This window comes from Nonomuraea insulae, assembly GCF_042656245.1.
Window position 1 is genome coordinate 245777 of record NZ_JBHSPA010000016.1, and the last position, 82833, is coordinate 328609.

74 protein-coding genes, 1 pseudogene and 1 riboswitch (1 of these 76 running past the window's edge) are annotated in these 82833 nt (G+C 71.4%); of the genes and pseudogenes, 36 read left to right on the forward strand and 39 right to left on the reverse strand.

Going from position 1 to position 82833, the window contains the following annotated elements; translation table 11 throughout:
- The 4 genes from ACFPZ3_RS13040 to ACFPZ3_RS13055 form a co-directional block, all read right to left on the reverse strand.
- Positions 1–495 carry the 5' portion of a GTP-binding protein gene (locus ACFPZ3_RS13040; RefSeq protein WP_379514297.1) on the reverse strand. 99 nt of this gene lie to the left of the window's left edge, so the window shows 495 of its 594 coding nt (coding positions 1–495); it begins with the start codon at positions 493–495; its stop codon lies off the left edge, out of view.
- 248 nt (positions 496–743) lie between these two features.
- On the reverse strand, positions 744–1610 hold the full coding sequence (locus tag ACFPZ3_RS13045; protein WP_379514298.1) for a terpene synthase family protein: 867 nt from the start codon (positions 1608–1610) through the stop codon (positions 744–746).
- Positions 1611–1734: 124 nt separating this feature from the next.
- On the reverse strand, positions 1735–4731 hold the full coding sequence (locus ACFPZ3_RS13050) for a helix-turn-helix transcriptional regulator (protein ID WP_379514299.1): 2997 nt from the start codon (positions 4729–4731) through the stop codon (positions 1735–1737).
- Between the two features lie 175 nt (positions 4732–4906).
- Positions 4907–5788, reverse strand: coding sequence for a protein phosphatase 2C domain-containing protein (locus tag ACFPZ3_RS13055; protein WP_379514300.1), 882 nt, complete (start codon positions 5786–5788; stop codon positions 4907–4909).
- Between the two features lie 42 nt (positions 5789–5830).
- On the opposite strand from ACFPZ3_RS13055, the gene ACFPZ3_RS13060 reads away from it, so the two are divergent.
- Positions 5831–6418, forward strand: a complete 588-nt coding sequence (locus ACFPZ3_RS13060; RefSeq protein ID WP_379514301.1) for an HD domain-containing protein — start codon at positions 5831–5833, stop codon at positions 6416–6418.
- A gap of 43 nt (positions 6419–6461) precedes the next feature.
- Here ACFPZ3_RS13060 and ACFPZ3_RS13065 read toward each other — a convergent pair whose 3' ends face one another.
- On the reverse strand, positions 6462–7571 hold the full coding sequence (locus tag ACFPZ3_RS13065) for a M24 family metallopeptidase (RefSeq protein WP_379514302.1): 1110 nt from the start codon (positions 7569–7571) through the stop codon (positions 6462–6464).
- Positions 7572–7700: 129 nt separating this feature from the next.
- Here ACFPZ3_RS13065 and ACFPZ3_RS13070 point away from each other — a divergent pair, with 129 nt between their 5' ends.
- Together ACFPZ3_RS13070 and ACFPZ3_RS13075 are read left to right on the forward strand one after the other, a co-directional pair.
- Entirely contained in the window at positions 7701–8915 is a 1215-nt protein-coding gene (locus ACFPZ3_RS13070) for a PP2C family protein-serine/threonine phosphatase (RefSeq protein WP_379514303.1), read from the forward strand.
- A 31-nt stretch (positions 8916–8946) separates the two neighbouring features.
- Positions 8947–9840, forward strand: coding sequence for a 5'-3' exonuclease (locus ACFPZ3_RS13075; protein WP_379514375.1), 894 nt, complete (start codon positions 8947–8949; stop codon positions 9838–9840).
- A 251-nt stretch (positions 9841–10091) separates the two neighbouring features.
- Here ACFPZ3_RS13075 and menD read toward each other — a convergent pair whose 3' ends face one another.
- Positions 10092–11753, reverse strand: a complete 1662-nt coding sequence (gene menD, locus ACFPZ3_RS13080; RefSeq protein WP_379514304.1) for a 2-succinyl-5-enolpyruvyl-6-hydroxy-3-cyclohexene-1-carboxylic-acid synthase — start codon at positions 11751–11753, stop codon at positions 10092–10094.
- Between the two features lie 230 nt (positions 11754–11983).
- Between menD and ACFPZ3_RS13085 the strand changes: the two genes are divergently transcribed.
- The 3 genes from ACFPZ3_RS13085 (at position 11984) to ACFPZ3_RS13095 (ending at position 15073) form a co-directional block, all read left to right on the forward strand.
- Positions 11984–13132 (forward strand): AMP-binding protein, encoded by a 1149-nt coding sequence (locus tag ACFPZ3_RS13085; protein WP_379514305.1) that lies wholly within the window; start codon positions 11984–11986, stop codon positions 13130–13132.
- Between the two features lie 43 nt (positions 13133–13175).
- On the forward strand, positions 13176–13529 hold the full coding sequence (locus ACFPZ3_RS13090; protein ID WP_379514306.1) for a hypothetical protein: 354 nt from the start codon (positions 13176–13178) through the stop codon (positions 13527–13529).
- A 176-nt stretch (positions 13530–13705) separates the two neighbouring features.
- Entirely contained in the window at positions 13706–15073 is a 1368-nt protein-coding gene (locus ACFPZ3_RS13095; protein ID WP_379514307.1) for an RNA polymerase sigma factor, read from the forward strand.
- A 65-nt stretch (positions 15074–15138) separates the two neighbouring features.
- Here the strand turns inward: ACFPZ3_RS13095 and ACFPZ3_RS13100 are convergent, their stop codons facing one another.
- Entirely contained in the window at positions 15139–15537 is a 399-nt protein-coding gene (locus ACFPZ3_RS13100) for a hypothetical protein (protein ID WP_379514308.1), read from the reverse strand.
- 114 nt (positions 15538–15651) lie between these two features.
- Here ACFPZ3_RS13100 and ACFPZ3_RS13105 point away from each other — a divergent pair, with 114 nt between their 5' ends.
- Together ACFPZ3_RS13105 and ACFPZ3_RS13110 are read left to right on the forward strand one after the other, a co-directional pair.
- Complete coding sequence (locus tag ACFPZ3_RS13105) at positions 15652–16212, forward strand: TetR family transcriptional regulator (protein ID WP_379514309.1); 561 nt, start codon at positions 15652–15654, stop codon at positions 16210–16212.
- Positions 16213–16415: 203 nt separating this feature from the next.
- On the forward strand, positions 16416–16607 hold the full coding sequence (locus ACFPZ3_RS13110; protein WP_106237625.1) for a DUF5999 family protein: 192 nt from the start codon (positions 16416–16418) through the stop codon (positions 16605–16607).
- A 43-nt stretch (positions 16608–16650) separates the two neighbouring features.
- Here the strand turns inward: ACFPZ3_RS13110 and ACFPZ3_RS13115 are convergent, their stop codons facing one another.
- Positions 16651–17241 carry an alpha/beta hydrolase family protein gene (locus tag ACFPZ3_RS13115; protein ID WP_379514310.1) on the reverse strand — a complete coding sequence of 197 codons (591 nt, stop codon included), beginning with the start codon at positions 17239–17241 and terminating at the stop codon, positions 16651–16653.
- Positions 17242–17321: 80 nt separating this feature from the next.
- Between ACFPZ3_RS13115 and ACFPZ3_RS13120 the strand changes: the two genes are divergently transcribed.
- Positions 17322–17669 carry a hypothetical protein gene (locus tag ACFPZ3_RS13120; RefSeq protein WP_379514311.1) on the forward strand — a complete coding sequence of 116 codons (348 nt, stop codon included), beginning with the start codon at positions 17322–17324 and terminating at the stop codon, positions 17667–17669.
- A gap of 100 nt (positions 17670–17769) precedes the next feature.
- Here ACFPZ3_RS13120 and ACFPZ3_RS13125 read toward each other — a convergent pair whose 3' ends face one another.
- From ACFPZ3_RS13125 to ACFPZ3_RS13180, 12 genes are all read right to left on the reverse strand, one after another.
- Complete coding sequence (locus tag ACFPZ3_RS13125; protein WP_379514312.1) at positions 17770–18567, reverse strand: tetratricopeptide repeat protein; 798 nt, start codon at positions 18565–18567, stop codon at positions 17770–17772.
- A 116-nt stretch (positions 18568–18683) separates the two neighbouring features.
- Positions 18684–21515: an aminomethyl-transferring glycine dehydrogenase gene (gcvP, locus tag ACFPZ3_RS13130; protein WP_379514313.1), complete on the reverse strand. Its 2832-nt coding sequence runs from the start codon at positions 21513–21515 to the stop codon at positions 18684–18686.
- A 178-nt stretch (positions 21516–21693) separates the two neighbouring features.
- Positions 21694–21791: riboswitch (glycine riboswitch) on the reverse strand.
- 963 nt (positions 21792–22754) lie between these two features.
- The gene (locus ACFPZ3_RS13135; protein ID WP_379514314.1) at positions 22755–23375 is read right to left on the reverse strand and encodes a MerR family transcriptional regulator; all 621 of its coding nucleotides are present in this window, start codon (positions 23373–23375) and stop codon (positions 22755–22757) included.
- A 147-nt stretch (positions 23376–23522) separates the two neighbouring features.
- Positions 23523–23993 carry a bifunctional nuclease family protein gene (locus tag ACFPZ3_RS13140; protein ID WP_090771501.1) on the reverse strand — a complete coding sequence of 157 codons (471 nt, stop codon included), beginning with the start codon at positions 23991–23993 and terminating at the stop codon, positions 23523–23525.
- 131 nt (positions 23994–24124) lie between these two features.
- Positions 24125–24778 (reverse strand): transcriptional regulator FtsR, encoded by a 654-nt coding sequence (ftsR, locus tag ACFPZ3_RS13145; protein ID WP_379514315.1) that lies wholly within the window; start codon positions 24776–24778, stop codon positions 24125–24127.
- Positions 24779–24896: 118 nt separating this feature from the next.
- Entirely contained in the window at positions 24897–25409 is a 513-nt protein-coding gene (locus ACFPZ3_RS13150) for an FHA domain-containing protein (protein ID WP_379514316.1), read from the reverse strand.
- A gap of 268 nt (positions 25410–25677) precedes the next feature.
- Positions 25678–28182 carry a sugar phosphate nucleotidyltransferase gene (locus ACFPZ3_RS13155; RefSeq protein ID WP_379514317.1) on the reverse strand — a complete coding sequence of 835 codons (2505 nt, stop codon included), beginning with the start codon at positions 28180–28182 and terminating at the stop codon, positions 25678–25680.
- Positions 28183–28186: 4 nt separating this feature from the next.
- Positions 28187–28768 (reverse strand): CDP-alcohol phosphatidyltransferase family protein, encoded by a 582-nt coding sequence (locus ACFPZ3_RS13160; protein ID WP_379514318.1) that lies wholly within the window; start codon positions 28766–28768, stop codon positions 28187–28189.
- A gap of 707 nt (positions 28769–29475) precedes the next feature.
- Positions 29476–30342, reverse strand: coding sequence for a GNAT family N-acetyltransferase (locus ACFPZ3_RS13165; RefSeq protein ID WP_379514319.1), 867 nt, complete (start codon positions 30340–30342; stop codon positions 29476–29478).
- Positions 30335–30931 (reverse strand): phosphoribosylanthranilate isomerase, encoded by a 597-nt coding sequence (locus ACFPZ3_RS13170; RefSeq protein WP_379514320.1) that lies wholly within the window; start codon positions 30929–30931, stop codon positions 30335–30337. Before ACFPZ3_RS13170 ends, ACFPZ3_RS13165 begins: the two co-directional genes overlap by 8 nt.
- A 167-nt stretch (positions 30932–31098) precedes the next feature.
- Entirely contained in the window at positions 31099–31788 is a 690-nt protein-coding gene (locus tag ACFPZ3_RS13175) for a response regulator (RefSeq protein WP_379514321.1), read from the reverse strand.
- On the reverse strand, positions 31785–33389 hold the full coding sequence (locus ACFPZ3_RS13180; RefSeq protein WP_379514322.1) for a sensor histidine kinase: 1605 nt from the start codon (positions 33387–33389) through the stop codon (positions 31785–31787). The genes ACFPZ3_RS13175 and ACFPZ3_RS13180 overlap by 4 nt, the downstream gene beginning before the upstream one ends.
- 128 nt (positions 33390–33517) lie before the next feature.
- Between ACFPZ3_RS13180 and ACFPZ3_RS13185 the strand changes: the two genes are divergently transcribed.
- Complete coding sequence (locus tag ACFPZ3_RS13185) at positions 33518–34105, forward strand: class I SAM-dependent methyltransferase (RefSeq protein WP_379514323.1); 588 nt, start codon at positions 33518–33520, stop codon at positions 34103–34105.
- A 485-nt stretch (positions 34106–34590) separates the two neighbouring features.
- Here the strand turns inward: ACFPZ3_RS13185 and ACFPZ3_RS13190 are convergent, their stop codons facing one another.
- The 4 genes from ACFPZ3_RS13190 to ACFPZ3_RS13205 all read right to left on the reverse strand — a co-directional run bounded on the left by ACFPZ3_RS13190 (position 34591) and on the right by ACFPZ3_RS13205 (position 37876).
- Positions 34591–35376 (reverse strand): enoyl-CoA hydratase/isomerase family protein, encoded by a 786-nt coding sequence (locus ACFPZ3_RS13190; RefSeq protein WP_379514324.1) that lies wholly within the window; start codon positions 35374–35376, stop codon positions 34591–34593.
- Positions 35373–36287, reverse strand: coding sequence for an alpha/beta hydrolase (locus ACFPZ3_RS13195; RefSeq protein ID WP_379514325.1), 915 nt, complete (start codon positions 36285–36287; stop codon positions 35373–35375). Before ACFPZ3_RS13195 ends, ACFPZ3_RS13190 begins: the two co-directional genes overlap by 4 nt.
- A gap of 9 nt (positions 36288–36296) precedes the next feature.
- Positions 36297–36983, reverse strand: coding sequence for a gamma-glutamyl-gamma-aminobutyrate hydrolase family protein (locus tag ACFPZ3_RS13200; RefSeq protein WP_379514326.1), 687 nt, complete (start codon positions 36981–36983; stop codon positions 36297–36299).
- Between the two features lie 215 nt (positions 36984–37198).
- Positions 37199–37876, reverse strand: coding sequence for a DsbA family oxidoreductase (locus ACFPZ3_RS13205; protein ID WP_379514327.1), 678 nt, complete (start codon positions 37874–37876; stop codon positions 37199–37201).
- A gap of 66 nt (positions 37877–37942) precedes the next feature.
- Between ACFPZ3_RS13205 and ACFPZ3_RS13210 the strand changes: the two genes are divergently transcribed.
- From ACFPZ3_RS13210 to ACFPZ3_RS13220, 3 genes are all read left to right on the forward strand, one after another.
- On the forward strand, positions 37943–38302 hold the full coding sequence (locus ACFPZ3_RS13210; RefSeq protein WP_379514328.1) for a winged helix-turn-helix transcriptional regulator: 360 nt from the start codon (positions 37943–37945) through the stop codon (positions 38300–38302).
- 278 nt (positions 38303–38580) lie between these two features.
- The gene (locus ACFPZ3_RS13215; RefSeq protein ID WP_379514329.1) at positions 38581–39699 is read left to right on the forward strand and encodes a globin domain-containing protein; all 1119 of its coding nucleotides are present in this window, start codon (positions 38581–38583) and stop codon (positions 39697–39699) included.
- Positions 39700–39840: 141 nt separating this feature from the next.
- Positions 39841–41238, forward strand: a complete 1398-nt coding sequence (locus ACFPZ3_RS13220) for a sialidase family protein (protein ID WP_379514330.1) — start codon at positions 39841–39843, stop codon at positions 41236–41238.
- A gap of 21 nt (positions 41239–41259) precedes the next feature.
- Here ACFPZ3_RS13220 and ACFPZ3_RS13225 read toward each other — a convergent pair whose 3' ends face one another.
- Complete coding sequence (locus ACFPZ3_RS13225) at positions 41260–42054, reverse strand: helix-turn-helix domain-containing protein (RefSeq protein ID WP_379514331.1); 795 nt, start codon at positions 42052–42054, stop codon at positions 41260–41262.
- Positions 42055–42197: 143 nt separating this feature from the next.
- On the opposite strand from ACFPZ3_RS13225, the gene ACFPZ3_RS13230 reads away from it, so the two are divergent.
- Together ACFPZ3_RS13230 and ACFPZ3_RS13235 are read left to right on the forward strand one after the other, a co-directional pair.
- Positions 42198–43277 carry a WD40/YVTN/BNR-like repeat-containing protein gene (locus ACFPZ3_RS13230; RefSeq protein ID WP_379514332.1) on the forward strand — a complete coding sequence of 360 codons (1080 nt, stop codon included), beginning with the start codon at positions 42198–42200 and terminating at the stop codon, positions 43275–43277.
- 3 nt (positions 43278–43280) lie between these two features.
- Positions 43281–43589, forward strand: a complete 309-nt coding sequence (locus ACFPZ3_RS13235; RefSeq protein ID WP_379514333.1) for a ubiquitin family protein — start codon at positions 43281–43283, stop codon at positions 43587–43589.
- A gap of 40 nt (positions 43590–43629) precedes the next feature.
- On the opposite strand, the gene thyX is transcribed toward ACFPZ3_RS13235, so the two are convergent.
- The 3 genes from thyX to ACFPZ3_RS13250 form a co-directional block, all read right to left on the reverse strand.
- Entirely contained in the window at positions 43630–44364 is a 735-nt protein-coding gene (gene thyX / locus ACFPZ3_RS13240) for an FAD-dependent thymidylate synthase (RefSeq protein WP_379514334.1), read from the reverse strand.
- Positions 44365–44477: 113 nt separating this feature from the next.
- Complete coding sequence (locus tag ACFPZ3_RS13245) at positions 44478–45608, reverse strand: amidohydrolase family protein (RefSeq protein WP_379514335.1); 1131 nt, start codon at positions 45606–45608, stop codon at positions 44478–44480.
- Between the two features lie 44 nt (positions 45609–45652).
- Complete coding sequence (locus ACFPZ3_RS13250) at positions 45653–47779, reverse strand: anthranilate synthase component I (RefSeq protein ID WP_379514336.1); 2127 nt, start codon at positions 47777–47779, stop codon at positions 45653–45655.
- A 348-nt stretch (positions 47780–48127) separates the two neighbouring features.
- On the opposite strand from ACFPZ3_RS13250, the gene ACFPZ3_RS13255 reads away from it, so the two are divergent.
- From ACFPZ3_RS13255 to ACFPZ3_RS13285, 7 genes are all read left to right on the forward strand, one after another.
- Positions 48128–49318, forward strand: a complete 1191-nt coding sequence (locus ACFPZ3_RS13255) for a cytochrome P450 (protein WP_379514337.1) — start codon at positions 48128–48130, stop codon at positions 49316–49318.
- A gap of 61 nt (positions 49319–49379) precedes the next feature.
- Positions 49380–49976 carry a TetR/AcrR family transcriptional regulator gene (locus ACFPZ3_RS13260; protein WP_379514338.1) on the forward strand — a complete coding sequence of 199 codons (597 nt, stop codon included), beginning with the start codon at positions 49380–49382 and terminating at the stop codon, positions 49974–49976.
- A gap of 34 nt (positions 49977–50010) precedes the next feature.
- Positions 50011–51444, forward strand: a complete 1434-nt coding sequence (locus ACFPZ3_RS13265; RefSeq protein WP_379514339.1) for a glycosyltransferase family 39 protein — start codon at positions 50011–50013, stop codon at positions 51442–51444.
- A 125-nt stretch (positions 51445–51569) separates the two neighbouring features.
- Positions 51570–55064 (forward strand): S8 family serine peptidase, encoded by a 3495-nt coding sequence (locus ACFPZ3_RS13270; protein WP_379514340.1) that lies wholly within the window; start codon positions 51570–51572, stop codon positions 55062–55064.
- Between the two features lie 100 nt (positions 55065–55164).
- Complete coding sequence (locus ACFPZ3_RS13275; protein ID WP_379514341.1) at positions 55165–56022, forward strand: DUF4394 domain-containing protein; 858 nt, start codon at positions 55165–55167, stop codon at positions 56020–56022.
- 59 nt (positions 56023–56081) lie between these two features.
- Positions 56082–57668 (forward strand): CocE/NonD family hydrolase, encoded by a 1587-nt coding sequence (locus ACFPZ3_RS13280; RefSeq protein ID WP_379514342.1) that lies wholly within the window; start codon positions 56082–56084, stop codon positions 57666–57668.
- Positions 57650–58591: a helix-turn-helix transcriptional regulator gene (locus ACFPZ3_RS13285; protein ID WP_379514343.1), complete on the forward strand. Its 942-nt coding sequence runs from the start codon at positions 57650–57652 to the stop codon at positions 58589–58591. Before ACFPZ3_RS13280 ends, ACFPZ3_RS13285 begins: the two co-directional genes overlap by 19 nt.
- Here the strand turns inward: ACFPZ3_RS13285 and ACFPZ3_RS13290 are convergent.
- Positions 58582–59472, reverse strand: coding sequence for an SDR family oxidoreductase (locus ACFPZ3_RS13290; RefSeq protein ID WP_379514344.1), 891 nt, complete (start codon positions 59470–59472; stop codon positions 58582–58584). The genes ACFPZ3_RS13285 and ACFPZ3_RS13290 overlap by 10 nt on opposite strands.
- 78 nt (positions 59473–59550) lie before the next feature.
- Here ACFPZ3_RS13290 and ACFPZ3_RS13295 point away from each other — a divergent pair, with 78 nt between their 5' ends.
- From ACFPZ3_RS13295 to mctP, 4 genes are all read left to right on the forward strand, one after another.
- A complete protein-coding gene (locus ACFPZ3_RS13295; protein ID WP_379514345.1) occupies positions 59551–60099 on the forward strand; it encodes a VOC family protein in 549 nt (182 codons plus the stop codon).
- Positions 60099–60728, forward strand: coding sequence for a carboxymuconolactone decarboxylase family protein (locus tag ACFPZ3_RS13300; protein ID WP_379514346.1), 630 nt, complete (start codon positions 60099–60101; stop codon positions 60726–60728). Before ACFPZ3_RS13295 ends, ACFPZ3_RS13300 begins: the two co-directional genes overlap by 1 nt.
- Positions 60729–60955: 227 nt before the next feature.
- Complete coding sequence (locus ACFPZ3_RS13305; protein ID WP_379514347.1) at positions 60956–61165, forward strand: DUF3311 domain-containing protein; 210 nt, start codon at positions 60956–60958, stop codon at positions 61163–61165.
- Positions 61162–62769 (forward strand): monocarboxylate uptake permease MctP, encoded by a 1608-nt coding sequence (gene mctP, locus ACFPZ3_RS13310; protein WP_379514348.1) that lies wholly within the window; start codon positions 61162–61164, stop codon positions 62767–62769. The genes ACFPZ3_RS13305 and mctP overlap by 4 nt, the downstream gene beginning before the upstream one ends.
- 46 nt (positions 62770–62815) lie before the next feature.
- Here the strand turns inward: mctP and ACFPZ3_RS13315 are convergent, their stop codons facing one another.
- Positions 62816–63187: a DUF6285 domain-containing protein gene (locus ACFPZ3_RS13315; protein WP_379514349.1), complete on the reverse strand. Its 372-nt coding sequence runs from the start codon at positions 63185–63187 to the stop codon at positions 62816–62818.
- Between the two features lie 94 nt (positions 63188–63281).
- Between ACFPZ3_RS13315 and ACFPZ3_RS13320 the strand changes: the two genes are divergently transcribed.
- From ACFPZ3_RS13320 to ACFPZ3_RS13330, 3 genes are read left to right on the forward strand one after another with little or no spacing between them, the layout of a single operon-like run.
- Complete coding sequence (locus ACFPZ3_RS13320; RefSeq protein ID WP_379514350.1) at positions 63282–64064, forward strand: CPBP family intramembrane glutamic endopeptidase; 783 nt, start codon at positions 63282–63284, stop codon at positions 64062–64064.
- Between the two features lie 41 nt (positions 64065–64105).
- A complete protein-coding gene (locus ACFPZ3_RS13325) occupies positions 64106–65296 on the forward strand; it encodes an acyl-CoA dehydrogenase family protein (RefSeq protein ID WP_379514351.1) in 1191 nt (396 codons plus the stop codon).
- Positions 65293–66249: a phosphotransferase family protein gene (locus ACFPZ3_RS13330; RefSeq protein WP_379514352.1), complete on the forward strand. Its 957-nt coding sequence runs from the start codon at positions 65293–65295 to the stop codon at positions 66247–66249. Before ACFPZ3_RS13325 ends, ACFPZ3_RS13330 begins: the two co-directional genes overlap by 4 nt.
- Here ACFPZ3_RS13330 and ACFPZ3_RS13335 read toward each other — a convergent pair whose 3' ends face one another.
- Positions 66250–66882, reverse strand: coding sequence for a TetR family transcriptional regulator (locus tag ACFPZ3_RS13335; RefSeq protein WP_379514353.1), 633 nt, complete (start codon positions 66880–66882; stop codon positions 66250–66252).
- Positions 66879–67343 carry a hypothetical protein gene (locus ACFPZ3_RS13340; protein ID WP_379514354.1) on the reverse strand — a complete coding sequence of 155 codons (465 nt, stop codon included), beginning with the start codon at positions 67341–67343 and terminating at the stop codon, positions 66879–66881. Before ACFPZ3_RS13340 ends, ACFPZ3_RS13335 begins: the two co-directional genes overlap by 4 nt.
- A gap of 128 nt (positions 67344–67471) precedes the next feature.
- On the opposite strand from ACFPZ3_RS13340, the gene ACFPZ3_RS13345 reads away from it, so the two are divergent.
- The 5 genes from ACFPZ3_RS13345 (at position 67472) to ACFPZ3_RS13365 (ending at position 73606) form a co-directional block, all read left to right on the forward strand.
- Positions 67472–68815, forward strand: a complete 1344-nt coding sequence (locus tag ACFPZ3_RS13345; RefSeq protein WP_379514355.1) for an ATP-binding protein — start codon at positions 67472–67474, stop codon at positions 68813–68815.
- 165 nt (positions 68816–68980) lie between these two features.
- Positions 68981–70399, forward strand: coding sequence for an amidase (locus ACFPZ3_RS13350; RefSeq protein WP_379514356.1), 1419 nt, complete (start codon positions 68981–68983; stop codon positions 70397–70399).
- Positions 70400–70665: 266 nt separating this feature from the next.
- The gene (locus ACFPZ3_RS13355; RefSeq protein ID WP_379514357.1) at positions 70666–71769 is read left to right on the forward strand and encodes a DNA glycosylase AlkZ-like family protein; all 1104 of its coding nucleotides are present in this window, start codon (positions 70666–70668) and stop codon (positions 71767–71769) included.
- A 232-nt stretch (positions 71770–72001) separates the two neighbouring features.
- Complete coding sequence (locus ACFPZ3_RS13360; RefSeq protein ID WP_379514358.1) at positions 72002–72784, forward strand: DUF899 family protein; 783 nt, start codon at positions 72002–72004, stop codon at positions 72782–72784.
- Between the two features lie 216 nt (positions 72785–73000).
- Positions 73001–73606 carry an HD domain-containing protein gene (locus ACFPZ3_RS13365; RefSeq protein WP_379514359.1) on the forward strand — a complete coding sequence of 202 codons (606 nt, stop codon included), beginning with the start codon at positions 73001–73003 and terminating at the stop codon, positions 73604–73606.
- A gap of 111 nt (positions 73607–73717) precedes the next feature.
- Here the strand turns inward: ACFPZ3_RS13365 and ACFPZ3_RS13370 are convergent, their stop codons facing one another.
- Positions 73718–74353: a DinB family protein gene (locus tag ACFPZ3_RS13370; RefSeq protein ID WP_379514360.1), complete on the reverse strand. Its 636-nt coding sequence runs from the start codon at positions 74351–74353 to the stop codon at positions 73718–73720.
- A 723-nt stretch (positions 74354–75076) separates the two neighbouring features.
- Between ACFPZ3_RS13370 and ACFPZ3_RS13375 the strand changes: the two genes are divergently transcribed.
- Both ACFPZ3_RS13375 and ACFPZ3_RS13380 read left to right on the forward strand, forming a co-directional pair.
- A complete protein-coding gene (locus ACFPZ3_RS13375; RefSeq protein WP_379514361.1) occupies positions 75077–77101 on the forward strand; it encodes a protein kinase domain-containing protein in 2025 nt (674 codons plus the stop codon).
- Positions 77102–77185: 84 nt separating this feature from the next.
- Positions 77186–77608 (forward strand): hypothetical protein, encoded by a 423-nt coding sequence (locus ACFPZ3_RS13380; RefSeq protein WP_379514362.1) that lies wholly within the window; start codon positions 77186–77188, stop codon positions 77606–77608.
- Between the two features lie 96 nt (positions 77609–77704).
- On the opposite strand, the gene ACFPZ3_RS13385 is transcribed toward ACFPZ3_RS13380, so the two are convergent.
- From ACFPZ3_RS13385 to ACFPZ3_RS13410, 6 genes and pseudogenes are all read right to left on the reverse strand, one after another.
- Positions 77705–79063: a nucleotide pyrophosphatase/phosphodiesterase family protein gene (locus ACFPZ3_RS13385; RefSeq protein WP_379514363.1), complete on the reverse strand. Its 1359-nt coding sequence runs from the start codon at positions 79061–79063 to the stop codon at positions 77705–77707.
- Positions 79060–80187, reverse strand: coding sequence for a metabolite traffic protein EboE (gene eboE / locus ACFPZ3_RS13390; RefSeq protein WP_379514364.1), 1128 nt, complete (start codon positions 80185–80187; stop codon positions 79060–79062). Before eboE ends, ACFPZ3_RS13385 begins: the two co-directional genes overlap by 4 nt.
- On the reverse strand, positions 80187–81053 hold the full coding sequence (locus tag ACFPZ3_RS13395; RefSeq protein WP_379514365.1) for a TatD family hydrolase: 867 nt from the start codon (positions 81051–81053) through the stop codon (positions 80187–80189). The genes eboE and ACFPZ3_RS13395 overlap by 1 nt, the downstream gene beginning before the upstream one ends.
- Entirely contained in the window at positions 81053–81658 is a 606-nt protein-coding gene (locus tag ACFPZ3_RS13400; RefSeq protein WP_379514366.1) for an EboA domain-containing protein, read from the reverse strand. The genes ACFPZ3_RS13395 and ACFPZ3_RS13400 overlap by 1 nt, the downstream gene beginning before the upstream one ends.
- On the reverse strand, positions 81655–82533 hold the full coding sequence (locus ACFPZ3_RS13405) for a sugar phosphate isomerase/epimerase family protein (RefSeq protein ID WP_379514367.1): 879 nt from the start codon (positions 82531–82533) through the stop codon (positions 81655–81657). Before ACFPZ3_RS13405 ends, ACFPZ3_RS13400 begins: the two co-directional genes overlap by 4 nt.
- Positions 82530–82833, reverse strand: a pseudogene (locus ACFPZ3_RS13410) (SCO3242 family prenyltransferase); the annotation flags it as partial. The pseudogene ACFPZ3_RS13410 and the gene ACFPZ3_RS13405, both read right to left, overlap by 4 nt.

Sequence of the window (82833 nt, forward strand, 5' to 3'; positions counted from 1 at the left end):
GCGCACGATGGGGATGTCCGGCTCCAGGCCGAGCGCCGAGCGCACCTCGCCGACCGTGAAGGGCGTGGTGCCCTCGAAGCAGTTCAGGGCCACCACGAACGGCTGGCCGCGCTTCTCGAAGTAGTCGACGGCCGGGAAGCAGTCGTCCAGGCGGCGGGTGTCGGCCAGCACCACGGCGCCCAGCGCGCCCATGGCCAGCTCGTCCCACACGAAGAAGAACCGGTCCTGGCCCGGGGTGCCGAACAGATAGAGCATGTAGTCGTTACGGATCGTGATGCGGCCGAAGTCCATGGCCACGGTGGTGGTGTGCTTGCGCTCAACACCCGATAGGTCGTCGACGTGGGTTCCCCTCTGGGTGAGAGCTTCTTCCGTGTGCAGCGGCCGAGTCTCCGACACGGCGCCGACCATGGTGGTCTTGCCCGCGCCGAATCCCCCCGCGACCAAAATCTTGATCGCTGTCGGCAGCCGCCAGCGGTCCGTGACACCGAATTCCATCCAGCACCGCCCGTACATTTTCCCGCGCGTGGGCCCCGCCCCTGAGGTGCCGTGGTCAGTGGTACCTGTCAAGGTGCGGCCGATCCACTTGCCTGGCATCGAGACACCCTAGCAACGCCACATTTTCCACTCAAGCCGCAAAGTTTTACAAGAAACAAAATGTCACGTTTTGTCTTCTGAAGCCCCGTTATTCGCCCGTCTAACATGCACAGAGTCAAGTTTGTCTGTCATGAATTCAGACGAGCCCGTTACGGAGCCCGCTGATAGCCCGAAACGCCGGTGAAACCCGAACTGAATCCCATCTGTCTGCGCAGGTAGGAGGCGGTGCGGGGGCTGTGACGGCGGACCCGCTCGATCAGGTGTTCGGCCTCACTCGCCAGCTCCGTCATCACGTCCGTCACCTCGGTACGGTCCGCGCCCAGCGCCAGCACGTTCAGATCGCCCCAGCTCATGTCCCTGCGGTAGGAGGCGAAGTCACCCAGCACGTGCAGGTAACGCTGCACCTGCCTGCTGACGGCGCGCAACTCCTCCAGGTGCGCCTTCGCCCAGTCGTCGGAGGCGTAGATCCAGTGCGAGAGGTCCACGAAGCAGGAGCCGCGGCAGTCGGCGTTGTCCACGTACCGGGCCAGCGTGGGCACCGCGTGCGTCTCCCGCCACACCCAGGCCCTGGTCATGCCCACCAGCATGTCGGCGAGCTGGTCGCGCCAGATCCGCCGCAACCCCTCGAACTCCCCGACCGTCGCCAGCTCGTCGCGCAGATCCGCCAGGAACCGGGTCAGCGCCGTACGCGGCACCGCCCCCTCGGCGACGGACAGGCACTCGCGGGTCAGGCGGTTGACCTGCTCGCGGCTGGTCGCCGTGTGATCGACGAGCCGCTCCACGGCCATGACCCACAGGGAGGCCCTGTTGACCACCTTCAGCCGGTCGGCGCCCGCCCAGGGGGCGCTGAAGGCCGTGGTGAGGGTCAGGCCGTTGAGGAACTCGGTGCCGAAGGCGGCGACAGGGAACAACCCCATGTACATCTGGGCGCACTGCTGCAGATCCCTGCCGCATTCGGCGGCCAGCGCGCATGTCCTGCCGAGCTCGAACGCCGCGTCCAGCTCGTCGTCCGGCATCCTAGGGCCGCTCGATCGGCTCGCGGATCATGGGCGACGACCCCCCAATACCCCGGATATACACCTGTTGGAGAATTGTTTCATGATCGCGCGCTTCCGATCAAGGTATCAGCTGCGTGGCCGATCAGCCCGCTCCGATGCCCGAAACCGACACCTCAGGACGCCTGACCACCAGGTCGGCCGGGCCCTGGGCGGTGAGTTTGGCGGCCAACGCCACCCGGGAGCCGATCCCGAGCTTGGTGTAGATCTTGCCGATGTGGTACTCGACGGTCTTGACGCTGATCAGCAGTTCCCTGGCGATCTGCCGGTTCGTCAGGCCGCCGGCCACGAGCGTGGCCGTGCTGAGCTCCTGCGGCGTGAGCCCGAGCCGGACCGTGGCCGGTGGCTCCAGCCCGCACGCCTCCATCTCGTGCGCGCACCGCTCCACCAGCGGGCGCGCCCCCAGCCGCTCGAAGATCGCGCGCGCCGCGCCGAGCCGCTCGGCCGCGACCCTGCGCCGACCGGTGCGGCGCAGCAACCTGCCGAGGTCCAGCAGCACGCGGGCCTCCTCCAGCGGGCACACACCCGACCCCACCAGGGCGAGCGCCTGCCCGAAGCCCTCCTCGGCCTGCGTTGGAACGTTCCTTGCGGCCATCAGCAGAGCGCCCAGCCTCAGCCGCTCAGCCTCCCGCCGCGGCCCGCCGGCCGAGCGCGACCCGCCCTCGTCGTACGCGGCCAGCTCCCGCTCCGCCTCCCCCGGCCGCCCATCGGCCACCAGCGCCTCGATCCTGGCGGGGCGCGGGTCGGGCACGAACACCTCGCCCCCACAGCCTCCCAGGGCGTCCTGGGCCCCGAGCAGCGCCATGGCCAGGCTCGCCTGCCGCTCCCCCATCGTGTGCCGCATCCGCCGCGCGGCGGCCCCGGCGGCCGTGGCGTGAGCGCGGGCCCGTACGTGCTCACCCCTGGCCGCCAGCGGCGCCACACACGCCACCTCCAGGCACGGCAGCAACCAGCGCTGCCCCAGCGCCGCCGCCTCGGCCAGAGCGCCCTCCGCGCGGCGCGCGGCCTCGTCCCAGCGGGCCAGGGCGTGCTCGGCCACGGCCAGCAGCGCGGTGGCCAGCAGCCGGTGATGCGGCAGCCCGGCCCTCCGCGCGGCGGCCGCGGCACGCTTGAGGATCACGCACGCCGGACCCGCCTCGCCCCGTGCCAGGTGGGTCACAGCGGCGGCGAGGCTGTCGGGAGGGGTGCCGGCGCCGGGTGCCCCTCCCAGCGCCAGCACGTCGTAGGGCCTGGCGACCGCGCCCTGGATGGGCTGTTCGAGCGCCAGGCGAGCCCAGGTCGCCGCCGCCTCCCGGTCCCCCGTGACCAGACGCAGCCAGGCCAGCTGCTCCGCCACGTCGGCGGCGAATCCGGGTTCGGCCTGCCGCCACGCCTCGGCCAGCAACTCGGACGCCTCGTCGAAGCGCCCGGAGGCCAGCGCGAGCCGTCCCAGCACGTACCGGCGCACCGGACGCGGGTCGGCGTTGCGCGCTTCTGCGAGCTCGGCAGCACGGAGCACATCGCCCCCGATGAGGACGTGTTCCAGTACGGCCGTACGCAGCTCGTCGCGGCGCGCCGCCGACTCGGTGAGCCCGGCGGCCAGGTCGAGATGGGCGGCGGCCTCCTGCCACAGCCCGTGTTGCGCGGCCTTGACGGCGAAGCTGACCAGCTCCTCGGCCAGCATCTCGTCAGGACCGCCCGCCGCGGCGGCCCGATGCCGCAGCCCGTCACCGGCGTCCTCCGTCAGCCGCGCGGCCTCCAGATGCAGCCGCGCCCTGGCGCCCGCCCCGATCCCGTCATAGGCGGCGGCCCGCGCCAGCGGCTCGGGAAAGTCGACCAGACGCCCGGGCAGCTCGCGCAGCAGCCCGGCTTCCACGGCCTCCTCCAGAGCGTTCAGCGGCTCATCGATCCCGCCGGCGATCGCCGCGGCCACGTGCAGCGGGCACCTTCCGCCCAGCACGGCGCACGCCGCGACCAGCCGGCGGGTGACGGGCGCGCACGCGCGCAGCCGGCGCGCGAAGGGCCGCCGGTACGTGCTCGGCGCCGGCAACCGCACCCCGCAGTCGTCCAGCACCGCCTGCGGCAGGGTGGCCAGCAGGGCACGGGCGTGCAGCGGATTGCCCAGCGTGTGCTCACACAACCGCCCGGCACCCACCTCCCCGAGCCCCGAACCCGAACCCCGACCCGAACCCCGACCCGAACCCAAGCCCGAACCCAAGTCTGGACCCAAGCCCGAGCCCAGGTCTGGACCCGAACCCGGACCCGCCCCCAGCCCGTCCGCCAAGACCGCGTCCCCCCGCCACGTATCCCCCGGCCACGCGTCCCCTGGCCACGTGTCCCCCCGCCACGCATCTCCCCGCCACGCGTCCGCTCCCACGTGTGTCCGGCGGGCGGCCAGGGCCGCGTCCGCCCGGAGCACCTCCAGGGCGGCGTCCGGCCGGCGGGCGGCCGGCGCGGGGTCGGCTGCCAGTTCGGCCAGGTCGGCGGCGCTCAGGCCGCCGAGCGTGACGTGGAGCGCGTCGTCGCCGGTGAGCACCCGCCGCAGCCCCTCGGGCAACCACGGGTCGGCGAGGTCACGGCAGGCGACCACGACGAGCACCCGGCCCGCCCGCACCCGGCGCAGCGCGTACCCCAGCGCACGTGACGACGGCCTGTCCACCCACTGCGCGTCGTCCACGACCACCACCAGCACCCCAGGCCCGGTCCACCGGCCGAGCAGGTCACAGACCGCCTGCCCGGCCGCCCACGGATCCGGCTCACCCATCGCGACATCGAGCGCGCAGGCGGGCCGCCGTTCGTCCGTCTCCCCTGACGGCGGCCCGTCCGCGTCTCTCCCCCTCGCCCCCGTGCCGGCCCCGATCCCCATCAGGGCCGCTTCCTCCATGAGCTGCCGTACGACCCCCAGCGGGAGCTCCCGCTCGCTCTCCTCCCCGCTGACGATCAGTACCCGCGCGCCCGCCTCCCCGCCGAGCGCGTGGTGGATGAGCGCGGTCTTTCCGATGCCCTCAGGCCCTTCGACCGCGACCCTCCTGGCGGGCCCCCCGCCCGCCGCGCGCAACTCCGCGCGCAATAGGGCGAGCTCTGCCGTCCTGCCGACGAACATGCGCACTCCCTTCGCCGCCCTCGCATTCCCAGAGTGGCGGCGCCGGTGTCTGATACACGCCGGCCGAACCCCAAATCAGCACACTTCATCAGCACCGCAAAAGCGCATGCCTCAGCCCCGTCCCAAAGCCGCCATCCCGTTCGGCGACAGGCGACGGCGACACGCACGGGCGGCCTCAGCCAGGGGTGTCGTCGCAGGCGGGCCGGCTGCGCGAGTAGTCACAGCCACGCGAGTCGGAGTCGCGAGCGGGCCGGACACGCGAGTCGGAATCGAGGGCGGTCCCGACGCGCGAGTTGGCGTCGCGAGCGGGCCGGACGCGCCCCCATGCGGCGGTGGCGTCGTCGTGCCGCTTCCCCCTGATCGGCCCCCGCCCCGCCTCCAGCTCCCGCACGGCCCCGATCACCGCCTCAGGACCGCCGCCCTCCAGCAGCTCCAGGACCTCCTCCCAGCTCCACCCGTACCACTCGACCAGCCGGGACACCCCGTCCGTGAACACTCCGACCCCCCGCACCCCGTCCACCGCCCCGGTGACGCTCTCCCCGGCCGCCTCGGGCCGCGCGCCCGCCACCCAGAACCCGCCGGGCGCGTTCCGCATCCGCCGCACCAGCTCCACCGTGTACGGCCGCCCACCCGGCAACCGCTCCAGCCGATCGTCCTGCACCACCCGAACCCCGCCCCCCGCCAGCGAGAACATCACCGGTGAATCCCCCAGCACGAGATACTCCACCCGCCCCCGAGCCCGCACCATGGCCACGGTCGCCGACGGCGAGTCCGGATTGCCCAGATCGCAGGTCCCCGAATGCGCCGCCCCCGTCGCCTCGATGGCCGACTCCAGGATCTCCGCCAGCGACGCCCCGCCATCGGCGGCCAGTCCGGCCGCCAGCGCCCCGCCGAGCCGACCCACCAGCCAGGCGACATCATGGACGCACCCGCTGTCCACCCCGGCCGCCGCCGTGGCCCCGTCCAGGACGACGATCCACGAGGGCCCGGCGATCACCAGGTCCTCGTTGGGCCGTTCGGAGCCGGGCCTGGTGGCGTACGTGATCTCCGCGAACATGAGATCGACTGTGCCACAACCGGCCCGCCCTATCGTGGCACCGTGACGACCCTGCACCGCGCCCTCACCGACCCGCCCCTGCCCCTCCTCCCCCGCGCGGCGGACGACCTCCTGCGCTCGCTGGACGCGCCGCCCCGCCTGGCCGCCCACCTGCGCGCCGTCCACGACGCGGCCCGCGATCTGCTCGGCTGGCTAGCGACCCGCCACCCGGCGGTCGCCGTGGACCACGAGGCCGTCCTGTTCGGCGCCGCCACCCACGACATCGGCAAGTGCCCGCACCCGGCAGAGCTGGCGGGCCCCGGCTCGGCACACGAGATCGAGGGGCACCGCCTGCTCCTGGCCCATGGCGTACCGGAGCGCCTGGCCCGCTTCGCCCGCACCCACGCCTCCTGGACCGACGCGGGCACGACGTTCGAAGACCACCTGGTCAGCCTGGCCGACAAGGTGTGGAAGGCCAAGCGCGTACCCGACCTGGAGCAGCTCGTCGTGGACCGGCTCGCGGGCGCGACGCCGGGCTGGGAGGTGTTCATGGAGCTGGACGACCTGCTCACCGGCATCGCCGACCGCGCCGACTCCCGGCTCGCCTTCCAGAACGCCTACCCGATCACCGGCGCCTCACAGGTCCTCTAGCAGGCGGTCCCGCCCAGGACGTGCAGCCGCCCGTCGCCCGGACCTAGACGATCACGAGCTCGCGCGGCGTGTCGTTCAGCCGCTCGCCACCGCTCTCCGTGCACACCACGATGTCCTCGATCCTGGCCCCGTGCCGCTCGGGCAGGTAGATGCCGGGCTCCACCGAGAACGCGAACCCGGCCTCCATCGCCTCGCCGTTACCGGCCACGATGTACGGCTCCTCGTGCGTCTCGATCCCGATCCCGTGCCCGGTCCTGTGGATGAAGCGGTCACCGTAGCCGGCCTCGGCGATGATCTCGCGCGCCGCCGCGTCGATCGACTCGCACGACACCCCCGGCCGCACCGCCAGGCAGGCCGCGTCCTGGGCCTGCCGCAGCACCTCGTAGTAAGCGGCGAACTCCGCGGGCGGCTCCCCCACGCTGTAGGTGCGCGTCGAGTCGGAGCAGTAGCCGTTGTGCAACTGCCCGCCGATGTCCACCACGACCGGCTCCCCGGCCTGGATGACCCGGTCGGACACGTCGTGGTGCGGGCTGGCGCCGTTGGGGCCCGAGGCGACGATCACGAAGTCGACGGTGGCGTGCCCGGAGGCCAGGATCGCCTCGGCGATGTCGCGGCCCACCTCGCGCTCGGTCCGCCCGGCCCGCAGGAAGCCCGGCACCTGCCGGTGCACCGAGTCGATGGCCTCCCCGGCCTCACGCAGCGCCGCCGCCTCGGCGGGCGACTTACGCATCCGCAACTCCCGCAGCACACTGCCGGCCAGCACCTGCTCGGCCTGCGGCAGCACCTCGCGAAAGCGCAACGACGTCATGGCCCACATCCGGTCGGCCAATCCCACCTTGGCCACCCGGCCAAGCCGCGCCGCCGCGATCGCGTAGGGATCGTCGGTCTCGTCCCACGCCACGAACTCCAGCCCCAGCCGCGAGGCGGGCGACGCCTGCGCGGCGGGCAACTCCAGCCGCGGCACCATCATGTACGCCTCTCCCGACGCGGGCACCACGAGGCACGTCAGCCGCTCGAGCGGCTTGGCGTCATAGCCGCTCACGTAACGCAGATCGGGGCTCGGAGTGAGGAGCAGGGCGTCGAGACCGGCCTTGGCGGTGGCCTCCTGGACGGCGGCGAGACGGGACACGGGATACAGGTCTGAGGACGTCACAGGGCTAATCTACTCTCCTAAAATCCGCGAAAAGGTCTCACCACAAGGCCGGACATCGCCACACACCGTTAACGGTCGATCACGTATTGTGGGGCCAATTGTCCAGATCCCGCGTCGAGAGTGAGACCCATGGTCGACGTCATAGGCGCGGCCGAGCTGCTCGGCCACGAGAGCGAGGCCGAGATGCTCGCCGTACGCCTGGCGCATGCCCAGCGGCTCGGCAACATGGGCTGGGCGGAGTGGCACCTGCGCACGAACGAGACGATCTGGTCCGACCAGGTCTACGTGATCTTCGGCCGTGATCCTGGCCAGGGCCCCATCGCCCTGCCCGATCTGGCCGAGCACGTCGAGCCCGCCGACGCGGCCGTGCTCGACCGGCTGCTGTGGTCGGCCGTGCAGGGCGTCGAGCCGGTGCAGGCCGAGTTCCGCATCCGGCGCGGCGCGAGCTCCGGCGACCTGCGCGACCTGCGCGTGGTGCTCGAACCCCTGCCCGGGCCCGGCGGCACGATCGGCATGCACGGCGTCATCCAGGACATCACCGGCCGCCGCCGCGCCGAACGCATGGTGTCGGAGTCGCGCCGCCAGCTCCTGGAGGCCCGCGAGCGGGCCGCCGAGGAACGCCACGTGATGCTCGCCCTGCGCGAGGCCATCCTGCCCGAACCGGCCGGCTGCCTCGACCTGCCCCACACCAGGATCGCGGTGCGGTACGTGCCCGCCGAGAAGACCGCGAACCTGGGCGGCGACTGGTTCGAGGCCGCCGCCGCCCCCGACGGCCGTCTGCTGCTGGCCATCGGCGACGTCTCCGGCCACGGCCTGCCCGCGATCTCCCGCATGGCCCAGCTCCGCCACGCCCTCGTCGGCCTGTCCATGACGGGCCAGGCCGCCAACCGGCTGCTCGGCTGGCTCAACGAGCTCGTCATGCACCAGCTCAAGGACACCACCGCCACCGCGATCGTCGGCCACCTCGACCCGGAGACCCGGGTGTTCGCGTGGAGCCAGGCGGGCAACCTGGCGCCCATCCTGGTACGCGACGGCGAGGCCAGCCAGCTCGCCCAGCCCAGGGGCGTGCTGCTCGGCGCCACCTCCGGCAGCCCGTACGAGCTGGCCACCACCCGGCTGCTGCCCGGCGACCTGCTGCTGATGTTCACCGACGGACTGGTCGAGCGGCGCACCCGGGACATCGACGTCGGCCTCGACCTGGCCGTGACGGCCGCCCGCCGGCTCCGCGGCGCCGACCTCGACGCCGGGCTCGACCGCCTGCTCACCGACATCGGCGGCCCCAACCCGGAGGACGACGCCTGCCTGCTCGCGATCGGCGTCCTCGGGCAGGAGCAGCCCGGGTGAGCGCCCGGGGTGCGACCATAGACGCGTGCTGATGCTATTGGACACCCCATCGCTCTACTTCCGTGCCTTCTTCGGCATCCCGGAGTCGATCAAGGCTCCCGACGGGTCGCCCGTCAACGCCGTACGAGGCCTCATCGACATGATCGCCACCCTCGTGCGCCAGCACTCCCCCACCGAGCTCGCGGCCACGATGGACGCCGACTGGCGGCCCGCGTTCCGGGTGGCGGCGATCCCCACCTACAAGGCGCACCGCGTCGCCCACGGCAACACCGAAGAGGTGCCCGCGGCGCTCGTGCCGCAGATCGCGGTCATCCGGGAGGTGCTCGACGCCCTCGGCATCGCCTGCCTGGAGTCGCCCGGCTACGAGGCCGACGACGTGATCGGCACGCTCACCCACCAGGCGAGCGGCGCCGTGGACATCGTGACCGGCGACCGCGACCTGTTCCAGCTCGTCGACGACGCCCGCCCGGTCCGCGTCCTTTACACCGCCCGCGGCATCCGCAACCTGCAGATCGTGGACGAGGCGTTCGTCACGGCCAAGTACGGCGTGCCCGGCCGCTCCTACGCCGACTTCGCCACCCTGCGCGGCGACCCCAGCGACGGCCTGCCCGGCGTGCCCGGCGTCGGCGACAAGACCGCCGCCGCCCTGATCACCCGTTTCGGCTCCCTGCAGAGCCTGCTCGAAGCCCTCGACGGGGGCGATGCCGACGGCTTCCCGGCCGGCAGCCGCACCCGGCTGGCCGCCGCCCGCGACTACCTGCGCACCGCCCCGGCGGTCGTCGAGGTGGCCCCGGACGCGCCACTACCCCCCGCCGACCTCACGCTGCCCGCCAAGCCCCGCGACTCTGAGGCACTCGTCCGCCTCGCCGACCACTACGGCCTCGACAGCCCGCTCAACCGCCTCCTCGACGCCCTCTCCCGATAGCGCGAAAAGCCCATCCATCCATTACGCGGTGCCGTGGCCGGCCACCCGCCGCACTCCGGCTGACGGCCCTCCAGGAAACGCCCGCTGACCCTTCACCGGCGAGCCACCGCAACGCGAGCCCACGTTGCCCGGCCAAGGCTGAATTGCCGCCCGCCAGCCTGGCGAGGCACGCGCTGCACCCTCCGGCACGCGTACCGGACCCCACCGGGATCGCGGCCGCGGCACCGCGCAAAAGGACCGCGCAAAGGCCGTCAGGAGTTGAGAAAGGCGCGCACGGCGTCCTGGGCGGCGTCGCGGAGGCGGGCGTGCACGAGCACGTTCTCCTCCCGGTCCGTACGCACCTCGACCACCCGCGGCCCCTCCCCGCGCAGCGCCTTGGGCAGGTCGCTGATGTCGCCCAGCAGCGTGTACGGCGTCCCCGTCGCCGCCGCCACGTATCCCAGGTCCACCCCGTGCGGCGTCCCGAACACCCGCTCGAACGGGTCGCGCACCGCCGCCTGGGGCAGCAGCGAGAAGATGCCGCCCCCGTCGTTGTTGACCACCACCAGGCACAGGTCGGGCCGCGGCTCGCGGGGCCCCAGGATGAGCCCGTTCTGGTCGTGCAGGAACGACAGGTCGCCGATCAGCGCGTATGAGGGCCCGTTGTGCGCCAGCGCCGCCCCCATGGCCGAGGACACCAGGCCGTCGATGCCGGAGGCGCCCCGGTTGGCCATCAGCCGGATGCCGCGCCGGGGCCGCATCGCCTGGTCCAGGTCGCGGATCGGCATCGAGGAGCCGCAGAACAGCAGCGCCCCGTTCGGCAGCGCGTCCACCAGGTCCCTGGCCACGCGCGGCTCGCTGGTGCCCGACACGTCGAGCACCTCGTCCGTCGCCGCCCTGACCGCCAGGTCGGCCTGCCGCCAGGCGTGCAGCCAGGTGTCGTCACCCGAGGCGACCGGGATCTCCACGGCCTGGGCGACCTGCGTGGCCGAACGGGTCGGGTCGGGCCAGCGGTCGAGGTCGGGCGCCACCACGATGTGCTCCCCTGCCCGCTTCAGCCACGACAGCAGCGGCCGCGACAGCCCGGGACGGCCCAGCGTCACCACCACGTCGGGCCGGTGCGCGTCGGCGAACTCCGGCGTGCTCAGCAGGTAGTGGTAGGAGGAGATGGCGTGGTCGCCGTACCGGCCGCCGCCGTTGGGCTCCGACAACACGGGCCAGCCCGCCATGCCGGCCGCCGCCACGTAGCGGCGCACGTTGGCGGCGCCGTCGCCGACCACGAGCACGCCGCGCCTGGTGGGCGGGATGTGCAGGGCGATCGGCGGGGGCACGACGCGGGCGCGCACCCACGGGCCGTTGGCGTCGCCGTCGAGCGGCTCGCACCAGGTGGTGTCGCCGTCGGGGATCAACGGCTCCCTGAAGGCCAGGTTGAGGTGGACCGGGCCGGCGTTGCCCGCTCCGGCGGCACGCTGGTAGGCGCGGCAGGCCAGCGAGCGCCAGTAGGCGACCTGGCCGGGCCGGTCCTCGGGCACGCCGATCTCGGCGAACCAGCGGGTGGCGGTGCCGTACAGCTTGATCTGGTCGATCGTCTGGTTGGCGCCGGTGCCGCGCAGCTCGGGCGGGCGGTCGGCGGTCAGCACCAGCAGCGGCACGCCGGACTCGCTCGCCTCGATGACGGCGGGGTGGAAGTTGGCGGTGGCGGTGCCGGAGGAGCAGATCAGCGCGACCGGGCGCTCGGAGCGCTTGGCCAGGCCCAGGGCCAGGAACGAGGCGGAGCGTTCGTCCACGCGCACGTGGAGGCGCACCCGCGACTCGGCGTGCAGCGCCAGCGCCAGCGGGGCCGAGCGCGAACCGGGGGCTATCACCACGTCGGTCAGGCCGCATCGCACCAGCTCGTCGACCAGTACGGTGGCCAGCGCGGTAGCGGGGTTCAACGTGACGCCTCCTGCATCCGGCGAAGCCACTGGGGAGATTCAATCTCAAATGCCGACAAATGCTGAAAATTCACCGAGGCCTGCCGCACCGCCGGGCCGTGCGGCGACACCCCTTCCCTGACGCTCCGCCTCCGGAAACATATGCCCATCGGCACCCGGAAGACCACGGGAGAACGCGTCACGACCCTCCCTGCGCCACTGTCCGACCTGTCGCCATTAACCTTACGAGCATGTGGAGGAACCCGTCGCATCCGGACCGTCCGCTGCATGCCATTGTGCAGCCTCCGGGACCTGCCCTGTTCACGGCGATCCGCGACGCGCTCGCGGGCGACGGCCCCGCCATCCTCCCCCTGCCCCCGGGCCACCACGAGCCCGTGCTCGCCACGCTGCGCCCCTCCCATGTCGACGGCGCCCGCCGGAGCGACGGTGAGGGCGTCCCCGGAGACGTGGCGGTGGTGATCGCCACCAGCGGCAGCACCGGCGCGCCCAAGGGCGTGATGCTCTCGGCCGCCGCCCTGCGCGCCTCCGCGGCGGCCTCCCTGCGCCGCGTGGAGGCCGCCAAGGGCGAGCGCTGGTTGTGCTGCCTGCCCGTCTCCCACGTCTCCGGCCTGCAGGTCCTGGTACGCGCCCTGCTCTCGGAGAGCGAGCCGATCATCCACCCGGCCTTCGACCCGCACGCGGTCCTGACGTCAGGGGCCCACCACGTCTCCCTGGTGCCCACCCAGCTCCACCGGCTGGTCGAGATGGGGGCGGACCTGTCGGTGTTCAGGACGATCGTGCTCGGCGGCGCCGCGCCCAGTCCCGGCCTGGTGGAGCGGGCCGTCGCCCTCGGCGCCCGGGTCGTGACGACGTACGGGATGAGCGAGACGAGCGGCGGCTGCGTGTACGACGGCCAGCCCCTTTACAATGTAGATCTCAAAATCGGCGCGGACGGCCTGATCAGGATCTCGGGCCCGGTGTTGTTCGCCGGCTACCGGTTCGCCGATCCGCCCGCCCCGCTGGACGGCGAGTGGTTCGTCACCTCCGACCTGGGCGAGCTGAGCGATGGCCGGCTGCGCGTGCTGGGCCGGGCCGACGACGTCATCAACACCGGCGGCGAGAAGGTCGTGGCCGCCGCCGTGACCGCCGTCCTGTGCACCCATCCCGAGGTCGCCGACGTGGCCGTGATCGGCACACCCGACTCCGAGTGGGGCGAGGCGGTCACCGCGGTAGTCGTACCGGCGGATCCCGACACACCCCCCACGCTTGAGCAATTGCGGGCATACTCCCGCGATAGGCTTCCACCTCATGCCGCCCCGCGTGACCTGCGGTTGGTGCCCCGGCTGCCGTTGCTGCCGAACGGCAAGACCGATCTGGTGCGGCTGAGGGCAGGAACCTGACGAGTTGCGGCTGCGTCATAGTGGGGAGAGGGAGGGAGCCTTCATGGACCAGACCCGCAAGATGTGGGCATCCGCGGCCGTCGTCGGCGTCATCATCATCGGTGGCGCCTCAGTCGCGGCGGCCGCCTCGGCGGGCAAGCTCGACCAGGTCGCGAGAGAGACCCGAGCTGTGGTGGAGAAGGCGTCACCGTCCGGTCAGCCGTCGGAGCCCGAGACCACCGATGACGACATCGTGGTCTCCACAGAGGTCAACCCCGATCCGAGCAAGGTCCTGGACTACTGGACCGACCAGCGGATGGAAGACGCCGAGCCCATGCCGATGCCCGAGGTCACGCCGGGACAGTTCGGGACGAGTCCGGGAGAGGTGGGCTCGGACGAGGTCGAGGTGACGGAATAAGACCCACCCCGGGGCGGTTGTCCATCTGGGCGATCCGCCCCTTTTTCATCCCGTATGAGTGTGCGGGAACAAAACACGGCGATTGGCGTTATTGATACTGGTGCGCCGTGCGGACGCGAACCCGCCCCACCACAACCTGCCTGATCGCTTCCACTCCGTACGGAGGAGGTGTCCTCATGCCCAGAACCGCCGTGGCGACCCAGCCCGCATCTCTCGATCAACTGATTGAACGAGGGAGAGACCAGGGTCACCTATCTCTGGCGGAGCTGCGTGACGCATTCGCGAAGGCCGGTATCAGCCCCTCTGAAGGCCGCACGATCCTGCGCGAACTCTCAGAGGCCGGCGTGAGCCTGGCCGCCGAGAACGAGCCGTCTCTCAGCACTACCGCCCCCAAGAAGAACACCGCGAAGAAAACGGCCCCCGCCGGAAAGACCTCGCGAGCGAAGACTACCGGCCGCAAGGCCGCCGAGGCAAAAACCTCCGGCACCGTCTCTGGCACTGTCTCTGGCGCGGCCAAGGCCGTGACGCCGTCCGAGGCCAAGCCGGAGCACGAGGAGGACGTGCCCGACGACCTCGTCGTCAACGCCGAGGTCGAAGCCGACACCGAGCCGAACGACCTGGACGACACCCAGTCCGTCATGGGTGACTCGGTGCACACCTACCTCAAGTCCATCGGCCGCCGCACCCTGCTCACCGCCGCACAGGAGGTGGAGCTGGCCAGGCGGATCGAGGCCGGCCTGTACGCCGAGTACAAGCTGGAGACCCACCCCGACCTGACGCCCGCCGCCCAGGATGACCTGCACCTGGTCATCGAGGACGGCCGGCAGGCCAAGAACCACATGCTGGAGGCCAACCTCCGGCTGGTGGTGTCGGTCGCCAAGAAGTACACCGACCGCGGCATGTCGCTGCTGGACGTCGTCCAGGAGGGCAACCTGGGCCTGATCAGGGCCGTGGAGAAGTTCGACTACACCAAGGGCTTCAAGTTCTCCACCTACGCCATGTGGTGGATCAGGCAGGCCATCCAGCGTGGCTTCGCCGACTCGGCGCGGACGATCCGGCTGCCCGTGCACGTGCTGGAGATGCTCTCCAAGCTGTCGCGGATCGAGCGTGACATGCACCAGCGCCTGGGGCGCGAGCCCACTCCCGAGGAGCTGGCGGTCGAGCTCGACAAGACGCCGGACCAGATCGAGGAGCTGCTGCGGACCAGCCGCCAGCCGATCTCGCTGAACGCGACGATCGGTGAGGACGGGGAGACCACGATCGGCGACCTCATCGAGGACGTCGACTCCCCCGAGGCGTCGGAGATCGTCGACCGCCAGCTGCTGGGCGACCAGCTCCGCGGCGTGCTCGACAACCTGTCGCCGCGGGAGTCGAAGATCATGGCCCTGCGGTTCGGCCTGGTGGACGGCAAGCCGCACACGCTGGACGAGATCGGCAAGCACCTGGGGCTGACCCGGGAGCGGATCCGGCAGCTGGAGAAGGAGTCGCTGTCCAAGCTGCGCCACCCGAGCAACACCCGCCCGCTGCTCGACTGGGCGAGCTGAAACGAGAGCCCCGGCGCCTGTGCCGGGGCTCTTCGCGTATCTTCGCGTATCGCCTGTGTGGTGATTCAGCCGGCGGCGGGGACCGCGCGGGGCACCTGGGGGATCCCCCACATCCGGTTGTCCTCCCGCAGCGTGCGCAGCCGGTCGACCTCAGAGGTCCACATGGCCCCGGCGGGCGTCGCCTTGGCCTTGCGCCGCGCGATCCGGTCGTCGTAGGCCTTCACCCCGAACGTGGCCCGCTGCCCCGACTCGGCCGCCCGCAGCGCCTCCGTCAGCGCCCGGTCGAACGCCTGCCCAGCGGCCAGCAGCTCGACGTCGTCGACTGCGGCGGCCCGCAGGTCGCGCAGCGTCTGCTCGGCCTGCCTGGCCTTGTCGATCAGGTCGGGGAAGCCTTTGGAGATCTCCTGGTCCGCGTGGTAGCGGACCTCTGCCTCCCGGCTCACCCGCGGACGGAAAAACGCCATCGACCTGGCCCCTTCACACTGTCGGCACTCATTCAACTGCCAAGGGTACGCCGTCCCGCGACACGTGCGGAAATCGGCCCGGCGCGAGCGCCTTTACATAGTAAGATGATCACCATGCCCGCCAAGCGACCACCGGTCCCCCTCTCCCGCGAGCGCATCATCGAGGCCGCACTCCACATCGCCGACAGCCAGGGCCTGCGCCGGCTCACCATGCGCCGGCTGGGCGACGCCCTGCAGGTGGAGGCCATGGCCATCTACCACCACCTGCCACGGGGCAAGGAGGCGCTGATGGACGCCCTGGCCGAGCACGTCACCACCGTGCACGTCGAGCCGGGGCCCACCTGGCAGGAGACGGCCAGGGGCTGGTGCAGGGCGGGCAGGGAGCTGCTGCGCGAGCACCCGGGCGTGCTGGCCCTGGCCCTGACCAAGCCGCCCAAGGGCGCCACGGCCATCGCCATCAGAGAGCAGACCGACCAGCTCACCAACGGGGGCCTGGGCGCCGCCCCCGAGGCCGTGCGCGCGCTGCGGGCCTTCGTGTTCGGCAGCGTGGCGGTCGAGGTGCAGCAGTCAGGCTGGGCCGACCCCGAAGTCGATGAATGGGTCAGACGGGACGAAAGAGCCGATGTGGACTTCGAGCGCGGACTAGACGCTCTGCTCAAGGGTTTGCAAACGTGATGCGCGTGGCGCGCTTGGACCGTTATCCTGCATAAGGCACGCTGTGTCGAAGGTCACACGATCCGGGGATCCTCCTGTAACAGTCCCAACGGGCTATGTCGGAACGTGTGACACACGTCGCACACTTGCCAGGACAAAACAACCCGAGTCGGCTCCCGGCCCTCCAAACGGGAGCATCCTCATGAGATATCGGAGGCACGCCGATGTGCCCGCACGACCCGGCCTGTCCGGACGCCGAGGCGCCTGACCGCGAGGCGGCACGCACCCTCGCCTGCCACCCCGAACAGGGGTGGAGCCTGCTCTGCAACGGCGTCGTCCTGTTCGAGGACACCGGGGAGCTTCTTCCCAGCGGCACGGCCATCGCCCCGCACCGGCCCGCCGTCGGCGCGGCCTGATCGTCCGAGTCCGAGCCCGATCACTCAGCGCGATCGGGCGCGGCTACGCGTAGCGGACGATCCACTCCGCCACGACCTCGCCCACCCGGGCGGGGTCACGCTTCAGGTCATGTCCCTCGCCCGGCAGCACCACCAGCCGCGCCGCGTCCGCGGCCTCGGGCACGCCGAACGGGTCGCGATCCCCGTTCACCACCAGCACGTCGACCCCGGCGCCGCGTAGTTCCCCGGCCCGGGAGCGCTCGGGCCTCCCCGGCGGATGCAGGGGGAAGGCCAGCGCCACCACCGCCGCCGCGCCGACCGCCTTCGCCGTACGGCACGCCACCCGCGCCCCGTTGCTCCGCCCGCCCTGCACGAGCGGCAGCCCCGGCAGGCTCGCGCGCAACTCGCCCAGGACGGTCTCCCACGCCTCGTCCTGCTTCACCGCCGAGCCGGGCGCCCGCGCCCCCGCCACCCTGAACGCCTGCGTCACCCTCGCCACACTGGCCCCTGCTCCGAGCGCGGCATCGCGTACGGCCAGGAGGTCAGGAGCGTCCACTCCCCCAGCCGAGCCGTGCGTAAGGACCAGCAGCAGCCGCGGGTCCGCGGCCTCGTCGACCTGGACCGTCGCCGGCCCCCTCGGAGTCATCACGCGCATGCCAGCACGGTACCTGGGGAGGACGGCGGCTACCCCTCAGGGCGGATGACGGCGCGGCGTGGAACAGGCATGATTCGGTTATGCCAGACAATCGCCCGCTCCGTGATGACCTGCAGGCCACGCTCGACGCCCGCCGCGACCTCGGCCCGGACTACGAAGCGGCCCTCGTCGAGTCTTTCGTCGAGCGTCTCGACGCCACGATCGCCGCCCGGGTCCGGGCGGAGCTGAACCATCACGGGCACGCCCCGCACGGGAAGCGGAACCCCGGAGCGCCGATGATCCCGATCGTGCTCGGCTCGCTGGGCATCGGCGTGCCGCTGACGGCCATCGCGGCGGGCACCGCGGGGGCCGCCGGGCTGATGATGACGTGGCTGGCGCTCATCGTCATCAACGTGGCGGCCGCCGTGGCCGTCATGCGCCGCTCCTGAGGGGCCGGCGCTCACGCCGATCGGGTGACGCGCGGTCAGGCGTCGTGATCAGGCGTCGTGATCAGACGTCGCGGTCGGGCGTCCCGGTCGGGCGTCGTGATCAGGCGTCTCGGTCGTAGCGGAGCCGGACCTCGGCGGCGAGGGTCTCGTCGTGGTGCTCCAGCCCGTACGACCAGACCCGGTCGGCGTCGTCGTCGCGCCCGCGCAGCGGCAGGGTGCGGGCGAGCAGTTCGATGGCCAGGGCGCTGGTCTGGGGGTCGGCCCCGCCCTCGACGCTTTCGGCGAACTCCGCGCAGGCGAGCTCCAGATGGGCGATGCCGAGGCGGACCCGCAGCCCCGGCACCTCGTCGGCGGGGGCGAACTCCAGGGCGTCCAGGAGCACCTCAGCCGCCGCGCCGGGCTCCCCGTGCTCCACCATGAGGTCGGCGAGACGCTGGGCGGCATGCGCGCCGACCCCGTCGTCGCCCGCCCGCATGGCGGCGCGCAGCTCCTTCTCCGCCTGCTCCAGGTCCTGCGCCGCCTCGGCCAGCCGGGCCAGGGCGAGGTGGGCCAGCGGCACGTATGCGGCCGTGCCCACCCCCAGCACGGCCTGCCAGGCGCCCCTGGCCTGCTCCTCCCGCCCCTCCCGCTCGAAGCCCTGGGCCAGGTGACAGGCGGCCTGGGCGGCGTATTCCGGGTGGCCGGTGGCCAGCGCGGTCCTGGCGGCGGCCCTGGCGCCCTCGACGTCGCCCCGCTGCTCCAGGACCACGGCGAGCCCGACCGCGGCCTGCGCCCTGTCGGGTTCGCCGGGATCGGCCGCCAGCTCGCCCAGGATCGCGGCCGCGGCGTCGAGATCACCGCGTTCGGCCAGGAGGCGGGCGGTGTCGAGGGGCGCGGTCTCCAGCTCTGAGGACGTCAAGAGAGCTCCTTGTGGCGACGGTCGGACCGAGCCTAACGACTTCTCGCGATCATGTCTGCTCACTTGACGCCGAAGGACTGGACGGGCGCGCCCCCGGAGTCATCGGCGCACCCGGCTCAGTCCTCGTACGCCTCCAGAGGGGGGCAGGAGCACACCAGGTTGCGGTCGCCGTAGGCCTGGTCGATGCGGCGCACCGGGACCCAGTACTTCGCCTCGCGCAGCGACGGGAGCGGGTAGGCGGCCTCGCTGCGCGCGTACGGGTGCGGCCACTCGTCCGCGCTGACCGCCTCCGCCGTGTGCGGCGCGTTGCGCAGCGGGTTGTCGTTCTTGTCGTAGTCACCGGAGGCCACCTTGGCGATCTCGCCCCGGATGGCGACCATGGCGTCCACGAACCGGTCGAGCTCGCCCAGGTCCTCGCTCTCGGTGGGCTCGATCATCAGCGTGCCCGCCACGGGGAAGGACATGGTCGGCGCGTGGAAGCCGTAGTCGATGAGGCGCTTGGCCACGTCGTCCACGGTGACGCCGGTCTCCTTGGTGATCTGGCGCAGGTCGACGATGCACTCGTGCGCGACCAGGCCGCCGCGCCCGGTGTACAGGACCGGGTAGTGCGGGGCCAGCCGCCTGGCCAGGTAGTTCGCCGACAGGATGGCCTGCTCGGTGGCCGCGGTGAGGCCCTCGGCGCCCATCATCCTGACGTACGCCCACGAGATCGGCAGGATGCCCGCCGACCCGTACGGGGCCGCCGAGACCGGGCCGACCGGTGTGCCGTTGTGCAGCGGGTGGCCGGGCAGGTAGGCGGCGAGGTGGGCGCGTACCGCGACGGGGCCGACGCCGGGGCCGCCGCCGCCATGCGGGATGCAGAAGGTCTTGTGCAGGTTGAGGTGGGAGACGTCGGCCCCGAACTCGCCGGGCTTGGCCAGGCCGACCAGGGCGTTGAGGTTGGCGCCGTCCACGTACACCTGGCCGCCGGCGTCGTGGACCTTGGCGCAGACCTCGGTGATGGACTCCTCGAACACGCCGTGCGTGGACGGGTACGTCACCATGATCGCGGCCAGCGCGTCACGGTGCTTGTCGATCTTGGCGTCGAGGTCGGCCAGGTCCACGTTGCCGTCGGTGTCGCAGGCCACGACCACGACCCGCATGCCGGCCATGACGGCGCTGGCGGCGTTCGTCCCGTGGGCGGAGGACGGGATGAGGCAGACGTCCCGCTCGCCGTCACCGTTGGCGTGGTGGTAGGCGCGGATGGCGAGCAGCCCCGCGAACTCGCCCTGCGAGCCGGCGTTCGGCTGGATGGAGACCGCGTCGTAGCCGGTCACCTCGGCCAGCCAGCCCTCCAGCGTGCTGATCAGCTCGCCGTAGCCCGCGGCCTGCCCGGCGGGCGCGTAGGGGTGGATGGCGGCGAACTCGGGCCAGGTGATGGGCTCCATCTCGGTGGTCGCGTTCAGCTTCATGGTGCAGGAGCCGAGCGGGATCATCGAGCGGTCGAGCGCGATGTCCTTGTCCTGCAGCCTGCGCAGGTAGCGGAGCATCGCGGTCTCGGAGCGGTGCTCGTGGAAGACCGGGTGGGTCAGGTACGGGCTCTCGCGCAGCAGCGAGGCGGGCAGCGCGTCGGGGGCGTTCTCGGGGTCCACCTCAGTGCCGGGGACCCCGAAGGCCGCCCACACCGCGGCCACCTCGGCCACCCCGGTCTTCTCGTCGCAGGAGACGGAGACGTGGTCGGCGTCCACCTGCCAGAGGTTGACCTCCCGCTCGGCGGCGGCGGCCACCACGGCGGCGGCCCGGCCGGGGACGCGGGCGAGCACGGTGTCGAAGAACTCGCCGTGCACGACCTCCACGCCCGCGCCGCGCAGCCCTTCCGCCAGGGCGGTGGCGTGGCGGTGCACGCGGCGGGCGATGCCGGCCAGGCCCTCGGGGCCGTGGTAGACGGCGTACATGGCGGCTATGACGGCGAGCAGCACCTGGGCGGTGCAGATGTTGCTGGTGGCCTTCTCGCGGCGGATGTGCTGCTCGCGGGTCTGCAGGGCCAGGCGGTAGGCGGGGTCGCCGTCGGCGTCCACCGACACGCCCACGAGACGCCCGGGAAGCTGGCGCTGCAGCCCCTCACGTACGGACATGTACGCGGCGTGCGGCCCGCCGAACCCGAACGGCACCCCGAAGCGCTGCGAGGACCCGACCGCGATGTCCGCGCCCAGCTCGCCGGGGGCGGCGACCAGCGTCAGGGCCAGCAGGTCGGCGGCGGCCACGACCAGCGCGCCCGCCTCGTGCGCGGCCGCGGCCACGGCACGGAAGTCGCGCAGCCTCCCCGACGTGCCCGGGTACTGCACGAGCACGCCGAAACACGCGGGCAGCTCACCTTCCAGCGAGTGCTCCACGAGCGTGATGCCGAGGGGCTCGGCCCTGGTGGCGAGCACGGCCTTGGTCTGGGGCAGGGCGTCGGCGTCCACCACGAACACCTCGCTCTTGGACTTGCCCGCCCGGCGCGCCAGCGTCATCGCCTCGGCCGCGGCCGTGGCCTCGTCCAGCAGCGACGCGCCGGAGACGGGCAGGCCGGTGAGGTCGGAGACGACCGTCTGGAAGTTCAGCAGCGCCTCAAGGCGGCCCTGCGAGATCTCCGGCTGGTACGGGGTGTAGGCGGTGTACCAGCCCGGGTTCTCCAGCAGGTTGCGCCTGATGACCGCGGGCGTCACCGTGTCGTAGTAGCCCAGCCCGATCATGGACGTGAGCACCCGGTTTCGCCCGGCCAGGGCGCGCAGCTCGGCGATGGCCTCGGCCTCGCCGATCGCGGCGGGCAGCTTGAGCCGGTCCTTGGCCCTGATGCCCTCGGGCACGGCCACCGCCACCAGATCCGCCACGGACTCGAAACCGACGGCCTCGAGCATGCGCTGCTGCTCGGACTCCGAGGGGCCGATATGCCTGGACGAGAACGGCGGAGCGGACAGATCGGTCATGGGTGTGCCTCCCGAGGCTATGGAGACCGGCGCCAGGGCGCGGGCGAGTGCCGGATCTCCCCCTCTGTCAGCACGACGCCCGGTGAACCGATCGTCGCGACCTGAGAGCTTCACCCCGTTCAGGGCTTGCACCGTCGGTGAGGCACACCTGGCGGGCGCGCCTGCTTTCCAGAGTTGCCTCACCCGAGCGGTACAGGATGCCTGAGAGATTCCGGGGAGGGTTGCTCCTTCGGCGCTCCGGGCCCTATGACCCGGAGACTCTCCCGCACGGGGTCGTCAGCCTTGCTGTCCTAGATTACTACGGTACGCCGTGATTGCCGCTCAGCGCACCACCCCCACCCCACAGCCACCTCCCGCCCCGGCCCGACTCCACACCCACACCACGACCACCCTGAGTCCCGCCCGGCGCTTGCCCCAGCGATCACCCGGCACCCCACGGCACACCACCCCGGCGATCACCCGGCACCCCCACGGCAGCCCACGCACACCGCCCCAAGCCCACCCACCGGACCGCCAGGGCCCCAGCCCCACCCACCGGACCGCCAGGGCCCAGCCTCGCCTACACGCTGCCCAGGCCCCGCCCGCCCGCTCACCGCGCACCAACCCGCCCCGCACTGCCCTGAGACCGCCTGTGAGACGCCTGGCACCATATGCGCCGGCCCGTGCGGCTTCAGCGGCCTGTGCGGCTTCAGCGGCCATCTGCGCCCGCCTGCGGCGTCGGCACCATCAGCGCCCGCCCGCTCGCCTGCCAGGGTGCCTGATCCGGCCCGCGCTGCCCTGAGACCGCCTGTGCGGCGCCTGGCGCCATCTGTGCCCGCCTGAGCGGCGTCGGCACGATCTATGCACCACCCCGGCCAGGTCAGCCTGTCCGGCCCGGCATGGTCGTTATACAGGTCGCCGTCGCGACCTCTGTGCCATCAGCCGTCCGCCCCGTTCCGCGTCAGCGAGGCCGCCATGCCGTCCGACCCGGTCCATGTCGGTGAGGCCGTCATGCGGGCCCGTCGTTCCGGCCCCACGCCTGTCGCTCCGGCCCGCCGGTCTTGGTCGTTTCATCGCGGGCCGCCCGCCACGGGACGCCTACCGGCCTTCGGCGGCTGCACAGCCGCCGGTCTCCACAAGCCCCTCAGCCCTCCTCAGAAGGCCCTGCCGCGCTCCCCTGGAAGAATTCCCCCGGCCCTTCTTCCCGGAAGGACCTCGGCCGACGTGCGGCGAGGTGGGGAAGAAGCACAGGTCAATGAGTCAGCTGGTCCGGCGGGCGCGACGCCGGCGGGCCAGTTCGTCAGCGGGATGGTCGGCCGGGACGGTGTCCTCGACCGCCGCGCGTTCCCCCGGCAGCTCCGCGAGGGAGCCCTCGACCTCTCGCCAGACCCGCCCGAGCGCGATGCCGAACACGCCCTGGCCGCCCTGGAGCAGATCGATCACCTCATCGGCCGAGGTGCACTCGTAGACACTCACCCCGTCGCTCATGAGCGTGATCTGCGCGAGGTCGGCGACCCCGCGGTCACGCAGGTGTTGCACGGCAGTACGGATCTGCTGCAGTGACACCCCGGTGTCGAGGAGTCGCTTGACGACCTTGAGCACCAGGATGTCGCGGAAGCTGTAGAGCCGCTGGGATCCCGAGCCTTGCGCGGCTCTTATAGTCGGCTCCACCAGGCTCGTGCGCGCCCAGTAGTCGAGCTGCCTGTAGGTGATGCCGGCCGCGGAGCAGGCCGTCGGCCCGCGGTATCCGATGTCGCCCGGCAGCGTCGTAGGCTGCTCGTCGAAGAGCAGGCCCTGCTCCCCGGCACGCTGCCGAGCGCTCTCGCGCCGCACCGGATCTTCCTGGTCGGCCGTCTTTCCCTCGCCGCTGCTGACCGCCACGCGGACCTCCGGCTTTCTCTCATCCCACGGCCTGATCTGGGGGTTCGTAAAAGGCGACCGCGGGTTTCTCTTGCACCGTAGGACCGTGACCATGCTCAGTCAACGATCCGGCTCGGCGCGTCGTGAAGCGTAAATGCACTGAAATACCTACCCCGCCCTACCGAAGTCTTCGGGAGTGATCGTGTCAAGGAACTCCCTGAACTTCTCCACCTCGTCCTCCTGGTCGTCCGGGATGATCACCCCGGCCTCCTGGACGACCTCCTCGCTGGCGAAGATGCGAGCCCCCGTACGCAGGGCGAGCGCGATCGAGTCGGACGGGCGCGCGCTCACCTCCACCCCGTTGGAGAAGACCAGATCGGCGAAGAAGATGCCGTCACGCAGAGCAACGATGTTGACCGCGCGCAGGCCTACGCCCAGGGCGCTCAGCACGTCTCGGAAGAGATCGTGGGTGAGCGGCCTCGGCGGCGGCTCCTCCGCCTGAGCCAGGGCGATGGCCGTGGCCTCGGTCATGCCAATCCATATAGGAAGGAACCGCTCCCCGTGTGCCTCCTTGAGCAAGACGATCGGCTGATTTGTGGGCATTTCAACTCGTACGCCCACGACCTCCATCTGCAACACGGGCTGCTCCGTAATCCTGACCGGTCACCCGGCACAGCTCTCGATCATCGCTTTTGCTGACTGGCTTCTGCATTTCAACGTAACACCCGGTGGGCCTGGAATGCGCCTCCGCCTCCCAGCTCGCTACGGTCTCAACGCCCCAGTACGGATCGGACTCCCATCCGCACAAGGGATGCGTGCAGGTCGAGCAGCAACGTGGAAAGCTCCCTGGCGACCTCGTCGGCCTCGCCGATGGCTCCGGGGGCGCGCCGTTTGAGTATGGGGGCCACGGTCTGCTCGACCAATCCGGCCTCGCGCTCGGCCCCAACCTTGACCGCCCGCAGGTGGCGGGCGTGCAGGCCGAAACGGGCCAAGGCGCCCACGACACGGGCCACCTTGAGCGCCTCCTCGTCGTAACGCCTGGCCACCGGGACGAGCAGTCCGTAGTCCTCCAGCTCGCCGAGCGTCTCCTCGTCGATCGCCGCGGCCTCGATCAGCTCGGCGCGGCTGAGCCTGAGCTCCTGCGCCTGGCGTACCTCACGCGGGCGGCCGAAGCTCTCCGCCATCCTGTCCTTGATCACCCGCAGCGGCAGGTAGTGGTCGCGCTGCTCGGTGAGGATGAAGCGGAGCTGCTCGACGTGCAGGTGCGTGAACTTCCGGTAGCCGGACGGGCTGCGCTCCGGCTCGATCAGCCCTTCGCCCTCCAAGAACCTGATCTTGGAGATCGTGACATCGGGGAACTCTCCCTGCAGGAGCGCGAGCACCTCCCCGATGCTCATATGCGACCGCGCCGCCTGTGAGCTCATCCGCCCGCCTCCGGCGGGCCCATGAGCTCGGCGTTCACGGGTCGTTCGCTCCGCCCGCTCATGCGACCGCCTCCGGCGGCCGCATGAGCTCGAACGAGGCTGTTCACGGGTCGTTCGCTCATACGCCGGAGTTGCCGCGCATCAGGAAGACGAGGCGGAACTTGCCGATCTGCACCTCGTCTCCGGAGTGCAGGGGGACCTCCTCGATCCGTTCCCGGTTGACGTAGGTGCCGTTGAGGCTGCCCACGTCGCGCACGGAGAACTGGCCGCCGCGATGGCGGTAGAACTCGACGTGGCGGCGGGAGACCGTGATGTCGTCGAGGAAGATGTCGCTCTCCGGATGGCGCCCGGTCGTGGTCAGGTCCGTGTCGAGCCGGAAACGACTCCCCTGGTTGGGACCTCTGGTCACCGTGAGCAACGCCGCGCCCGGCGGGAGCTGATCGACGATCGCCCGCTCGGCCACGAGCATGTCGCCGGTCTCAGCCTCGTACGCCTCGATTCCCGCGACCGAGATCGTCGACGTGGTGTCCCCGGAGACCTCGGCCCTGGTCAACGGTGACCCACAGCGGGAACAGAAACGGGCATCCTCGGGGTTGGCGTGCCCGCACTGCGTGCAGTAGACGCTCGGCATCGATCGGCTCGGCCTCCTACCGCGAAGACGCGGCGACGGTGCTCTGGGGCGCGCCTCGCTTCGCTTTTTCAAGTTTGCGAATGCCGCAACTTACGCTGATCAGCGGCAAAGGTCAAGGCGGGGCGCTGCACTTTGGTTTGGACGCAGACAAAGTTACCGTCGCCCCCACCCCGTGGTCCATGCCGCCGCGCGTTTCTACATTACGATCTTGCGGCACTCCATGGGCGCATCATCGGCAAAAGCCTTCCGTCACACGGGGTGACAATCCTCACCCCGCGGCCTGCTCCACGATGCGCGCCCAGCGTTCGAGCAGGGCCTGGGCGCTGTCGACGTCGGCGGCCTCGGCCCACAGATCCGTGACGGGTTCCGCGGCGGCGGGCAGCACCAGCACCCAGCTCCCGTCCTCGCGCGCCACGCGCACGCCGTCGGTGGTGTCGACGCGGTTCCCCTCCGGCTCGGACTCGGCCGCCTCGATGACCGAGCGCATGACGGCGCCCTTGGCCGCCCACGGCGTGGGCACGGTGCGCCGCAGCAGCTTCACCTCGGGGATCCTGGCGTCGATCTGGCTGAGCGACAGCCGGGTGCGGGCCACCAGGCCGAGCAGGCGCATGAACGCGGCCAGCCCGTCGATCGCCGGGCTGAACTCGGGCACCACGAACCCGCCGCGCCCGTCGGCCGCGAAGATCATGTCGGGTCCGGCGGCGGCCGAGGTGAGGGCGTCGAGCGCGGTGGAGGTCCACTGCACCTGCACGCCGTGGAAGCGGCACACCTGCTCGGCCACCCTGGTCGTGGTGACCGGCAGCGCCACCTGACCGCCCTGGCGCTCGGCGGCGACCAGGTCGAGCACGACGAGCAGGGCGCGTTCCTCGTTGATGAGCTGGCCTTTCTCATCCACCAGGGCGATGCGCTCGCCCACGGGGTCGAAGCGCACGCCGAACGCCGCCCGCGAGGAGCTGACGAGCTCGGACAGCCGTTGCAGGTCACGGCGGCGCTCGGCGAGCGTCTCGGTGGGCGAGACGTCGTCGAGGCGGGCGTTGACGGTGAGCACCTCGACGCCGACCCGGCCGAGCAGGGTGGGCAGCACCAGCGAGGAGGTGCCGCCGGCGCAGTCCACGACGACCTTCATGTCTTTGACGCCGCTCACCCCGACGTGGCGCAGCAGCTCGTGGGTGTAGTCCTCGACGGCCCTGGCCGGGTAGGCGAGCTCGGCGATCTCGCCGGGGAAGGCGCGGCGGAACTCCTGCCTGGAGAAGACCCGCTCCAGCTTGCGCTGGGCGGCCGGGGGCAGGTCGGCGCCGCGGTCGTCCATGATGACGATGTCCACGCTCTGCGGGTCGCCGGGGGTGGTGCGCAGCGCGATGCCGCCGGCGACCGACTCGCGCGCCGTGTGGAAGCGGGCGACGGGCAGCGGGGCGGCCTCGAGGTCGAGGACGTTGATGGCGCTCGCGGTGAGCGCGCCGATGACGGCCCGCTTGAGCGCCCTGGCGGCCAGGGAGCAGTCGCGGGAGGTGACGACGTACTCGCCCTTCTTGAGCGTGGTGGCGTACGCGCTGGCCAGGCGGACGCACAGCTCGGCGGTGATCTCGACGTTGACCAGGCCGCTGACGCCTCTGGGGCCGAACAGGTTGCGCTGGCCGCGCGACTCCCAGATGACGCTGGTGTTGACGACCGCGCCGGCCTCGATGGTCTTGAACGGATACACCTTGACGCCGCTGGAGACGTAGGCCTCGGCCTCGATGACGCATTCGTCGCCGATGACGGCGTTCTCCTCGATGCGGGCGCCGGCCATCACGTCGGTGCTCTTGCCGATGACGCAGCCGCGCAGGTGGGCGCCGGGGCCGAGGTAGACGTTGTCGTGGACGACCGCGCGGTGCAGGAAGGCGCCCTCGCGGACGATGGCGTTGTTGCCCAGCACGGTGTATTCGCGCAGTTCGGCCCCCGCCTCCACCTTGGCGTAGTCGCCGACGAGCAGCGGGCCCTTGAGCACGGCGTCGGGGTCCACCGAGGCCGAGTCGGCGACCCAGACGCCCGGTGAGAGCTCGAAGCCGCCGATGTCCAGCCCGACCTTGCCGGACAGGGCGTCGGCCTGGGCCTTGAGGTAGCTGTCGAGGGTGCCGACGTCCTCCCAGTAGCCTTCGGCCACGTACCCGTAGATGGCGGCGCCGCGTTCGAGGAGGGCGGGGAAGACGTCTGAGGACCAGTCGACGGGCTCGCCCGACGCCACGGCGTCGAGGACCTCGGGTTCCATGACGTAGACGCCGGTGTTGACGGTGTCGGAGAAGACCTGGCCCCAGGTGGGTTTCTCGAGGAAGCGCTGTACGCGGCCCTCGTCGTCCACGATGATGATCCCGAATTCAAGGGGATTCGGCACCCGTTTCAGGCCAATGGTGACTAAAGCACTATTTTCACGGTGAAACCGGATCATATCGGATAAGTCGATATCCGTGAGGGCATCACCGGAGATGACCAGGAACCGGTCTTCGCGGAGGCGGTCGGCGGCGTTCTTGACGCTGCCCGCGGTGCCGAGGGGGATGTCCTCGGTGGCGTACTGCAGGCTCATGCCCAGCTCGTCACCGTCGCCGAAGTAGTTGCGCACGAGGGCGGCCAGGAACTGCAGGGTGACCACGGTCTCGGTGACGCCGTGCCGCTTGAGCAGACGCAGCACGTGCTCCATGATCGGGCGGTTGACCACGGGGAGCAGGGGTTTGGGCTGGTTGGCGGTCATCGGACGCAGCCGAGTGCCCTCCCCGCCTGCCATGACGACCGCCTTCACCCGATCACTCCTTCTTGGCCGCGGCTACCAACTGGCGCACCTGTACCACATACAGCGCCCCGGCCCACCAGTACAGACCGGTTCCCCAAAGCGCGAAGGCCCACCCGACAATGCGAGCTATTTCGGCATACCACCCAGAGTGGGAGGCAAGGAAGAGGAGAGGGAAGGCGTACATGAGGTTGAACATGGCAGCCTTGCCCAGGAAATGCACTTGAAGTGCCTTATAGCCATGTTTGCGAAGTACGGGAACGAAACACGCGACGAAAAGTTCGCGCCCGAGGATGATCACGACCAGCCACCACGGGATCACGTCGCGTATCAGGAGGGCGAGAATCGTGGCGAACACATACAGCTTGTCCGCGGCGGGGTCGATGAGCCGGCCGAGCCTGCTCGTCTGGTTGAACGCCCGCGCGATCTTGCCGTCGAGCCAGTCGGTGAAACCGGCCACCGCGAGGATCAAGATGGCCCAGCCGTCCGCCCTTGGCCCGAGAACCAGCCAGAGGAACACGGGTACGCCCAAGAGGCGCAGGAAGCTCAGCAGGTTGGGAACTGTCCAGATCCGGTCCTCGGCGGAAGTTTCACTCACGCAGCAGACCCTACTGCGTGGAGCCCCAACACAGCGGCCCCGCACCTGGCCGATGCCGACGACCGCCCACCCGCACCGACGACCTCCACCGCTCACCACACCGCGACCGTCCAACCCCCGAGCCGACCGCCCGCTGCGTCGACCCACCACTGAGCCGACCGCCCGCTGCGTCGACCCACCGCTGGGCCAGCCACCCGCTGCGCCCACCCACCCACCGCTGAGCCTGCCACCCACTGGGCCAGCCACCCGCTGCGCCGACCCACCGCCGGGCCAGCCATCCGCTGTGTCTGCCACCCGCTGAGCCGACCCACCGCTGATCTGGCCGCCCACCGAGCCCGCCGCCGACCGTGCCGACCAACCGTCTTGGCAGGCTTTCTGGGCCTGAGCCGCGTCCGCTCGCTCTCCCAGAGACCGGCCAGGACCTGCTTGGACAGCGGCGTCCGGTCGTTGGGCGCGTGCGGTTCCGCGCCCAGGGGCGTCAGGCCACCCTGGTACCCCTTGCGGCAACGCCTCGGCGACCGCCGGCCCTCCGGCTGCCGACGCCCCGACGATCGGGGTGGCGATTCGGCCTTCGATGGGCAACATGGGCTCGCGTTACGGCGGGCCGGCGGTGAAGGGTCAGAAGCCGTTTCCTGGAGGGCCGTGAGCCGGAGTGCGGCGGGTGGGAAGCCACGGCAGCGCGTAAAGGATGAATGGCCGTATTGCGGTCAGGTACGGAGGAAGGCGTGGGTGTGGCCGAGTGGCTCGAAGCCCAGGTCGGCGTAGAAGTGGCGGGGCCAGTCGTTCGCGTCGGCCATCAGGAAGATCAGTTCGGCCTCCGCCGCCTGCGCCAGCAGCGCGGTCATCAGGGCGCGCGCGTGGCCCTTGCCCCGGTGCGGCTCGCCGGTGAAGACGCTCTCGATCTGGGCGACGCCGCCGTCCACATACAGGTCGGCTCTGGAGGCGATCTCTCCGTCCGGCGCGCGGACCCCGTGGAAGCTCACCGCGTCGGCGCCCCTGAGACGGGCCTCCACCCGACGGGCGAGACCGTCGACCACCTCGTCCGACGCCTGCGGCAGTGTGCCGCGCCATTCCCGGCGCAGTACGGGCACCAGCTCCGCCAGGTCGAGCCGCTCGGCCGGGGGCACGTCCCGGGGGACGCGGCCACGGAAGGCCATGATGAGGTTCGTCTCGTGCTCGTAGCCGGCGGCGGCGAAGGCGGGCGCGTAGGCGGTGCCGAGCCGGTCGTCGTCCACGCACACCAGCCGGTGCCCCCGCTCCGCCAGCACCTCATCGGCCACGGCCACCAGCCGCCCCACCACCTGACCTGGGCCACCGGAGTTGCCTGGGCCGCCAGAGTCACGGGAGTCACCCGAGTCACCGGGGTCGCCTGAGTCGGGGGCTGTGTGGACTATCAGTTTGTTGTCGTCGTGTGAACCGGGGTAACGGTCGTCGAGCACCGCGAAGCCGCCCGGGATCGGGACCGTTCTGGGCGAGCGGCGCCGGGCGAAGGTGTGCAGGAAGGTCAGGGCGCGGGCCAGGTCCCCGGCCATGCTGCCCCGGGTCAGGGACGGGCCGCGGACGAGGTCATCCATGGGAGCCGCGCGCCGCCCGCAGGAACGCCTCGATCAGCGCCGAGTCCTTCACGCCCGGCGCCGTCTCCAGACCGCTCGACACGTCGACCCCCCACGGGTCGGCGGCCGCGATCGCCTCGGTGACGTTGGACGGGTCGAGGCCGCCCGCGAGCATCCAGTGCCCGGAGGGGCGGCCGCGTACGGCGGCCCAGTCCCACGGCTGGCCCGAGCCCGCGTGGGGGGCGTCCACGAGGAGCAGGTCCTCGTCGAAGGCCCCGCACCGCAGGTCGGCCTGCGCGTCGACGGCCCTGACCAGGCGGACGCCGAGATCCTTGAGCGCGGTGAAGTCGCCGTGCGGATGCCTGCCGTGCAACTGGACGGCCCGCACCCCGGACGCGAGCGCGGCGGCCCTGACGGTCTCCGGGTCCTCGCCGCGGAACACCCCCACGGTGAGCACGTGCTCGGGGACCTGGGCGGCCAGCTCGGCCGCCCGCTCGGGCGCGACGCGCCGGGTGCTCCGGGTCATGACGAACCCGATGGCGTCGGCGCCGGCCTCGACGGCGGTGGCAACGTGCTCGGGCTCGCTCAGGCCGCAGATCTTCACATACACATCTCCGACTCTAACGGCGGCGCGCGGCTCCCGGTGACCACGCCAGGGCCAGTACGGCGGTGACGAGGCCGAACAGGTCTCAGGTGCCAGGGCCAGTACGGCGATGACGAGACCGAACAGGTCTCAGGTGCCAGGGCCAGTACGGCGATGACGGGGCCGAACAGGTCTCAGGTGGCCGGGCCGCCGCGCGGGGGGCGTACCGGGCGGAAGGAGGCGTCGACGAGGCCCGTGCGGTGGGCGACCACGGCGGCCTGGATGCGGTTGCGCAGGCCCAGTTTGTCCATGGCGGCGGCGATGTGGGTCTTGACGGTCGTGACGCCGACGTGCAGCTCCTCGGCGATCTCCGCGTTGGACAGGCCGGTGCCGACCAGGGCGAGCACCTCCACCTCGCGCTCGGTCAGCCCGGCCGGCGCCGCGGGCGCGGCGGCCTGCTCCTCGGCGGCCAGGAAGCCCTCCACGACCCGGCGCAGCACCGAGGGCGCCAGGAGCTGCTCGCCGGCCGCGGCCCGGCGCACGGCGTCCACCATGCGTTCCGGCTCGTCGTCCTTGACCAGGAAGCCGACGGCCCCGGCGCGCAGGGCGGCGTAGACGTTGCCGTCCTCGGCGAACGTGGTCAGCACCACGATCCTGGCCCCGGGCCGGCCCGCGAGCACGCGTTTGATCGCCTCCAGGCCGTCCACCCTGGGCATGCGCAGGTCCATGAGGATCACGTCCGGCAGGTGACGCTCGGACAGGCGCACGGCCTCGGCGCCGTCCTCGGCCTCGCCCACGACCTCCATGTCGCCCGTGGCCTGCAGCAACATGCGCACGCCCGCGCGTACGAGCGCCTGGTCGTCGGCCACCAGCACCCGGATCACGCGGCGTTCCCCGAGGACAGCCGTGTAGGCAGGTGGGCGGCCAGCAGCCAGCCGCCCTCGCCGTCGGGGCCCGCGTTGAGGGTGCCGCCCACCGTGCGCACGCGCTCGCGCATGCCCGCCAGCCCGCGCCCCGAGGAGGGCAGGCGTTCGATGGCGGTGGGCGGGCGGCCGTTGCGGATCTCCACGGCCAGCCCGTCCTCGGACGAGGACACGGATACGCGGACCCGCGTTCCTGGGCCTGCGTGTTTGAGCACGTTGGTGAGTCCTTCCTGGACGATCCTGGCCGCGGAGGTGCGGGCTATGAGGGGGGCCTGGTCGGTGGCCGGGTCGAGGTCGAGTTCGACGACGAGCCCGGCGGCGGCCATGCGTTCGGCCGACTCGCGTACGACGTCGGCGGGGTTGGCCAGCAGGTCGGGCTGGCGGTCGGGATCGCGCAGCAGGTCGAGCAGGTCGCGCAGGTCCTGCAGCACCTGGTGGCCGGTCTCGCGGATGTCGTTGAGCGCGTCGGCGACGGGGCCGTCGGGGGCGGTGTAACGGGCGGCGCTGGCCCGCAGCACCATCGCGCCGACGTGGTGGGCGACGATGTCGTGCACGTCTCGGGCGATGCGCTCGCGCTCGGCGAGCTGGTCGGCGCGCACCTGGGCGACGGCGGCGCGGGCGGCCTCCTCGGCGACCAGCCGCTCGGTGGCCGCGGCGTCGCGGCGCACGCCCAGGTAGCGGCCGATCGCGATGGGGGTGGCGACCAGCGTCATGAGCACACCGACGCGGAACGCGGTGATCTCGGTGTTGTCGCCGACGACGGCGATCGCGGTGAGCAGGCAGCCGGTCACGTATGCCGCCACCGTCCAGGCCCAGGACACCACCCGCATGGCGAACACGCCGATGGCGATGAGCGTGAGGATGACGCAGGTGTTGACGGCGGAGTTCAGGTAGGTGTCGGCCGAGACGAGCAGCACGCCCTGCAGCAGGAAGACCAGGCCGGGCAGCCGCCTGGCGATGCCCAGCGACAGCCCGCCCACCACGGCCAGCAGGCCGACCACCCAGACCGGCTGCATGCCCGAGTGCCAGGTGGTCCACGTGCTGAGCACGGTGATCGCCACGCCGCCGGCCGCGAGCAGCGCGTCGGGGGTGACGTCGCGCTCGTCGAGGCGCTCGGCGGAGCTGCGCAGGTAGGCGCCGAGGACTGCGGGGAAGACGGGCAGCAGCACGGAGTACATCCACATGTTGCCGGTGAGCGCGATGCCTGGGTCGGCGATGTTGAAGGCGGTCGCGAAGATCGAGGCGGCCACGGCGAGGGCGGTGGCCCGCACCGGCGAGGTGTAGCCGGCCACGCCGAGCGACACGCAGACGAGGATCTGGGCGGTGTTGGAGGTGAACGAGCCGATCTGGTCGGTGACGGCCAGGAACGCCGCCAGGTAGAGGGAGACGGGCACCGGCCAGCGGCGTACGAGTCCCAGGGGCAGGCCGACCAGCAGCGCCATCGGAATGTTCATCTCCGCGGGCAGGAATTCGGTGTCGCCCGCGTGCGCGGTGGTCAGCAGGTCCAGGCTCACTCCCGAGGCCGCGAGCAGGACATCCAGCGGCACACCACGCCAACGCATGCACACAAGGTATCCGTCCAGCGTGAGCACCTGATCCTCCGCGCGGAGGAGCCCGCCTCCTCCAAGTGGCCGCAGCTGCGCCCGGAGGGCGGAGCGATCCAGTGCCGCCGGGGCTTTAGGTTCGATTCATGCCCAACGACACGGCACTCTTCCTCGGCCAGTTCCTGCGCTCCCCTGCCACGATCGGCGCCCTCGCTCCCAGCTCCCGGTGGCTGGCCTCGTCCGTATGCACGCCGGTCCCCGAGCGGGGTGAGCCCATCGTGGTGGAGCTCGGCCCCGGGACGGGCTCGTTCACGGCGGAGATCCAGCAGCGACTGAGCGGGCGCGGCCACCATCTGGCCGTGGAGCTCAACGAGCCGCTGGCGCGGCTCCTGGCCGAGCGTTTCCCCGCGGTGGACGTGGCGCACGACGACGCCTCCCGGCTGGGCGAGCTGCTCGGCGAGCGGGGGCTGGGGCCGGCCGACGTGGTGGTGAGCGGGCTGCCGTGGGCGGCCTTCCCCGACGAGCTGCAGCGGGATCTGCTGGGGGCGGTGACGGATGCGATGAATCCGGGGGCGGCGTTCACGACGTTCTCCTACATTCACGCCATCCCGCTCAGTTCGGCGCGGCGGTTCCGTACGCTGCTGGCGGAGCGGTTCGAGGAGGTCGTGGCGGGGCGTACGGTGTGGCGCAACACTCCCCCGGCCTTCGTCTTCCACGCGCGCAGGCCCCGCTAGCAGGCCCGTTCCGCTGAGACGTGCGCCCCACCTCGTCCGCGTGATGCGGTGGGGAGGCGTCCGTGTGATGTGGTGGTTAGGCGTCCGCGTGATGCGGTGGGAAGGCGTCGGCGTGCGAAGAGCGGGGATCAGCGGGGTGTCCGGCCGCCCGATCAGCGCCTGGATCGGGCGGACCGCGCCGATTTCGGCCGGGAGCTACTGCTCAACCCCCTGCACGGCGCGGGCGTCCGGATCGCCCCCGCGGCTCGCGGCGCCCGTCGAGCCACGCCCTGCCTCCGCCGCCTTCACGGGCGGCGGCCCCGTGGATGCTCTTCCTCCTCCGCTGTCTCGTGGACCGCTGGAGTCACACCGGCCGCCATTGGCCCTCTGCCGGCCGAAGCGACGTTCTCGGCCTCGGCGAACAGGGCCGGTGCCGGCGCAACGGCGAGTCCACTTTCCTTCATTGCCCCCGCTACCCGAGGGCCGGGGATGCACACGCGGGGGGCTCAGCCGAAGGACGGGGGCCGCTTCTCGCGCAGCGCGCGTACGCCCTCGGCCACGTCGGGGCCGGTGAATCCGAGGAATTCCATGGCGAGCGAGGCGTCGAAGGAGGGGCCCGCCAGGCGCAGCCAGTTGTTGAGCGAGTATTTGGTGAGCCTGATCGCCTCCTGGGAGCCGGCCGCGAGCCTGACGGCGATCTCCATGGCCTTGTCGTGCACCTGGTCGTCGTCCACGCACAGGCTGACCAGCCCCATCCGCTCGGCCTCCTCGCCCGAGAGCGGCTCGCACAGCAGCAGGTGGTATTTGGCCTTGGCCAGCCCGCACAGCAACGGCCAGACGATCGCGGCGTGGTCGCCCGCGGCGACGCCGAGCCGGGTGTGGCCGTCGATGATCCGCGCGGTGCGACCGGCGACCGAGATGTCGGCCAGCAGCGCCACCGCGAGCCCGGCGCCGACGGCCGGGCCCTGGATGGCCGAGACGACCGGTTTGGAGCAGTTGAGCACGTTGTAGACGATGTCGCGGGCCTCGGTGAACACGCGCAGCCTGGTGGCGTGGTCGCGCATCATGTCCTCGATCATGGACAGGTCGCCGCCCGCCGAGAATGCCCGGCCCTCGCCCCTGACCAGGATCGCCCTGACGCTGTCGTCGCGGTCGGCGTCGCGCCAGACCTCGCCCAGCTCGCGGTGGGCGGTGGCGTCCACCGCGTTGAGTCTGCCGGGCTCGCTGATCGTGATCCGCAACACGCCGTCGGCGGGCGTGTCGAGCATCAGCTTCTCATAGGCGTCTTTCACAGGGACTCCCGTAGCCGCTCGGCCACATAGTCGCGGGCCTCGACGGCCTGGTCGAACAGGCCGGGCAGGACGAAGAAGCTGTGCACCGCGCCGTCGAACCTGCGCAGCCCGACGGGCACGCCCGCCTCGGCCAGGCGCTCCGCGTAGCGCTCGGCCTCGTCTCTGAGCACGTCGTATTCGGCCGTCACGACCGTCGCCGGCGCCAGGCCCGAGACGTCGGGCAGCCGCAGCGGGGACAGCCGGGGATCGGCGGGGTCGGCGTCGGCCGCGTATTGGCGGGCGAACCAGGCCATCTCCTCGGCGTCCAGCCCGAACCCCTTCGCGAACTCGACGTGGCTCGGCGTGTCCATGGCCACGTCGAGGATCGGGTAGACGAGCACCTGGTGGGCCAGCCGCAGGCCGGCGTCGCGGGCCTGCCAGGCGGCGACGGCGGCCAGGTTGCCGCCCGCGCTGTCGCCGATCACGGCGACGCTGCCGTTGCTCTGGTAGAAGGCGGGCCTGGCGAAGATGTCGCGCACCACGGTCCAGGCGTCGTCGGCGGCGGCGGGGAACGGGTCCTCCGGGGCCAGCCGGTAGTCGACCGACACCACCACGGCGCCGGTGCGGATGGCCAGGTCGCGGCCGACCGCGTCGTTGCGCTTGGCGCTGCCGAAGACCCAGCCGCCGCCGTGGAAGTAGACCACGACCGGCAGCAGGCCGTCGCCGGGGTCGGCCCGGTAGATGCGGATCGGCACGCCCTCGGCCTGCTCGTCGCGGAGGTAGGGCAGCTTCGTCATCGGCCCTCGGTGGGCCGCCAGGGCGTCCAGCCCGCGCATGTCGCGGATCTCGGCCGGGCCGATGGTGGCCAGGTCGGTGTTCAGATCCGACGGATACTGGGCGACGTAGTCCCGCGCCTGGGGGTGCAGCGGCATGATCGAAGCCTAGCGGGCCGCCTCGATGAACGCATCGAAGAGCCGGTTGTCCTCGCCGCGTTCCGGGTGCCACTGGACGCCGATGCCGAAGCGGTGTCCCTGCAGCTCGATCCCCTCGACGATCTGGTCCTCTGCCCAGGCCACGGCCAGCAGGCCCGAGCCGAGACGGCGTACGGACTGGTGGTGCGGCGCGACCACCTCCACCCGGTCGCCGACGGCCTTGCCGAGCTTGCTGGAGACGCTCACCTGGATCGTGTGGCCGGCTCCCGGCGTGGCGTGCCGGTCGCTGTCGAGCACCTCGGGCAGCCACGGGATCAGGGTGCCGCCCTGGGCGACGTTGAGCACGTGCATGCCGCGGGCGATGGCCAGGATGGGCAGGTCGGCGCGGATCGCGGCCCTGGCCACGGCCAGCTCGAACCGGTCGCGGTGCACCTGGGGCTCGGCGATGCGCTCGTCCTGCTCGCCGTTGTACGTGCCGGCGCCCATCTCGACGCCGCCGGCCAGGACGATGCCCTTCAGGCCGCTCACGTAGTCCTCGATGGCGTGCGGGCCGAGCGGCGGCAGCACCACGGGCGCGCCCCCGGCCCGGCCGACCGCCTTCGCGTAGGAGGGTGGAGACAGCACGGCCTCGCGTACCCAGTCGCCCCAGCGGGCTGCTTCGAAGTACGCGGTGATGCCGATCAGCGGTCGGGACATGCGATCTCCAGGGGGCATGGTGGAGTTCGTAGGGCCGTCAGCCCTGCCCAGGTGACGCCCCATGCTCCATCATGGCGCACAGTCTTTCCGATATGTCACCCCTCCCAAAGATCCCTTGCCTCCCCCACCATGCGAATTCCCAGGTTTCGTCCCCTTCTTTCCCCTGAACACCGCCCGCCGGCTCCGGCATTCGCCCCCCACGCGCTCGCGGGTCGTCAAGGGAGGCGGGCGGTGGTTTCCGTCCCGTCCCCGGCGTCGGTGAAGGTCTGCGAGAGCACCTGGGAGAAGACCTCGACCGGCTGGGCCCCGGAGACGGCGTACCGCTGCCCGAAGACGAACGTCGGCACCCCCGACACCCCGAGCTCCCTGGCGCGCAGCTCGTCGGCCCTGACCTCCTCGGCGAATCCGCCGTCGTCGAGCACGGCACGGGTGGCCACCGGGTCCAGGCCGCACTCGGCCGCCAGATCGGCCAGGGTGCCGAGGTCGGACAGGACGGCCCCCTCGGCGACGTAGGCGCTCATCAGGCGCTCGCGCACGGCCTCTCCCCTGCCCTCGCGATCGGCGTACTGGAGGAGGCGGTGGGCGTCGAAACTGTTGACGGCCCTGGCCAGGTCGAGGCGGTAGACGAGGCCCTCCTGGGCGGCCAGGTCGGTGAGCATGGCCATGCGGCGGTCGGTGTCGGCCCGGGTGCCGCCGAGGTCGCGATGGCTGCGTTCGGGAAGGGACATGGCCGGTTCGCGGCTGCCCCCGGGGTCGAGCTCGAAGCTGCGCCACCGCACCCGTACGTCCTCCCGCCGGGGGAAGGCGGCCAGCGCCCTGTCGAAGCGGCGCTTGCCCACGTAGCACCAGGGGCAGACGAGGTCGGACCAGATGTCGACGTTCAGAGTGCTCATGCGGGCCACGTTACGAGGATGGGCTTACCTTTCGTAAGTACGTACCTTGAAGTAAGCTCCTGGAGCATGGAAGTCGAGGATCTGTTCGCCGTCGACTGCTCCGGGCGTCAGGTGCTTGAGCACCTGACCAGCCGCTGGGGCGTGCTCGTGCTGGTCGCGCTCAAGGACGGCCCGCTCCGGTTCCACCGGCTCCGCGACCGGATCGAGGGCATCAGCGAGAAGATGTTGTCGCAGAACCTGCGCGTGCTGGTCAGGGACGGGATGCTCGACCGGTTCGTGGAGCCCACGTCGCCGCCGAAGGTGACCTATTCCCTCACGCCGCTCGGCCGGGAAGCGGTGGGGCACCTGTGCGGGCTGGTCGAGTGGATCACCCGTTCCGCGGAGAGGATCCTGGCGACCCAGGCCGAGCATGACCGCCGGAGTTGACCCCCTGACCCTTTCAGAATACGAAAATTAATTATTTTCGTATTTGCCGACCGTAATTCTCCGAAGATTGCGCGCGGAGAATCACGGTGTCACTACTGATAGTTCTGCTTCGCACCGTATTGAGGGGAAACGGTTGTGACGCATCAGTGGTGGTGTAACACTCGATTTCGAGCGCCGGACATGCCGGGGAGGGGTCCCGCGCTCACGACCCGGAACCGTCAGGGAGGTGAACGGCGAAGGCCGGAACGCGTTTCCGGCCAAGGGGTGGGGTTGTTTGTATGTCGTTGAATCCGCGCCTGGTGAAGGAGAGCTTCTCCGTCGTCGAGCCGGTGGCCGAGAAGGCCACGGCCTACTTCTACGGCCGGTTGTTCGCCGAGAATCCGCATCTGCGAGGCATGTTCCCGCCCGCGATGGACGTACAGCGGGACCGGCTGTTCAGCGCGTTGACCCGGATCGTCTGGAGCCTGGACAGCCCCGACGGCCTGGCCGGCTATCTGGGGCAACTCGGCAGGGACCACCGGAAATACGGCGTCGTCGCCGAGCACTACACGGCCGTGGGCAACGCCCTGCTGGCCACGATCCGGCGTTTCGCGGCCGACGTGTGGAACGACGAGATCGAGGCCGCCTGGGTGGCGGCGTACACGGCGGCGGCCAATCTCATGATCGAGTCGGCCGAGTCGGACGCGGGGGTCTCCCCCGCCTGGTGGCTGGCCGAGGTCGTCGACCACGAGCAGCGCCACCGGGACATCGCGGTGATCACGTTGCGGCCGACGCAGCGGCTGCCGTACACGCCCGGCCAGTACGTCAACGTGCAGACCGCGCGCTGGCCGCGCGTCTGGCGCACGTTCTCGATCGCGAACGCGCCGCGCCAGGACAACACGATCAGGCTGCACGTGCGCTCGGTGCCCGGCGGCTGGGTGTCGACCGCGCTGATCAGGCACACCCGCGTCGGCGACACGCTCATGGTAGGCCCGCCGATGGGCACGATGGCGCCGTGCGAGCGCAGCGTGCGCGACGTGCTGTGCGTGGCCGGCGGCACGGGCCTGGCGCCGCTGAAGGCGATCGTGGAGTCCATCATCGCCTCCGGCCGCCGTCCCAACATCCACCTGCTGTACGGCGCCCGCTCCGCCGGGGAGCTGTACGACCTGCCTGACCTGATCAGGATGGAGTCGTCGTTCCCCTGGCTGCGCGTGCTGCCGGTGGTGTCGGACCAGCCCTCCTACGAGGGCATGCGCGGCCATCTGCCCGAGGTGGCGCAGCGCTTCCGCTCCTGGGCCGAGCACGACGTGTACGTGTGCGGCCCCACCTCCATGGTCAACGAGACCGTGCGCCGCCTGCAGATCGACGGCGTGCCGCTGGCCCGCATCCACCGGGACATCATCCAGGGCGAACGCTGAAATGTCGGCGTTTTTCTAGATCAGGAGGTTGACAGCGGGGGTTGGGCAGTGCCATCTGGATATTGACACGCCAAGTGGAGGTGGAATGTGCCATCCCCCGCCCGGCGCCGAAAAATCGGCGGATTAGCCACCCTCATCACCGTGACGTTCCTCCTCACCACGGCCCCCGCCGCAGCCGCAGAGACGGCCTCAGAGGCGGTGCCGCTGATCGAGCTCGGCTCCGACGCCTACGCCAACGCCACCAGCCAGCACGGCACCCAGACCGGGCCCGACACCTACCAGTGGAACTCGACGATCGTGGCCGCGCAGCAGGCGGGCCGCTTCCACGACGGAGGGGCGTCCGGGATCGCGTTCGCGACCTCCGGCGACAACGGCGTCACGTGGGCGAAGGGCGTGCTGCCCGGGCTCACCGCGTTCGGCGGCGGGCCGTACGCGCGGGTCAGCGACCCGTCGGTGGCCTACGACGCCGGGCACGGCGTGTGGCTGATCACCTCACTGGCGCTCGCCGACGCCGGCGGGGTGAGCGGGGCGGCCGTGCTGACCAGCCGCTCCACCGACGGGCTGACCTGGGACGCGCCCGTCACGACCGCCGTCGGGGGCGACCTGGACAAGAGCTGGGTCGTCTGCGACAACGGCGCGGACAGCCCCTTCCGCGGCCGCTGCTACGCGGTCTTCGACGACCACGGCACCGGCAACGCGATCAAGGTGGCCCGTTCCTCCGACGGTGGCCTGACCTGGGCCGTCGCCGGCACCTCGGCCGCCGGGCTGGGCGGGCAGCCGGTGGTACGGCCGAACGGGGCCGTGGTGGTGCCCTACCTGAGCGAGGACGGCCAGATCCGCTCCTTCCGCTCCCGCGACGGCGGGGCGAGCTGGGGCGAGAGCGTGCTGGTCTCGCAGGTGCAGCGGCACACCGTGGCCGGAGGCCTGCGGGCCGCGCCGCTGCCGTCGGCGGAGAGCGACGCCTCCGGCACCGTGTACGTCACCTGGCACGACTGCCGCTTCCAGATCGGCTGCGCCGCCAACGACATCGTGCTCAGCCGTTCGGCGACGGGCAACGCGTGGGGCGACGTCCTCCGGGTCACCGGCGACGGCGGCGACCACTTCATCCCCGGGCTCGGCGTGGATCGCGCGAGCACCGGCGACACGGCCCGGCTGGCGCTCGCCTACTACCGCTACCCGGACGCCGCCTGCGCGCCCGCCACGTGCCGCCTCACGGTCGCCTACACCTCCTCCAGCAACGGCGGGGCGAGCTGGTCACCGCCGATGGAGCTCCAGGGGCCGGTGCCCCTGGACTGGCTGGCCGATTCCGCGCAGGGCCGTACCGTGGGCGACTACATCTCCACCTCGGTCGTCCCGGGCGGCAGCGCCTTCCCCGCCTTCGCGGTCGCGGCCCCGCCCGCGGGCGGGGCCATGAACGTACGGGTGCACACGGTCACGGGCGGCCTGCCCATCGTGGGCGGCGACCCGCCCACGATCTCCATCGAAGCGGCCATCGCGACGGGCGACACCCCGCCCACCCTCTCGACGACGGCCCGCTGAACCGGGGGAGGTGATACCGCGTCAGCGGCCGAAGGCGGCCGCGGTCTCCTCGTCGCTGGGCCAGAACGTCTCGATGGCCAGCTCGGACACCGTCACGTCCAGCGGCGTCCCGAACGTCGCGATCGTCGTGAACATCGACAGGACCCGGTCGCCGTCCGCGATCCGCAGCGGCACCAGGATGTCGGCGGGCCCGGGAACGTGCGCCACGTTGAGGTCCGCCCCCGGATACGTGTACGCCGCCAGCTCGTCGTGCAACTCCGCCAGCTGCCCGTTCCCCGACGCCTCGGCCTGCCGGCGAAGCTGGTGCAGCAGGTGGGCGCGCACCTCGGCCAGGTTCAGCAGCCGCCCGCCCATGGCCTGCGGATGCAGCGACAGCCGCATCACGTTGACCGGCTCCTCCAGCAGCTCGGCGGGCACCCCTTCCATGAACATGGCGGCCGCCGCGTTGGCCGCGACCAGGTTCCACGTGGCGTCCACCACGACCGCCGGGTACGGCTCGTGCCCGGCGAGGATCTTGTCCAGCGCCTGCCGGACCACCTGCATCTCGGGAGCGCGTACCTCCCGTTCGGGATAGACCGGGGCGAACCCCGCGGACACCAGCAGTCTGTTGCGGTGCCGCAGCGGCACTTCCAGCTCCTCCGCCAGTTTCATCGCCATCTCCCGGCTCGGCCGGGCGCGCCCGGTCTCCAGAAAGCTGATGTGGCGAGCCGAGACGTCGGCCTCGATGGCCAGGTCGAGCTGGCTCACCCGCCGCCGCTGCCGCCACGAGCGCAGCAGCTCACCGAAGGACTCCACTTGTACGGCAACCGCTCCCATGCCCGACACCGTATCGAGCCGGGGGAAGGGTCTCGATTACCCGGGAGGTAATGCGCGGTGGACATTGCGGTGAATCTCCCAGTCCTCGGTAACTGTCGGTGCCACATGGCACGATGGCCGCAAGCGAACATGGGAGCGATGCTATGAGTGACGCGATGCTCGCGATCGGCACCCGCAAGGGCCTGTTCCTCGCCCGTTCGGCGGACGGCGGTCCCTTCGAGATCGAGCCGATCCAGTTCTCCACGGTCGCGGTGCCCTCGGTGGCGATCGACACCCGAGGCGCCACACCCCGGCTGCTGGCCGGCATCGAATACGGCCATTTCGGCCCGTCGGTCATGTACTCCGACGACCTCGGCCAGACCTGGCAGGAGGCGGAGCGCCCGCCGATCGCCTTCCCCGAGAAGACGGAGACGACGCTCGCCCGCGTCTGGCAGCTCCACCCCTCTCCGTCCGAGCCCGACGTGGTGTGGGCGGGGGTCGAGCCGGCCGCGCTGTTCCGTTCCGAGGACCGCGGCGTCACCTACAGGCTCGTCGAGGGCCTGTGGGAGCACCCGCACCGCGAGCAGTGGCAGCCGGGCGGCGGCGGCCTGTGCCTGCACACGATTCTCAGCCACCCGACCGACCCGGAGGTCATGGCGATCGCGGTCTCGGCCGCCGGCTTCTACCGCACGACCGACGGCGGCCGGTCCTGGGAGGCGGCCAACAAGAACATCCGGGCCCCGTTCATGCCGGAGGGGCAGCAATATCCGGAGTTCGGGCAGTGCGTGCACAAGGTGACCGTGCACCCGTCCCGGCCGGAGCGGCTCTACCTGCAGCACCACTTCGGCGTCTACCGCAGCGACGACTTCGGCGGGAGCTGGCGCGACATCGGCTCGCCGCTGCCGTCGGACTTCGGCTTCCCGATCGCGGTGCACCCGTCGCGGCCCGACACGATCTACGTGCTGCCGCTGACGGCCGACATGGACCGCACGCCGGTCGATCACCGCTACCGGGTCTACCGCAGCGACGACGCGGGCAAGACCTGGCAGCCGTTCTCGAAGGGCCTGCCCGAGGGGCCGGTGCACGCGACCGTGCTGCGCGATGCGATGACCTCGTCGGAGGCGGGGGTGTTCTTCGGCACGCGTGACGGCGAGGTCTACTGCTCGCGTGACGACGGCGAGAGCTGGTCGCTGGTCGGCCGGCATCTGCCCGACGTGCTCACCGTGCGCGCGGCGGTGCTCTAGCCGATGTCGAAACCGGTGACGATGGTCGTGTTCGTGCTGCCCAGTTCGCTGCGCAGGTGGGTGAGCGGGCGGACGGAGGTCAAGGTCTTCGCGGTCGGCGCCGACCGCGACTCCCCGCCCACCCTGGGCTCGGCGCTGGACACGCTGCGGCGTACGCATCCGATGCTGGAGGAGCGGTTGCGCGACGACTACGGGCGCATCCGCAGGCACATCAGCATGATCGTCTGCGGGGAGAACGCCCGGGGGCTCGGCGGTCTCGACTGCGCCCTGCCCCCGGGCGCCGAGGTCTACGTGCTCCCGGCGCTCGCCTGAAACGATGCTTGTGGTGGACGGGGCCCGTCCACCACAGCCTTCACGGGCAGACGCGGCCGTTGGCCTCGAAGGCCGCGTGGGTCAGCGGCATGAGCCCGGCCCACTGCTCCTCCATCTTCTCGGCGACCATCTCGATCTCGCGCTGCGGGAAGGAGGGGAAGGCGGAGTCCTCGCGCTTGACGCGCAGCGACAGGAAGTTCATCAGCGCGCGCGCGTTGCAGGTGGCGTACATCGAGGAGTAGAGGCCGACCGGGAGCACGGTGCGGGCCACCTCCCTGGCCACGCCCGCCTCCAGCATCTCCAGATAGGCGCGGTAGGACTGCCGGTAGCTGTCCTGGGTCGCCTTGCTCACCAGCTCGTGCTGCTCGGGGGTGCCGTCGAGGAAGACGTATTTGCCGGGCTTGCCCTCCTGGACCAGCTTGCGGTCCGCCCCCGGCACGTAGAAGACGGGCACGAGCTGCCGGTATCTGCCGGACTCCTCGTTGTAGGAGAACGTACGGTGCCGCATGAACTCGCGGAAGACGAAGATCGGCGCGCTGATGTAGAAGGTCATCGAGGAGTGCTCGAACGGGGTGCCGTGCCGATCCCGCATCAGGAAGTTGATCAAACCTTTGGAGCGCTGGGGATCGGCCTCGATCTCGGCCAGCGAGCTCTCACCCTTGGTGGAGACGCGTGCCGCCCACAACACGTCGGCGTCCGAGGCGGCGGACTTGATCAGCTCCACGTCCATGTCGCTACGGAACTTGACCTCGACCTCCGGTTCGACCTGGCCCATGCACAACCCCACTCCCGCTCGATGATGTGTCGGTTCAAGCAAACCAGGTCCCGCCCCCATGCGCGAGTCGGCGGTACGGCAGGTCAGCGCGGTTCTCCCCCGGACGCGGGCGGTCAGAGCCGGTAGATGCGCCGGGCGTTGCCGGAGCCGATCATGTGGGCGACCCTGGCCGCGTCGGACGTGCTCCACTCCCCCGTGGCCAGCCTGGAGCCGAGCGCCGCGGCCAGGGCGTGCCGGTAGTAGAGAGCGCCCAGGTAGCCGGTCTCGGCCAGGCCGCGGCAGCAGGAGCTGAACAACTGCTTGTGGAACGGGGCCAGCTCCAGCAGCTCGTCCACGACCCGGGCCGAGGCCGCGGTGTACGGCGGGGCGAGGCCGACGTCCACGTACACGTGCGGGAACGCCCCGGCCAGATAGGCGGCCTGGCGGTGGTAGGGATGGCAGTGCAGCAGGATGACCGGCACGCCGAGCGGCTGCAACTCCCTGACGAAGGCGCTCAGCCCCGCGGGATCGGCCCCGAACCCGCTGTGGAACTGCACCGGCAGCCCCCGCTCCCTGGCCACGTCGACCGCGCTCCAGAGCAGGTAGCGCAGCAGGATCGGGTCGGTCAGGAGCTCCTTGGGGTCGGCCAGCCGCCGGTTGGCCGCCGCGATCACCGCGCCCCTGGTGGGCCTGGCCGGGTCGAGGTCGAGGCCCATCAGGGAGCCGATGACCGTCTTGAGCCCGACCGCCCTGGCGGCCCTGGCGGCCAGCTCGTCGGCCAGGGCGTCGAGGTAGTCCACGCCGAGCTGCGCGGTCTCGGCCACGTCCCGTTCGATCTGCTCGATCCGTACCAGCTCGTCGGCGGCCGCCCCGCCGTGGCGGCCCATCTCGGCGGCGCTCAGCACGTCGGCGTCCTGCGGCCCCTGGCGATCGCTGCTGTCCACCAGGAACGCCACCACCCCGGCCCCGGCCAGCAGCCGCCGGTTGACCTCACCCGCGCCGAGCTCGGCCCGGCGGGCCAGGTAGACGGCGGGCGGGGCGTGCGGCTCCAGGTCGAGCAGCGGCGCGCACCAGCGGCGGACGGCGGCGCCGGACGGCGTGTCGAAATGGGTCGTGCCGGGCGGCGCCGGGACGCCGCCCTCGCCGATGAGCAGCTCGAACTGGGCTCTGCTCAGGTCGTCTCGCCGCACCCCGTGACAGTGGTGGTCGACGAGCGGGGCGAGCAGCGCGTCACGCACTGTGCCGGGCAGGTCTACGGGGAGCATGCGGAGACTCTAGGGGACCCCGCACGCTCCCGCGCCCGTTTTACCTACCTGCGGGACAGCCGCAGCACGTTCGCGATGATCTTCGCGCCCGCGCCGCCCTCCTGGGTCAGGATCGACTCCGGGTGGAACTGCACGGCGAAGCGCCGCCGCGCGGGGTCCTCGATGGCCATGACGTTGCCGTCGGGCGTGAGCGCGGTCGGGACGAAGCCCACCACGCCGGGCCGCTTGGCGTGCAGCGAGTGGTAGCGGGCCGCGGTGAACTCCTCCGGCAGCCCCTCCAGCAGCGCGCTGTCGCCCAGCCGCGCGACCTGGCCGCGCTTGCCGTGCTCGGGGTAGTCGAGCAGCTCCAGCGTGCCGCCGGCCTGCTCCACCATGGCCTGCAGCCCCAGGCAGACGCCGAACACCGGCAGGTCGCGGGCGTAGACCTGGTCGAGCAGGGCCGACATGCCGAAGTCGGTCGGCCAGCCGGGGCCGGGCGAGAGCACCACCAGGTCGGGCGCGATCTCGTCGATCATCGGCGCGGGGAAACCGTGGCGCAGCGTCACCACGTCGGCGCCCTCCTGGCGGAAGTAGTCGGCCAGGGTGTTGACGAAGGAGTCCTCGTGGTCCACGAGCAGCACCTTCATGCCCAGGCCCGGCTGCTCCCTCGGCACCTCGACCGGCACGGCGTCGGGCTGGTTGACCGCGGCCAGCGCGCCGAGCAGGGCGCTGGCCTTGAGCTCGGTCTCGCGCTCCTCCGCCTCGGGGTCGGAGTCGAACAGCAGCGTGGCGCCCGCCCTGACGGTCGCCACGCCGTTCTTGATCTGCGCGGTACGCAGGGTCAGGCCGGTGTTCATGGAGCCGTCGAAGCCGATGAAGCCGATGGCCCCGCCGTACCACCTGCGGGTGGTCGCCTCGTTGTCCTCGATGAACTGCATCGCCCACGCCTTGGGCGCGCCGGTGACCGTGACGGCCCACATGTGGGTGAGGAAGGCGTCGAGGGCGTCGAACTCGGGGCGCAGGCGGCCCTCGATGTGGTCCACCGTGTGGATGAGGCGGGAGTAGAGCTCGATCTGGCGGCGGCCGATGACCTTGACGGTGCCCGGTACGCAGATGCGCGACTTGTCGTTGCGGTCCACGTCGGTGCACATGGTCAGCTCCGACTCCTCCTTGACGCTGGACAGCAGCGTCCGGATGGCCTCGGCGTCCTCGACGGGGTTGCTGCCGCGGGCGATGGTGCCGGAGATGGGGCAGGTCTCGACACGGTCGCCGCTGACGCGTACGAACATCTCGGGCGAGGCGCCGACCAGGTGCTCGCCCTCTCCGAGGCTGATGATGAACTCGTACGGGGCCGGATTGCTGATGCGCAGGCCGCGGTAGAAGGCGGACGGGTCGGTGCAGGTGGCGTGGAAGACCTGCCCGGGCACGACCTCGAACAGGTCGCCGCGCTTGAACTTCTCCTTGGCGGCGGCCACCACCTTGGCGTACTCGCCCCTCACCGGGTCCTTCGGCGGCACGCCCGGCGTGACCGCGGGCGCGGTGTCGCCGGTGCGCTCCAGCCCGCGGGTGCTCGTGCCGTCCACGGTGAACTCGTAGCGGAGTTCGACGCTGCTCTCGCGCTGCCGGTCGATCACCACGATCCGGTCGGGCAGGTGCAGCACGAGGTCGCGCTGGTCGTCGGGGCGGACGAGCTCCTGCCTGATGGGCTCGAACTGGAAGGCCAGGTCGTAGCCGAACGCGCCGTAGAGCCCGAGGTGCGAGTCGTCGCCCTTGAAGGCGGCGATGACCTCGCGGATCGCGGTGAACACGGTGGGCCTGCGGCTGCGCATCTCCTCCGGCAGCAGGTCCTCCGACTCCGGTACGTGCACCTCCACCCGGTCCAGCGTGGGCTCGGTGACCGGCTTGCCCGCGGCCAGCAGGCAGGAGGCGATGGCGGGCAGCACGACCCGGCCGCGCGCGTTGAGCGCGGTCGCCGAGATGGTACGGCCCCTGGCGACCAGCTCCAGGCACGGGTCGACGTAGCCGAACGCCCATCGGCTGTAGCGGCCCGGGTAGTCCATGCCCGAGGAGAAGGCGCCCCCGCGCCGCTCCGCGAGGGAGGTCACGATCTCTTCGAGGGCGGCCTCGTCCACCTCGCGTGTCTCGCGTTCGACGCCGATGCCCCCGGCGGTGGTATATCCGCTCGTCTCCACTTGTTGCCCCTTTGCCACGTCAAATGATCGAGCCCCGGGGGCGGACACGAGAAAGGCCGCCATCCCGGGGCGGCCGTCCGTTGAGGAATGCGAAACACGCGCCGCCTAGGAGCGGCGCCACCACTGGAGCTGAGCGTGAGTTCGCATGCCGTCTAGGGTAACCGCCCGACCATGATCGCGCAACGCGACCCGCCAACCCGGACCGTTCAGCTCCCCGCCGACGCGGCGACCCTGGGGACGCCCGGGGATGCGGGTTCCGTGGGCGTCCAGCAGTCGCTGAGGGGTGGGTGTTGATTTTGAATACAGAGCTGTACTGTATTTGTGTAGTCGGTTGGAAGGAGATGTGGGATGACGGAGACCGAGGCGATCGTGCTGCCCGTAGAGCGGCCCACGCCGTTCGATCCCCCCTTGGAGATGGCCGGGTTGCGGGAGAAGAGGCCCGTCGCGCGGCTGGCATACCCCGACGGGCATCAGGGGTGGCTGGTGACCAGTCATGCGCTCGTGCGTGAGGTGCTGGCCGACCAGAGGTTCAGTGCGAGGGCCGAGTTGCGGCATGTGCCGATCGAGGGCGCCGGGGGCGGCGGGCAGCCTGCCCCGCCCGGGATGTTCATCTCGAACGACCCGCCCGTGCACACCCGCTACCGTCACCTGCTCACCGGCGAGTTCACCGTGCGCAGGATGCGGCTGCTCACCGAGCGGGTCGAGGCGGTCACCGTCGAGTACCTGGACGCCATGGAACGTCAGGGGCCGCCGGCCGACCTGGTGAAGGTGTTCACGGGGCCGATCCCGGCCGTGGTGATCTGCGAGCTGCTGGGCGTGCCGGAACAGGAGCGCGAGGACTTCATGTCCGACAGCGCCAAGCTCAGCCGGCCGGGCCTCCCGCGGGAGGAGATGATGACGGCCTTCCTCGCGATGCAGGCCCACATGAAGGAGCTCGTGCTGGCCAAGCGGGCGAGCCCGACGGACGACATGCTCAGCGGGCTGGCCAAGAGCGACCTCACCGAGGAGGAGCTGACCAACATCGGCTTCATGCTGCTCGGCGCCGGCCTGGACACCACCGCCAACATGCTCGCCCTGGGCACCTTCGCGCTGCTGCGGAACCCGGAACAGCTCGCCGTGCTGCGGGCGGACCCGGGCGGCGTGGACCACGTGGTGGAGGAGCTGATGCGGTTCCTGGACATCATCCCCTTCCTGCTTCGTACCGCGCTGGAGGACGTCGAGCTGGGCGGCGAGCTGGTCAGGGCCGGGGAGACGGTCACCGTCTCACTCGCGGCGGCCAACCGCGACCCGGGCCGCTTCCCCGACCCCGACCGCCTGGACCTGCGGCGGGCGAGCGGCGGGCACGTGGGGTTCGGGCACGGCGTGCACCAGTGCCTGGGGCAGCAGCTCGCCCGGGTGGAGATGCGGGCGGCCTTCCCCGCGTTGTTCGGCCGGTTCCCGTCGCTGCGGCTGGCCGTCGAGGCGGAGGAGGTGCCGCTCCGTACGGACATGCTCATCTACGGCGTGCACAGCCTGCCCGTCACCTGGGACGTGACATAGATGGGCGGCTCAATAGACTGCTGCAGGACGGCCTCTACGACACGATGGTGACCCGGAGCAGATGACGATTTCCCGCGACGGAGCCCGGCGCCCGGCCGGCCGGCCGCGCAGCCAGGAGGCCGACCTGGCCATCCTGGCCGCGGCGCTCGACCTGCTGATCGAGCAGGGCGCGCAGCAGACCAGCATCGAGCAGGTCGCCAAGCGGGCCGGGGTGACGCGCGCGACGGTCTACCGCAGGTTCGCCGACAAGACGGCGCTGCTGGTGCGGACGCTGGAGTGGGCCAACCACGACAACGACCCCGGGCTCACCGGCTGGCGCGACGTCGAGCACATGTTCGGCGACTGGGCGGCGTACCTGGCGATCCCCCGTCACCGGCGGCTGCTGCGCCGGCTCTACGGCAGCCGCGACGACTATCCCGAGCTGATGGGCGCCTACCGGCTGGTCAACGGCGGGCGCCGGGCGGCGCTGGTGCGGGAGACGTTGTCCGAGGCCCGCGACCTCGGCCGGCTTCCGCGCGAGGTGGACCTGGAGGTGGTGCAGGAGGTGTTGTCCGCGGCGGTGATCTATCACCTCGGCGCCTATCCCGACGACGAGGACGCCGGGCGGATCACGGCGTACCTCATGAAGATCCTGACACAGTTCGGCTTCCGGCAGTGACAGCGGACGGCGGGACGATCTAGCCTCGGCGTCCATGGAACGGCCCTTGGCCTGGCGTCCGGTCACCGTGATCGCGGTCCTGTTGTTCGGGGTGCTGCTCGCGCTGAGCCCCGGTTACGGATATCACCGCGACGAGCTGTACTTCCGCGTGTTGTCCGAACACCCCGGCTGGGGGTACGTCGACCAGCCGTCGCTGACGCCGATGCTGGCCAGGGCCGGGATCGCGGTGTTCGGCGACACGGTGACCGGGATCAGGGTGCTCCCGGCCCTGTCCATCGCGCTGCTGGTCGTGCTCGTGGCCCTCATCGCCAGAGAGCTGGACGGGGGCACGGCGGCCCAGGTCCTGGCCGCCGCGGGGACGGCGACGGGGGTGTACTCGCTGATCGCGGGGCACTCGCTGCTGACGCTCTCCTTCGACCTGCCGCTGTGGGCGGCGGCGATCCTGTTCCTGCTCAGGGCGCTGCTGCGGGAGCAGCCGCGCTGGTGGCTCGCGGCCGGGGCGGTCATCGGGCTGGCCACCTACAACAAGCACCTGATCGCGCTGCTGGTGCTGGGACTGGCGGCGGGGCTGCTCATCGCGGGCCCGCGGCGGTTGCTGGCGAGCCCCTGGTTATGGGCGGGGGCGCTGCTCGCGGTGGTGCTCGCGCTGCCGAATCTCCTCTACCAGGTCACGAACGGCTGGCCGCAACTCTCGATGGCGGCGGCGCTGAGTGAGGACAAGGGCGCGGAGCTCCGGGTGTTGTTCGTGCCGATGCAGCTCATTCTGTTCGGGCCGGTCGTGTCGGTGATCGGGGCGTTCGGGTTCGTCCGGCTGTGGCGGGACCGGCGGGTGCGGGCGCTGGCGATCGCGTACCCGGTGGCGGCGGCGCTGACGCTGATCAGCGGGGGCCGCTTCGACTACACGGCCGGGCTGATCCTGCTGCTGTTCGCGGCGGGCTGCGTGAGCGCCGCGAAAGCCGCGCGCGTGCGGCTGGCCGGCGGGTTCCTGGCGGCCAACGCGGTGGCCGGCCCGCTGATCGCGCTGCCGCTCATCCCGGTGGCCGCGCTGGCCGCGACCCCCGTGCCGGCGATCAACGAGGTGGCGCGCGAGTCCGTCGGGTGGCCGCAGTTCACGACGGCGGTGAGCGGGGTACGCGACGCGCTGCCGCCCGCGGAGCGTGAGCGGGCGGTGGTCGTGACGGGCAGCTACGGCGAGCACGGAGCGCTGGCCAAGGCCGGGATGCCGCGCGTCTACTCGGGCCACAACCAGCTCTGGGACTACGGCCCGCCGCCCGCGGACGCCACGGTGGCGATCCTGGTGAACATCGGCCCGGGCGGCCTGGCGCTGTTCGACTCGTGCGAGGAGCGGACCCGGGTGGACAACGGCGCCGGCGTCGAGAACGAGGAGCAGGGCCTGCCGATTCACCTGTGCAAAGGCCCGAAACAGCCTTGGTCCACCATGTGGCCTATGTGGCGACATTTCAGCTGACCAGATTTCATTTTACGCAGCAAAGTAACGTTTTACGTCACCTATTGCTTTCCCGACAAGATCTCTTCACCCTTCTCGACAGAGGCGTAAAAGATCACCTCTGCCCATGTCTTGAAGGAGAGCCAGTGCCCCACACCCTCCGCTGGCGTGCGATCCTCACCGGGGTCGTGACCGTCGCCGGCCTGTTGGTCCCGCAGGCCGCGGCGCAGGCAGCGCCAGATCCCGGCAAGATCGACACAACCGTCCAGGCGCAGCTCGCGCAGGACGACAAGGCCACCTTCTGGGTACGGATGAAGGGAAGCGCCGACCTGAGCGGCGCCCGCCGTGCCGTCACCAAGGAGTCGAAGGCCGAGCTGGTCTTCGAGGCCAAGAACGAGCGCGCCGAGTCCTCCCAGGAGGGCTTACGCAAGTTACTCGACTCCCAGCACGCCGACTACACCCCGTACTGGATCGTCAACGCGGTGAAGGTCACCGCGGACGAGAAGCTCGCGTCCGAGATCGCGAGCCTGCCCGAGGTCGAGCGCATCTTCCCGGTACGCACCCTGTCGCTCCCCAAGCCGATCTCCGGCAAGGCCGAGGCCAAAGTGAACGCGGTCGAGTGGAACATCGACCGGGTGAACGCGCCGCGCGTGTGGAACGAGCTGGGCAACCGCGGTGAGGGCGTCGTGATCGCCCACATCGACACCGGCGCCCAGTTCGACCACCCCGAGCTGGCCGCCAGTTACCGGGGCAGGAACCCGGACGGCTCCTACACCCACGACTACAACTGGTTCGACCCGGCGCGCATCTGCCCGGCCGCGGCGCCGTGCGACAACAACGGCCACGGCACGCACACCATGGGCACGATGGTCGGCGCGAACGGCATCGGCGTGGCGCCGGGCGCCAAGTGGATCGCCGCCAAGGGTTGTGAGGTCAACACCTGCACCGACGCCTCCCTGCTGGCGGCCGGCCAGTGGCTGGTGCGGCCGACCGATCTGAACGGCCAGAACCCGCGCCCCGACCTGGCGCCGGACATCATCAACAACTCCTGGGGCGGGGACGGGTTCGACCCGTTCTACAAGGAGGTCGTGGACTCCTGGATCGCGGCGGGGATCTTCCCGGCCTTCTCCAACGGCAACGAGGGGCCCGCCTGCCGCACCAGCGGGTCGCCCGCCCAGTACGTGACCTCGTACAGCGCGGGCGCCTTCGACATCAACAACGCCCTGTACACCCGCTCCAGCAAGGGCGAGGGCGAGAACGGCGAGACCAAGCCGAACATCGCCGCCCCCGGCGTCAACGTGCGCTCCTCGACCCCCGGCAACACCTACGACAGCTACACCGGCACCTCGATGGCCTCGCCGCACGTGGCGGCCACGGTGGCGCTGATCTGGTCGGCGGCGCCCGGCCTGCTGGGCAACGTGGCGGCGACCAGGCCGCTGCTGGACGGCACCGCGACGGACGTCAGCGACACGAGCTGCGGCGGCACCGCGGCCGACAACAACGTCTGGGGCGAGGGCCGGCTGGACACCTACGCCGCCGTGCTGGCCGCGCCCGACGAGGGCCTGGGCGACCTGTCCGGCACGGTGACGGCGGGCGGCGCGCCCGCGGCCGGCGTGTCGGTCTCGGTCGCCGGGCCGCTGAACCGCACCGTGACCACGGGCGCGGACGGCAGGTACGCCATCCCGCGCCTCCTGGCCGGCGACTACCGGATCACCGCCTCGAAGTTCGGCTACGCCGAGGCCACCGCGAACGTGACGATCACCGCCGACCAGGCCGCGACCGTGGACGTGCCGATCACGGTGCTGCCGACGGGCGTGGTGTCCGGCACGGTCACCACGGCAGGCACTCCGGAGCCGGGCGCGACGGTGGCGGCCGCCGGGACACCGGTGAGCGGGGTGACCGACGCGGCGGGCCACTACAGCCTGACATTGCCGCACGGCTCGTACGAGCTGACGATCACTCCCTCCTCCCGCTGCTCCAGCGCCTCGACGGCGGCCGTCGAGGTGGCCGGTGACGTGGCCAGGAACATCGAGCTGCCGCTGCGCGGCGACAACTTCGGCTACACCTGCAGGAGCGGCGCGCAGGCGTACGTGGCGGGCTCGGAGAAGCTGGCGCTGACAGGTGACGACGAGGCCGCGCAGGTCACGCTGCCGTTCCCGGTCCCGTTCTACGGCACGGGGTACGGCAAGGCGTGGATCGGCACGAACGGATACGTCATGTTCGCCACGGACCGGATCACGACCGGCAGCAACGGCACGCTGCCGACCTCGGGCACGCCCAACAACGCGATCTACCCGTACTGGGACGACCTCATCGTGGACGCCCAGGCCGGGATCTACACGGCGGTGACGGGCACGGCGCCGCACCGGACGTTCGTGGTCGAGTGGCGCAACGCCACCTTCTACAGCGAGACCGGGCAGCGGGTGTCGTTCTCGGCGCTGCTGGGCGAGGACGGCTCGGTCGGGTTCCGGTACAAGGACGTCGAGAGCGAGCGCGACCAGGGCGTCAGCGCCACGGTCGGCGTCGAGAACGCGGCGGGCAACGACGCGCTGCTGTACTCCTACAACCAGGCGGTCCTGGCCACCGGGCAGGGCCTGTCGTTCACGGCCAGCAGGCACGGCCTGGTCACCGGCGCGGTCACCGACGCCAACGACGGCCAGCCGATCGCCGGGGCGACGGTGAAGGTGGGCGACGTGGCCACGTTCACGACCGGCGAGAACGGCGCCTTCTACGGTCAGGTGCTGGCCGGGGACTACGACGTCGTGGTGTCCAAGGAGCACTACGGCACCTTCACCCAGCCGGTCACCGTGGGGCCCGCGACGGTGACGAGGATCGACACGGCGCTGGTCACGGGCCGGGTGAGCGCGGCGGCGGCGGAGCTGACCGTGGTGCTGCCCGCCGAGTCGAGCCGGACGCGGACGATCGAGCTGACGAACCTGGGTACGGCGACGCCGTACACGGCGGCCGGTGAGTCCTGGTTCACGGTGTCGCCGGCGGCGGGCGAGCTGGCCAAGGGGCAGAAGGTGAGCCTGAAGGTGAACGTGTCGAGCGCGGGCGTCGTGCCCGGCACGTTCCGCGAGGGCAAGCTGACGGTCAAGTCCGCCAGCGGGCGGCAGCCCACGATCGAGATCAAGGTGACGGTCGTGGTGCCCAAGCACCAGGTCGCCATCGACGTGGGCGCCACCAGGAACGCGGTGGACGGCGCCGGTGACACCTGGACGCCGGACAAGAAGTACGCCCAGGGCGGCTACGGGTACGTGGCCACCCAGAACCGTACGGAGAGCACGTCCAGGACCATCTCCGGCACCACCGACCAGACCCTGTTCAGGACGGCCAGGGAGTCGATGCTGGAGTACCGGTTCGACAACGTGCCGGCCGGGACGTACACGGTGGAGCTGGACTTCGCCGACCTGAAGAACACGCAGATGGGCAAGCGGGTCTTCGACGTGCTGGTCGAGGGGCAGCTCGCGATCCCGGCGCTGGACCTGGCGCTGGAGGCGGGCACGTACACGGCGGTGAGCAGGCAGTACACCGTGAAGGTGACCGACGGGCAGCTCAACGTGCGCTTCGCGACCCGGCAGGGCGCGACGATCGTCAACGCGGTGCGCATCTCGGAACGGCCGGACCGGGTGACTCCGTAACCGTGACGGGCCCGTCCCCGGCGGGGGCGGGCCCGTCATCCGGAATCCGCTCATCGGCGAAGAAAGGGGCAAAGCAACACCCTCAACAAGGAGATTCCCCATGCGTAAGCAACTGGCGCTCGCCGTGGCCGTGCTCGGCGCGGGCGCGGCCCTGGCCTCGCCCGCGCAGGCTCACCATCGTGACGACGGCCCCCGTGTCACGGGCCTGACGACCGCGGGCGACCTGGTCGTCTTCTCCGCCGCCGACCCGAAGGCGGTGGAGCGGGCCGGCCGGATCAGCGGCCTCAAGGGCGACATGAAGGTGGTCGGCATCGACTACCGGGTGCAGAACGGCAAGTTGTACGCGGTCGGCGACAAGGGCGGCGTCTACACCCTGGACAACAAGGCCAGGGCCACCAAGGTCTCGCAGCTCACCGTCGCGCTGAGCGGCGAGAGCTTCGGCGTCGACTTCAACCCGGCCGCCAACCGGCTGCGCGTCATCAGCGACGCCGGCCAGAACCTGCGGCACAACCTGGACGACCCGAACGGCGCCCCCGCCGCGGGCACGACGGCCACCGACGGCACGCTGACCAACCCGCCCGTGCCGCCCGCCGCGGGGGTGACCGCGACCGGCGTGACCGGCGCCGGCTACACCAACAACGACCTGGACGCCACCACGGCGACGACGTTGTTCGACGTGGACACCATGGCCGACCAGGTCTCGGTGCAGTCCCCCGCCAACGCCGGCAACCTGGCGCCGACCGGCAAGCTGGGCGTGGACGCGCAGACCGACGCGGGCTTCGACGTCTACAGCCGGCTCCGCAAGGGGGTGACGGTGTCGAACACCGCCTACGCCACGCTCAAGGCGGACAACGCCTACCGCTTCTACACGGTGAATGTGCTGACCGGCGCCGTCACCGTCGTTGGAACGTTCCCGGCCAACCGTCAGGTGAGCGACATAGCCATCCAGCTCGGCTGATTGCGCAACGGTTGCCCCCGGGCTACCGCACTCCGGCCGCATATGTTACTGGTTAGTACATGAGACGCGTGCGGCTTCAGCGTGATCTTGAGGTGCCGATGCCCGACGGCGTGACACTGCTGGCCGACCACTACGCCCCCGCCGGAGGCGAACGGGCCCCCGTCATCCTGATGCGCTCCCCCTACGGCCGGCGCGGCATGTTCGGCTGGTACTACGGGCGCGGCTTCGCCCGGCAGGGCTTCCACGTCGTCATGCAGAGCTGCCGGGGCGGTTTCGGCTCCGGCGGCCTGCTGGACCCGCTCGGCGACGAGCACGACGACGGCCTGGCGACCGTGGCCTGGCTGCGCGAACAACCCTGGTACGGCGGCTCGTTCGCCATGTTCGGCCCCTCCTACCTGGGCTACACGCAGTGGGCGATCGCGGCCGACGCCGGACCCGAGCTCAAGGCCATGGCCACGCAGATCACCGCCTCCCAGTTCAGGGACGCGGCCTACGTGGGCGGGGCGTTCGCGCTGGAGTCGACGCTGAGCTGGACGACTCTCACCGACGGCATGTCGCGCCGCTTCGGCGGCACCTCGGTGCTGACCGCGCCCCGGCTCACCCGCAGGGCGGTCCTTTCCGGCCGCCCTGTGGCGGAGCTGGACCAGGTCTCGGCCGGCCGGCCGCTACGCTTCTACCAGGACCTGCTCCAGCACCACGCCGACCCGGCGGTCCCCTACTGGGACAGGCGTGACTTCTCGGCCAAAGTGGGTGAGGTGGAGGCGGCGGTGACCATGCTGGGCGGCTGGTACGACGTCTTCCTGCCGTGGCAGCTCAAGGACTACGCGGCGCTGCGGGCGGCGGGCCGGCGGCCCTACCTGACGATCGGCCCCTGGTACCACATCGACAGCCGGCACAGCCGCCCCACCATGGCCGACGCCTCAGCCTGGTTCCGCGCCCACCTGCTGGGCGATCGCTCCCTGCTGCGGCCGGACCCGGTGCGGATCTACGTGACGGGCGCCGAGGAGTGGCGCGACTACTCCGACTGGCCGGTGCCCGGCACGCGGGAGTGGCGCTGGCACCTGCAACACGGGTTCGGGCTCGGAGTGGACGGGCCGCTGGAGGCGGAGCCGGACCGGTTCCGCTACCACCCGTCCCATCCGACGCCGGTGATCGGCGGTCCCGTGCTGCTGGGCGACTCCAGGCCGCGTGACCAGCGGCGGCTGGAGCAGCGCCGCGACGTGCTGGTCTACAGCTCGGCCGCGCTGGAGTCGGACGTGGAGCTGATCGGCCCGGTACACGCGGAGCTGTTCGTGCGCTCCAGCACCCCCTACGTGGACGTGGTGGTGCGGGTGTGCGACGTGCACCCGGACGGGCGCTCGTTCAACGTGTGCGAGGGCGTGCGCCGTCTGGGGCCCGGCCCCGGCGACGTGCGGCGCGTCGACGTCGAACTGTGGCCGATCGCGCACCGGTTCCGGCGCGACCACCGGATCAGGGTGCACGTGGCGGCGGGAGCGTACCCGACGATCGCCCGCAACCACGGCACCGGCGACCCTCTCGGCGCGGGCGGCACGGACAGCCGGATGGTGCCCGCCGACGTCGAGGTCTTCCACTCCCCCGACCGGCCCTCGGCCGTGGTGCTGCCGCTGTGCGCGCCTCAAGGCTGATGTCGCTGGTCCTGCTGCTGCAGGGCCGGGGCGGGATGACGGCGGCGGAGCTGGCCAGGGAGCTGGAGGTCTCCGAGCGCACCGTGCACCGGGACGTGCTGGCGCTGTCGGAGGCGGGCGTGCCGGTCTACGCCGACCGGGGGCGGGGCGGGGGTTACCGGCTGCTCGACGGGTACCGTACCCGGCTGACCGGGCTGGACCGGGCCGAGGCCGAGGCGCTGTTCCTGTCGGGGGTGCCGGCCGCGCTGCGGGAGATGGGGTTGCACGAGGTGGCGGCCACGGCCCGGCTCAAGGCCGCCGCCTCGCTCTCCCCCGCGCTGCGGGACGCGCCCGCGACGGCGGCGCAGCGCTTCCATCTGGACGCGCCCGGCTGGTTCGCCGGCGACGAACCGCCGCCGGCCGCGCTGGCGCCGCTGGCCAGGGCCGTGTGGACCGATCGGCGGGTCTCTGCGCTCTACAAGGACAATCCGCGCACGCTGGAGCCGTACGGTCTGGTGCTCAAGGCGGGCGCCTGGTACCTGGCCGCCCGCCTGAGAGGGCGGTTCCTGATCTTCCGGGTGCACCGGTTCGGGGAGATCTCCGTGCTGGACGAGCCTTTCGAGCGGGATCCGGGCTTCGACCTGGCCGTCTTCTGGGCCGGGCAGTCGGCGGAGTTCTCCCGCTCGCTGCTGCGCGAGGTGATCACGTTGCGGCTCAGCGAGCACGGGGTGCGGATGCTCCGGCACGTCGCCGATCCCGCCGCGCTGGACGACGCGCTGGCCTCGCTGCGACCGGACGGGACCGTACGGCTGGCGGTGGAGTCGGTGCGCGTGGCGTACTCGCAGGTGCTGCGGTTCGGGCCGGAGGCGGAGGTGCTCGATCCGCCGGAGCTGCGGGCGATGCTCGCCGAGGCCACCGCCCGCATGTCCGGCCTCTACCGGTAGGACTCCCAGCCGGTGTCGCCGCCCTTCTCGCGCGTCTCGGTGATGTAGCTCCACACGCGCGGCCGGCTGCCGTCCACGTCGGTCAGCCCGTACGCCTGGGCCAGTTCCTCGCTGCTGACCGACCTGCCCGACCAGCGCCCCTTGTCCGGGTCCTGGGCGATGGCGGCCACGCCGCGGCCGACGTAGGCCGGGGTCTCGGAGACCATCCACGCGGAATCCACTTCGGCCTCGCGCCAGTTGTCCTCGGTGACGCCGAAGTTGTCGAGCATCGCCTCCGAGCGCAGGAAGCCCGGCGTCACGGCCACGCCCGTGCCCTCGTACGGGCGCAGCTCGTTCGACCAGGCGAAGGCCAGGCGGTTGACCGACATCTTGGCCAGGTCGTAGTAGACGTTCTCCCGGTAGCGGGTCTCGTTGAACGACCAGGTGCCGTCGGTGACCTCCACCGCCAGGCCGCCCTTCTCCTTGATCAGCAGCGGCATCAGGTGCCTGGCGCTGAGGATGTGCGTGTCGATCGCGAGCCTGAGCAGCCGGAACCCGTTGTCCACGTCGTGTTTCCAGACCGGCGTGTCCCACTCCCAGAGGCCGTCGCCGCCCCACACGTCGTTGACCAGCACGTCGAGCCGCCCCTGCTCCCGCTCCACCCGCCCGGCCAGCACCTCGACCTGGGCCGGGTCCAGGAAGTCGCACGCGACGGGGATGCCCGTGCCGCCGGCCGCGGTGACCAGCTCCGCGCTCTCCTCGATGGTCTCCGGCCGGTTCATCTCCGAGCGCCGCTCTCGCGTGCTCCTGCCCGCGCAGTAGACCGTCGCGCCGGCCGCGCCGAGGGCCACCGCGATCCCCCGGCCGGTTCCGCGGGTCGCACCCGCCACCAAAGCAATCATGAGGGCGATCGTGCCCCGAAAAGCCGACACGGTATGTCATGTTTTTCTGAGAACCCCTGTGATAAGTACGGAGTTACTATGAACAGCGAATTCGAGCTCCGCGGCGTCAACCACCTCGCGCTGGTCTGCTCGGACATGAAGCAGACGGTCGACTTCTACTCCGGCGTGCTGGGCATGCCGCTGATCAAGACCATCGAGCTGCCCATGGGCTGGGGGCAGCACTTCTTCTTCGACTGCGGGGGCGGCGACGCGCTGGCCTTCTTCTGGTTCCCCGACGCGCCCGACGCCGTGCCCGGGGTGTCGGCGCCGAAGAACCTGCCCGACCGGGGCGAACTGCTCTCGGCCGTCGGCTCGATGAACCACATCGCCTTCGACGTGCCGCCGGAGAAGATCGAGGACTACCGCGACCGGCTCGTCGCCAAGGGCATCGACGTGGGGGTGCTGCTCAACCACGACGACAGCGAGTTCGGGGTGGCGCCGAAGATGCACGACGGCGTGTTCGTCCGCTCCATCTACTTCAAGGACCCCGACGGCGTGCTGGTCGAGTTCGCCGCCTGGACGCGTGAGATCGGGCAGCCGGGCGACGTCAGGCACGAGCCGAAGACCGCGGCCGAGCGGACCGTGTGATGCCGCGGCTGCGCCAGGTGCCGCGCGAGGAGATGACCGACCCGGTGGTCGCCTCCTTCCACGACCGCCTGTTCTCCCCCGGCAGGCAGGGCACCGCGACCGGCTCGCCCGGCGACTGGTGGACGGTCTTCGCGCTCGACCCGAAGATCTTCCGGCACTGCGTCAAGGGCTTCCAGGTCTACCGGGAGACCACGCTGGACCCGGTGCTGCGCGAACTGGGCCAGACCAGGGCGGGATGGGCGCGGCAGAGCCAGTTCGTCTTCTCCCAGCACTGCAAGCAGCTGCGTGCGCTCGGCGTGAGCGAGGAGAAGGTGCGGGCGATCGCGCACTGGCCGGTCAGCGAGCTGTTCGACGAGCTGGAGCGGGCCGTGCTGGCCTACGCCGACGCGCTGGTGCTGGACGGCGGGCGGGTGCACGACGAGGTGTTCGCCGTGCTCAAGCGGCATCTGCCCGACGAGCAGATCCTGGAGCTGACGTACGTGACGTGCCTGTACGAGATGCACGCGACCATGGCGCGGGCCCTGCGCCTGGAGTTCGACGACCGGCCCGATCCGATCGTGGAGGTGCCGGCGCCCGAGGGATACGGCGCCCGCGACATCGCCGCCGACCTGACCGCTCAGCGCGAGTAATCGACCATTCGCCGATCGGCGATCCCGTTCACCACGGGCCCGTGGCTAAGGTGCGACGGATACGTTCGTTGCGGCGTCTCACATGGCGAGATTTCGTCTCGACATTTAGGCCAAACCGTAACACGCCCGACATTGGGTTTAATACCCCCGTAAAGCTAATCTCCCTCCATTGACTACACGTCAGGGACCGGTGACAACCGGCTCCTGATCCATTCATCGGAGGGTCGATGACTACCGGGGAACCCGGGCAGCCACGCACCGACCGCAGCCCCTGGAACTGGCTGTTGATCGTGCCGATCGTGCTGCCACTGCTGACGTTCCTGTTCAACGCCGACGAGCCGCGCCTGCTGGGCTTTCCGCTCTTCTACTGGCTGCAGCTCGCCTTCGTCGTGATCGGCGTCGTCACCACCACCATCGTCTACAGGATGACCAAGTGAGCGGGCACACGACCGAACTGGTCGTCTTCATCGTGCTGTTCGTGCTGGTCAGCGGCATGGGCTTCGTCGCCGCCCGCTGGCGCAGGCCCACCGACCTGGCCAGCCTCAACGAGTGGGGCCTGGGCGGGCGCAGCTTCGGCTCGTGGGTCACCTGGTTCCTGGTCGGCGGCGACCTGTACACCGCCTACACCTTCGTGGCGGTGCCCGCGCTCGTGTTCAGCTCCGGGGCGCTCGGCTTCTACGCGCTGCCGTACACCATCGTGGTCTATCCCATGGTGTTCCTGGTGCTGGCCCGGATGTGGTCGGTGTCGCACGTGCACGGGTTCGTCACGCCGGCCGACTTCGTCAGGGCCCGGTTCGGGTCGCCGACGCTGGCGCTGGTCATCGCGATCACCGGGCTCATCGCCACGATGCCCTACATCGCGCTGCAGCTCGTCGGCATCGAGGCGGTGCTCAAGTCGATGGGCATCACCGGGCACCTGCCGATCATCATCGCGTTCGCGATCCTGGCCGCCTATACCTACCAGTCCGGCCTGCGCGCCCCCGCGCTCATCGCGTTCGTGAAGGACGCGCTGATCTACATCGTGATCCTGGCGGCCGTCATCTACATCCCGGCCAAGCTGGGCGGCTGGGACTCGATCTTCGACGCGGCCAAGGCCAAGTTCGACGCCACCCCGGCCCCGGGCGACGGTTACCTGCTGGGACCGGCCAACCAGCTCCAGTACGTGACCCTGGCCTTCGGCTCGGCGCTGGCGCTGTTCCTCTACCCGCACAGCCTCACCGGTGTGCTGGCCTCCAAGAGCCGCAACGTCATCAAGCGCAACATGTCGGCGCTGCCCGCCTACAGCCTCGTGCTCGGCCTGATCGCGCTGCTCGGCTTCATGGCGATCGCCGCGGGCACCAAGCCGGTCGTGGCCGGTGGCAAGGCCGACACGAACACGATCGTGCCGATGTTGTTCGACCAGATGTTCCCCGACTGGTTCACCGGTGTGGCCTACGCGGCCATCGGCATCGGCGCGCTGGTCCCCGCGGCGATCATGTCGATCGCGGCGGCGAACCTGTTCACCCGCAACATCTACCGCGAATACCTCAACAAGGACGCCACCGACGCCCAGGAGGCCAACGTCTCCAAGCTGGTGTCGCTGGTGGTCAAGGTGGGCGCGGTGCTGTGCATCCTGCTGCTCGACCCGCAGTTCTCCATCGACCTGCAGCTCATCGGCGGCGTGATCATCCTGCAGACGCTGCCGTCGGTGGCGCTCGGCCTCTACACGCGCTGGTTCCACAAGGGCGGCCTGATCGCGGGCTGGGCGGCCGGCCTGGCGGCGGGCCTGTGGATGCTCTACCTCATCCCCAACCCGGCCAACGGCAAGCTGCACTTCGGCGGCTCGGCGTTTCCGCTGGCGAACCTGGGCTTCGACACCAAGATGACCATCTACGTCGGGTTCCTGGCGGTGATCGTCAACCTGGTGGTGGCGGTCGTGGTGACGTGGATCCTGCGGGCCGCCAAGGTGGCCGACGGGCAGGACGCGACCTCGCGGGACGACTACTTCGCCGACCGGGGCGACCCGAAGGTCAAGGACCTGGACCTCAGCGGCTCCCACTGACCTCCCCTTCTCGGCCCGCCTCCCTTCTCCCCGGAGGCGGGCCGCGTCATTCCGTGAGGTAGGCGGGGTTGGCGACCGCCAGCTTCGCGCGTACGGACTGCTCCAGAGCCGTGATGAGGGCCGAGTCGTCGGCGACGCGGCCCTCGCGGATGGCGGCGGCCAGCTCGGCGTCGCCCGCCACGCCCAGCGCGGCCAGCCGGGCGGCGTGCTCCTCCGCCTGGCCGGGGCCGAGCTCGATCTGCCGCACCACCATGGCGAGCACGTTGATGGCGACCCGGGTGTGGTAGCGGGTGCGGCCCTCGACGGCCGGGAGCACGTCGGTCTGGAGGAAGTCGCGCACGGCGGCGACGAGCTCGGCCACGGTGGGGACGTCGTGCGGGTCGGCCGGTGAGTCGACCGGGGAGTCGATACGCGTCACAGCACCTGCTTAGCAGAGCGGCAGCCGGTCCCCAAGGCGGTTGCCGGATGTCCCCTTTATTGGGGTCCGATCATGTGCGGACTATTCTGCGCACATGCACACACAGTCCCTCCTCGCGCCTGCCCCCGTGCTCGGGCCGAAGCTCATCCGGGCCGAGATCCTCGTCGTGATGTCGGTCTCGCTCGGCGCCAGCGCCCTGGTGGCGTTCGTGCGGCTGATCGGGGCGCTCACCGCGCCGCGCGAGCTCAAAGGCCAGCAGGCGGTGCTCGTCGGGTCGATGGCTCCGGGGCGGCCGTGGCTGGACCTGACGTTGCAGCTCGTCCAGATCGCGATCGCGGTGGCGCCGGTGGGGCTGGTGGCGTACCTGATGGTGCGCTCTGGGGAGTCGTTGCGGACGATCGGGGCGGACTTCCGCAGGCCCGGGGGCGATCTGGCGCGCGGGGCGGTGCTGGCGGCCGTGATCGGGGGGTCCGGGCTGGCCTTCTATCTCGCGGTGTGGGCACTGGGGGTGAACCTGACCGTCGTGCCGGGGCAACTGCCCGGGGTGTGGTGGCAGGTGCCGGTGCTGCTGCTGGCGGCCGCGCAGAACGGGCTGCTGGAGGAGGTGCTGGTCTCCGGGTATCTGCTGCACCGGCTCCAGCAGGCCGGGTGGGGGCCGGGGAAGGCCCTGGTGGTCTCGTCGTTGCTCCGCGGGTCCTACCACCTGTATCAGGGGTTCGGGGGGTTCGCGGGGAACGTGGTGATGGGGCTGGTGTTCGGGCGGATGTACCAGCGGTGGGGGCGCGCGATGCCGCTGGTGGTGGCGCACACGCTCATCGACTCCGTGGCCTTCGTCGGGTACGCCTTCCTGCACGGCCGGGTGAGCTGGCTGCCCTGAAGCCGTTGACCGGCGCCCGGGTTTCGGGATGGGATCGTTTCATGAGCTTCGCGGTCCCCGACAGCGTCCGGCCGGTGCGCGACGCCGTGCACGCGTTCATGACCGAGCGGGTCGAACCCGCCGAACCGGTGCTGCACGCGGGCGGCCCGCAGGCCGGCGCGGCGCTGGAGGAGTTGCGCGCGCAGGCCAGGAAGGAGGGCCTGTGGGCGCTCGGCCATCCACGCGAGCTGGGCGGCGGCGGGCTGCCGTTCCTCGACTACGTCTATGTCAACGAGGTGCAGGGGCGCAGCGAGTACGGGCAGCTCGCGCTGGGCACCTACACGCTCCAGGACTCGCTGATGTTGCACGAGCACGCCTCCCCCGGGCAGCGGGAGCGTTACCTGGAGCCGCTGGTGCGCGGCGACATCTCGCCGAGCTTCGCGATGACCGAGCCGGCGGTGTCCAGCAGCGATCCCACCCAGATCACCACCGCCGCCGTGCTCGACGGTGACGAATGGGTGATCAACGGGCACAAGTGGTTCACGACCGGGGCCTCGCGGGCGGCGTACACGACCGTGATGTGCAGGACCGAGCAGGACGCGCCGCCGCACCTGGCCTTCTCCATGATCCTGGTGCCGACGGACACGCCCGGTTACCGGATCGTGCGCGAGACGCCGGTGCTGGGGCTCGACGGGGCGCACTGCGAGGTGCGTTACGAGGACGTGCGCGTGCCGGCCGCCAACCTGCTCGGGGAGCGCGGGCAGGGGTTCGTCATCGCGCAGAAGCGGCTCGGGCCGGGGCGGATCTTCCACTGCATGCGGTGGCTGGGGCAGGCGCAGCGGGCCTTCGACCTGATGTGCCGCAGGCTGCACGAACGCCGCGCGTTCGGTGAGCCGCTGGCCGCCAAGCAGCTCATGCGGCAGCACGTCTTCGACTCCTACACCGAGATCCAGTCCGCCCGGCTGCTCACGCTGCGGGCCGCCGAGACGATCGACGCGGGCTCGCAGGCGCGGGTGGAGATCGGGGCGATCAAGGTGGTGGGCGCGCGCATGTTGCACAACGTGATCGACCGGGCCATCCAGGTGTACGGCGCCGCCGGGCTGACCCCGGACACGCCGCTGGAGCGGATGTACCGGCACGCGCGGGCCGGGCGGATCTACGACGGGCCCGACGAGGTGCACATCGACTCGGTGGGGCGGCGGATCCTGGGCGTGTACGCGGCGGGCGGCACCTGGGAGTTCGGCCTTCGATGACCGACCTGCACGCGATCGCCCGTGATGCGTTCGGGGCCGGCGCGGCGATCGCGTCCAGCACCCGGCTGCCCGGCGGGGCCTCCAGGGAGACGTGGGCCCTCGACGTGGTCACCCAGGACGGGGGCCGGCACGAGCTGATCGCGCGGCTCGACTCCCCCGGCGCGGCTCTGGAGACCGCGTTCACCACCGGGGCCGGGCTGACCGCCGAGGCGACGCTCATGCGGGCCGCGGCGGGGGCGGGCGTGCCGGTGCCGCGGATCATCGCCTGCGGGGAGTCGTACATCCTCATGACCCGCGTCCCCGGCGAGACGATCCCGCGCAAGATCCTGCGCGACGACGCCTACGCGGCGGCCCGGCCCCGGCTGACCCGTCAGTGCGGGCTGGCGCTGGCCGCCATCCACCGGATGCCGCTGACGGCCCTGCCGCACGGGGAGCGGCAGGATCCGCTGCCGGCCTGGCGGGACGTGCTGGACCGGCTCGGCGAGCCGCACCCGGTGTTCGAGCTGGCGCTGCGGCGGCTGGCCGCCACCCGCCCGCGCGGCCGGCGGCTCACGGTCGTGCACGGCGACTTCCGCAACGGCAACCTCATCGTCGGGCCCGAGGGGATCAGGGCGGTGCTGGACTGGGAGCTGGCCCACGCCGGTGACCCCCTGGAGGACCTGGGGTGGTTGTGCGTGAAGGCGTGGCGGTTCGGCTCGTCGCTGCCGGTGGGCGGGTTCGGCGCCTACCACGAGCTCGTGGACGCCTACGAGGAGGCCGGCGGGCAGCCGGTGGACCGGGACGCGCTGCGGTGGTGGGAGACGTTCGGCGTGCTCAAGTGGGGTGTCATCTGCGTCATGCAGACCATGCGGCACCTGCGCGGCGGCGCACGGTCGGTGGAGCTGGCCGCGATCGGGCGGCGGGTGTGCGAGAACGAGTGGGACCTGCTGCGGCTGCTGCGGGAGGAGTCGTGATCACCGCGCGGCGCCGTGGGAGGCTCTCGCGCCCCTGCGGGTGAGCCGCCCCCGCTCCGTGCGCGGCGCGACCGCGGCGGCGACCACGTCCACCAGCCCCTCCACCACCTGGACGCGGTCCACCTCCGGATGGTCCAGCCACCAGTCGCCGGTCGTCTGCGCCATGCCGACGAAGGCGTGCCCGAGCACCTGCGCCCGCACCGGGTCGGGCACCACCCGCTCGACGGCCAGCACCCCGCCGAGCTCCTCCCCCAGTCCGCGCACCAGGGACGTCATGTGGGAGCGGACCCTGCTGTCCTCGGCGCCGGCCCGGTGGAACAGGAACCGGTAGAGGTTGAGGTTGGCCGAGACCAGGTCGAGGTAGACGCCGATGGCGGCCCTGGCCCTGTCGCGCAGACCTGCCCCGGCCCTGGTGAACTCGGGCCGCACCTGGGCGATGACCGTGCGCACGTGCCGGTCGGCCAGCGCCTGGTAGAGGCCGTGTTTGTCGCCGAAGTGGCGGTAGAGGATGGGTTTGGTGATGCCCGCCTCGGCGGCGATGGCCGCCATCGACGCCTCGGGGCCGTCCCGCATGATGACCCGGTCGGCCGCGTCGAGCAGCGCCCTGCGCCGATCCGGATCCCGCCCGCTCACCTGTCCAGGATAGATCTCAGCCGGCCCGGGATCAGCGCCGAGAGCACCAGAAGGGCGCCGATGAGCGCGTACAGGCCGCTCATGCCGGCCAGGGTGCCGGGCGGCTCGCCCATCTCCGCCCACGGCGGGCCGTCCGGCCAGGACCACGGCAGCCCGCCCGCCCTGGCCCACGGCAGCGTGCCGGCCATCGCGATGGCGGCGTCCAGGTTCAGGGCGAACAGCAGGCCCGCGGCGGCGAGCGGCACGCCGCAGCCGAGCGCGGCGGCGGGCCAGGCGGTGAGCAGGGTGACGATGACGGCCACCGCCGCCAGGTAGCCCAGCCCGGCGGGCGCGGGGCCGAACGCGGCGTTGCCGCTGCGCAGGGCTCTGGCGGCGGCTTCGGTGAGGTAGTAGACGGGCACGAGGGCGGCCACACCCGCGGTGGCTCCCAGGAGGTGGCGAGCGGGCCGATCGCGCTTCACATCCACGAACCTTATCGATCTCCTCCGCGCGCGAGGGAAGATCCCGGCAAGCGACCGCAATGCAGTCCTTGCGCAGGCTTTGATGGCCCGTGAACCCATTGCGGGGATCATCTCCTCGGGAGGTGGCGATGCGTCTGCGTCTCAGTCGGCTTTCGGTCCAGACGCGTCTCATTCTGGCCACCGCCCTGCTGTCGCTCGCCGGGCTCACGGTCCTCGCCGTCGCCGCGGACGTGCTGGTACGCGACAAGGTCCAGCAGGAGGTGTACCAGAGCACGCAGCGGGCGGCCACCGACTGGATCGGGTCCATGGGGACGGCGGACGCGCTGCCCGTCGTGACCTCGGACGTCGATCTCTTCCAGCTCGTGGACTCCGCGGGCCGGGTGGTGGAGGCCAGCCGCGCCGCCGCGGGACGGCCGCCGATCAGCACGTTGTGGCCCCCCTCCGACGACCGGATCCAGCACGGCACACGATGCGCGGCGGGCGAGTGCGTGATGTTCACCGCCGCCAAGCCGTCGCCGCAGGAGGAGCAGCTGTTGTGGGGCGGCGCCTCCCACGTCGTGTACGCGGGCAGGGTCCAGCCGGCCATCCTCGGCACGCGCCATCTGGAGCTGGGCCTGGCCGCCGGGGTGCTGGTGGGCACCGCCCTGCTGACGTGCCTGGCCGCGTACCTGACCCGCAGGATGCTCCGCCCGGTGGCGGAGATGCGCGCCAGGATCGCCGAGATCACGGTGACCGACCTGGGCCTGCGGGTGCCGGCCCCGCCCGGCCGGGACGCGATCGCGCTGCTCGCCGCCACCGCGAACCAGACACTGTCGCGCCTGCAGGAGGCGGTCGAGCACCAGCGGCGCTTCTCCTCGATGGTCTCCCACGAGCTGCGTACGCCGCTGACCGGCCTGCGCACCCGGCTGGAGGAATCCCTGCTGTACCCGGAGACCGACCCCCGCGCCACGATCCGGGAGGCGCTGACCGACGTCGAACACTTCCAGACGATCATCGAGGAGATGCTCCTGCTCGCCCGTGTGAAGGCCGCCTCCCAGCCCTGCCGCCAGGAGGTGAACCTGAGCGTCCTGGTCAAGGAGGAGGTGGCCCGCCACAGGACGGTGCCCCTGACGCGGGTGCGTGTCGAGGACGACGTCATGGTCGCGGGCAACCGCGTCCAGCTCGCCGAGGTGCTGACGAACCTCCTCGTCAACGCCCAGCGGCACGCGCGTACCGGTGTCGAGGTCAGCCTGGAGCGGCCGGAGGGGCAGGCCGTGGTCACCGTGCTCGACGACGGCGACGGCGTCGCCCCCGAGAACCGGGAGCGGGTCTTCGAGCCCTTCGTCCGCCTGGACGACGCGCAGCGGCGCGACCCCAAGGGCAGCGGGCTCGGCCTGGCCATCTCACGCGCGATCGCCGAGGCCCACCGGGGCAGCCTGGACATCGAGGACTCGCCGCGGGGCGCCAGGTTCGTGCTGCGCCTCCCGCGGTAAATCGGTGGACGCGCCCGGCCGCTCGCTGTCAGCATGGCGGTGATGTCCCGAGCGTAGGAACACCTCGATCACTGACGGGGGCCACCGGCCCCCTGATTCGAGCTGCTCGCCGTCGGTGCTCCGGCCGACCTGTGATCGATGTGTTCGCTCTGAAGAGGACTTTCCATGGACATCCATGACTACATCACCTACGACGCCGTCGGCATCCGCGACCTGATCAAGGCGGGCGAGGTGACGGCCGCCGAGGTCGAGGCCGCCGCCCGCGAAGCCCTGGCGCTGGCCGACGAGCAGGTGAACGGGCTGGCCCTGCCGGTGTTCTCCCCGGCGCTCGCCCACTCCGCCGACGGTCCCTTCGCCGGGGTGCCGTTCCTGATCAAGGATCACGGGCCGGTGGCCGAAGGGGTGCCGTTCACCCTGGGCAGCCGGGCCCTGCCGGGCATCCTCGCCCGGCGCGACACCGACCTGATGACGCGCTTCCGCGCCGCCGGCCTGGTCACGCTGGGCCTGACCACGTCCCCGGAGATGTGCGTCAGCTTCTCCACCGAGTCCCTCCGCTACGGGCCCACCCGCAACCCGTGGAACCTGGAGCGGGGCGTGGGCGGATCGAGCGGCGGCGCCGCCGCCCTGGTCGCCGCCGGGGCCGTGCCCGTGGCGCACGCCAGCGACGGGGCCGGCTCCATCCGCATCCCGGCCGCCTGCTGCGGGCTGGTCGGGCTCAAGCCGAGCAGGGGCCGCGTCACCTCCGGGCCCGACATGGGCGAGCCGATGCTCGGCATGGCCTACGAGTTCGTGCTGACGCGCACGGTTCGCGACGCCGCCCATCTCCTGGACGCGGTCCAGGGCCCCGGGGTGGGCGACAAGTACACCGCGCCGCCGCCGCACCGCCCGTACGCCGCCGAACTCGGCACGGAACCCGGCCGGCTGCGGGTGGCGGTGACCACCGAGGCCTGGTCGGGCACGGCGGTCGACGCCCGGGTGGCCGAGACGGCTGTCAGGGCCGCGCGGGTGCTGGAGGAGGCGGGACACCACGTCAGCCAGGCGAGCCCGGCCATCGACTGGGACGCCGTCATGCGGGCCCTGGTGCTCGAAAGCGTCGCGATCGCCTCCACGTTGCTGCTGGCGCCCCGGCAGCCCGACGAGTCCCGGATGGAGGCCGTCTCCCGGCAGTTGCTGAAGACGGCCAGGGAGTACAGCGCGCTGGACATGCTGGCCGGCTTCGACGCCCAGAACCGGGTGACCAGGTCGGCGGCGGCGTTCCTCACCGAGTACGACCTGCTCATCACGCCCACGATGGGCCATCCTCCGGCGCCGCACGGCACCCTCCGCTACGACGATCCCGGGCACACCCTGACGAGCTGGCTGGAGTCGCTGACCGCCTACGTGCCGTTCACGCAGGTGTTCAACCTCACCGGTCAGCCGGCGATCAGCCTGCCGCTGGGACACGGCGACGACGGGCTGCCGATCGGGGTGCAGCTCGTGGCGGCCTATGGGCGCGAGGATCTGCTGTTCCAGGTGGCCGCGCACCTGGAGCGGGCCATGCCGTGGAAGGACCGCACTCCCCCGGTCAGCCCTGGCAGGCGTTGACCGGGGTGCGTCCTGCAGGGCGGCGGCGAACTCGCCGTGGTCGAAGGGGGCGCGCTCCTCCCCTCCAGGGGCTCGGGCAGCCTGAGGATCCGTGCTGAGGGCTTGGCTTCCGGGTCCAGGGGCTCGGGCAGCCTGAGGATCCGTGCTGAGGGCTTGGCTTCCGGGTCCAGGGGCTCGGGCAGCCTGAGGATCCGTGCTGAGGGCTTGGCTTCCGGGGCGGGTTGGAGGCGCGGGTTCTGTCGGTGGCGGGAGTTAGTCTCGGGGCCGTGAACGTCCACGAGCTTTCCCGCGCCGACGCCCGCCGCATCGCCGTCCGTGCTCAGCGGCTGGACCGTTCGCGCCCGGCCGACCTGCTCGACACGGTGCGGAGGCTGACGCTGCTCCAGCTCGACCCGATCGCCGCCGTCGCGCCCAGCGCGGATCTGGTGGCGTGGAGCAGGCTCGGGATGGCCTACTCGCCGGGCATGCTGGACAGCGCCCTGGAGAAGCGGACGCTGATCGAGCTGCGGGCGATCATCAGGCCCAGTGAGGACATCGCGCTCTACCGCGCCGACATGGCCGACTGGCCCGGGCGCGGCGACCTGCGTGGCGGGCAGAAGCGCGAGCGCGACTGGGTGCGGGCCAACGACGCGTGCCGCCGGACCATCCTCGACCGGCTCGACCGCTCAGGGCCGGTGCCGTCACGGGAGTTGCCCGACACGTGCGCCGTGCCCTGGGCCTCGACGGGGTGGACCAACAACCGCAACGTCACCCGGCTGCTGGAGTTCATGCTGCTGCGCGGCGAGGTCGCGGTGGCCGGGCGCAAGGGCCGCCAGCGGCTGTGGGATCTGGCGGAGCGGGTCTATCCCGCCGACCCGGTGGTGCCCGCGGTGGAGGCGGCTCGCGTACGCGCCGAGCGGCGCCTGCGCGCCCTGGGCATCGCCCGCGCCGTGGCCCCGGAGTCCCCGGTGGAGCCGATGCACGTGAGCGAAGCCGGTGAACCGGCCGTGGTGGAAGGGGTCAAGGGCACGTGGCGGGTCGATCCCGCGTACCTGGGCGGGGCCTTTGAGGGGCGCGCGGCGCTGCTGTCGCCGTTCGACCGGCTGGTCCACGATCGCAAGCGCCTGGCCGAGTTGTTCGAGTTCGAGTATCAGCTGGAGATGTACAAACCCGTCGCTCAGCGGCGATGGGGATATTTCGCGTTGCCGATCCTCTACGGGGATCGGCTGGTGGGGAAGCTCGATGCCACCGCCGATCGGAAGGGCGGGGTGTTGCGGGTCGACGCGATCCACTGGGACGCGGACCTCGGCGCGGAGATGGTCGCCGAGGTGAATCGTGAGATCGAGGGGCTGGCTCAGTGGCTGGGCCTGGACCTCGCGTTGCCCGGATAGCCGAAGGCCGTTCGGCTGGGAGAAGATGCGCTGTGTCTCTACCCGGGATGCAGCGCTGAGCAGGTGTCATCGAATCGGATCGGGTCTGTTACCTCGTCAGCTCGACGTGGCCGGTGCCGGCTCGGCTGAGGAACGCACGCGATGAGTTCCCGCCGGGTCGCGAGTCTGTTCTGATGACCGTCATGGGGCGTCTCATGACGGTGCCCGGCACGAGAACACCACGGAGGACACCATGACCACCACACCGAGTGACCCGACCGCCACGCGGCCCGGCCGCCCGCCCATCGCCGACCTGGCCACCTGGCAGGCCGCCCGTGACGAGCTGATGGTCCGGGAGAAGGCTCACACCCGCGAGGGCGACGCCATCGCCGCGGCCCGCCGCCGGCTGCCGATGGTGGAGTTCGACGGGACGGTCGAGATCGTCGGACCTGACGGCCCTGTCCCGTTCCTGGACCTGTTCCAGGGCCGCGACGAGCTCGTCATCTACAAGCACATGTGGCACGACGGCGCGCCGCACCAGGGCCAGTGCGAGGGCTGCACCCTCGTGGCCTGGCACCTGAAGGACGCCATCTACCTCAACGCCCGCGACGTCTCGTTCGCCATCGTGACCACGGGCCGGTGGGACGAGGTGGCCTCCTTCGTCGAGTTCATGGGCTACACCCATCCCTGGTACTCGGTGCGCGACGTGGAGGAGCCCGTCGGCGGAGAAATGGGGGCCCTCACCTGCTTCCTGCGCGACGGCGACCGCGTGTTCCTCACCTACTCCACGACGGCCCGCGGCACCGAGCGGGTCAGCGGCTCCATGGTCCTGCTCGACATGACGCCCTATGGCCGCGGCGAGGCGTGGGAGGACAAGCCCGAGGGCTGGCCCGAGGGGCGCCACGCGTGCTGGTCCTGGCGCTCGGACGCGGAGGGGACCGCCACCTGGGGCCCGACCAGCCGCCCCGTGCCGCAGTGGACCCGCCCCGGCGCGACCCCCGTGGAGACCCTCGGCCGGAACGGCCACCATCACTGACAAGCCTTCGTGCCGGGCGGGATCCTCGGACGATGCGAGGGTTCCGCCCGCGCGCTCGGCCGGTGGGCGTATTAGCGATCAAGTCCGATGTGTTCGGTGGTCGTGCGGCCGGAGAGTCTGCGGCTTGGGTTGGTCTCGTTATCGTGTGTGTTTCAGCGGCGACGTCCTCGCCGCTGGAGCTGCAGGTAAGTGAACGGGGAGGGGGACGGCGTGGCTATGGCGCTTCAGACGTTCGAGGCGAAGGACGGTTGGCCGGCCCTGCGCGGGCGGTTGACGAACCGCATTTCCGAGCAGGACCTGGTTTTGCTGGACAAAGCGGTCGACTTCGCGGCACTTCGGCATGCCGACCAGAGGCGACCCGCCGGTGAGCCGTACATGCAGCACCTGCTTGAGGTCGTGACCGTTCTGGCTGAGGCGGTGAACACGACCGACATCGACATGCTGCGAGCGGCGGTCCTGCACGACGTGGTCGAAGACACCGACTGCTCGCTGGATGAGGTGCGGAATCACTTCGGCGACCGTGTCACCGTTCTGGTGGAGTGGGTGACCAAGCCTGCGGCGGCTGAGGGCGAGTCGCGCGAGGAGGTGCGGGCGGCGTATCTGGCTCGGCTGCGGGATGCGCCGGCTGATGCGCTCGTGGTCAAGCTGGCGGACCGGCTGAGCAACGTGCAACGCCTGGACAGCCATCCCCGGCCGGAGAAACGCCGTGCGTACTACCGGGAGACGGTCGGTTCCATTGTTCCGCTGGCGCAGTCTCACCCGTGGTTTCGTCAGTGGTACGCAACCTGGCGCGGCGCGTTCGGCCACTTGTCCGTTGACTAGTCCTGCGACCGCCCGCCGCCCCGACGTACTGGCCGCCCAACGCCTCGAACGCGCCCGCATCCGCAGCGCGGAATTCTCACCCGACCCCGGTGATCGTTTCCGGTCACGGCATTAGCCGACGTAGGGGTTACCGCCGAGCCAGGTCGTGCCGTCGATCAGTTCACGCACCGCGTCCAGGTGACCACTGTGGCAGGCGATTTCGGTGAGCACGTGGATCAAGATGTGCCGCACGTCAGGCAGCCGCCAGGCCGGCCAGATCTCCACGGGCCAGGCGGCAGGCTCCTGTTCGGGCGTGGCGGCGGCGAGCACGGCGTCCGCCCGCGCGATGGCCGCCCGGTAGTCGGCGAACACCTCCTCGGCACTCATCCCCTCGGGTACATACCAGTGCGCCTCCGCGCCCGCTGTGAGCTGTCCGGCCATATCCGGCTCGCCCGCGATCACCCCGAGGAACCAGAAGCGTTCGACATCCAGGGTGAGGTGGCGCAGCAACCCCAGGCAGCTCCAGCCGCTGGGCAGCACCGGCCGCCGCAGATCCTCCTCCGAGAGCCCTTCGAGGATCCCGACGACGTGCTCGCGCTGGCGGTCCAGGGCCCCCTTGAGTGCGTCGAGTTCGGCGTTCACCGGGCGGCGCGCAGTTGGGCGAGGCGTTCCAGGGTGCTCGCCATTTGCCTCTGCCACCAGGCGCGCGCTGACCACTTCAGCGCGTTTGTCCTCCGGCATGCGCGAACCGTCGAAGATCTCGGTCACGACCGTCGCCCCGGCTCCGTGCGTGACCAGGTGGAAGATCCACCGGTGGCCTCATATGGCGCGCCGGGTGTGGAGGCGTCCGGGGTCGGCCGGGATCCGGGCGATGTCCCCCGCCGGGCCCTGATGCGCCGGGACACCATCACCACGGGCTCGCTTGTCGTGCTCGTCATCCCCGCACCTCCGTCAACCGCAGATCATGAACCTGACCTTGGACTGGACGCTACACCGGGGGTACGACAACGCCTGGTCGAGCACGTACGAGCCCTGCGCGGACTCTCACCGAACCGGTTCTTGGAAGGACCGGCCCGCCAAGCCGGCGAACTTCCCGGCCAAAGCAGTACTGAGTTATCCGTCGAATTTCAGGCGCAGGGCACTAGCGACCGCTCCCGTGGACGTAACGGGTCCCCCGACCCACCGTGGAACCAGGGCCCGGGTCGGTGCTTCGGCGAGCGCGAGCGAGCGGGGTTGTCGGGGGTTCGAAAGGGAGGCGCGCCCCCTTGGGAGGCGCTGACTGGAATCCCGTGGCGCGAGCGCCCCCTTGTGGAAGGCCTTGCAGTTTCCCCGGAGCCCCGGATGTGGCTCTGGGGGCTCGTTGCCACCGTGGTGGAGGGCGGGACCGGTCCCGGAGGGGTGGGGTTAGGTTGCCGTACGCAAGGGCGGCTCCTCCGGGGAGGCGAGATGGACGAGAACCCAGCAGCACTCCTTGAGGCCGGAACTTCCACCATGACCTCATACTCACCGCTCAGGCCCGGTGACCCGCCGAGGCTGGGAGGGCTTGAGTTGCTCGGCCGGCTCGGCGAGGGCGGGCAGGGTGTCGTCTATCTGGCGGCGGATCCGGCGGGTACGCGGGTGGCCGTCAAATGGTTGCGGCGCGACCAGTCGGACGATGCCGTGAGCATCGGGCGGTTCCTGCGGGAGGCGGAGGTCGCCCGGCAGGTGGCGCCGTTCTGTACGGCGGCGGTGATCGGCACGGGGGTCGAGCAGGGCCGGCCGTACATCGTGAGCGAGTTCGTCGACGGGCCTTCCCTGCAGGCGATGGTGATGCGGGACGGCCCGCGTACCGGGTCGGCGCTGGATCGGCTGGCCATCGGGACCGCCACCGCGCTGGCCGCGATCCACCAGGGCGGGATCGTGCACCGGGATTTCAAGCCGGCCAACGTCATCGTCGGCGCGGACGGGCCTCGTGTGATCGACTTCGGCATCGCCCGTGCGCTCGCGGCCACCTCGACGTTCAGTGACACGCCGGTGGGGACGCCCGCGTACATGTCTCCCGAGCACATCCTCGGGGAGGCGGTGGGGCCGGCGGCGGATCTGTTCTCGTGGGCGGGGACGATGGTGTACGCGTCGTGCGGGCGGGCGCCGTTCGGCAACGACGCGCTGCGGCCGGTGATGAGCCGGGTGTTGAAGGGGCCGCCCGATCTGGGGCGGCTCGACGGGCCGTTGCGGGACGTGGTGCAGCGGTGCCTGTCGAAGGATCCGGCCGAGCGGCCGACGGCCGAGCAGGTGATCAAGCGGTTGCTCGGGCATTCGGTGCCCGATGCGAGCCTGCTCGAGTGGGGGGCCAGACAGGCCGCGCCCACGGGCGTACGCGGGAGGATGGGGCCGGTCGCCACCGGTGTCGCGGCCGCTGCCACGGTCGTGCTGGTGGTCGCGCTGGTCTGGGCCGTGACGGCGGTGCCGGGGATCGGCTCGGACACGGCTTCCCGGCGAACCTCCGACGCTGCTCCCCTGGAGACGACCGGGGCCGCATCGGGCGCGACTCCCCGGGAGACGACCGGTGCCGCGCCGGACGCGGCTTCCCGGGAGACGGCCAGAGCTTCCAGAGAGACGGCCGGGGCCGCGCCGCTCACGGCCCCTGTGACGAGTACGCTCCCCGGCGGGGCGATCACGCTCTTCGAGCAGCCGAAGGATCCGATCGCGCTGACCGCGTACGAGATCACCGACAAGAAGCTCGGCGACGACGCCGACTACGCCCGGCAGTCGTCGCACGGCCCGTTCGACCGGTACCCGCGCAACTGGGAGTCGCGGGTCTCCCCCGACGGCCGTTATCTGGCGGGACGCCCGCAGCAGTACACCTCGGACGGCCACGACTCGGTGCTGATCACCGACAGGGTGGCGGGGGCCAGCTTCCGGGTCAAGACGGTACGCAAGCCGCTCATCAGCACCATCCGCTCCTGGTCGAAGGACGGCTCCAGGATCCTGCTCAACGTCTCGGAAAAGGTCAAGGACGACTGGGTCACCACGGGTTTCGCCGTCGTGGACGTGAACAGGGCCAAGGTCAGCGTGGTCGACGTGGCCGACGCGTCGGTCCAGGGCTCCAACTTCGCCTGGGACGGCACGGAGACGGGCGTGATCGCCGTCTACGGCAAGAACGAGGGGCTGCGTTTCTTCGACGCCTCCGGCGGGCGCGTACGCGACGTGCCGGGAGTCGGCTCGCTCTCGTCCGGCACCACCGACATGTTCTCTCCCTCCGGCAGGACGTTCGTCACCGACTGCCCAGGCGACGGCGGGGGCCACTGTCTCTGGGACACCGCCACCGGCAAGCGGGTCCGCGCGTTCTCCTCCGACTGCGACAAGGTGCTCGGCTGGTACGACGAGTCGCACCTCTACTGCTGGGAGCTGGACAACAGCGCCACCCTCAGCGAGGTCCAGGTCGTGGCGTTCGACGGCAGGCTGGTCCGCAAGCTGCTGGAGGTGCCGGACGGCCTGAACTTCTTCCCGTACTTCACCCCCGTCAAGAAGGCGTGAGGATCGCCGTAGGAATCGCGTAGGGATGCCCCCTCCGTCCGGGCCGGCGCCGCAAGCTGGGGGTGTCGTCCCTCAGGAGGAGCCATGGTCGTTCACGTTCCGCAGCCCGGCATTCCCCCCGATGCGAGGGCGGGTGTGGGCTGGGGGATGGAGCAGTTCCACCACCCGCACCCGGTGCGCTGCGGCGGCGTGGTGACCGCGCAGCGGCGGGAGTTGATAGCGGGCCTGTCGGGACGGGTGCTGGAGGTCGGCGCGGGCGACGGCGTCAAGCTGACCTGCTACCCCGCCGCCTGCGAAGAGATCGTCCTGGTGGAGCCCGACCCTTTCCTGCGCGCGGCGGCCCGCCTGGTGGCCGGCGGCGAGCTGCGCTTCCACGAGCACCAGCGCTCCGCCAACCCGGCCGTGGCGCTGGCCGAGATGGCGCTCACCCCGGTGTGGGCCCGCGTGTGCGGGGTTGTCATCCCGCCCGCGACGTGGTCGCCGCCATCGAACGGGCCGGATTCGTGATCGACCGGCTCGGCCGCTACACCCGCTGGCACGTCCCGCACGTCATCGGAATCGCCCGCCAGGGAACCGACGGCGGTTCCCGGTGACGCGGGCGGGTCACCGTGCCGCCAGTCGCAGCAGCAGCTCCTTGACCTGCACGGCCTCGTACCGTTCCCGGGCCGCGGACGGGTCGGAGCAGAGCAGGACGGGCGCGTCGGCGGGGTCGGCGGGGAGCAGCCCGTGGGAGCCGCGTACGGCGCGGGCGCCCGCGTCGAGTCCGACGACGTTCATGAGGTAGCGCAGGCCGAGCTTCTTGCGCAGCAGCGCCACCCCGGCCCGGCGCTTGGCCGCGGCCGGCTCGGCCGGGTCGAAGAACAGCTCGGCCGGGTCGTAGCCGGGCTTGCGGTGGATCTCGACCAGGCGGGCGAAGTCGGGGGCGCGGGCGTCGTCGAGCCAGTAGTAGTAGGTGAACCAGGCGTCGGGGTCCGCGAGCAGGACCAGGTCGCCCGAGCGGGCGTGGTCCAGGCCGTGGGCCGCCTTGCCTTCCTGGTCGAGCACGGCGGCGACGCCCTCGATCGAGGCGCACAGCTTGGCCACGGCGGGCACGTCGGCGGGGTCGCGGACGTAGACGTGGGCGATCTGGTGGTCGGCGACGGCGAACGCCTTCGACGTCCACGGGTCCAGGTACTCCATGCCGTCCTGGGTGTGGACGCTCAGCAGGTTCTCGCCGCGCAGGAGGCGGTTGACGTCGACGGGGCGGGAGACGTCGGTGATGCCGTACTCGGACAGGACCACCACGGTCCTGTCCCCCGCCGCGTCCAGCAGGGGTGTCAGCACGGTGTCGAGCTCCGCCGCGGCTGTCGCGCACCGCTGGTCGGAGGGGCCGTAACGCTGCAGGTCGTAGTCGAGGTGCGGGAGGTAGGCGAGGGTGAGGTCGGGGTCGCGGGTGGCCATGACGTGCTCGGTGGCGCGGCTGATCCAGGCCGAGGAGGCGATGCCGGCGCCCGGTCCCCAGTAGCTGAACAGGGGGAACGGGTCCAGCTCGTCGTGCAGCTCGGGCGGGTGGGTGTAACAGTCGGGGTCCTTGCGGCCGTCGGCGCGGTAGATCGGGCGGGGGGTGATGGTCCAGTCGACGTCGGCGCCCATGGCGTACCACCAGCAGACGTTAGCGACCGTGAAGCCCGGTCGCTCCCGGCGGGCGGCCTGCCACAGCTTCTCGCCCTCGACGAGGGCGTTGTGCTGGCGCCAGAACAGCACCTCGCCGAGGTCGCGGAAGAACCAGCCGTTGCCCACGATCCCGTGGCCGGACGGCGGCAGCCCCGTCAGGAACGTGGACTGCGCCGTGCACGTGACGGCGGGCAGGACGGTTCCGAGCCCCGCCTGGAAGCCCTGGGCGGCGACGGCGCGCAGGCGGGGCATGTGCGCCAGCAGCCTCGGGGTCAGTCCGACCACGTCCAGGACCAGCAGCTTGGTCATGCCGTCACTCCCAGGTCACGCAGCTCGGTGCGGGCGAAGTCCAGCTCGTCGGCGATGCCGGCGGCGAGCTGTTCAGTGGTACGGGGCCGCAGCGCGGGCGGCAGCACGCCCCAGGTGTAGGTCTCGACGTCGTAGTGGTCGCACAGCGGCTCCGGGCCGCCGGCCAGCTCCTTGAGCGCCTCGCGCAACACCGGGATGGTGGTGGTCAGCGGTGGGGCGGGGGCGGCGTGCAGCGGTACGTGGTAGTGGACCCGCCATGGGGCCGGCAGGCCGCGTTCCAGGGCCTCGTCCAGGTCGTCGGCCCGGTGGCCCGCGGCGGTGCGGGTCTGGTGCAGGAAGCGCGGTTCCACGTAGTCGCGCAGGGCTTCGGGCTCTCCGGTCTCCAGGGCGGCCGAGAGCTGGACCTTGACGATGGGCAGGCCGGCGGCGCGCAGGGCCTTCAGCGCGCCCGCCGGGTCCTCCCAGGCGCAGGCCAGGTGCGCCAGGTCCAGGCAGAGGCCGAGCCGGTCGGTGTCGGCGCCGGCCAGGTGGGTGATGGCCTGGGCGGTGGTCTCGACGACGCAGCCGGGCTCGGGTTCGAAGCCGACGCGTACCGTCCTGCCGGTCTCCGCCTCGACGGCGGCCAGGCCCGCGGCCAGTTCGTCCAGGCGGCGGGCGGCCTGTCCCGCCATCGCGGCGTTCCAGGGGTCGCGCCAGGCCAGCGGCAGGGTCGAGACCGAGCCGCGGGCGGCGTCGCCGGGGAGCAGGTCGGCGAGGATGCGGGCCAGATCCAGCGTGTACGACAGCCGCTCCCTGGTCGTCCAGTCCGGGTGGTAGACGGCGTGTTTGACCACCGGGTCGTGGAAGGAACGGTAGGGGAAGCCGTTCAGCGTGACGACCTCCAGCCCCCGTACGGACAGCTCGTCGCGGAGCCTGCCGCGCAGCGCCGGGTCGGCGGCGAGTTCGGCGGCCACGGGCGCGGCCAGCCAGAGCCCGAGCCCCAGCACGCTCGCGCCGAGGCGGTCGCGGACCGGGACCGCGTAGGTGTCGAACTGGCCGATGATGCCCTCCAGGTCCTCGGCCGGGTGCACGTTGGTGCAGTAGCTCAGGTGCGAGGTCGTCCCGGAGGGGTGGGTCAGCCGCATCACTCGCCGCCGCGCTTGATGGAGCTGCCCGCGAACGTCGGCCCCGTGGCCAGCCCCGTGATCAGACCCGCGGCGCTCAGGTCGAGGCGGCCCGACTGGCCGTAGAACTCGACGGGGTTGTGCCACAACACCTGCTCCACGTCGTCCTCCTTGAACCCGGACGCCAGCATCGCCTCGGCGGTCGCCAGCGTGAGCAGCGGGTCGGAGACGCCCCAGTCGGCGGCGGAGTTGATCAGCACGCGGCCGGTGCCGTGCTCGCGCAGGATCTCCACCATGCGCGGCGGCGACATCTTGGTCTCGGGGTAGATCGAGAACCCCATCCAGCATCCGGAGTCCTTCACCAGCCCGACGGTCACCTCGTTGAGATGATCGACCGCGACCCGGCCGGGCGCGATGCCGGAGGCGGCCACGACGTCGAGCGTGCGCCTGGTGCCGCGGGCCTTGTCGCGGTGCGGGGTGTGCACCAGGGCCGGGAGGTCGTGCTCGATCGCCAGGGCGAGCTGCCGTTCGAAGGCGGTGTCCTCCTCGGGGGTCATGGAGTCGTACCCGATCTCGCCGACCGCGACGACGCGGTCCTTGTCCAGGTAGCGGGGCAGCAGGTCCAGGACGGGGAGGCAGCGGGGGTCGTTCGCCTCCTTGGGGTTCAGCGCGATCGTGGCGTGGTGGACCACGCCGAACTGGGCGGCCCGGTACGGCTCCCAGCCGATCAGCGAGTCGAAGTAGTCGGTGAACGAACCCGGATGGGTACGGGGCTGCCCCAGCCAGAAGGCCGGCTCCACCACGGCCACGATCCCGGCGGCGGCCATACGCGCGTAGTCGTCGGTGGTACGCGACGTCATGTGGATGTGCGGGTCGAAGATGCGCATCAGGTCTCCTCGCTGGTGAGACGGCGGAGCAGGGCCGAAGCGTCCTGGGGCATGCTGCGGCCGGCCGCGGTGAGCTCTTCCAGGAACGCGGCCAGCATGCCGGCCAGCTCCCCGTCCGCCCTTTCGTCCAGTTCGTGAACCATGTCCAGGGGCACGCCCATGAACACGCACTTGAGCACCGCCTGGCGCCAGGCGGCCTGGTCGAGGTGGCGGGCGTACGGGCCGAGGGCGGCGGCCAGCAGGCGGGCGTCGTTGGTACGGATGGCGTCGCGCAGAAGGGGCACGGCCGATGGGCCGATCTGGAGCAGGGGCAGGGCCTTGAGCACGGCGCGTTTCTCGTCGGCGTCGCCGTGGTGGTACAGGTCGGTGGCCTCGGTGGTGACGCGGCCGGGCGGGAGCGCGGCCAGCAGCAACGTCCTGGCCGCCTCGTCGGCCGTCCAGCCGGGCGCGCCGGGAAGCGGGGCCCGTCCTGCCCGCCGGCCCGCGGCGGCGAACGAACGCGCCGCCGTCTCGGGGCGGTTGGCGGCGGCCCCGAGGGAGCCGTCCAGCCAGGGCCAGCCGGGGGTGTCGCGGAGTGCGGCGCGCAGGAGGTCGGGCGACGTCACGTACGGCCTCCTTCGGGTGGGCGCGCGGGTAGGGCCTCGGGGCGGTGCGCGGACGTTTGTTCGGCGTGGCGGAGGAAGGACAGGGAGCGGGCCGCCACGTCCGGGGCGGCGTGCGAGTGGCGGGGCAGTTCGACGGCGACCAGGCCGCGATAGCCGGAGTCGGCGAGGGCGCGCAGCACCGGCGGGAAGTCGATCTCGCCTTCGCCGAACTCCAGGTGCTCGTGCGTGCCCCGCCGCATGTCGTCGATCTGCACGTTGACCAGGTGCTCGGCAACGGCCGCCACACAGTCGGGCACCGGGTCGGGCTCGTTGCAGCGGCAGTGGCCGATGTCCAGGGTGAGGCCGAAGCCGTCCGGCTCGCCGAGCATCCTGCGCAGCGTCCGCCAGTCGTCGATGGTCTCGACGAGCATCCCTGGCTCGGGCTCGAAGCCCAGTGGCGGGCCGTGCGCGGTGTCCAGGAGCCGCGTACAGCCGTCCACCAGCCGCTCCCAGGCCAGGGCGGGATCGACGTGGCCCGGACGTACGCCCGCCCAGAACGACACCGCCTCCGCGCCCAGGTCGGCGCCGATCGCCACGGCCCTGCGCAGGAAGTCCACCCGCTTGTCGCGGTCGTCGTCCAGCAGCGTGGGGGCGTGCTTGCGGCGGGGGTCGAGCAGGTAGCGGGCGCCGGTCTCGATCACCACCCCCAGGCCGAGCGTGCGCAGGCGGTCGGCGAGCTTGGCCACGCGCTGGCCGAGGCCGTCGGCGTACGGGTCGAGGTGGTGGTGGTCGAGGGTGAGGGCCACGCCGGTGTAGCCGAGGCCGGCGATGACGTCCAGGGCGTCGCTCAGGCGGTGGTTGGCGAAGCCGTTGGTGCCGTAGCCGAATCGGATCATGTCGGGGACACCTTTCTGGCCAGGCGGCGGGCCAGCGGTACCGCCGCCGCCAGGGCGAGGCCGATCCGGGGCGCACCGGCCCGCGCGACCAGGGCGCCTTGGAGGGCGGGCAGGCTGACGATCCCGGCCGTCACTGCTGCCCGGACGCGGTCGGCCGAGGGCTCGGTGACGGCGCGGGCCTGGGAGGGGGCGAACTGGGTGGCGTACCAGAGGGCGAGCGCGGCCTGCGTGGCGGCGTCGGAGGTCCGATCGGGGATCGGAGCGGCGGGCGGGGTGGCGGGCGGGGTGGCGGGCGGGGTG

Excerpts from the sequence above, each read along its gene's own strand:
- ACFPZ3_RS13345 (WP_379514355.1), top strand. The coding sequence starts at position 67,472 with ATGCGTCTGCGTCTCAGTCGGCTTTCGGTCCAGACGCGTCTCATTCTG.
- ACFPZ3_RS13405 (WP_379514367.1), bottom strand. The coding sequence starts at position 82,533 with ATGATCCGATTCGGCTACGGCACCAACGGCTTCGCCAACCACCGCCTG.
- ACFPZ3_RS13230 (WP_379514332.1), top strand. The coding sequence starts at position 42,198 with ATGAGTGACGCGATGCTCGCGATCGGCACCCGCAAGGGCCTGTTCCTC.
- ACFPZ3_RS13195 (WP_379514325.1), bottom strand. The coding sequence starts at position 36,287 with ATGCCGCTGCACCCCCAGGCGCGGGACTACGTCGCCCAGTATCCGTCG.
- ACFPZ3_RS13255 (WP_379514337.1), top strand. The coding sequence starts at position 48,128 with ATGACGGAGACCGAGGCGATCGTGCTGCCCGTAGAGCGGCCCACGCCG.
- ACFPZ3_RS13105 (WP_379514309.1), top strand. The coding sequence starts at position 15,652 with ATGCCCGCCAAGCGACCACCGGTCCCCCTCTCCCGCGAGCGCATCATC.
- ACFPZ3_RS13325 (WP_379514351.1), top strand. The coding sequence starts at position 64,106 with ATGAGCTTCGCGGTCCCCGACAGCGTCCGGCCGGTGCGCGACGCCGTG.
- ACFPZ3_RS13235 (WP_379514333.1), top strand. The coding sequence starts at position 43,281 with ATGTCGAAACCGGTGACGATGGTCGTGTTCGTGCTGCCCAGTTCGCTG.
- ACFPZ3_RS13350 (WP_379514356.1), top strand. The coding sequence starts at position 68,981 with ATGGACATCCATGACTACATCACCTACGACGCCGTCGGCATCCGCGAC.
- ACFPZ3_RS13115 (WP_379514310.1), bottom strand. The coding sequence starts at position 17,241 with ATGCGCGTGATGACTCCGAGGGGGCCGGCGACGGTCCAGGTCGACGAG.
- thyX (WP_379514334.1), bottom strand. The coding sequence starts at position 44,364 with ATGGGCCAGGTCGAACCGGAGGTCGAGGTCAAGTTCCGTAGCGACATG.
- ACFPZ3_RS13200 (WP_379514326.1), bottom strand. The coding sequence starts at position 36,983 with ATGTCCCGACCGCTGATCGGCATCACCGCGTACTTCGAAGCAGCCCGC.
- ACFPZ3_RS13260 (WP_379514338.1), top strand. The coding sequence starts at position 49,380 with ATGACGATTTCCCGCGACGGAGCCCGGCGCCCGGCCGGCCGGCCGCGC.
- ACFPZ3_RS13290 (WP_379514344.1), bottom strand. The coding sequence starts at position 59,472 with ATGATTGCTTTGGTGGCGGGTGCGACCCGCGGAACCGGCCGGGGGATC.
- ACFPZ3_RS13165 (WP_379514319.1), bottom strand. The coding sequence starts at position 30,342 with ATGGATGACCTCGTCCGCGGCCCGTCCCTGACCCGGGGCAGCATGGCC.
- ACFPZ3_RS13050 (WP_379514299.1), bottom strand. The coding sequence starts at position 4,731 with ATGTTCGTCGGCAGGACGGCAGAGCTCGCCCTATTGCGCGCGGAGTTG.
- ACFPZ3_RS13095 (WP_379514307.1), top strand. The coding sequence starts at position 13,706 with ATGCCCAGAACCGCCGTGGCGACCCAGCCCGCATCTCTCGATCAACTG.
- ftsR (WP_379514315.1), bottom strand. The coding sequence starts at position 24,778 with ATGAGCTCACAGGCGGCGCGGTCGCATATGAGCATCGGGGAGGTGCTC.
- ACFPZ3_RS13085 (WP_379514305.1), top strand. The coding sequence starts at position 11,984 with ATGTGGAGGAACCCGTCGCATCCGGACCGTCCGCTGCATGCCATTGTG.
- ACFPZ3_RS13150 (WP_379514316.1), bottom strand. The coding sequence starts at position 25,409 with ATGCCGAGCGTCTACTGCACGCAGTGCGGGCACGCCAACCCCGAGGAT.
- ACFPZ3_RS13180 (WP_379514322.1), bottom strand. The coding sequence starts at position 33,389 with ATGCGTTGGCGTGGTGTGCCGCTGGATGTCCTGCTCGCGGCCTCGGGA.
- ACFPZ3_RS13070 (WP_379514303.1), top strand. The coding sequence starts at position 7,701 with ATGGTCGACGTCATAGGCGCGGCCGAGCTGCTCGGCCACGAGAGCGAG.
- ACFPZ3_RS13385 (WP_379514363.1), bottom strand. The coding sequence starts at position 79,063 with ATGACCAAGCTGCTGGTCCTGGACGTGGTCGGACTGACCCCGAGGCTG.
- ACFPZ3_RS13205 (WP_379514327.1), bottom strand. The coding sequence starts at position 37,876 with ATGAGCACTCTGAACGTCGACATCTGGTCCGACCTCGTCTGCCCCTGG.
- ACFPZ3_RS13360 (WP_379514358.1), top strand. The coding sequence starts at position 72,002 with ATGACCACCACACCGAGTGACCCGACCGCCACGCGGCCCGGCCGCCCG.
- ACFPZ3_RS13055 (WP_379514300.1), bottom strand. The coding sequence starts at position 5,788 with ATGTTCGCGGAGATCACGTACGCCACCAGGCCCGGCTCCGAACGGCCC.
- gcvP (WP_379514313.1), bottom strand. The coding sequence starts at position 21,515 with ATGACCGATCTGTCCGCTCCGCCGTTCTCGTCCAGGCATATCGGCCCC.
- ACFPZ3_RS13045 (WP_379514298.1), bottom strand. The coding sequence starts at position 1,610 with ATGCCGGACGACGAGCTGGACGCGGCGTTCGAGCTCGGCAGGACATGC.
- ACFPZ3_RS13280 (WP_379514342.1), top strand. The coding sequence starts at position 56,082 with ATGAGACGCGTGCGGCTTCAGCGTGATCTTGAGGTGCCGATGCCCGAC.
- ACFPZ3_RS13110 (WP_106237625.1), top strand. The coding sequence starts at position 16,416 with ATGTGCCCGCACGACCCGGCCTGTCCGGACGCCGAGGCGCCTGACCGC.
- ACFPZ3_RS13330 (WP_379514352.1), top strand. The coding sequence starts at position 65,293 with ATGACCGACCTGCACGCGATCGCCCGTGATGCGTTCGGGGCCGGCGCG.
- ACFPZ3_RS13120 (WP_379514311.1), top strand. The coding sequence starts at position 17,322 with ATGCCAGACAATCGCCCGCTCCGTGATGACCTGCAGGCCACGCTCGAC.
- ACFPZ3_RS13090 (WP_379514306.1), top strand. The coding sequence starts at position 13,176 with ATGGACCAGACCCGCAAGATGTGGGCATCCGCGGCCGTCGTCGGCGTC.
- ACFPZ3_RS13305 (WP_379514347.1), top strand. The coding sequence starts at position 60,956 with ATGACTACCGGGGAACCCGGGCAGCCACGCACCGACCGCAGCCCCTGG.
- ACFPZ3_RS13225 (WP_379514331.1), bottom strand. The coding sequence starts at position 42,054 with ATGGGAGCGGTTGCCGTACAAGTGGAGTCCTTCGGTGAGCTGCTGCGC.
- ACFPZ3_RS13365 (WP_379514359.1), top strand. The coding sequence starts at position 73,001 with ATGGCGCTTCAGACGTTCGAGGCGAAGGACGGTTGGCCGGCCCTGCGC.
- ACFPZ3_RS13075 (WP_379514375.1), top strand. The coding sequence starts at position 8,947 with ATGCTATTGGACACCCCATCGCTCTACTTCCGTGCCTTCTTCGGCATC.
- ACFPZ3_RS13215 (WP_379514329.1), top strand. The coding sequence starts at position 38,581 with ATGTCGTTGAATCCGCGCCTGGTGAAGGAGAGCTTCTCCGTCGTCGAG.
- ACFPZ3_RS13100 (WP_379514308.1), bottom strand. The coding sequence starts at position 15,537 with ATGGCGTTTTTCCGTCCGCGGGTGAGCCGGGAGGCAGAGGTCCGCTAC.
- ACFPZ3_RS13320 (WP_379514350.1), top strand. The coding sequence starts at position 63,282 with ATGCACACACAGTCCCTCCTCGCGCCTGCCCCCGTGCTCGGGCCGAAG.
- ACFPZ3_RS13395 (WP_379514365.1), bottom strand. The coding sequence starts at position 81,053 with ATGCGCATCTTCGACCCGCACATCCACATGACGTCGCGTACCACCGAC.
- ACFPZ3_RS13295 (WP_379514345.1), top strand. The coding sequence starts at position 59,551 with ATGAACAGCGAATTCGAGCTCCGCGGCGTCAACCACCTCGCGCTGGTC.
- ACFPZ3_RS13300 (WP_379514346.1), top strand. The coding sequence starts at position 60,099 with ATGCCGCGGCTGCGCCAGGTGCCGCGCGAGGAGATGACCGACCCGGTG.
- ACFPZ3_RS13275 (WP_379514341.1), top strand. The coding sequence starts at position 55,165 with ATGCGTAAGCAACTGGCGCTCGCCGTGGCCGTGCTCGGCGCGGGCGCG.
- ACFPZ3_RS13265 (WP_379514339.1), top strand. The coding sequence starts at position 50,011 with ATGGAACGGCCCTTGGCCTGGCGTCCGGTCACCGTGATCGCGGTCCTG.
- ACFPZ3_RS13185 (WP_379514323.1), top strand. The coding sequence starts at position 33,518 with ATGCCCAACGACACGGCACTCTTCCTCGGCCAGTTCCTGCGCTCCCCT.
- ACFPZ3_RS13210 (WP_379514328.1), top strand. The coding sequence starts at position 37,943 with ATGGAAGTCGAGGATCTGTTCGCCGTCGACTGCTCCGGGCGTCAGGTG.
- ACFPZ3_RS13375 (WP_379514361.1), top strand. The coding sequence starts at position 75,077 with ATGACCTCATACTCACCGCTCAGGCCCGGTGACCCGCCGAGGCTGGGA.
- eboE (WP_379514364.1), bottom strand. The coding sequence starts at position 80,187 with ATGCGGCTGACCCACCCCTCCGGGACGACCTCGCACCTGAGCTACTGC.
- ACFPZ3_RS13245 (WP_379514335.1), bottom strand. The coding sequence starts at position 45,608 with ATGCTCCCCGTAGACCTGCCCGGCACAGTGCGTGACGCGCTGCTCGCC.
- ACFPZ3_RS13380 (WP_379514362.1), top strand. The coding sequence starts at position 77,186 with ATGGTCGTTCACGTTCCGCAGCCCGGCATTCCCCCCGATGCGAGGGCG.